Raw genomic sequence first — 114,225 nt, forward strand, 5'->3', positions numbered from 1 at the left:
CGGGGCCGCGGCCCCGCCCTCCGGCCGCGTTCCACCTCAATGGTGGTGGTGGTCATGCCCATAGCCGCTGGCGACCTCGCCGCATTCGTGCGGAGCGGTCCGGCACAGGCGCTGGTAGGCCAGCACCGTCTTGCGCCGCTCGGCCAGCGCGGCCGGGGTGCGGAACGGCGCGAGGATCTCCGCGAGCGAGTAGCTCACGCCGTTCTTCACCACGTAGCGCACGTCGGCCGCGGCCTTCAGGTCCTGCAGCGGGTTGCCGCGCACGATGGCCAGGTCGGCCAGCTTGCCCACTTCCACCGTGCCCAGGTCCTTGTCGACCAGGCTCATGCGCGCGGCATTGACCGTCACGTCCTGCAGCACCTGCAGGTTCGAGTTGGTCAGCGCGGCGGCGCGCATGTTGTTGTGCAGCGCGATGCCCGGCGGCACGAGCGGCGAGTCGGTGCCGATGGCGATCATGGCGCCGGCCGTGCGCAGCTTGCTCACCTGGTCCTCCTGCAGCCGCGCGCTGGCCACCGCCGCCTCGGTCGGCGGCTGCGGGTTGCTGCGCAGCACATCGAGGAAGTTCGGCGAGGTCAGCAGCTCGAAGCGGTCGCCGCCGGTCAGGTCCGCGCCGACGAAGGGATAGGCGAACAGGGCGGTGTGGATCAGCCGGAAGTCGCCCTTGCCGTGCAGGTCGTAGGCGTCCTGGTAGGTGGTGCCGCCGGCCGAGCGCGACCAGCCATAGCCCAGGCGCTGCGGTGCCGAGAGGTGCGTGGTCTCGGCCAGGCCCGAGGCCGCGCCCGGCGACAGGTTGTGCGTGCCGCTCGGGATGCCGATGTCGAGCGCCGCCTGCGCGATCTTGTGCATCAGCGGGATCGGCGCGCGCATGTAGGCCTTGAGGTAGTCCACGCCGAGCGTGCGCACCTTCGCGATCTCGAGGTCGGCCGCCTCGGGCGTGCGCACGCTGCGCGCGAAGCTCCAGGTGATGCGGTTGCCGTCCCACAGCGGCGGCGAGACGAACAGGCGCGGGCCCAGCAGGTTGCCGGCCTCCAGCGCCTCGCGCATCTCGATGCTCTGGTGCAGCGGACCGCCGACCGATTGGGTCGAGGTGACGCCGTAGGCCAGCATCGAGGCCGAGCCCTGGCCGTACTGGCCGCCCTGGTAGAGCGTCAGCGGATGCGAGTGGGCATCCCACAGGCCGGGCATCACCGTGAGGCCCGAGGCATCGACGTACTTGTCCGCGGCCTTGGCCACCGCCTCGTCGTGCGGCTGGATCGCGGTGATTCGGTTGCCCTTGATGACGATGTCGACGTCGTTCTGCAACTGGCCGTCCTTGCCGCTCCACAGCTGGCCCGCGCGCACCACGGTCGTGCCCTGGGACGCTGCCTGCTTCCACATCAGGCTCACGGGCACCTCGGTCGCGCCCGCGCCGTCGGCGCCGATGGTCTTGAGCTTGTCGGCGGCCTTGTAGAGCAAGGTGCGCGAGTCGCCGGCCCACGAGGGCAGGTCGGCGGCCTCGGTGGTGATGGCCTTGGCCGGGCCGTCGGGCGAACCGTCGGCCTTCAGCGGCATCACGTGCAGCACCGAGTCCATCACGAAGGCCACCTTGCTGCCGTCGGGCGAGACCACGGCCGCGCCTTCCTCGCGGTCGGAGATCTGGCGTGGCGCGTCGCCCACCGGGTAGAAGGTGCCGCTCTTCGTGCCGAGGTCGATCACGCGCAGCTTGTTGTAGCCCTCGAAGGAGCGGCTGCTGACCGAGTCGTTGTCGACCACCACGATTTTCTTGCCGTCGGGCGTCCACTGCGGCGTGCTGATCTGCGAGCCCACCGCCTCGACCACCTTCTGCGCGGTCTTCGAGGCGATGTCCCAGACCTCGAGCGTGCCCGAGCCCGTGGTGTAGGCGATGCGGTCGCCCGCGGGCGACATCTTCGGCATCACCATCGACTTGCCGGTCTGCGCGCCGAGCCGCGTGCGCGCGCGGCTCGCGATGTCGATGCGGTCGATCGCGAGCGCGCCGCCGTTGCCCTTCTCGGTCGAGAAGTAGACCGCGCTGCCGTCGGGCGTGAACTGCGGATTGCCGTCGCGGTCCTTGTCGTTGGTCAGGCGCACGGGCGTGCCGCCGATCGGCATCACCCAGATGTCGTTGAGCGCGACGAAGGCGACGCGGCGGCCGTCGGGCGAGATCACCGGGCTGCTGATGCCGCGCACCGGCTGGTCGCCGAGCACGCCGAAGCCGCGCTCGCGCGACTTGGCGAACACCGGACGCCGCACCTCGAGCGTGGCGCTGAACGGCACTTCAGCGAGGCCGTCGCCGCCCGCGTTGCGGATCTTGATCTTGCCGTCGGCCGTGTAGAGGAAACGCCCGCCGGGCAGCCAGCGCGGCGGGAAGGCGAACATGTCCTCGTTGGGCGCCACCACCTCCTTGCCGGCGACCACGATCGACTTGGTCGTGCCCTGGTAGGCCAGGCCCGAGCCGTCGGGCAGCCACACCGGCAGCACGCCGGGGCCGACCAGCTTCGGTGCCTCGGTGCTGCCCATCGGCTGCGTGAAGATGCGCCGCGCGCTGACGAATGCGAGCTGCGTGCCGTCGGGCGAGACCACCGGATTGCTCTCGGTGCCCGCGCCCTGCGTGAGTGCCGAGTACTTGCGCGAGCCCAGTTCCACCTGCCAGATCTTGTACTGGCGGTCCTGGCTGCGGTCGGAGGCGAAGACCAGCGTGCGGCCATCGGGCGTCCAGGCCGGCTCGCGGTCGTCGAACGCGCCGCTGGTGATGCGCGTGAGGTCCGCGCCATTGGGCCGCACGGTCCAGATGTGGAAGTTGCCTTCGGCGTCGTAGTTCTGGAACGCGATGCGGCTGCCGTCGGGCGACCACACGGGCGAGGTCGGCTCCATGTCCCAGCCCGTGATGCGCGTGGCCTTGCCGCCGGCGATCGGCACCACCCACAGCACGCCCTGCGCGGTGAAGGCCACGCGCTGGCCGTCGGGCGAGGGCGCGGCCGCCATGTTGGTGCCCTCGTGGAACTCGATCGCGACGTCCTTGGTGCTGCCCTGCAGCGTGCTCAGCGCCTGGATCTTCACGGGCGGCTCGTTGTTGCCGCCATCGCCACCGCCCGTGCCGCCGCCGCCCGCGATCGGCAGGAAGCCGCTGCCGCCACCTCCGCCGCCGCCGCAGGCCGTGGCCAGCAGCGCGGCCACGGCGACGGCGGCCAGCGCATGGCGCCGCGGTCGTGATGAAGAGGGATGCGAAAACGATGGGCGTGACGAAGCCAACGCTGCCTGGCGCTTGTTCATGGTCTGTCTCCAATGAGGTGTTATTGCGGTCCGCGGATGCGGCCGATCTGCACATCGGCGCGATCGCCAATGTCGAAACCAGTGTTGGAAATCTTCCTTACCGATTACTTACCCTGGCCCTCTGTACAGGCGTGCATCGGCCCTGACGCGGGTCGATTTTTTTGCATGGCGCCATGAGGGTTTGGCATTCGCGAAGCTGCGTTGCCAATTCGGATCGGTGAATTGCGCGCAGCCGTGCTGCAATGGCGCAATGAATTGGCGCAGTAAATTGGCGCGATGACGCGCGCCAATTCAAAGAGGAGCCGCCACGCCCATCCACTCGCGCAACACCTCATCGGTGTGCTCGCCCAGGCGCGGCGCCATCGCGCCGGCGGCCAGCGGGGTGCGCGTCCATCGCACGGTCGGCGACAGGCCCCGGTACCAGCGGCCTTCGGCATCCTGGTAACGATGCACGACGCCGCGCTCGGTGTTCTCCAGCGAATCGATCAGTTCACCGAGCTCGGGGCAGGCGGCCACGGGAATGTCCGCGTCCGCCAGCAATTGCAGCCAGGTTGCAGTGCTGCGCGTGGCGAGCCGGCTCTCCACGTAGGCATACACGGCATCGATGTGCTTCGTGCGGTTCGCCATGCTGCGAAAGCGCGCATCGCGGTCCCAGAGTTCGCCGTCGCCCACGAGGCGCATGAACGACTCCCAGTGGCGGTCGGTGTAGACGATGGTGCAGATCCAGCCGTCGACCGTCCGGTAGGGCCGGCGGTAGGCCGACAGCAGGCGCGGGTTGCCGGCCTGCGCGGCATCGTTGGCCGCGAAGGTGGCGGCGCCCAGGTGGTCGCTGAGCATGAAGGAGGCCATGGTCTCGTACATCGGCACCTCGATGTACTGACCTTCCTCGGCCCGGCGCTGCTGCAGCAGCGCGGCGAGCACCGTCTGCACCACGTACAGGCCCACCGTCTTGTCGGCGATGTTGAGCGGCAGGTAGCGCGGGCGTCCGTCCGCGGCGCGGGCCACCAGGCCCGGCAGTCCGACCATGCCCTGGATCAGGTCGTCGTAGGCCGGCTTGCCCGCGTCGGGGCCGTGCTCGGCGAAGCCGGCCAGGAAGACGTAGATCAGCCGCGGGTTGTGGCGGCGCAGGGTGTCCCAGTCCAGTCCCAGTTTGGCGAGCGCCTTCTTGCGCATGTTGGTGACGAACACGTCGCTGGCCTGCGCGGCACGCGCGATCACTTCGCGCGAGGCGGGCTGCTTGAGGTCCAGGCAGACGCTGCGCTTGCCGCGGTTGAGGTTCAGGTAGACCGGCCCCATGCCCGGCTCGAGGTGCGGGCCCATCTCGCGCATGATGTCGCCCTCGGGCGGCTCGAGCTTGACCACGTCGGCGCCGTACTCCGCCAGCATCTGGGTCGCGAACGGACCCATGATGACGCTGGTGAGGTCGAGGATCCGGATGCCGGACAGCGGCAGTCCGGCGTTGCGCGTCGCGGCGGTCGTCATTGGGCCTCGATGCCGGCTTTCTTGACGATGTCGCCCCACTTGCGGATCTCGCTCGCTACGTAGCGCCGCGTCGCGGTCACGTCCATGGTGCCCGGCGTGGTCGCCTGCTCGTCGAGCGTCTTGCGGAAGCCGGGCTCGCCCATCGATTGCAGCGCCAGCGCATTGAGCTTCTCGAGGATGGCCGGCGGCGTGCCCGCGGGCGCGTAGAGCCCGATCCAGATCTCGGTCTCGTAGCCGGGCACGCCCTGCTCGGCGATGGTCGGCACCTCGGCCAGCGTGGGATTGCGTTCGCGCGTCGAGACGCCGATGGCGCGCAGGCTGCCGGCCTTCACGTACTTCAGCGCGCTCAGGCCGTCGACGAAGGAGGCCTGGATCTGGCCGCCGAGCAGGTCGTTGACCGCGAGCGCCGTGCCCTTGTAGGGCACGTGGATCAGCGGCGCGCCGGTGCGGCTCGCGAGCAGCTCGCCCGACAGGTGCGTGGTGCCGCCCGTGCCCGAGGAGCCGTAGGTGACGCCCTTGTTCTTGCGCGCATAGTCCAGCAGCTCGGGCACTGTAGTCACCGGCAGCGACGGGTTCACCAGCAGCACGTTGGGTGTGCGCGCCAGCATGGCGATGGGCGCGAAGTCCTTCTCGGTGTCGTAGGGCAGGTTCTTCGTGATCGAGGGGTTCACCACGTGCGCCGTGGTGGTGATCAGCAGCGTGTAGCCGTCGGGTCTGGCGCGCGCGACCCGGGTCGCGCCGATCACGCCGCCGGCACCGGGCTTGTTGTCGACGATGGCGGTCTGCCGCAGCTTCTCCTGCACCGTCTTCGCGAATTGCCGGGCCAGGATGTCGGTCATGCCGCCGGCCGCGAAGGGCACCACCAGCGTGAGCGGTTGCGAGGGATAGTCGTCGGCATGCGCGGCGCCGAGGGCGAAGGGCAGCGCGAACAGGGCGCACAGGGCGCGGCGCAGGGGCTTGAACTTCATGGTGTCTCCTTGGATGTCTCGTGGGCTCGCCGGTGCCGTCTCAGCGGCGCTTCCGGTTCGCGAGGAAGGCTTCCATGTAGCGCTTGGGCTCGTCGCTGTCGTAGGCGCTCACGAGGCCGGCGATGCCGACGTTGATGGCTTCCTGCAGCGGCATGCGCTCCCAGTCGCGGATCAGCTTCTTCTGGATGCGCATCGCGAGCGGGCCGTTGGCCTCGATCTCGGCCTGCCAGTGCGCGAGGGCGGCATCGAGGCCGTCGTCGCCGGCGACGTCGGTGATCAGGCCCCAGTCGAGCGCCAGCGCGGCCGGGATGATGCGGCCGCTGAGCAGCAGGTCGCGCGTGCGCGTGGCGCCGATCATGCCGGGCAGCATCGCGCCGTGGATCACCGAGGGCACGCCGAGCTTGACCTCGGGCATGCCGAACCTGGCGTCGCGCGCGGCCAGCTTGATGTCGCAGACGGCGGCCACCTCCATGCCGGCGCCCAGGCAGTAGCCCGAGATCACCGACATCGTGGCGAAGGGGATGTCGCGGATGGTCTCGCACAGCCGCCACACGCTGCGGATGTAGGCATCGATGTCGCGCCTGGAGGCGTCCTTCAGGAACTTGATGTCGGCGCCGCCGAGGAAGGCGCTGTCGCCGCCGCGGATCACGAGCAGCTTCGTGGTCTCGTCGGCGGCCAGTTCCTGCAGCGTGTCGGCGTAGATATGGGCGGCGTCCCCGGTCAGCAGGTTCAGCCGGCCGTTGTCGAAACGGACCGTGACGACGCCTTCGGCGGTGCGGGCCACATGGCATTGGGGACGGGTGTCGGAGGGATGCATGGGATGTCTCTGGTCTGTGTGAGCCGGCGCATCTTGCGCGGCGAAGTCCCATGCCACAATGGAATTTTTCTACTGCATTCAGTAGAAGATGGAATGAATATCTCCTTTCGCCAGTTGCAGGTCTTCCTCGCCGTCTACGAGGCCGGCAGCTTCACCGTGGCGGCGAACGGCCTGCACATCTCGCAGTCCGCGGCGAGCAAGATGGTGGCCGAGCTCGAGAACCAGCTCGGCATGACCCTGTTCGAGCGCACCACGCGCACCGTGGTACCCAACGACGCGGCGCGCGAGTTCTTCGAGTTCGCCCAGGACGTGACGGCCACCATGGCGACCGCCAAGCGCAGCATCACCGAGCTGATCACGCTGGAGCGCGGCAAGGTCAGCGTGGCCGCCTCGCCGCTGATGCACTACGGCCTGCTCGCGGGGCCGATCGCGAGCTACCGCCAGCGCTATCCGGGCATCGACTTCGAGATCCACGAATGCTCGACCGACGAGACGCTGGACCGCGTGCGTTCGGGCGTGGTGGACATCGGCTTCTGCGCCACGGATTCCGAGATCAGCGGCCTCGAGGCCACCGTGGCGATCGAGGACGCGATGTATGCCATCGTCGACGACGCGCATCCGCTCGCGCGCCGGCGTTCGATCCGGGCCGCGGAGCTGCTGCCCTACAACTACATCTCGCTGCGCGATTCCTACAGCATCCGCCGCACGCTCGACCAGATCTTCGCGCGCACGCCGCTGCGCTTCGAGAACCACATCGAGGTCGGTTCGCTCACGGCGGCCCTGGGCTTCGCGCGGCAGGGCGCCGGCTTCCTGATCGTGCCGGGCTACGCCGCCGACATCGCGCAGCAGTGGGGCATGCGGCGGATCGCGATCTCCGACCTCGCGAGCTTCCGCCACCGGATCTCGCTGATCCGCCGCCGCACCACGCGGCTGTCGGTGGCCGCGCGGCATTGGCTCGCGGTGTTGCCGCAGAGCTTTCCGTTGCTGAAGTGAGCGGGCTCGCGCGTGCTTCGATGCCGCCGATGCCAGGTGTCTGTTTATAATAATAGTTCTCATTTGCATCGTAGGGCCCAGCGTCCTCTCTTGTGTAGACAGTCTCGCCATGGGTCCGCGCGCCACGCCAATGCAAGCCGTCGAAGCCTTCTATGCCGACCACCACGGCTGGCTCCAGGCCCTGCTGCGCAGGAAGCTCGGCGACATCCACCATGCGGCCGACCTGGCGCATGACACCTTCCTCACGCTGGTTGCCGCGCCCTCGAAGGCGCAGCAGCTGCACGAGCCGCGCGCCTACCTGCGCACCGTCGCGCACGGGCTGCTGGTCGATCACTTCCGCCGCCGCGCGCTCGAGCAGGCCTATGTCGAGCAACTGGCCGCCATGCCCGAGCCGCTGGCGCCCTCGCCCGAGGACCGCCTGCTCGTGATCGAGGCGCTGCATCGCATCGACGCCATGCTCGACGCGCTGCCCGCGCGCACGCGCACCGTGTTCCTGCTGTCGCAGCTCGAGGGCCTGGGCTACGAGGAGATCGCGCAGCGGCTCGAGGTGTCGGTGCGCACCGTCAAGCGCGACATGCGCGCGGGTTTTGCCCAATGCATCGCCTCGATGCTTTGAACCCCACGCGCCCGCGCGGCGACGACCCGGTGGTGCTGCAGGCCGCGGACTGGCTCGTGAAGCTGCATGCCGGCGAGATGGACGAGGCCGGGCACCGCGCCCTGCATGCCTGGCGCGCGCAGGCGCCCGAGCACGAGCGCGCCTGGCAGGCCGCCGACGAACTGGCGCGCACCTTCGGCCGCGTGCCGACGGGACTCGGCGTGCCCACGCTCGAGAGCGCGCGCCGCCTGCGCCGCCGCGTGCTGTTGCGCTCCACGGTGCTGCTGGCCACCGGCGCGCCGGCCGCCTGGCTGGCCTGGCGCACCTGGGGCGTCGAACTCGCGGCCGAGTACCGCACGGCCGTCGGCGAGCGGCGCGGCTTCGTGCTGGCCGACGGCACCCGGCTGCTGCTCGACACCGGCAGCGCGGCCGACGTGGTGTTCGACGAGCGCGAGCGGCTGGTGCTGCTGCGCGCGGGCCGGATCCTGGTCGAGACCGGCCATGCCGCCGGGCTGCCCGCGCGGCCGTTCTTCGTGCAGACCGCGCAAGGCCGGGTGCGCGCGCTCGGCACGCGCTTCACGGTGCGTGGCGGCGACGAGCGCACGCGCGTGGCGGTGCTCGAGCACGCGGTCGAGATCGCGCCACGCGCGACCGACGCTAGCCGCGTCGTCGTGCGTGGCGGCCAGGAGGTCGACTTCACGCGCGACGCCGCCAGCGCGCCGCGCGCCATCGCGGCCGGCGCCGATGCCTGGTCGCAGGGCGCGCTGGTGGCCGACCGGCAACGGCTCGAGGACTTCCTCGCCGAGCTCTCGCGCTACCGCCCCGGCGTGCTGCACTGCGCGCCCGAGGTCGCGGACCTGCGCATCTCGGGCGTGTTCCAGGTCGCCGACACCGACCAGGTGCTCGCCACCCTGGCGCAGACGCTGCCGGTGCAGGTCCGTACGCGCACGCGCTACTGGGTCACGGTCGGGGCGCGCGCACCAGGTTAAGAGCGGCCGGCGCACGCATCGTGGCGCTGCGTGTCCCTTTTTCGGCGCTCGTTCGACAAGTCAGAAAGCAACACCTTTTCACCGACTTGCCGACCGGACCCGCCATGCCTTCCTCCTTCGCTTCGCGCCATCGCTTCACCGCCATCGCCTTCGCCGCGGCGCTCGCCGCCGCGCTGCCGCCCGCCATCGCCCAGGCCGCCGACGCGCCCGCCAACCAGGCGATCGCGCCCGGGCCATTGAGCCAGGCGCTCTACGGCTTCGCGAGCGCGAACGGCATCACGCTGTCTTTCGATCCCGCGCTGACCGAGGGCTTGCGCTCGCCCGGCCTGGAAGGCGGCCAGGGCATCGAGCAGGGCCTGCGGCGCCTGCTGGCCGGCAGCGGCCTCGAGGCGGTGCCGGTCGCGCCCGGCAACTACCGCCTGCGCAAGGCGGTGGCCGATGGCGCCGCGGCATCGGGCGACGGCGGCCTGGCCCCCGTGGTGGTGACCGCGCGCGGCGAGCGCAGCGCGCTCACCGAAGGCAGCGGCTCCTATGCCGCCCGCGCCGTGACCGTGGCCGGCAAGACACCCACGCCGTGGAAGGACGTGCCGAACTCGGTCTCGGTCATCACGCGCCAGCAGATGGACGACCAGAACATGACCACGGTCGAGGACGCGCTGCGCCAGACCGTCGGCGTCACGGCCATTCCCTACGGCGACGGCACGGCCTATTTCCAGTCGCGCGGCTATGCCTCCGAAGTGCAGTACGACGGCCTGCCGTTCAACAACGGCATCCAGTACCTGCGCCAGTTCGACCTCTCGATGTACGACCGCGTCGAGGTGTTCCGCGGTCCCGCCGGCGTGCTGCAGGGATCGGGCACGCCGGCTGGCACCGTGAACCTGGTGCGCAAGCGGCCGCTGGCCGAGCCCGCGATCTCGGGCCTGCTGTCGGCCGGCTCCTGGAACCAGCACCGTGGCGAGATCGACATCAGCCGCCCGCTCAACGAAGCCGGCACGGTGCGCGGCCGCGCGCTGCTGTCTTCCGAGGGCGGCGACAGCTTCCGCACCCAGGGCACGAGCCGTCACACGCTGGGCTACGCGATCGTCGAGGCCGACCTCGGCCCGCGCTCGACGCTGAGCCTGTCGGGCAGCGTGCAGCCGCAGCATGACCGCGGTGTCGACTACGGCCCGGGCACCTACACCAACGGCAGCTTCCTCAACGCGCCGCGCAAGACCTTCTTCGGCACCGACTGGAGCGGCAGCTCGGGCACCGCCAAGGAGGTCTACGCTGAGTTCGTGCACCGCTTCGATGACGACTGGGTCGCGAAGGCCGCCTACATCCGGCGCAGCATCGACGGCGACTCGCGCTACGGCTACATCAACGGCCTGGTGCGCCTCGACAACCGCGCGGCCTACACGCTGCAGGCGCAGAGCGGCGAGACCACCTGGCAGGGGCTGGACCTGAACCTCGCGGGCAGCTTCAGGCTGTGGGGCCGCAAGCACGACCTGCTGATCGGCGCCAACCACTCGAAGCGCGACGAGACCTCGCTCTCGGGCTCGGTCGGCATCCCGCAGGTCGACATCTACAACCTCTACGTTCCCGACCGGCCGATCCCGTTCCGCTTCGGCAGCAACACGCGCAGCGAGCAGAGCGGCCTCTACGGCCAGATGCGGCTGCGGCTCGCCGACCCGCTCACGCTGGTGCTCGGCGGCCGCGTGAGCCATTACCAGAGCGAGAGCCAGACGCTGCTGCCCACGCCCGGCGCATGGAAGCGCGACGCCGGCGGCGTGAATCACAAGTTCTCGCCCTATGGCGGCCTGGTCTACGAGCTGCGGCCCGACATCTCGGTCTACGGTAGCTACAGCGACATCTTCATTCCGCAGACCCAGCTCGCGGTCGGCAACGCCGCCTTGCTGCCGCGCGTGGGCCGGCAGTTCGAGATCGGCACCAAGGGCAGCTTCATGGACGGCCGCCTCAATGCCTCGCTGGCCGCCTTCCGCATCGAGGACCGCAACCGCGCCGTCACCGACCCCGACAACCCCGGCTTCTTCGTCGCCGAGGGCAAGGTCCGCAGCCAGGGCTGGGAGGCCGAGGTCTCGGGCCGCCTCGCGCGCGGCTGGGACCTCTACGCGGGCTACACCCGGCTCGACACGCGCTACGCCGACGACCCGAGCAATGCCGGCAAGCCCTTCTCGAGCGAGGAGCCCAGGCACACCGTCAAGCTCTGGACGCGCTACGAGTTCCAGCAGCCTTCGGTCGCGGGCCTGCATGTGGGCCTGGGCGTGCGCGCCGTCAGCAAGACCGACCGCGGCGCGGCCGTGCAGGGCGGCTATGCCGTGGCCGATGCGCAGGTCGGCTACCGCTTCAACAAGAACCTGTCGCTGACGCTCGACGTGCACAACCTGTTCGATCGCGTCTACTACGCGCGGCTGCCTTCGCGCTTCTACAGCGTGTATGGCGATCCGCGCAATGTGCGTCTGACCTTGCGCGCGAGCTATTGAGATCGCGCGCGGATCCGGGGCGCGGGGGCGGCGCAGAATGCCGGGCTTCCGATCGCAGCCGATTCCCCGTTTCCATGCACGACCGCTTCCTCGACGACATCCGCCGCAACCCGAACAACCGCGCCATCCTCGAGCGCTGGGATGCGCTGGCCTTGCCCGACGGCTGGCTGGTCGCGGGCTGCCTGTTCCAGACCGTCTGGAACCTGCGCTCGGGCGACGCGCCGGCGTCGCGGATCAAGGACTACGACCTGTTCTACTTCGATGCCGAAGACCTGAGCCAGGCCGGCGAAGCGCGCGTGCAGGCGCGCGCCGATGCGCTGCTCGGCGACCTCGGCATCGAGGTCGAGGTGGCGAACCAGGCGCGCGTGCATCTCTGGTACGAGTCGCACTTCGGCGAGCGCTACGAGGCGCTGCACAGCGCGCGCGACGGCATCGACCGCTTCCTCGTGCCCGCCACCTGCGTCGGCGTGCGGCCCGGCGAGCTCTATGCGCCGAACGGGCTGGAACTGCTGTACGAGGGCGTGCTCACGATGAATCCGCTGGTGCCGCACCGCGAACTGTTCGAGCGCAAGGCGGCCTCGTACCGCACGCGCTGGCCGTGGCTGCGCATCGAAGCCTGAGCGATGCGCTAACATCCGGCCCGCGGTTGCAAGCCGCGCCCGGGCCCGCGGGAAGGGTTGAACCCACTTGCCTTCGCACGCTGAGCAACCAGCAGTCCTTTGTGCAGCCGAATTTGCGGGTCTTCGGCGTCGATGCACGGAGGTTCCTGTGAAGCGCATCCCCCCTCGGCCCGACCTGGGCCATCTCAAGAAGCAAGCCAAGACGCTGCTGTCGTCCTACCGCCAGGGCGACGCGGCGGCCATCGCGCAGTTTCGCGCGCACCTGCCGGCCGCGGCCGCAAGGAGCGACGCGGCCATCGCCGCGATGGACCTGCGATTGCACGACGCGCAGTCGTGCATCGCGCGCGAATACGGCTTCGTCTCCTGGCCCGACCTGCAAGGCTTCGTGCTCGCGCGCCAGGCGGCCGTGGCCGATCCCGCGAAGGCACTGCGGCATTGGCTCGGCCTGGTCTATGCGGGCGACGTGGCCGGCGGCACCCACCGCGCGCGGCCCGCGGTGGCCGAGCGGCTGCTCGCCGAAACGCCGCACCTGTTGGGCGACGATCCCTGGCTGGCCTGCGCCATCGGCGACGAGGCCGCGCTGCGTGTCGCGATCGCGCGCGATCCCTCGTGGGTGCATCGCGCGGGCGGGCCGCTGAAGCTGCCGCCGCTGGTGGCCGTCACGCACTCGGCCTTCCTGCAATTGCCGGCGTACCGCGAGCGCCTGCGCGCCTGCGTGCGCCTGCTGCTCGCGGCCGGTGCGCAGGCCGACCAGTCCATCGGCAACCGCTGGCCGCCCGCGTCGCTGGACACGCCCAACGAAGACGAGCGGCTGAGCGCGCTGTACGGTGCGGCCGGCCAGCAGCGCGACCCCGAGACCACGCGGCTGCTGCTCGATGCCGGCGCCGATCCCGACGACAACGAGTCGCTCTACCACTCGCTCGAGGACCGCGCCTGCACCGCGCTGTTGCTCGCGGCGGGTGCGCGCGTGACCGGCACCAACGCGCTCTACCGCGTGCTCGACCTCGACGATGTCGAGGCGCTGAAGCTGCTGCTCGCCCATGGCGGCGATGCCAACGAGGGCGCCGGCAGCGCGACGACCCACGAGTGGGGCACGCCGCTGCTCTGGGCGATCCGCCGCCGCCGTTCGCCGGCCCACATCGAAGCCCTGCTGGCCGCGGGGGCCGATGCGTCGGTGCGCACGCGCGAGGGCATCGATGCGCGCACGCTGGCGCTGCGCTTCGGGCTGGTCGAGGTCGCGCGCCTGCTGGCAGGTGCCGGCGTCGATGCGCAAGGCTCGCCGCAGGAGGCCTTCATCGCGGCCTGCGCGCGCGCCGACGAGCAGGCGGCCCGCGCGCTGCAGGCCGCGCATCCCGGCCTCGTCGACACGCTGTCCGCGTCGCAGCTTCGCCTGCTGTCCGAGCTTGCGGCGCAGGAAGGCTGCGGCGATGCGGTGCGCACCATGGTGCGCTGCGGCTGGCCGATCGCCGCGCGCGGCGGCGACTGGGATGCCTCGGCCCTCAACCAGGCCGTGTTCCGCGGCGACGCCGCGCTCGCGCGCTTCCTGCTCGAGCACGGCGCGAGCTGGACCGAGAAGCATGGCTATGGCGACAACGCCATCGGCTCGCTGTCATGGGCCTCGTACAACCAGCCCACCGAAGACGGCGACTGGCTCGGCTGCGCCGAGGCGCTGGTTGCGCACGGCATGCCGACCGCGCTGCCCGATCCGGCGAGTGCCGATACGGTGCTGATCGATGGGCGGCCCGGGGTGTTCTCTGAGGAGGTGACGGAGTTTCTGCTTGGCGCAGCGCCCTCGTCGGCCTGACCATTCGCTGCGCGCGAGCGGCCGGACCGCTTCGCGCGCAGCCACCCGACCGGTGAAAAGGATCGGAAACGAGACGGCTTCGATGGGTGGCGGCTATTAGAAATTTCTTACATCCGGAATTACGGAGAAATAGGCTTCGCGCATGAATTGGAGAGGGCATTGCACGCAATTTCACCGGAATCCGTAGCTATACCTTCGTTCTCATTGGAAGCTCGATTCGGCGGTATTCGAAAGGCGATTGCAAGAAAAAGTAAGGTGCAAATCCGATATCGGAAATCGACACTGCGATTCCCCAATTGGGGTCAACTCAAAGGAGATTCGCGATGTCGACCAAAACTGGCTTCTACACCATCATCTCGTTCGTCGGCGGCGGTATCCGTGGCCTGCTGTCGGCCACCATCCTGCAGCGCTTGTGCGACGCCAATCCGGCGTTGCTGGACCTGACGAAGATGTTCGCGGGCTGCTCGACGGGGGCGATCATCAGCAGCGAATTGCTGGCGGGCAAGCAGCCCGAGAACCTGATCGATCTGTTCAAACACGAGGTGGGGTTCTACAACGCCATGAACCCCGATCCGAGAAAGCCCGCCTACCCGATCGACGAGGTACTGGTCAGCCAGGAGAAGCTCCATGGAACGACACCGATCGCCGATGCGCGGCACGACGTGCTGCTCGTCTCGTTCAACGTCGGCGGCGTCGAACCGGACCAGAACGACGGCAAGATGATGCCCACTCCCTGGAAGCCGATGATGTTCACCAACATGCTCGGCACGGAGCGGGACAAGGCGGATGGCCTCGAGGGAAATGCCGAGACGCCGATCGCGCATGCGGCGACTTCCAGCGGCGCCATGCCGGGACAACTCGGCTCGATGAACGGCAATGTCGATGGCGCCTTCTTCAATCACGACCCCACGGTTGCCGCGATCGCCCTCGCGGTCCGCAACGGCTATTCCCTCGACCAGATCGCCGCGATCACGATCGGAACGGGCTACATGCCCTACTGGCTGCAAAGCGATACCCACGACTGGGGCGCCACGCAGTGGATGAATGGCGACGACAACCCCTTCGACAACATCACGCCGTTCCTCATGAACCAGAAGGGCTCGTCGCCGGTGCTCGACATGAGTCTCAACGGGACTTCGACGGAACTCATGCCGAACATCGCCAAGATGCTGCTGGGCGACCGCTACGTGAACCTCAATCCGAGGCTGCCGTGCTTCATTCCCGAAAATTCGACCAATGAGCAGGCGCTCTCGCTGCTGGAGCGCCACGGGAACAGCGTGGACATCACGGGCGCGCTGGCGCTGATCGATGCCTACTGGAAGCGGGACGTGGTGGCGTCAGGCCCGGCCGTGGGCCGCTCTTCGTCGGCGCCCGCGAAGACGGCGGCGCAGAAGGCCAGTCACATCGATCCGCTGAAGACGGAGTTCTTCATCCGCCACAAGGGCAACATCGTTCGCGTGCTCGACATCAAGGACGCATCGAGTGCGTCCGGGGCGCAGGTCATCGCCTACAGCCGCAAACCCATGACGGACCCGAGCGTGAAGAACCAGCTCTGGAAGTTCGTGCCCTCCACCGAGAAAGGTTGGTGGTACCTGGAGACGGCGATGGGAACCGGCTTCGTCATGACCTTGTCGGGCGGCGATACTGGCGTCGCTCCGAAGCTGATCATGCAGGCGCGCCAGGACGCCGCACGGGACCGCCAGCTCTGGAGCCTGGTGTCGACCGAGCAGCTCGGCTACTTCTTCATCCAGAACAAGGCCGCGCCCGTCGATGTTCCGAGCGTGAATCCGGACTCGTACGTGCCCCTGTGCATCGGCGTCGAGATCGATCACACCGAGGACTGCTATGGGGTGCCGCTGAACTACGAGCACGACACGCCCATGGCGTTCTGCTTCCTGCCACCGGGCGATGAGGAGCTGTCGGCAAGGCGCTGACGCAAGCGGAGGGCGGTGGGCTCACCCCTCCAGCACCTCCCTCACCTTCACCGCCAACGCCTCCAGCGTGAACGGCTTCCCGATCAGCTCCACCCCCGCGTCGAGCACCCCGTTGTGCACCACCGCGTTGCGCGTGTAGCCGGTGGTGAACAGGATCTTCACCGCGGGCCAGCGGCGGCGCACTTCCTCGGCGAGCTTGGCGCCGTTGACCTCGGGCATGACGACGTCGGTGAACAGCAGCGCGATCTCGGGATGGGCCTCGAGCTGGCGCAGGGCGGCGGCGGCGCCATCGGCCTCGAGCACGCGGTAGCCGAGCTCGGTCAACGCGTCGACGCTGAACTGGCGCACGGCCGGCTCGTCCTCCACCACCAGCACCACCTCCTGCATCTCGCCGAGCGGCACCTCATCGGCGCGCTCGGCATCGGGATCTTCCGCACCGGCACCGGCGAAGCGCGGCAGGTAGACCTTGACGGTGGTGCCGTGGCCCACCTCCGAATAGATCTTCACGTGGCCGCCGGTCTGCTTGACGAAGCCGTAGACCTGGCTCAGGCCGAGGCCGGTGCCTTTGCCGACGCCCTTGGTGGTGAAGAAGGGGTCGAAGGCCTTGGCGATGACCTCCTCGCTCATGCCCATGCCGGTGTCGGTCACGGCGATCATCACGTACTGCCCCGAGGGCACGCCCAGGTGGGTGCTGGCGTAGTGGCCGTCGAGGTGGGCGTTCTGGGTCTCGATGGTGAGGCGGCCGCCCTCGGGCATGGCGTCGCGCGCATTCACCGCGAGGTTGAGGATGACGTTCTCGAGCTGGTTCGGGTCGGCGTGCGCGCGCCACAGGCCGCCGGCCAGCACGGTCTCGAGCTGCACCTCGGCGCCGAGCGCGCGGCGCAGCAGGTCGGACATGCCGGCCACCAGCTTGTTGGCGTCGATGGCCTCGGGCCGCAGCGGCTGCTGGCGCGAGAAGGCGAGCAGCCGCTGGGTCAGCACGGCGGCGCGGCGCGCGCCGTCCATGGCCGATTCGGTGTAGCGCTGGGCGCGCGGATCGCTGTCGCCCATGCGGCGCTTGAGCAGCTCGAGCGAGCCCATGACCACGGCCAGCATGTTGTTGAAGTCGTGCGCGATGCCGCCGGTGAGCTGGCCCACGGCCTCCATCTTCTGCGACTGGTGCAGCCGCTCGTGCGCGAGCTCGAGCTCGGCGGTGCGCGCCTTCACGCGCTCCTCGAGCTGCGTGTTGGCATGCTGCACGGCATCGAACAGCCGCGCGTTGTCGATCGCGATCGCGGCCTGCGCGGCCAGGCCGACCATCACGCGTTCCGAGCGCTCGCTGAACATGCCGGTGCGCACATGGCCGAAGAACAGCCCGCCGATGACCTCGCCCGAGCGCGAGACCACGGGCACGGCGAGGTAGCTGCGCACCGGCAGGTGGCCCTTGGGCATGCCCTTGTGCGGCGGGTTCTGCGCATAGCGCGGATCCGCGAGGATGTCGTCCGAGCGGATCACGCCCTCGCCGCGGAAGGTGGGCGCGAAGACCGCGGTGGCGCGCGGCATGCCGAAGTTCTCGAAGGCGGCGCGGTCGGCGCCCGAGAGCGAATAGAGCATGTAGCGCTCGCCGGCATCGTCGAGCACGTTGTAGAAGAAGGCGCCAAAGCTCGCGCCCGTGAGTTCCACGCCGGCATCGACCACGTGCTGCACCAGCTTCTGCAGGTCGAGCTCGGCGGCGATCTGCGCGCCGGTGCCGTTGATGATCTCCAGCGTCTGCGTCTCCATCGCGAGCCGGTCGCGGCTGTCGCGCAGCCGCGCCTCGATGCGTGCGCGCTCGGCAGCGTCCCAGGTGCGCTCGGCGGTCAGCTCGGCCAGCTCGATCTCGTGCGGTGTCCACGTCCTGGGCGCGGCCTGGTGCAGGTAGAAGACGGCCCGCAGCGCGCCCGCGCGCAGCAGCGGCACCACGACCAGCGCGCGCGTGCCGATGCTCTCCCAGGTGTCGGCATACGCGCCGCCCGCGCGCGCATCGGCGCGGAAGTCCGCGATGACCAGCGTGCGACCGGCCTTGAGCTCGGCCACCACCTCGGGGCCGAAGCCGTCGAGCACGCGCGATTCGCCCGCGAGGCCGGGCATGGCGCCGGCGCTCCAGTCGCGCGCCACGGTCACGTGCTTCTGCGTGGCATCGACCACGCCATAACCCGCGCGTCCCACCGCGAGATGGCGGCCCAGCAGTTCGGCGGCGGCGCGGGTCACGGCCACCGGGTCGGCGAGGTCGCGCACCGTGTCGCTGAGCTTGAGCAGGAAGCGCTCGCGCTCCTCCACCGATTTGCGCTCCGAGATGTCGCGGTAGAAGATCGCGAGCCCGTCGCCCGAGGGATAGGCGCGCATCTCGATCCAGGCGCTGCGGCCGCTGGGCCAGGTGTAGAAGTGCTCGATCTCGACGCGCCGGCGCTCGCTCATCGCCTGGCGGTAGAGCCGGCCGAAGGCGCTGTCGAGCGTGCCCGGCCAGGCGTCCCACAGGGTGCGGCCGAGGATCTCCTCGCGCGAGCGCGTCTCCAGCCGCATGCCCTCGGCATTGATGGCCAGCACGCGGTACTCGGCGTCGACCAGCACGAAGCCCTCGGCCATGCCCTCGAGCACGCCGCTGGCGCGCGCTTCGCTCTCGCGCAGCGCGGCCTCGGCATGCACGCGCTCGGTGGTCTCGATGACGATCGCCAGCACGCCGGCGGGGCGGCCGCTCTCGTCGAGCACCGGGGAGTAGTCGAGGTTCATCCACACCGGCTCGGGCTTGCCGTGGCGGTGCAGCACCAGCTCCTGGTCCTTGAAGGCCAGGGTGCCGCCGGCCAGGCCGACCTTCATCACGTGGTCGTTGAAGTCCGCCACCTCGGGCCAGCCCTGGCGCACCTCGGAGCCCAGCAGCTGCGGATGACGGCCGCCTGCGAACACCGAATAGGCGTCGTTGTAGATCATGAAGCCGGGCTCGCCCCACAGCATCACGATCGGCACCGGCGAGCGCAGCAGCAGGCTGGTCGCGGTCCGCAGGCTCTGCGGCCAGGCAGCGATCGGCCCGAGCGAGGTGCGCTCCCAGGGGAAGTCGCGCACCAGGCGGCCCAGTTCGCCGCCGCCCTCGAGGAAGGCCAGATGCGTGTGTTCTCCTTCGTCGTCCGTTCGCTGCGTGTTGCCGGAACCGTCCATCATTGCCTGTGCCTTTCGTGGGCGAGCCGCCGCCTCGCCGGGCGGAAATGCCGGCAAATATAGAGGGGCGCGGTGCCGGCGGGAAGTCAGCGGGTTTCAACCCCGGCCGAGGGGCGGGCGCTGACAGGCCGGAAGGACGGGAGGCTGCGCGCCGCGCGCGCCGTTCAGCGCTGCGACTTGCGCAATCGGTGGATCAGGAACGCCTCGAGCAGCTCGGCCGCCTTGCGCCCCGGCAGCGGCGCCGTGGCCAGCCAGGCCTCGGACTCGGGCAGCGCGGGCAGGCCCTCCTTGGCGCCGAGGATGCGCAGCCGCTTGGAGATCGTGGCCTCGCGGAACACGCCCACCGCGATGCCGGCACGCACCGCCGCTTCGAGCCCGGTGACGGTGGTGCTGGTGTAGGCGATGCGCCAGGGGATGCCGGCGCGGTCGAGCGCGTGGGTGGCCCAGTCGCGCAGCATCGCGCCCTCGGGGTTGAGCGCCAGCGGCAGCGGCCGTTGCAGGTGCGTCGACGAGCCCGGCGCGGCGGCCCAGACGATGCGCGACTTCGACAGCGGCAGTCCCTCGCCCGAGCCGACCGGGCCGATGCCGATGACCATGTCGTAGCGCGCGCCCAGCTCCGCGTGCATCAGCGACGACACGCCATGCTGCAGCTCGACGTGGATGCGCGGATGCAGCCGGCAGAACTCGGCGATCAGCGCCGGCAGCACGCGCGTGGCGTAGTGCTCGATCGAGCCCAGGCGCACGCTGCCCGAGACCTCCTGCGCATCGACGTCGCGAAACAGCTGGTCGTTGAGCCGCAGCATCTGGCGCGCCAGCGGCAGCAGCTGCAGGCCCTCGGCCGTGGGTACCAGCTTGCGGCTGCCGCGCTCCACCAGCTGCACGCCCAGCTGCTCCTCGAGTCGGCGCATCTGCATGCTGACCGCCGACTGCGTGCGCGACAGCGCCTTGGCCGCGGTGGTGAAGCTGCCGATGCGCACCAGCGTGTCGAACACGCGCAGCAGGTCGATGTCGGCCGTGTGGCTGCGCGGGGCGGGGGTGTTCGGGGTCGGCATGGGGCCTCGATTCAATCACGAAACGTGATGGAAGCGATCATCAAACATCACGTTCCAAGCTGGATCGCGGGTCAAGAATGAAGCCTCACGGGACCCATGAGCCCGAACAGGAGACCGCATCCATGCATCACCCCCCGTCCTTCTCGCCGCCGCGGCGGCGCCTGCTGCAGGGCGCGCTCGCGGCCTCGGTCGTGCCCGCCTGGGTGCGGCCGGCGCGGGCCGCGGCGCCCTGGCCGCAGAAGCCCGTGCGGCTGGTCGTCGGCTTTCCGCCGGGTTCCTCGCCCGACGCCCTGGCGCGCACCGTCGCCGATCCGCTGGCGCAGGTGCTGGGCCAGGCGGTGATCGTCGAGAACAAGGTCGGCGCCGCCGGCACCATCGGCGTGACCGCGGTGGCCCGGGCCACCGATGGCCACACCATCGGCCTGACTGGCAACGGCCCGCTGACCACCGCCAAGCTGCTGAACCCCGCCGTGCCCTACGACGTGGCGCGCGACCTGCGGCCGATCTCGCTGGTGGGCAGCAGCCCCTTCGTGCTGGCCGGTAGCACCGACATGCCCGCCACCGACCTGCGCGGCCTGCTGGCCCATGCCCGCTCGCGCGGCGACCGGCTCAGCTACGGCTCGGTCGGGCCGGGCTCGGGCTCGCACCTGGCGATGGAACTGCTCAAGACGCTGAGCGGCATCCAGGCGGTGCACGTGCCGTTTCCGGGCTTTCCGCAGGTGGCGACCGCGCTGATGGGGCAGCAGATCGACCTGTCGTTCATGATCCCGTCGATCGCCGTGCCGCAGGCGCGCAACGGGCGGCTGCGGCTCTATGGCGTCAGCACCGCCGCGCCGTTCCCGGCCTTCGCGGACCTGCCGCCGCTGCAGTCGGCGCTGGCGGCCGGCCAGTCCTTCGACGTGGCCTCGTGGAACGCGATCTTCGGCCCCGCGAGCCTGCCGGCGCCTGTGGTGCAGCGGCTGTCGGAAGAGATCGCGCGCATCCTCAAGGCGCCCGAGGTGCGGCAGCGGCTGTTCGACCAGGGCTGGCAGGCGCTGGGCACCGCGCCAGAGGCGCTGACGCGCACCATCGCCCAGGACACGGCGATGTGGGGCGGCGTGATCCAGCGCACCGGCGTGCGCAGCGAATGAGGGGCCGCGCATGAAACGCCGACACCTCCTCTCGGGCGCGGCCGGCATCGCCGGTGCCAGCCTTGCATCGGCCGCCCTCGCGCAACCGGCGCGCGCGGCACAGCCCTCGACCTTCGTGCTCGTGCACGGCGCCTGGCATGGCGGCTGGTGCTGGTCGCGCGTGGCGGCACGGCTGCGCGAACGCGGCCATGCGGTGTACACGCCCACGCTCACCGGCCTCGGCGAGCGGCGCCACCTGATCTCGCCGCAGGTCAATCTCGACACCCACGTGGAGGACGTCGTCAACCTGCTGCAGTTCGAGGAACTCGAGCGCGTGGTGCTGGTGGGCCACAGCTACGCGGGCATCGTGATCTCGGGCGTGGCCGACCGCGTGCCGCAGAGGCTGCGCCAGCTCGTCTACCTCGATGCCTTGCTGCTCGAGCCCGGCAAGAGCCTGTTCTCGGACTTCCCGCCGGCCGTGGTCGAGCAGCGCCTGAAGGCCATCCGCGAGACGGGTGGCGGCGTGGGCGCCGCCGCCGCGCTGCCGCCCTCGGCCTTCGGCGTGAAGGACCCGGCCGATGCCGCCTGGGTCGCGCGCCACCTCACGCCGCAGCCCGTGGGCACCTACCTGCAGCCGCTGCTGCTGAAGGCGCCGCTGGGCAACGGCCTGCCCAAGACCTGCATCGAGTGCACGGGCGACCCGATCGCCACGCTCGAACCCACCAAGGCGCGCGTGCGCGCCGATGCCGGCTGGCAACTGCGCACGCTGGCCACCGGGCACGACGCCATGGTCACCGCGCCCGCGGCGCTGACCGAACTGCTGACCGATCTCGCGGCCCCGGCCGCTTCTTCTTCCTGAATGAAAGCCTCGCGATGGGAACCCTGACCCCCGAAGAACGCCATTTTTTCCGCTCCGACGTGCATGCGCGCCAGGGCGAGCGCCGCACGCGCCAGCCGCACGGCCACATCACCGAACCGGCGCGCCAGGTGCCGGTGCACGAGCGTTGCGACGTGCTGGTGCTCGGCGGCGGCCCGTCGGGCGTGGCGGCGGCCGTGGCCGCGGCGCGCAGCGGCGCGCGCACGGTGCTGCTCGAGCGCTACAACCACCTGGGCGGCCTGTCGACCGGTGGCCTCGTGATCTGGATCGACCGCATGACCGACTGGTCGGGCCGGCACGTGATCCAGGGCCTGGCGGCCGAGTTCATGGACCGCCTGGGCCGCGAGGCCGTCGCGGGCCCGCCGCGCGAGGACTGGGGTTCGCGCGACGCCGCCAAGGCCGAGCACTGGTCGCTGCGCACCGCGGCCTTCCACGGCGTGGTCACCCATTCGCCGACCATCGACCCCGAGATGCTCAAGGGCGTGTATCACCAGATGGTGCGCGAGGCCGGCGTCGACCTGATCCTGCACGGCTGGATGGTCGCGCCGATCGCCGAGGCCGGGCGCGTGACCGGCGCCGTGTTCGAGAGCAAGCAGGGCCGGCGCGCCATCCTCGCGCGCGTGGTGGTCGACACCACGGGCGAGGGCGACCTCTACGCCGCCGCGGGCGCGGCCTTCTCGTCCGACATCGACGCGCACGACATCCACCACTGCATCAACACCTCGTGGTTGTTCGCGGGCGTCGACATGCGGCGCTGGCTCGACTTCCGCGCGCACCAGCCGCAGGCCTACTCGGCGCTGCTGGCGCAGGGGCGCGAGACGCTGGGCAGCTTCGAGAAGCCCATCGTCTCCTGGCGCGACGACGTCGCCACCTTCCTCGGTCCGCGCAAGTCGGGCTTCAGCGCGCTCGACGTCGACGAGATGACGCAGGTCGAATGGGAGTCGCGCCGCAGCATGGCCGAGCACCTGGCCTTCTACCGCGCGCATGCGCCGGGCTTCGAGCAGGCCTGGCCGATGCTGATGGCGCCGCAGATCGGCACCCGGCATGGCCGGCGCCTCGCGGGCGTGAAGAGCGTGCGGCGCGCGGACTGGGACGCGGGCGCGGTCGAGGCCGACGAGATCGGCATCAGCCCCAGTCCCTCGCCGAAGTTCCCGAACATCTCGGTGCCCTACGGCGCGCTGGTGCCCGAGCGGCTCGACGGCGTGCTCGCCGCGGGCAAGCACATCTCGTGCGACACCAACTCGCACGGCTTCATGCGCGAGATCCCGCAATGCTGGCTCACGGGCCAGGCGGCCGGCACCGCGGCCGCGCTGGCGGCCGATGCGGGCGTGCTGCCGCGCGAGGTCGACGTGGGCCGGCTGCAGGCGCTGTTGATGGCGCAGGGCGTGCCGCTGCGGCAGACCGCGCCGGTGGCCACGGAAGCGCAGGCGACCGCATGAGCTTCCGGCTCGCACTGGCCCATCTCGGCATGCTCGATGCGGCGCCGCCGCGGCTGGTCGAGGCCGCGCATGCGGCGGGCTTCGCGGGTGTCGGCATCCGCTTGCTGCCCGCGCGTCTCGGCGAGGCGCCATTCCCGATGGCCGTGGGCGGCGCGATGCTGCGCGAGACGCTGGCGCGGCTGAGCGACCTGGGCATGGCGGTGCACGACATCGAGATCGCGCGCATCAAGCCGGGCTTCGACGCCGCGGCACTGGCCGGCGTGCTCGAATCGGCACAGGCGTTGGGCGCGCGCTGCCTCATGGTCAATGTCGACGATGCCGATCTCGCGCGCGCCGCCGACGGCATCGCCGCGCTGGCCGAACGGGCGCGGCCGCATGGGCTGTCGCTCGGCGTCGAGTTCATGGTCTACACCGCCGCGCGCAGCCTGGCCGATGCACAGCGGCTGGTGGCCGCGGTGCCAGCGTCCGATGCGCGCATCGTGGTCGATGCCTTGCACTTCTGCCGCGCCGGCTGCCAGCTGTCGGACCTGCATGCCGAGCGGATCGACCACGGCTTCATGCAGATCAACGACGCGCCCGCGCAGCGCCACCCGGGCCTCTCGCCCGCCGAAGAAGGCCGGGCCCACCGGCTGTTTCCGGGCGAGGGCGCGCTGCCGCTGGCCGCGCTGCTCGCCTCCCTGGCCGGCGATGCACTGCTGTCGGTCGAGGCACCCAGCGCCATCCGCATGGCCACGATGGATCCTCATGCGCGCGCCGCGGCCGCCTATCGCGCCACCACCTCCTTCCTGCAACGAAACGGCTTCGCCCATGCCTGACAACACCCTCGACTGGAACGGCCTCAAGCTCGACGGCAGCACCGCCGTGCTCGGCATCATCGGCGACCCGATCGCGCAGGTGAAGGCGCCGCTGCCGCTGACGCAGCGTCTGCAGCGGCGCGGCCTCAACGCCGTGCTGGTGCCGCTGCATGTGCGCGCCGACGACGTGGCGCCGCTGCTGCAGAGCCTGCATGCGGTGCGCAACCTCGCGGGCATCGTCGTCACCGTGCCGCACAAGCAGCAGGTGGCGGCACTGCCGATCGAACTGCTGCGTGCGGCGCGCGAGGCCCGCGCCGTGAACGTGCTGCGCCGCCATGGCCAGGGCTGGCAGGGCGAACTGCTCGATGGCGCCGGCTTTCTCGCGGGCCTGGTGCGCAACGGCTTCGAGGTGCGGGGCCGCAGCGTCGGCCTCGCGGGCGCCGGTGGCGCGGGCAATGCGATCGCCTTCGCGCTCGCCGCCGCGGGTGCCGCCTCCATCGACATCCGCGATGCCGACGACGCGAAGTGTGCCGATCTCGTCGCGCGGTTGCGTGCATCGGGCTGCAACGCCGGCGCATGGGATGGCGAGAGCCCGCGCGACCTGCTCGTCAACGCCACGCCCGCCGGCATGCGCGCGGACGACCCGCTGCCGATCGCGCCCTCGGCGATCCGCGCGGGCCAGACGGTGGCCGACGTGATCATGGAGCCGCCCACCACCGCGCTGCTCGCGCTCGCCGAATCCATGGGTGCGCGCATCGTGCACGGCCGCCACATGATGGACGAGCAGCTCGAGGCCATGGCCGACTTCTTCGCCGAGGTGCTGCGATGAGCGCGCCTTTCTTCCCTGGTTTCGAGGCGCGCAACATCGAACTCGGCGATGCGCGGATCCACGTCGAAGTCGGCGGCAGTGGACCGCCTTTGCTGCTGTTGCATGGCTACCCGCAGACGCACGTGGCCTGGCACCGCGTCGCGCCCGTGCTCGCACGGCATTTCACCGTGGTCGCGCCCGACCTGCGCGGCTATGGCGACAGCACCGGGCCCGCCGGCGATCCGCTGCACCTCAACCACTGCAAGCGCACGCTGGCCGCCGACCAGCTCGCGCTGATGCGCGCGCTGGGCTTCGAGCGCTTCGCCGTCATGGCCCACGACCGCGGCGCGCGCGTGGGCTACCGGCTCGCGCTCGACACGCCCGAGGCCGTGCGCTGCTTCGTCTCGCTCACCGTGATTCCCACCGAGGAGATGTGGAAGCGCGCCGGCATGGCCTTCGGGCTCAAGGCCTTCCACTGGTACCTGTTCGCGCAGCCCTTCGACCTGCCCGAGCGCATGCTGCGCGCCGATCCCGCCTACTACCTCGACTGGACCCTGCGCAACATGGTGCAGAAGGTCGACGCCATCACGCCCGAGGCGCTGGCCGAGTACCACCGCGCCTTCGCGAAGGAATCGGTGCGCCACGCGATGCTCGAGGACTACCGCGCCGCCGCCTCGATCGACCTGCAGCACGACCGCGAGGACCTCGCGGCCGGCCGTCGCCTGGCCTGCCCGGTGCAGGTGCTGTGGAGCGCGTCGAACAGCGCGCGGCCCGACCCGGCCGAAGTCTGGAAGACCTGGGCCGACACCGTGGAGGGCGGCACCGTCGACTGCGGCCACCTGATGGCCGAGGAGGCGCCCGACGAGGTGCTGGCACACGTGCTGCCGTTCCTGCGGCGCCACGCCTGAAGGGCCGCACCCGGATTCACGAAGGAGAAGAAGACCATGAGAGACAGGACCCTCCGCTTGCGCCTGCTGGCGCCGCTGTGCATCGCACTGGCGCTGTTGCAGTCCGCCTTTGCGCACGCGCAACCCCAGCCACCCGTTCGCCTGAGCGGCCTGCAGGACGCGGCGCTCGCGCGCCAGCAGGAGTTCTTTCCATCGACCGCGTTCGACACCGTGCATGCGGGCGGCTGCGGCGTGATGGAGGGCATCGCCACCGCCTCGGACGGCAGCGTCTATTTCACCGAGATCACGCGCTCGGTCGGCTGCAGCGATGCCAGGGGCGTGCAGAGCGGCCGCATCTGGGTGATTCCGCCGGGCGGGCGGCCGCGCGTGTTCCGCGAGCCCAGCAACATGGCGGCGGGCCTGGCCATCGATGCGCAGGACCGCCTGGTGGCGGCCGAGGGCGCCGACTTCGGCGGTCGTCGTGTGTCGGTCACCGATCTGCGCAGCGGCGAGTACCGCGTGGTCGCCTACTTCCACGACAACCGGCAGCTCAATGCGCCCAACGACGTGGCCATCGACCGCGCGGGCCGCATCTATTTCTCCGACCTGCGGCTGTTCGGCCCCGAGACCATCGAGCAGCGCATCCATGCCGTCTACCGGCTCGACCCGCCGGCCGCGGGCAGCGGCGCCAAGGGCCTGTGGCCCATCGTCCGCATCCTCGGCGACAACGCCAAGGTCAACGGCGTCGAGCTCTCGCCCGACGGGCGCACGCTCTATGCAGGCCTGTGCGACCCTGGCAGCAACGCGCTCGGCGAGCAGGGCCCGGCCCCGCTCGACCGCACCGGTTCGGGCGGCCTGCTGGCCTATGCGCTCGATGCCGCGGGCCAGCCCGGTGCGCCGCGCGTGCTGCTCGATCTCGAGAAGGCCGGCTGCGTCGACGGCATGGCCACCGACACCGAGGGCAACGTCTATCTCGCGCTGCCATCCTCGCCCGGCGGGCCGGGCCTCTATGTGCTCACGCCCGCGGGCCAGCTCGTGGCGCGGCTCGTGCTGCCGAACCGCGAGAGCCCGGTGAACGTGGGTTTCGGCCGCGGCGCCGAGGCGAACATGCTCTACGTGGCGACCGTGGGCGTGGGCAAGGTGTACCGGCTGCGCGTGGGCAAGAGCGGATCGGTACCCGCGCCCTGAGGTCGAGGGCCCGCGTCAGGGCTGCGCCTGGCCGCGCGGTCGCATGCCGGTGGCGCGCTTGAAGGAACGCGAGAGCGCGAGCCCGTTCGAGTAGCCCACCTGCTGCGCCACCTGGTCGAGCGTGAGCCGCTGCTCCTTCAGCAGGCGCGCGGCGATGCGCATGCGCGTGTGGAAGAGGTAGCGCAGCGGCGGCAGGCCGAACTGCTGGCTGAAGCGCGAAGCGAAGGCGCTGCGGCTCAGGTGGCACAGCGCCGCCAGCGCATCGACGGTCCAGTTGCGCGCGGGATGCTCGTGCATCGCGAGCACGGCCGTCGAGAGCTGGCGATCGCGGCGTCCGGGCGCGGCCTCCAGTCCCACCGCATGGGCCGGGTCGGCGAAGTGGCGCGACAGCAGCATGCGCAGGATGCCGTTGATCGAAGGCCCCATCGCCATCGCATTGCCGGCGTCGAGGTCGGAGATCCAGCGCACCCAGTCGACCACGCGCGCATCCCCGGCGCCTTCGCCGGCCTTGCAGTGCACCACCTCGGGCAACAGCGCCATCAGCGGGTGTTCCATCAGGGCGCTGGTCTCGAAGAAGCTGCCCGCGACGAGCGCGTCGTTCTCGGAGCCCACCGCATAGACACCGTGGCGATTGCGAAAGCCTGCGCGAACCAGGTCCTCGATGCCGCGCGGCACGACCTGTTCGTCGCGAAAGACCAGGTGCACGCCGCCACGCGGCAGGAACAGGATGTCGCCCTTGTTCGCGAGATGAACCCCGTCGGCCATCCGCACGCGCCAGCCGTCGTCGCAGAACACGTACAGCGGCGCATGCGAGCGGCTGCGGACCTCGACCGCGTCGTTCGCCGCGCAGCGGTACTGGAAGCTCAGCACCGGCTCGAACCAGAGGCGTGCGATGAGCCGTTCGGTGTCGGGTGCGGTCTCGTGCGGGGCTGCGTGGTGGCGCCCGCGCTTGAAGGTCTTCGACATGCGAGGAAGAAATCGGAAAACAGCGGATGCTAGTGATCGCGCGCCTGCTTGACACTCCGCCGGAGGTCCTAGGGTGCCCCTTGCCGCGTTGGCCATTGGCGATAGACCTTAGGGTGCGAGGATCAGCACCAGCGTCTGGCTCGGCGCGATGCGCGCGCCCATGGCGTTGGTGCTGTTCTGCATCGTGGTGCTGGTGAGGCGGGTGGCGGGCATGCCGTGGTAGAGAACGGTGGTGGACCCGGTCGTATGGCGGCTCGGCCCCATCACCGTGCCCGAGGCCACGCCGAGCAGCACGCCCGCGTTGTCGCCGTTGGTCATGGGGATGGTGGTGGCCATGTTGTGGACCGGGCCGCCCATGATCAGCACGGTCGGGCAGTTCGGTATGGCCATCGGTCCCATCGCGATGTTGGGGTAGGGCACCGGGATCGGCGACGGCGCGGCCGGCGTCATGCAGACGTCGGGAAAGGCCATGTCGGTGCCCATGAGCTGGCAGTTCGAGAACATCGCGGCCTCACCCGAAGTGGATCTGGCCGCCGCGCGCCTTGACCAGCTTCTCGCCGTCGATCAGCGTGTGTTCCGAGCTGATGCGCAACAGCGTGTCGGCCTCCTGCTCGAGGTGTTCCGCATGGACGCGGTCCAGTCCCTCGGTGCGCCGCAGGTAGCTGCGGCTGAAATGGCTGACCCGGTCGAACACGCTGTGGAGCATGGCGCCGACGAACCGCACCTGCCGGCTCATGAGGCTCATGCGCTCGCCGACGAAAAGCGTCTCGTCGGCCGTGAACTCGACGCTGCGCGAGCGGACCGCGAAGCGCGGGCTGTCGATGCGCACATCCGCGCCCGCGATCGCGAGTCCGCCGCCGACTTCGAGCCGCGCCGGCCCGTCGCAATGCCAGGTCTGCGGCGTGCCCTCCGCGCGGTCGAGCACCGCGGTGATCCACCATTCGCCGATCGCCACGCGCATGCAGGCGACGCTGTCGCCGACCTCGGGCCGCAGCAGGCAGCTGGCGGCGCGTCGCGCCCGATGGCTCGCACCGGCATCGGCCACGGTCCAGCCGTCGGGCAGCGCGGCGGTGACGATCGCCACGAAGGCCTCGGCGCGGGTGGAAGGGGCGAGGCGCTCGAGCGCCGGGAGGTTCGACATGGTGTCCGTGCTTTCGTCTTCTTCTTGGCGGTGGGGAGGGTGCGTTCAGGCCGCGACCGGCCGCCAGGCATCGGCCCGGGCGCGGTCTTCGTCGATCTCGATGGCGCGCGCCCGGTCGGGCAGTTGCGCATCGTCGGTGCGGGCGCCATGCAGCATCGCGCGCACGAGCGTCGCGCCGCGTGCATCCACGCCGCAGAGGTCGGCGCCGCTGAAGTCTGCATGGCTCAGGTCGGCATCGCGCAGCGACGCGCGCTGCAGTCGCGCGTCGGCGAAATGGCACTGGTGCAGGTTGGCGGCATCGAAGCGCGCGCCCGGCAGCGTGGCGCCGGTGAACAGGGCCTGCGACAGATGGGCCCCGGCGAAAAGTACGCCGCTGCCGGAAGCGCCGCAGAAGATCGCCTGGGGCGCGCGGGCGCGCGTGAAGTCGGCGTCGTCGAGTTGCGCGTGCATGAAGTTGCACTGCGCGAGCGCGACCTCGCGGAAGTCGGCACCCGAGAGGCGCGCCTCGTTGAACTGGCAGGCCTCGAGCGCGAGGCCGCGGAACGACTTGCGCTCCAGGCCGGTCCTGTGGAAGGTGACCCGCCGCAGCGTCGCGCGCTCCCATGTCAGCCGCGACGCATCGCATTCGATCATCGCCGCATGCTCCCAGTGCGTGTCGTCGGCGTTCACGTCGACCAGGCTGCAGCTGCTGAAGCTGCTCGACTGCAGCCCCGCGCCCGCCATGCCCGCATGGTCGAGCGTGCAGCGCGTGAAGGTGGCCATGGCGAGCGCGGCACCCGAGAGCTGGGCATGCGTCGCGCGGCATTCGGAGAACACGGCGCCCTGCAGGTTGGCGTCGCGAAAGTCCGCATGGTCGATCTCGCACTGGTTGAAGACCGTGCGGCGCAGGTTGGCGCCGCCGAACAGCACGCCGCGCAGGTCGCAGCGATCGAACACGCATTCGCGCGCATCGGCGCCACGCAGGTCCGCCTCGTTCAGCTGGCTGCGCGAGAAGACACCGCCCGCCACGCGGGCGCCCGCATAGGCGCCTTTGCGGAAGTCCTTGCCCTCCAGGGTCTCGCCGAACAGGATCGCGATGCCCAGCAGCGTGGCGTTCATGCGGGCTGCTCCAGGGCCTGTGCGCGTGCATGCGCCTGGCGCGCGGCCGCTGCCTGCTGCTCGGGCGTCAGTCGCGGATAGGTTCGTGCGCGCGTCAACAAGGCCCCGTCGAAGCGGGCGTCGGCGTCGAGCTGAATGCGCGACAGGTCGGCCCCGAACAGGTTGGCGTTGCGCAGGTCGCAGCCGCGCAGGTCGGCATGCTGCAGGATCGCCTCGCGCAGGTTCGCGCCCGAGAGCCTGGCACCGGCCCAGCGCGAACGCGAAAGCATCGCGCCGCGCGCGCTGAGGAGTTCGGCATCGCAGTGCTCGAAGCAGGCGCCCGCGAGGTGGGCGCCGTCGAGCACGGCGCTCGTGAGCCGGGCCGCGCCCAGATCGCAGTCCGCCAGATTGGCGCCGTCGAGCCGGGCGTCCGACAGGTCCGCGCCGCGCAGCACGCAGGACTGCACGAAGGTGGCACCGGACAGGTTCGCACCCGCGAGGCGGGCGTCGTCGAGGCGGCATCCGACGAAGGTGCTGCCCGTGAAGACCGCATCGCGCGCGCTCAGGCCCTCGAGGCGGCATTCGAGAAACTGGCAGCCGGTCAGTCGCGCGCCATCGAGCACCAGGCCCCGCAGGTCGAGCTTGTGGAACAGCAGGCCGGCACCGCGCGCGCCGCTCCAGTCGGCCGGTCCCCAGCTGGTGTCCATCGACTGCAGGTTGTCGATGACGGCCTCGCGCAGCTGCGTGGCGACGAGCGCCGTGCCGCCGAGCTGCGCGCCCGTGAGATCGGCGCGGTCGAACACCGCGTTCGCGAGCCGCGCGCCGCCGAGGTTGCTGCCCTGGAGCTGCGCCTCGATGGCCACCGCACCTTCGAGGCAGGCGTGCGAGAGCACACAGAGGCGCAGCACCGCGCCCGTCAGGTTGGCGTTCGTGAGGTTCGCGCTCTCGAGCCAGGAACCCGTCATGTCGACGCCGCGCAGGTCGAGGTTCGACAGGTCGACGCCGGTCAGGTCGAAGCCCAGCCAGCGCCGGAAGCCGTGCGCCAGCATCCATTGCAGCTCGCGCCGGCGCTCGGCCGCCTGCGCCGCGGGCAGCGGATCCGCCGGTGGCTGGCGATGCGCCGATTGCAGGTAGTTCGAACGCGCAACGGCTTCCGCCTGTTGCAGCCGGGGCACGAAGGCATTGCGGTCGAAGGCCTTGCCGGCGCCGGCATGGGCCGATTCGAGGCGCGCGAGTTCGTCGCGCGCGCTGAACCGCGGCGGCCCGCGGTGCTGCGCCTGCTTCAGGTCGACCCGGTGTTTCTGCGCGAATTCCCTGGCGTTCTCGAGCAGCGTGACCGTGTCCTCCAGGGCGGCCCACTCCTGGGCTTCCATGTCCTTGATCGTGCGTTCGATGAAGGCGGGCATCTCCTCGGGTTTGGGCGGCTGCTGGCGCGGCGGCAGCCGAAGTCCCAGCGCATCGGGATCCTTGCCCTGGGTGCGCACTTGGTCCCGTGCCATCTCGACGTCGATCGCGGCGCGGCGGTACTGCGCGTCCTCCTGAAGCCCGTCGGGGCGCAGCGCGGCCTGCGCGGCTTCGGTGGCGGGATCGGCGGTGTCGATGCCCGGCGGCAGCAGCGCGCTGTCGTCGAGCGCATGGAGCGCGGCATGCCTGCCGGTGGCGCGCTTGTTCAGCGTGTCGAGGTAGTGCTGCGGATCGCGCGGCTCGTCGATGCGCTCGACCGCGCCGAGCAGGCGCGTGATGTCGCAGGCATCGTCGCGCCCGGTCTGCGCCAGCCCGTGAAAGACCAGCACCAGCCGTTCGGCATGCGGAAAGCACCAGACGGTGGTGAGCTGCATCGGGATCTCGTCGAGCGTCGCGGGCTCGCCGCTTCCCTGGTCCGGCGCGCGGCCCGCGAACACACGCACGCGCAGGCCCGGCAGGCGGCCCGCGACGTAGGGCCGGTCGGGATGCATGTGATCGAAGGCGAAGTCCTCGTCGCCCTTCAGCGGTGCATCGAACCATTGATCCTGGCTCGCGAGATTGAAGAAGCGCCAATCGGTATCGGGCGCGAACCCGGGCGCATGCCGCGTGAGCCAGTCTTCGTCGTAGGTGCCACGCCAGGCCGCGCGCTGCGGATGCGTCAGATCGAGCGGACCGAAGGCCGCCGGCGCGATGGCCTGGTCGATCTCGAGCAGGCGATCGTGCGGCAGTTCGAGGTGCGGCAGGGCGCGAATGCCTTCGAGCACCGCGCGGCCCTTGCCCTGCGGATTCGCCGGGTGATCGGGGCCGCCGTAGGCATGGGCCCAGTCGAGTGGAATCTTCGAGAACGGCAACGGTGCCGTGGGGTCGCGCCCTTCCCATCGACGCTCGCCGAAGACCAGCACGGTCTTCTCCCGCTGGCCGACGCGCGCGCGCACCGCGACGGCGCGCGTGTCCACCGCGGGCGCGTAGGCATGGCCATGGACCAGGAATTCGGGATGCAGCTTCGCGATGCCTTCGTCGATGACTGGCGACGCCATTTCCTTGGCAAGGAAGTCCCACATCGACTGCTCGGCCCAGAGCGTGCCGCGCTCGGCCTGGGCGAAGGGGACATGGAGGTAGCCGGAGACGCTGAGGCCGAAGCGGTGGCGGAACTCCATGGGGCGGAAGGACAGGCCCAGGGATTGGGGTTTGATGATGTGCATGGAAGCTAGGTGCGAGCGACTATCTGTTTGCCTTCTCACTTAGAAGGTGGCTCGCTTTCGCCTGATTTGGAGGCATCGCCCGAGCCGGGTTCGGGCGGCGGATCGTCGAGCCCTTTCGGGCGTTGAGGGCCGCGGTCCGGGTGGAGGCTCCGATCATTGGGACCCCAGACACGAGTTTCTGCGCGCTCAAAGTAAGGGCTGTAGTCCAGATCGCCGGGCCGAGGAACACGACCTGGCTTGTTGGGATCCACGTAGTAGTCGTAGTAGTCCTCCGTGAACTCGTCGCCCTTGGTTGATTTCGTGCTGGTGGGCGCATCGTCTGCCATCGAACGAGAGGGGCTGTCCATCAGACGACGCAGCCGCGCTGCGAGTCCGGGGTGGCCGGCATCGGCCGCCGCCTGGGCTGCCTCCTTCAGTTCTGCATTCGCGTCGCTGAACTGCTCACCCATCTCGCCGAGGCCAAGGAATCCAGAGCCGATGCCAAACACCAGCCCGAGTGCAGAAGCTTGGTAAGCATAGACAGCGGCAGGAGCGCTCAAGGCTTTTGCGCCGCCGGCGATGGCTTGGCCATTGCTTGCTGGCGCAAAGATCTTCAGTGGCACCATCTCGATGCTCGATACGCTCGCAGTGCTGATCGTGGCACCGGTCGTCATTTCCATGTCGAATCCGATGGTGGTGCGCAGCGAACCTGCAAAAGCAGCATCCATGGCGATACCCAGGAAGGTGCTACGGGCGAGCCCTATATTGACGTCGCTGGATGTCCCCATGTAGGCACCGTTGTTGGAGCCGTAGGCTGTGACGTTGTTTTCGATGGATATCTGATTGATGCCGCCAGCGGCGATGATCGACGCGTCGGTATTGCTCATCAGCGTGAACTTGTTGGCCATGATCGAGTACGGTCCCTTGGGGGACTCCAGCACCATCGAGTTCGCCCCCGTCACCTTGAAGTCGATGTGCTTCGCCTCGAAGATCATGTTGGTGGCCTTGTAGCCGAGGTTGCCGTCGACCACGATGGTTTGGTTGCCTTTGACCTGCCGTCGTTCGTCGCCGTCCGTCATGTCCTGCCGGGATGACTGCGTGTGAGTAAACAGGTCACCCTTGACCGTTGTCGACTGAACGCCATCCACCTGCGTCACCTGGTTCGACACCACATGGGTGTGCTGCTCCTCGCCGATCTTCGTGCGCTGCGTCAGGTCGACCTGATGCGATTCGTTCTTGCGAATGTGCAGCTTGCGCTCATGGTCCACCAGCAAGGTCTGGTCGCGGTGCACGTGCGTGTGCTGGTCGCGATCCACGCGCAGCCACTGATCGCGGCCGATGCCGGTCGTGTCGTCGTGCTCCACATTGCGCCGCATGTCCCGCTCCGCATGCACCGACAACAGCTCCTCCCCCTTGCGATCCTCGAACTGGATCTCGTTGTAGTTGCTCGCATCGCCCCCGGGCGTGGAGCGCGTGCGAAAGCCGCTCTGCGTGGGCGACTTGTAGGGGATGGGCTGGTCGTCGTTGTAGACCCGTCCCACGATCACGGGCCGGTCGGGGTCGCCGTTGAGGAAGTCGACGATCACCTCCTGACCGATGCGCGGCGCGAAGTAGCCGCCCCAGCCCTTGCCGGCCCAGGGTTGCGACACGCGCACCCAGCAGGTCGACTTCTCGTTGCTCTCGTCGTAGCGGTCCCAGTGGAAGTGCACCTTCACGCGGCCGTGCTCGTCCACGTGCAGCTCGTCGCCTTCGGGGCCGACCACGATCGCGGTCTGCGGGCCGGGCATGGTCACGCGCGGCGTGAGGCGCGGCGGGCGGAACGGCAGCTGCATCGGCAGCACGGTGAGGAAGAACACGCAGACGCCGCGCTGGGCATCGTGCAGCGTGCGCTCGGTGCGGATCAGCTCGTCGAGCACGCCGTCCGCGCCGTCGTTGACCGCATCGCCCGCGATCAGGCCGCACAGCCGCTCGGCATGCCATTTGCGCGTGCGCTCGTCGTCGGCGCCTTCGTAGCCCGGATGGGTGATGACGAAGCTGCAGGCGCCGATCAGGTGTTCGCCGCGTGCCAGCTCGGGCGCGTCGCCTTCGAGCACGAAGCTGCGGCCCACGCCCACATCGGGCCAGGTCGTCACGGCCCAATGGCGGTCTCGGCGCGCGATCAGTTCCTCGCCGCGGATCCTGGCCGTGGCCTCGGCGTGCTCGACGCTGAAGTAGTCGCCCGGGTATTCGAAGTCCTCGAACTCGGCGAGCTCGTGCTCGTCGGCGGCGTCGATGGTGGCGCCGATGTTCTTGCGAATGGCCTTGAAGTCGCTGTCGCGCGCCGCGTGCTTGCCGGTGTCCAGCCGCTGCGTGGAGATCCAGCGCGTGATCTCGTTGAAGCGCGCCTCGCCCGCGACGTCGGTGTAGTGCAGCACCGGCGTGGCCGGCAGGCGCTTGTGCGCGACGAAGCTGGTGTCGGCGAGCTGCAACCGGCCCGGCTCGTCGTGCGCGTCGAACCAGTAGTAGATGCCCTCGGCCTCGAGCAGCCGCGAGAGGAAATCGTGGTCGCTCTCCTGGAACTGCACGCAGTAGCGATGCGGTTCGTGCGCGCCGATCACGCCGTCGGCATTGGTCTTGCGGATGCGCCGCGCCGGGCTGTCCTCGAACACGCCGTTGAGCACATCGAGCACCGGCTTGTCCTGGAAGATGCGCGAGTTGCGCCGCTTGGTCAGCAGCCAGAACCAGGAGCGCAGCGTGATGCGGTAGCGGTGGTAGCGCCCGGTGCGGCCTTCGCGCAGGAAGCGCACGGCGTGCCCGTGGCAGTGGCGGGTATGCGGGAGCTCATGGGCATCGAGGAAGTCGATGCCGATGTCGAAGGCGCGGCCCAGGATGTCCTTGGGTTGCACATGCCCGTTCTTTGACAGCACCGTGAGTTCGTAGATCGCGGCGCGCGACAGGCCCTCGTGGCCGATGAGGCTCCAGAACATGAGGTCGTTGGCGACGGGGGAGTCGGTGTCGATGCGGATGTCGTGCGTGTGCATGGGTCATCGATTGTTCGAAATCGGCGGGCGCGGCGCGATGGTCGTTCCGCTCGAATGGATGGCCGCGCGTCCTGCAATGGCCGCGAATTCCTCGGCCGCAGCCGTTCGCTTCAAGGTTTCACCCCCACGAGCCGCAGGAGATTGCCGCGCGCCACCAGTTCCCGCGCCTCGGGAGCGAGCTGGCCCAGGACGTTCTGCACGCTCGCGAACTTCATGGCCTCGGCGTCGGCCGAGCGGTGGCTTGCGTCGGTGCCGATCAGGAAGCGGTGGGGCTGGGCCTCGATCAGCGCGAGCCATTCGGGCCAGACGTTCTGGCCGTCGCGCAGCACGGTGTAGTCGGGCGAGCGCGGATGGCGCGGCCAGGTGCGCGCGCTGAGTTCGTAGTGCAGATTGGGATGCCGATCGAGCAGCCGCCGCGCGAGGAACAGCGGCGTGTAGCCGCCATGGGCCCAGATCACGGGCACGTCGGGAAAGCGCTCGAGCATCTGTTGCAGCTCGGCCATGCGCGTGGATTCCACGTGCACCATCACCGGCAGCCGGTACTTGCGCGCGAGCGTCATGATGCCGGTCATGGTCGCGCCGGTCGGGCTGTAGTCGGTCTCCGCGAAGCCCGATGCCGGGAAGTGCGCGGCCGAGATCTCGCCGATGCCCTTGTAGAGCCCGGTGGCCAGCAGCGCGTCGAGCTGCGCGAGCAGGGCCGGATCGTCGGCGCTCCAGCCCGGACGGTAGATGCTGCGCTCGGGCGAGATCGAGGCGAAGGGGATCAACCGGTCGGGATGGCGCTTCGCGGCCTCGGCCACTGCATCGTTGCTGCTGCGCCCGCCCCAGAACACCACGGCATGCGTGGCGCCCCAGCGGTCCATCAGCGCGAGCTGCATCGCGAGGTCGTTGAGATGCACGTGCGCGTCGGCGAAGGGGATCATCGGCGCGACGGAGCGCGCATCGGGCAGCGGCACGGTCTGCGACCAGGCCGGCAGGGCCACGGTCCACAGCAGGCCCGCGCGCAGGCAGAGCGCGCGCGCCAGGCGGTGCAGTCGTCGTCGATCGGTCCAGTGCATGGCGTGTCCTCGTGCGGCGGGAGGGCCTTCGCCCCGGGGGAGATGCACGTTAAACGCGGGGAGAAGGAAAGACGGTCAGCGATTGGTAAGCGTCAGCCGAAAGAGATAGGGGGTGGTCGTGGGGACGCTGCGTGCCCCCACCCCGGCCCTCCCCCAAAGGGGGAGGGGGAAAGTCCCTCAGCGCTGCAGCAGGGACCTGGCACGCTGCACGCGCGCGAGGCTTTCGCCACCTCGCACCTGCGCGAGCGCCCGCGACAGTCCCGCGCGCTCCGCCTCGCGGGCGTCGGGCCGTTCGCAGAGTTCGATCCACGCCGCGAGCGCGGCCCAGGCCGATTGCTGCGCCACACCGTGGTGCAACGCACGCTCGAGCGCGCGTCGCGATTCGGCATCGTCGTGCTGCGCGGCGTGCCAGCGGGCATCGAGCCGGTGGATGTCGCTGAGATGGCCGGCTTCGCCGAACTGCTCGGCACTGTGCAGCCCGGCGTCGATCTCGGCGCGGGCCTCGTCGAGCTGGCCGGCGCGCAGCGCCACCTCGGCCGCGTACAGGTGGACCTGGCTCGCGCCCGCGAACATGCCGCGCTGGCGGTGCCGCTCGAGCGCCGCGCGGATGCGCTGCGTCGCGCTCTGCGCGGGCCGGCGCGGCCCGTGCCCGGCGATCCAGCCGTCGAACCACAGTGCCGGGCCCTCGGCCTGGCCGATGTCGTCGGCACCGGCCGCGGCCTGCAGGGTGGGCAGCATCTCGGCCACCAGCGCGGCTTCGCCGAGCGCGGCGCCCGCGGTCGATGCACCCCAGGCGGCCAGCATGCTGGCCATCGGCGCGCCGAGCCGCAGGGCGCGTTCGCGTGCCCGCGCGAGATGCTGCAAGGCGATGTCGATCTCGCCGACCATCACCAGCGGCAGCGCGGAATTGGCGAGCATCGACACCACCGGGTCGATCGGAAACGGCGCGCCCGCGATGCGCGCCTCGTCGCGCGCGCAGATCGCGAGCCCTTCGCGCAGGCAGCTCGCCGCCGCCGCGTAGTCGCCCTGGAACGACAGCGTGGTGCCGCGCAGGTTCATGGCGCAGACCACCACCGCGGGATCGTCGAAGCGCCGGCCCAGGGCCTCGACGCGCTCGGCCATCCGCAGCGCCTGCCGGTAGTCGGCGCGCGCCATGTGGATCCATCCGAGGCCGCCATGGATCCAGCCATGCGCGGCGGCCGCCGGCCGGCGTTCGCAGAGCTCGAGCGCGCGGGCCAGCGAGACCTCGCGCTCGGGCGCCGCGAAGCCCAGGTACTGCGCGAAGGCCACGGCCTGGTGGGCATGCAGCCCGAGTTCGAGCGCATCGCGCTCGGGTGGCGGCAGCGCATCGCTGCGGCCGAGCAGCGCCAGCGCCCGGCGCGCGAGCCGCACCGCTTCCTGCGGCGCGAAGCGCGCGACCGCGAGCCGTGTCGCCTCCGCGCTGTGGCGGATCGCGGCGGTCGCGTCGTGGCTGCGCTCGTGGTGCTCGGCCAGCTCCGCGGCCGCCACCGGCAGGCCGAGCGGTGCCATGGCCTCGAGGCCCTGTGCCGCACGGCGGTGCAGTTCGGCGCGCCGCGCCGCGCCCAGGCGCTGATAGAGCACGTGGCGATGCAGCGCATGGCGAAAGGCATGGCGGGCGTCGAAGCTGTCGTCGGCCAGCCGTTCGACCGCGAGCGGCACCAGCCACTGCCCCTGCCTGGCGAGCCGGTCGATCTGCGCGCGCACCGACAGCCGCGAGCGTTCGAGCATCGAGGCCAGCGGTTGGCTCCAGAACTCCACGCCGAGCACCGAGGCCGCCTCGAGCAGCGACTGGTCCTCGGGCTCGAGCAGCTCGAGCTGCCGCTCGATCAGGTGCGCGAGCCCTTGCGCCAGTCGTGCCGGCGGCTCGGCGAAGGCGTCCGGCGGAGGCCCGACCGGGCCGTCTTGCGTGTCCGCGTGCTCGCGGTCGGCGGCATCGAGCCAGGTCGCGAGGTACAGCGGCAGGCCGCCGGTCTGCGCATGCAGCCGCTGCGCCAGGTGGGTCGATGGGGGCTGCCGTGCATAGCGGCCCGCGAGGTACTCGGCCACTTCGCCCGCGGAGAACGCGGCCAGTTCGAGGCCACGCGCCAGGCCGCGCAGCCGCAGCCGCGCATGCAGGTCGGCCACGGCGGTCGGCCGGCCCTGCGCATCGGCGGGGCGCAGGCTCGCCACCAGCATCCAGCGCGCGCGTTCGCGCCGGCTGGCCAGGTGCTCGATCAGTTGCAGCGAGGGCAGGTCGCTCCACTGCAGGTCCTCGAGGACCAGGAGGATGGGCTGGGGCTCGGCCAGCCGGTCCAGCATCTCGCGGAACTCGCGCAGCACGCGCCCCGGACCCACGCCGTCGATCTCCTGCCGCAGCGCGAGCCGTTCTGCCTCGCTCGCATGCCAGGGCATCTGGGCCAGCCAGGTGGGCGCGATGCGCCGTATCCGCGGCACCGCGCCCGGGTGGCTGCGGCACAGGCCGTTGAGCGCCTCGAGGATCGGCATGTGCGGCTCGTCCTGGCCGCCCTGCTCGACGCACTGGCCGCGTGCCACCAGCACCGCGCCCGCATGCCGCGCGAAGTGGTCGATCAGCGTGGTCTTGCCGATACCGGCCTCGCCGATCACGAACACCAGCTGCGCCGTGCCTTCGCGCGTCTGCTGCCAGGCCGCATGGAGCGCATCGAGCGCGGCCTGGCGACCGACCATCCGGTCGCCGGCCTGCTGCACCCAGGCGGGCGGGGCTACCGTGGCGCCTTCGATGCCGGCGATGAAGCGGTAGCCGCGGCGCGGCACGGTTTCGACGTAGCGCGGCTGCGAGGGATCGTCGCCGAGCGCGATGCGCAGCTGGTTGATCGCGGTTTTGACGACGGCGTCGCTGACCACCTGCGCGGGCCAGACCTGTTGCAACAGCGTGGCCTTGGCGATCAGCCGGCCGGGGTGGCCCGCGAGCGCGCAGAGCAGCGCGAAGACCTTGGGTTGCAGCGCGACGGGCGCGTCGTCGCGCAGCAGGCGGCCGGCGGCCGCGTCGAGCACGAAGGGACCGAAGCGCAGGGGCGGAAGCGGGGCACTCACCATCGGTTCATCGCGGGGCGTCGGTTGCGAGGCGGCGGGGCGATGCGCATCGGGCGATTGTCATGGGGCAGGGGCTCGCTGGGTGGGATGTACCGATGCCGTCGGGGTGAATGCATGCCGCCCGCGGCACTCGAAGTCCTCCAGACGAACGAGGCACGGCGTTTTTCAAGCCGTGGATCTCGGGGTGCGCCAGAATCCCGGACCGATCCCGCTCGACCTCCCGCCCCCATGCACCGCACCGTCGCCCTGCTCGTTTTCTCCGGCGTCCAGTCGCTCGACGTCAGCGGTCCGATGGACGTGTTCTCGGAAGCCAACCGCTTCCTGCCGAGCGAGGACCACTACCGGCTCGAAACCATCGGCGTGGAGCACGGCACCATGCCATGCTCGAACGGCCTCTCGCTGCAGGCGCATCGCCACTATGCCGAGGTCGACGATGCCTTCGACCTGCTGCTGGTGGCCGGCGGCCCGGCGCTGGTGCGGCAGCATTTCGATCCGGCGCTGTACCGCTGGCTCGAGGCCGCGAGCGCGCGGGCCGCGAGCTTCGGTTCGATCTGCAGCGGCGCCTTCATCCTCGCGCGTGCCGGCCTGCTCAATGGCCGCACCGTCACCACGCACTGGAACGACGCGGCGGCGCTGGCCAGCCTGTGCCCGAGCGCGCGCGTCGAATCGAACCGGCTCTTCAACCAGGACGGCAAGCTCTACACCTCGGCCGGCGTCACGGCCGGCATCGACCTGTCGCTCTACCTGCTCGCGCAGCACCACGGCAACGAGGTGGCGCTGCACGTGGCCCGGCGGCTCGTGGTGTTCACGCAGCGCGCGGGCGGGCAGTCGCAGTTCAGTCCCTTCCTCACGCCGCAGCTCGAGCCGGCCTCGCCGGTCGCTCAGGTGCAGCAGTACGTGATGGCGCACCTGGGCGACGAGCTCACGGTGGCGGTGCTGGCGCGGGTCGCGCACATGAGCGAGCGCAGCTTCGCGCGCACCTTCGCGCGCGACGCGAAGCTCACGCCGGCCGAATTCGTCGAGAGCGCGCGGCTCGATGCGGCGCGCGTGATGCTCGAGAACGGCCAGGCGCCGATGAAGACCGTGGCCTTCGCCTGCGGCTTCCACGACGCGCATCGCATGCGCGCGGTGTTCCTGCGCCGCCTGGGCGTCACGCCGCAGCAGTACCGCGCGAACTTCGGCAGCACGCGGCTCGCGACGCAGCCCGGGGGTTGACGGCGGCGCGCCGGCGCGTAGACAATCCGGCCCGCAGTCGCCTTAGCGGCGCGCTGCCGTAGGCGTTACCGTCATCCAACGCGTCCTTTGTCGAGTGGTTCCCAGCAGGGAGATCTCGATGCAAAGACGCCACGGTATGCCCTCCCTCTTCCTTTCGTTCGTCCTGTTCGCCTTCCTGCGCTGCATTGCATCGCGCGGCCGGCACAGGGTCTTTTCGCGCCCGTTCGCGAAGAGCGTTGCGAGGGTTGCCATGGCTTTCTCCATGACCTCAACCCATCGAAAGACAGCCATCATGAAAACCACCGGCAACACCATCCTCGTGACGGGCGGCACCAGCGGCATCGGCCGCGCGCTCGCCGAGGCCTTGCACCGGCGCGGCAACCGCGTCATCGTCACCGGCAGGCGCCAGGCCCTGCTCGACGAGGTCACGGCCGGCCGAGCCGGCCTGTTCGGCCTGCGGCTCGACCTCGACGATCCCGCCTCGCTGCCAGGCGTCACGCGGGAGGTGCGCGAACGCTTTCCCGAGCTCAACGTGCTGATCGCCAATGCCGGCATCTCGCGCGCGGAAGACATGCGCGCCGATGCCTGGAGCGCCACCGATGCCGAAGCGATGGTGCAGACCAACATCCTCGGCGTGCTGCGCACCGCGGCCGCGTTCCTGCCGCTATTGAAGGGCCAACCCGACGCGAGCTTCATCGCGACCGGCTCGGCCCTGGCCTTCGTGCCGCGCGCCGACTTCCCGGTCTACTGCGCGAGCAAGGCCTTCCTGCACTCGTGGCTGCAGTCGCTGCGCCACCAGCTTCGCGCGGTGCCGGTCGAGGTGCTCGAACTCGCGCCGCCCTATGTGCAGACCGAACTCACGGGCAGCGCGCAGGCCTCGGACCCGCGCGCCATGCCCGTGGGCGCCTACGTGGCGGAGGTGATGCGGCTGCTGGAGCGCGGCGATCATCCGCATGGCGAGCTGATGCTCGAGCGCGACCACGCGCGGCGCTGGGCCGAGCGCGATGGCCGCTATGAAGCGGTCTTCGCGTCGCTGAACCCCTGCTGAAGCGCACCCCCAGGCGCCATGCCATCATCGTTGGATGAACTCTCACAGTGCATTCAACAGTTCCGATGCGGTCGCCAGGTACGCCGAGGGCCCGAAGCGCAACGTGCCCGGCCACAGCGGCCTGCTGCCGATGACGCGCATCCTGCTGGCCGAGCGCGTGCCGGCCGAAGGCCGCGTGCTGGTGGTCGGCGCCGGTGGCGGCCTCGAGCTCGAGGACCTCGCGCTCGCCCACCCCGGATGGCGCATCCACGGTGTCGACCCGAGCGCGCCGATGCTCGATCTCGCGGCCCAGCGGCTCGGCCCGCTGACGTCGCGCGTGGCCCTGCACGAAGGCTATGTGCAGGACGCGCCCGAAGGCCCCTTCGATGGCGCCACCTGCCTGCTGACCTTCCATTTCGTGCCGCCCGACCAACGCCTGCCGACGGCGCGCGAGATCCATCGCCGCCTGAAGCCGGGCGCGCCCTTCGTGGTCGCGCACCTCAGCGTGGAGGACGGCGAGGGCCAGCGCGAGACCTGGATGAAGCGCTACGCGGCCTTCCTCGTGTCATCGGGCTCCGACCCGAAGCAGGCGGCAGCCACGAGCGAGAAGGTGCAGAAGGAGCTGGCGATTTTGTCGCCGGCGCAGGACGAGGCGATCCTGCGCGAGGCGGGGTTCAGTGGGGTGCAGCTCTTCTATGTGGGGTTCACGTTCAGGGGGTGGGTCGCCTATGCGTGACGGCGATCGGCTGTTCAGGCAATCGTTCGCGAATCCAGTTCCCTGAGCAAACGCTGCAGCTGCGCGACCGACGCCTCGTCGAGCCCTTGCAGCGGGAGCCTCGGCACCCCCGCCTCGAACCCCCGCAGGCGCAGCCCCGCCTTCACGGTCGTCGGCAGTCCGCCCTTGAGGATGAACTGCAGCACGTCGAGTTGCCCGTAGAAGATCGTTCGCGCCGCTTCCATGTCGCCCGACAGGCAGGCGTCGTAAAGCGCGACGGGCCAGGCCGGAACGATGTTGGGCGCCGCCGTGCACCAGCCCACGGCGCCGGCCGCGAAGGCCTCGAGCGCCAGCGGATTGCTGCCGTTGAAGAACGGGATCTCGCCGTTCGACAGTTGCCGGATCCGGTGCATGCGCTGGATGTCGCCGGTGCTCTCCTTGACCATGGTGACGTTCGCGATGTCCCGCACGATCCGCACGATCAGTTCGGGCTGCATGTCGACGCCGCTGGTCGCGGGGTTGTTGTAGAGCATGACCGGCAGGCTGATCGCGTCGGCGATGCTCTGGTAGTGGCGAAAGATCTCGGCCTCGCCGAGCTTCCAGTAGGACACGGGCAGCACCATGACCGCGTCGGCGCCGGCCGCTTCGGCGAACCGGGCCTTGCGCACCGCGTTGCGGGTCGTGAGGTCCGAGATGCCGACGATCACCGGCAGGCGCTTCGCGACCTGCGCGATCGACGCCTCGGCCACGGCGTCCCACTCCTCGTCGGACAGGTAGGCGCTTTCGCCGGTGCTGCCCAGCGGTGCGATGGCATGGGAGCCCGACAGCACCAGCCGCTCGACCACGCGGCGGCTGGTCTCGATGTCGACGGCGCCGCTGCGCTCGTCGAAGGCCGTGATGGGATAGGAAACGATGCCGAGGATTTTCTTGTTCATGAGATTGAATGAGCAAAGGGTGGATGGAAGAAAGCGATAGGTGTCAGGCCGAAGCCGCCGGCTGCTGGGCCGCGAGCTTCTCGGCCATGAGCTGCGCGAGCAGGTCGAAGACGGCCCGGATGTGGGGCAGGTACTGCAGGTCGTACTGCACGCTGATGAACAGCGGCACGCGCGCGAAGCGATCGGGCAGCAGCCGGATCAGCCCGAAGGACTCGGCCTCGGCATAGGAAGGCAGCAGTACCACGCCCAGGCCCTCCTGCGCTGCGAACAGCTGCGAGAACATGCTGGTCGCGCGGAAGCCGATGCGCGGCGCATCGACGAACTCCTCGAGCCAGCGCGCCGAGGGCAGGTAGATGGGGTCGTCGATGTAGCCGATGAAGAAGTCCTGCGCCAGGTCCTCGGGCCGCGCGATCTCGCGGCCCGCCAGATAGGAGGCGCTGGCATAGAGATGGAAATGCACGTCGGCCACCTTCTGCGTGTGCAGCGACTTCGGCGGCGGCTCGAAGAAGCTCACGAAGATGTCGGACTCGCGGCGTGCGATGTCCACGTAGTTCGAGGTGGTCGCGAGCTGGATCTCGATCGCCGCGAAGCGCTCGTGCAGCTTCCTGACCGCGCGCGAGATCAGCATCGCGCCCACGCCTTCCATCGTTGCGATCGAGACGGTGCCGGCGTTCTGCCCGAAGCGGTCGGCGGTCAGTCCCTGGATTTCGTGCAAGGCCGTTTCCATCTTCTCCACCCTCGTGAACACTTCCCGCCCGAACGGAGTCAGGACGATGCCCTTGCGGTCGCGCCGGAACAGCGTGCCGCCCGAGCTGTACTCCACCTGCGCGAGGCGACGGCTGATGGTCGACTGGTCGACGCCCAGCTTGCGCGCGGCGGGTGCGAGCGCACCGCCGCGCGCGACTTCGAGCAATGCGCGCAGGTGGTCCCATCCGAGTTGATCCAGGGGCAGGTGCTTGGTGGCCATGGCGTTGAAGGCTGAACGAAGGAGCGAAGACATTAGTCCAGCGGGGGCCCGGGCGCCATCGGTGCAAGCTTGCGGTTCAGGCCGCGGCCCGGGTCTCCTTGGTGTCGCGCAGCCAGATCGCGCCGATCACGAAGGTCATGAGCGCGCCCGCGATCGGATAGGCGAGGCCGGCATAGATGTTCCCGTGCTCGGCCACGAGCGCGAACGAGATGGTCGGCAGCAAACCGCCGAACCAGCCGGCACCGATGTGATAGGGCAGCGACATCGAGGTGTAGCGGATGCGCGCGGGGAACATCTCCACCAGCAGCGCCGCGAGCGGCCCGTAGGTGATGGCCACGAAACCCATGAAGACCAGCAGGATCAGCACCACCATCGGCGAGTCGATGCCCGCGCGGTCGGCCGTCGTGGGATAGCCCGCGCCCTGGAGCGCGGCGCCGATCCGCGCGCGGAAGCCGTCGATCTCGGCCTTGCTGGCGGGCTCGAAGGCATTGCCGTTCGCGACCAGCCGTCCCTGCACCGAGGCGATGGCCTGGTCGCCGATGGTCACGGTCGCCAGTTCGCCGGCGGCCGCGTCCTTGACCTCGTAGCTGGCCGCGCTCTGCGCCAGCACGCGCTTGGCGATGTCGCAGGAGGTCCGGAAGTCGACATCGCGCGCGATCGGGTTGCCCTGGAACGAGCATTCGCGCGGGTCGGCCGTCAGCACGATCGAGGCGCTCTGCTGGGCCCGTTCCAGCGCCGGGTTCGCGTAGTGCGTGAGCGCCTTGAACAGCGGGCCATAGGACAGGGCGGCCACCAGGATGCCGATCATGATCAGCCACTTGCGGCCGATGCGGTCCGACAGCGCGCCGAAGAAGATGAACAACGGCATGCTCAGCACCAGCGAGGTCGCGAACAGCGTGTTCGCGTAGATCGGATCCACCTTGAGGATCTGCGTGAGGAAGAACAGCGCGTAGAACTGCGAGGTGTACCAGACGATCGACTGCCCGGCGCACAGGCCGAACAGGCAGATCAGCACGATGCGCAGGTTCTTCCATTCGCCGAAGGCCTCGCGCACCGGCGCCTTGCTGATGCCGTTGCCGGCCTTGAGCTTGAGGAACACCGGCGACTCCTTCATCGAGACCCGGATGTAGACCGAGAGCACGAGCAGGCCGAGCGAGATGATGAAGGGGATGCGCCAGCCCCAGGCATCGAACTGCTCGGGCGACATGGTGCTGCGCACGCCGAGGATGACGACCAGCGACAGCAGGAAGCCGAGCGTCGCGGTGGTCTGGATCCACGCGGTGCTGGCGCCGCGCTTGTGCGGCGGCGAATGCTCGGCCACGTAGGTGGCGGCACCGCCGTACTCGCCGCCGAGCGCCAGGCCCTGGCACAGCCGCAGCACGATCAGGATGATCGGCGCGGCCACGCCGATGGTGGCGTAGTTGGGCAGGAAGCCGACCGAGAAGGTCGAGATGCCGATCAGCAGCAGCGTGATCATGAAGGTGTACTTGCGCCCGATCATGTCGCCCAGGCGCCCGAACAGCACGGCGCCGAGCGGCCGCACGATGAAGCCCGCGGCGAACGCGAGCAGCGCGAAGATGAAGGCGGCCGAGGGGTCGAGCGCCGAGAAGAACTGCTTCGCGATGATGGTCGCGAGCGAGCCGTAGAGGAAGAAGTCGTAGTACTCGATGACGGCGCCCACGGAAGAGGCCACGATGACCTTCCTGCCTTCCGCGCGATGAGTCGCACCCGTCAGGGTTGCGGGGATGTCCATGCTTGTCTCCTGTCTTGTGGTTCTGGAGGGAGGAGGCCGCCCGGTGGGGCTCCTCCCTGGCCGGCCACGTGGCGTGGCCGGTGGCGGGCGCTTCAGGCCTGGCGGCGCGCCCGGATGTCGGCCACCACCTTGGCGACCTGCTCGGCGCTGGCGCCCTTCACGCGCGCATTGATGCGCACGGTGCCGAAGCCGACGAACAGCACGAGCTCGTCGGGGCCGGGCGCGCCGGGGATCGCGAGCGTGATGCCGTCCATGGCGTCGTAGTCCCAGGCGTCGTCGGCGCCGCCGAACAGCAGGTCGACCGAGCCGCCGGCCGTCGACACCTTGGCATTGCCCGGAATCAGCGCGGGGCCCGCGCCCAGGCCGGTGCGCATGGCCAGGCCCAGGCGCGGATGGATCAGCGCCGCGCCGTGTTCCGACTCGCCGGCCGTGCCCACCAGCGCGGCCTTGCCGTAGGCGCGGGGCTTCTCCTCGCCCGCGAAGTGCGAGAGAGCGCGTTCGGTCAGCAGCGTGCCGATCTCGACCGAGCGCTGCGCGAGGTCGGCCAGCTCGGCGTCGGTCGCGGCGCCGCGGCCCGCGCAGGGGTTCTTGAAGATCGCGGCGGCGACCACGTGGCGCGAAGGCGCGGCGGCGGCGCGGCCGCCCTCGGCGAGCGTGTTCCTCTCGAACACGAAGATCTGTCGAATGGTCTCGAGCGTTGATGGGCTCATGGGGTCTCCGTCCTGTGGATGTGGCTGAATCGCCAGGTCCCTGCGTCGCAGGGGCTGAAGTGGCGGACGGAGATTAGGTTCGCGAGGCCCTTCTGTCAGTTTGCAAGAACGCAAGCGGGCTTGCGTTTTTGGGCCTGGCGGTGGACGTCGATGCGCGCTGGCAGGGAAGAATGACCGGGGCAGGCCGCTAGCGCTTTTCCGAACTCAGCTTCGAACGATGCGCAGCCTGCTTGGCGCGATTGCCGCAGACGGCCATGCTGCACCAGCGGCGAATGCGTCCACGCGTCGTGTCGAGAAACATCAACGTGCAGGCCGGCCCCTCGCATGCCTTCACGTGGGTGAAGTCGGCGGTCGTCAAGAGCTCGGCCATGGATTGGGCGATCGGCAGCAGCAGCGAATCGGCGGAACGCCAGCGGCGGCGGCGCACCCATACCAGCTCGGAGGGCTCGTCCCCGGAGGCCGACGCCTTGTCGCGAATCTCGATCTGCTCGAACGCCTCGTCGCGCGCCAGCAGCCGGTTCAGCGCTTCCAGCTCCTTGAAGGATTTGCGCGTGAGCCGCGCGCCCTGGTGCTGTCGGACGAAGGCCCTGAACCACTCGCGCAATGCGCGCGCCTGCGCGGCCACCGCATCCAGCTCGCCCGGACCGGCCGCCTCGCCCAGTTCTCGCAGCACTTGCGGATCGACCATGCCGGCCTCTCGCAGCCAGTTCAACAGGTCCTCGCCCGAGCCGAGCCACTCCACCTGCGTGTCGGTCGGGACGGCCACCGAATTCAGGAAGTCGAGTGCGCGCGAATCCGCCAGGAACATCGGCGGGGGCCGGACCTCGCTCATTCGCGATCTCCTGGTCGCGGGCAGCGAAGTCCTCGGCGCGGTTGCGCGTGGGCACACGGGATCGAGCATTTCATTGGGTATCGATGGGTCATGGGATCGAAGCTCCTTGCAGTCGCAATGCGCACATCGGTGGATGCCGGTACAGCGAAGTTCCGGGCATTTTCCCCCGCCGCGGTTCCGGCACGGCACCGCGGGCAGCGCGAAGAGCGGATTCTAAATAACTTAGCCAATATAGTTTGACAGGTTATTCAGAAGGCTCTAATCTCGGCGCCGAACAGATGACAGGCATCGGGTTTCGAGCGGTGGTTGGCCATCGAGCGCCGGGCCGGCGCGGGAGCTCCCAAAGCGAGGAGGGAGCCATCCAAGGAACGCGAGGAACGCATGAAGAACACAGTGGCCATCGTGTCGGGCGCCAGCCAGGGGATCGGGCGCGAGACCGCCATCCGCCTGGCCAGTGATTTCGGCCGGCTGGTGCTCGTCGCCCGGAGCGAAGAGAAGTTGAAGCAGACGGCACAACGGGTCGAGGCCGCGGGGGCGTCCAGCCTGGTCATCGTCTCGGACCTGGGCGAGCCGTCCGCTGCCGCCGAAGTCGTCGAGCGCACGATCGGCGAGTTCGGCCGGATCGATGCGGTGGTCAACATCGCGGGTGCGGTGCCGCAGGTGGACCTGCTGGAGATGACCGACGCGCAATGGGACGCGGGCCTCGGCCTGAAGCTGCACGGCGCGCGCAGGCTGACGGTGCATGCGTGGAAACATCTTTGCGCGACGAACGGGGCGGTGGTGATGACCTCCGGGAACTCGGCGCTGTTCCCGAAGGCTTCCTATGCGGCCGTGGGAACGGTGAACGCCGCGATCGTCGCGCTGGCCAAGGCATTCGCCGACCTCGGGATCCGCGACGGCGTGCGCGTCAACAGCGTGCTGCCCGGGCCCGTCATGACCGGGCGCCGTCGTTCGTACCTCGCGCACTGGGCGCCAGCGCACGGCATGAGCTTCGACGAGGCGCTCGAGAGCTTCCCGAAGGAGGCAGGGATCGCCCGCTATGGAGAGCCGCGGGAGATCGCCGAGCTGATGGCCTTCCTCGTGTCGCCGGCGGCGCGCTGGCTGACCGGCACGGCCGTCCGCATGGACGGCGGCGAGGTCAAGGCCGTCTGATTCGAGACCGTCGGGCGGCCTCGCCGCAGCGGCATCCAGGTCGAAGTTTTTATCAACAACCGGAATCATCCAATGTCGGAATCAGTCGTGATAGTGACGGGCGCGAGCTCGGGGATCGGCAAGGCCACGGCCCTGCGGCTCGCCAGGAACTTCTCGTGCGTCGTGCTCGCCGCGCGCAGCGGGGAACAGCTGGAGCAGGTGGCGGCGCAGGTGCGCGCACTGGGCGCGCAGGCGCTCGTCGTCGAAGGCGATCTTGGCGATCCCCAGGCCGCCGAGACGGTCGTGGCGCGGACCCTCTCGCAGTTCGGAAGAATCGATGCGCTGGTGAACGTGGCCGGCGCGGTCCCGGGACTGGACCTGTTCGAGATGACCGACGCGCAATGGGACAGCGGCCTGGCACTGAAATTCCATGGCGCCCGCAGGCTCACCTTGCGCGCGTGGGAGGCGTTGAAGTCGTCGAAAGGCGCCGTGGTCTTCATCTCGGGCACTGCCGCGGAAGCGCCGAAGGCGGCGTCTGCCGCCGTGGGCACGATCAACGCGGCGATCGAGGCGCTGGCAAAGGCTTTCGCCGATCGCGGCATTGCCGATGGCGTTCAAGTGAACAGCGTCTCGCCGGGCGCGGTCATGACGGGCCGGCGCATGGGAATGATCGAGAAGCTCGCGAGCGCGCGCCATCTCGACCTGGACGCTGCCAAGGCCGCGGTTCTCGCGAGTTCGGGCATCGCGCGTTTCGGCGAGCCGGAGGAGATTGCGGATCTGATCGCCTTCGCCGTGTCACCGGCAGCACGCTGGATGACCGGCACGGTGCTGCGCATGGACGGCGGCGAGATCAAGTCGATCTGATCGGCGCAGCCCGATATCCCTGAGCCGGTGCGGCCGACCACCGCGGACATCAGGCCGCGGCGGCATGCCCGCCGCGTCGGTCCACGCGCTCAGTGGCGCGCCGCTTCGCTGCCGAACGCGCGGGCCGCGTCGGCGATGAGTCCGATGACCTCGCCCGGCGCCGAAACGCTCGGCGCGTGATCGGCCGCGATCGAGCGTTCGACCGCCTGCATCCGCTGCGCCATGAAGCGCTGTGTCGAGGCCGCGATCATCCGATCGTCCTGCGCCACCAGGTACCACGCGGGCCGGGTCTTCCACAGCGGCGGCCCGACGGGCACCGTGATGCATGACACGGAGATCGGCCGCTGCACGGCCGCCAATACGCGTTGGTCTTCCGGCGAGGCGTTCTGTGCGAATGCATCGGCAAAGGCTTCGTCGGGAAGCCAGATCCATCCGTCGCCGTCGGGCGCCAGCCGCGGCGCTTTCTCGTGCGGCTCGGCGCGTCCGAAGACCTCCAGCACCGTTTCCCCTTCGTCGGGCGCAAGCGCCGCCACGTACACCAGGCCCGCCACGCGCTGCTCGGTGATCTGCGCGATCACCGCGCCCGCATAGGCATGCCCGACCAGGATCAACGGCCCTTCGATGCGTGCGAGGCTGCGCTTCAACGCGGCCACGTCGTCGGCAAGGCTCGTCAGCGGCAGCGGGGCCGCGACGGCCTCGATGCCCGCCTGCTCCAGGCCCGCAATCACCCTTGCCCAGCTGTATCCGTCGGCCCAGGCGCCATGGACCAGCACGGCGGTCATACCGCGATCATTCATCTTGTGCTCCTTCGTTCGACTCCCGCTCCTGTGCTCCCGATCCGGACCGCTGGGCGGTCTCTTCGCTCCACCGATTATGCCTCTAAGTAACTTACTTAATGTTATTTGAACGGTTACTCTGTTGGGTGTCGAATGACTTGGCGTCGCTTTCGATGGACAGATGGCGTAGGTGAGGCGGGAGTCGGATGTGCCCGCGGCGCGGCCTCCTATTCGGGACCTGCCCCATGCTTTTGGCAGGAAGCGCACCCGATCTGGCAGTCCCTGCCCCCTCGGCCGCGCGCACGGGGCGTCGGCGCGCCGGACACTGGGTTCGCACTTTCGCCAACCCCGATTCCCGGAGAACCCATGAACGAATCCATTGCCGGCATCCGTATCCCCGACAGCCAGATGGCGCGCGAGGCCACCGAGCTGGTGCGCGACACCGAGACCACGCTGCTGTTCAACCACTCGCGGCGCGTGTTCCTGTTCGGCGCGCTGACCGGCGAGCGCCGCGGCCTGGCCTGCGACCCCGAGCTGCTCTACATCGGCGCGATGTTCCACGACATGGGGCTGGTCGCGCCCTACAGCAGCAGGACCGAGCGCTTCGAGGTCGACGGCGCCAATGCCGCGCGCGATTTCCTGGTGCGCCACGGCATCGCCGAGCCCGAGGTGGAGCAGGTGTGGGATGCGATCGCGCTGCACACCACGCCGGGCATTCCGCAGCACAAGAAGCCGGTGGTGGCGCTGGTCACCGCGGGCGTCGAGATGGACGTGCTGGGCCTGGCCTACGACGCCTTTCCGACCGAGCAGCGCGAGGCGGTGGTGCGCGCGCATCCGCGCGAGGCCGACTTCAAGGAGGGCATCATCGATGCCTTTGCCAAGGGCACGCGCTTCAAGCCCGAGACCACCTTCGGCAACGTCAAGGCCGACGTGCTGGCGCTCAAGGACCCCACGTACAAGCGGCTCAACTTCTGCGGGATGATCCTCGGCTCGTCGTGGAACGACGGCGCCTGCGGCGTGCCGGGCTGCCGGCACTGAGCAGGTTTTCTAGCTCGCCGTGGTCACGTGCACGCCGGGCCGGCGGCCATCGTTCCAGCGGCCGCCGATCGCGCGCTCGATCTGCGCGCCGAGCTGCAGCAGCAGGCCGTCGTCGGCCTGCTTCGCCTGCAGCTGCATGCCCAGCGGCAGGCCGTGCTCGTTGAAGGCCAGCGGCAGCGAGATGCCCGGAATGCCGCAGAGGTTGGCCAGCGGCGTGTAGGCGAAGTTCTGCCAGAGGTTGTCGAACCAGTCGAGCACCGAGGGGTTGTCGCTGAGCGTGAGGTATTCGGTGGTGCCGACGCGCGGCGTGGGCAGCGCGGTGATCGGGGTGAGGATGATGTCCCACGCCTCGAAGAAGGCACCGAAGCCGCGCGCGGTGGTGTTGAACACCGTCTGCATCCTGAAGCGCTCGGCATAGGAGATGTCGCGCCCGGCCTCCCAGATCTTGATGTTGATCGGCTCGATCAGGTCGGCCGGCGGCTGCTCGAGGCCGAAGCGCGCGAGGAAGCCCTCGATGGTCTGCGCGAAGTTGCTGATGTAGCAGGTGGTCTGGGCCGCGAAGGCGGCGCGGATGTCGACCGCGGGCAGCGCCCATTCGACATGGTGGCCCAGGCCCTCGAGGAAGCGCCCCACGCGCTCGAGCTCGGCCGCGATGTGCGGCGTGGCGCGGAAGTCGCCCCACTCGTGCGACATCGCGATGCGCAGCGGCTTCGGGTCGCGCTCGATCAATTGCGTGTAGGGCTCGTCGGCCTTCCAGTAGGGCATGAACTCGCCGGGCGCGCCGCCGCGGCAGTGGTCGACGAAGGCCGCGGTGTCGCGCACCGTGCGGCTGTGGCAGCCCTGGATCGACACCAGGCCCGTGAGGTCCGACAGCGCCGGCGCGATCGAGAACACGCCGCGCGAGGGCTTGAGGCCGATGTTGCCGTTCACGCCCGCGGGAATGCGGATCGAGCCGCCGCCGTCGGTGGCGTGCGCCAGCGGCAGCACGCCGGCTGCCACCGCCGCGCCCGTGCCGGCCGAGGAGCCGCAGGTGGTGTAGTCGAGGTTCCAGGGATTGCGCGTGACGTAGACGGCCGGGTTCTCGGCCGAGCTGCAGACGCCGAACTCGGGCGTGGTGGTGCGCCCGATGATGTTGAGCCCGGCCTTGCGGATCTGCTGCGTCAGGTGGGTGTCGGCGGCCGCGCGCTGGCCCTTCATCAGCAGCGAGCCCATCTCCTGCAGCCGGCCCTTCATGGTCGGGCCCAGGTCCTTCATCAGATAGGGCACGCCCGCGAACGCGCCCGCCGGGTTCATGCCGTCGGCCAGCGGATCGGCCACCACGTCGTCGAAGACCTCGACCACCGCGCTCAGCGCGGGGTTGGTGAGCGCGATGGCGGCGCTGGCCTGGGCCGCGAGCTCGGCCGGCGTGACCTGCCCGCTGCGCACCAGCGCGGCGAGCCCCACGCCGTCCTGTTCGCTCCATGCCTGCCAGCTCATTGCCAAAGTCATCCGTCGCTCCTGTCGAGAAAAGAAAAGGGGGCGTGAGCCCCGTGTGCGCCCACTCTAGCGAAGACGCGGTGTGCCCGCGCGCCAGTCGTGTATTGGGCCGTGCGTGCAACGTAGTGTGTGGATTTTTCGCGCGGATACACAGGCATACGCGATCCGCGGCGCGACGGCATGGCGCTCGAAGAATGCGCTCCAGCCCCGGGACAGGGGCCACGCGACTTCATCCAATCCAGAGGAACATCCCATGCACAAGACCACCGACAAGACCGCGAGCCGGGCCACGCGCCGCGGCTTCTTCGCCACCTCCGCCGTGGCCGGCGCTGCGAGCTTCAGCCTGCTCTCGGGCACCGAGCTGGCACGGGCGGCCGGCAGTCCCGAGGCCGATGCGCAAGCGGCAGCGGCCTATCCGCCGAAGCCGCGCGCGCCCACGGGCGACACGGCCGTACGCCCGTTCCGCGTCCACGTGCCCGAGGCCGTGCTGGCCGACCTGCGCCGCCGTGTGAAGGCCACGCGCTGGCCCGACCGCGAAACCGTGAGCGACCTGTCGCAGGGCGTGAGGCTCGAGAAACTGCAGCCGCTGGTGCGGTACTGGGGCAGCGGCTACGACTGGCGCAAGGCCGAGGCGCGGCTCAATGCCCTGCCGCAGTTCATCACCGAGATCGACGGCCTCGACATCCACTTCATCCACGTGAAGTCGCGCCATCCCGATGCGCTGCCGCTGGTCATGACCCATGGCTGGCCCGGCTCGGTGATGGAACTGCTCAAGACCATCGACCCGCTCGTCAACCCCACCGCCCACGGCGGCCGCGCCGAGGATGCCTTCCACCTCGTGCTGCCCTCGATGCCCGGCTACGGCTTCTCGGCCAAGCCGCGCAGCACCGGCTGGGGCCCCGACCGCATCGGCCGCGCCTGGGACGTGCTGATGAAGCGGCTGGGCTACCCGCGCTACGTGTCGCAGGGCGGCGACTGGGGCTCGGTCATCTCGGACAGCATGGCGCGCCAGAAGCTGCCGGGCCTGCTCGGCATCCACGTCAACATGCCGGCCAGCGTGCCGCCGCAGGTGGCGCGGGCGCTCAACAACGGCGACCCCGCGCCCGCCGGCCTCGACGACAAGGAGAAGGCGGCCTTCGATGCGCTGAACTTCCTCTACAAAAAAGGGCGGCGGCTATGCCGCGCTGATGGTGACCCGGCCCCAGACCCTGGGCTATGCGCTCGAGGACTCGCCCGCGGGCCTGGCCGCCTTCTTCTACGACAAGTTCACCGAGTGGACCTACAGCGGCGGCGACGCCGAGAAGTCGCTCACGCGCGACGAGATGCTCGACGACATCACGCTCTATTGGGTGACCAAGACCGCCACCTCGGGCGCGCAGCTCTACTGGGAGAACAACGCCAACAACTTCAACGCCGTCGACATCTCGATCCCGGCCGCGGTGACCGTGTTCCCGGGCGAGATCTACCGCGCGCCACGCCAGTGGGTCGAGGCGGCGTACCACAACCTGATCTACTTCAACGAGGTCGACAAGGGCGGGCACTTCGCCGCCTGGGAGCAGCCGGCGCTGTTCAGCGCGGAGTTGCGCGCGGCGTTCCGTTCGCTGCGCGGTTGAAGGAGGCGTCTCGCGGCTTCAGGCCGCGAGCGCTTCGCGTGCGATCGTCGCCAGCAGCGCCGCGCCGATCGGCAGCACCGCGTCGTTGAAGTCGTAGCGCGGATGGTGCAGGCCCGGCACGTCCTCGCCGACGCCGAGCCAGAAATAGGCACCGGGGCGCTCGTTCAGCATGAAGGAGAAATCTTCCGAAGCCATGCTGGGCAGCACGCCCGTGAAGACGCGCGCGGCGCCCAGCAGGTCGGTCGCGGCTCGCCGCACGAGCTCGGCGCACGGCGGGGCGTTCACCGTCGGCGGCAGGAACGGCAGATAGCGCACGTCCGCTCGGGTGCCGAGCGCGCTGGCGCAGTCCCTCGCGATCTCGGCGACGCGCCGCCGCAGGACCTCGCCCGCGGAGGCATCGAACCATTTCGCGATGCCGGCGATGTCCGCCTGCGGCGGCACGGTCACGCTCTGGGTGGGAACGCCATGCGCGATGACGCCGCCGGCCTGCAGCGAATGCACGGTGAGCACCGCGCTCAGCGCGGGATCGAGGTTGCGGCTCACCACGGTCTGCAGCGCCGCGACCACGGCGCAGGCGGCCACCACCGGGTCGGCCGTGCGATGCGGCATCGCACCATGTCCGCCGACACCCTCGATGCGGAGCCAGAAGTCGTCGCGCGCCGCCATCATCGCGCCGGGGTTGACGGCCACCGTGCCCGCCGGCAGCGAGGGCCAGTTGTGGAGCGCATAGACCGCATCGCAGGGGAAGCGTTCGAACAGGCCGTCCTCGATCATCACGCGCGCGCCCGCATGCCCCTCTTCGCCGGGCTGGAAGATGAAATGCACGGTGCCGCCGAAATCGCGCGTGTGCGCCAGGTGGCGCGCGGCGCCCAGCAGCATCGTCACGTGCCCGTCGTGGCCGCAGCCGTGCATCCGCCCCGCATGCACGGAGCGGTGCGCGCACGTTCCTTCCTCCTGCACCGGCAAGGCGTCCATGTCGGCGCGCAGGCCGACGGACTTCGAGGAAGAACCGGCCCGCCGGCCGCGCAGCACCCCGACCACACCGGTGCGGCCGACGCCGGTGTACACCTCGTCGAAGCCGAAGTCTTGCAGCGCCTCGGCCACGCGCGCCGCGGTGCGCCGTTCCTCGAAGCCCAGCTCGGGGTGCGCATGCAGATCGCGGCGGAAGGCCGAGAGGAAGGGGTGGAAGTCCGAGATGGCGCGCAAGGTGCCGTCGTCGGTGTTGCCGCCGGGCGTGGGAAGAACGAGGCTCATCGGGTGGCGCTCCTGGATTGCGATGCGTCCCATCGTAGGAACGGCGGGCACCCGCGTCCAAGACCGCCCACGTCCGCTTCCAGATGCGCAGCCTATGAAGGCGACGGTGCGGGTGTGCGCATGTAGGCGCTGCATATAGTTTCTGACGCCAACGCTATTGGACGCATTTCGGCAAAAGCCTTCTCATTCCGCGGCAGTTCGCAGCAGGCACCACGCCTGCTGTTTTCACCCACGCAACACAGGAATGGAGAAGACATGCCTTCAACCCACAAGGTCGCCATCGTGACCGGCGGCAGCCGCGGTATCGGCGCGGCGATCGCACGACAGCTTGCAAAGGACGGCCACGCGGTCGTCGTCAACTACGCCGGCGATGCCGCGAGCGCCCGCGCCGTGGTCGCCGACATCGAGTCGCGCGGCGGCCGCGCCATCGCGCTGCAGGCCGACGTCTCGAAGGAAGAGGACGTGCTGCGGCTGTTCCGCGAGACCGATGCGCAGCTCGGCGCGCCGACGGTGCTCGTCAACAACGGCGGCATCACCGGCGGCTTCTCGCGCGTGGACGAGGCGGACGCGCGCATGCTCGCGCGGGTGTTCGGCGTCAACGTCGTGGGCGCGTTCCTGTGCTGCCGCGAGGCGGTGCGGCGCATGTCGATCCGCCACGGCGGGCGCGGCGGCGCGATCGTCAACGTGTCTTCGCGCGCCGCGGAGATCGGCGGCGGCGGCGAGTGGGTGCATTACGCGGCGACCAAGGGCGCGCTGAACACGCTGACCACCGGCCTCGCGCGCGAAGTCGCGCTCGAGGGCATCCGCGTCAACGCCGTGGCCGCGGGCCTGATCGAGACCGAACTCCATGCGGCCGCCGGCAAGCCCGACCGCGCCGCGCGCATGGCGCCGGGCATTCCGATGGGCCGCGCGGGCCTGCCCGAGGAGGTGGCGCAGAGCGTCGCCTGGCTGGTGTCGCCCTCGGCCGGCTACGTGACCGCCGCCATCGTGGCGGTGGCCGGCGGCCGCTGAACCCGACACCGAATCGATGTCCGCAGAACGAACGAGAACCGGAGACAAAGCAATGCACGCATCCGCACAGAGCGCGTCCGCCACAGGCACCACGGCCCCCAGTCCTTCCAAGGCCAGGCACGTGGTGATCGCTTCCACCCTGGGTACCGTCTTCGAGTGGTACGACTTCTATCTCTATGGCGCGCTGGCCGTGATCATCGGCAAGAACTTCTTCGCCAGCGCCACACCGCTGGAGGCCTACATCTTCGGCCTGCTGGCCTTCGGCACCGGCTTCGTGGTGCGGCCTTTCGGCGCGCTGGTGTTCGGGCGGCTCGGCGACATGATCGGGCGCAAATACACCTTCCTCGCGACCATCCTGATCATGGGCCTCGCGACCTTCGCGGTCGGCCTGCTACCCACCTATTCGTCGATCGGCAGCTTCGCGCCGGCGATCCTGATCGGGCTGCGCATGCTGCAGGGGCTGGCGATCGGCGGCGAATACGGTGGCGCGGCGGTCTACATCGCCGAGCACGCGCCGCCGGGACGACGCGGTGCCTACACCTCGTGGCTGCAGACCGCGTTCATCGTCGGCCTGTGCCTGGCGCTCGGCGTCATCCTGGGCTGCCGGCTCGCGATGTCGCCCGAGGCCTTCGAGACCTGGGGCTGGCGCGTGCCCTTCCTGCTCTCGATGGTGCTGCTGGCGATCTCCGTGTGGATCCGCATGAAGCTGCACGAGTCGCCGGTGTTCGCCGAGATGAAGTCGGCCGGTGCGCTGTCGCGCGCGCCGATCCGCGAGAGCTTCGGCAACTGGCGCAACCTCAAGCTGGTGCTCATCGTGCTGTTCGGGCTGCAGGCCGGGCAGGCGGTGGTCACCAATGCCGGGCCGATCTACTCGTCGCTGTTCCTGGTGAACACACTGCGCGTCGATCCCATCACCGCGACCACGCTGTCGACCATCGGCCTGCTGCTGGGCGCGCCCTTCTACGTGATCTTCGGCTACCTGAGCGACCGCATCGGGCGCAAGCCGATCGTGCTCGCGTCGCTGGTGCTCGGGGCCGTGTCGCTGTTCCCGGTCTATCACGGGCTCACGCACTTCGCGAACCCGGCGCTCGAGGCCGCGCAGGCGCGCTCGCCCGTGGTGGTGGCGGCCGATCCGGCGCGCTGTTCGTTCCAGTTCAACCCGGTCGGCACCTCGAAGTTCACCTCGAGCTGCGACGTGGCGAAGAGCGCGCTGGTGCGGCGCGGCATCCCCTACAGCAACGAGGCCGCGGCGCCGGGAGCGGCGGCGGTGGTGCGCATCGGCGCGCTGTCGCTGCCGGCCTACGACGGCGCCGCCGCCGATGCGAAGGAGCGCGCGGCCGCATTCGACCAGGCGCTGGGCAGCGCGCTGGAGAGCGCGGGCTACCGCGCCAGTGCCGATCCCGCGCAGATCAACCACCTCATGATCGTGCTGATCATCGTCTACCTGCAGCTGCTCACCGGCATGGCCTTCGGCCCCATGGCCGCGATGCTGGTCGAGATGTTCCCGGCGCGCATCCGCTACACCTCGATGTCCTTGCCCTATCACATCGGCAACGGCTGGATCGGCGGCCTGCTGCCCGCGACGGTCGTCGCCATCCAGGCCGCCACGGGCAGCATCTTCGACGGGCTTTGGTACCCTGTGCTGATCGCGGGCGCGGGGTTCGTGCTGTGCTGGCTGTTCGTTCCGGAGACCCGGGACCGGGCGCTCGACAGCTGAGCCGCCGAAGGCGCACCGCGCAGGAGAACGGAATGCGCGACCACCCGCTTGGCCCATCGAACGACGACGATTCGCGACCCGCGCATTCGGGCGGGCCGGCCGCGCGCCTGGAGATCCGGCACCTGCGCTACTTCCGGGCGGTGGCCGAGGAGTTGAGCTTCACGCGCGCGGCGGACCGGCTGCACATCGCGCAGCCACCGCTGAGCCAGCAGATCCGCCAACTCGAGGAGGAGCTGGGCGTGCAGCTCATCGACCGCGACAACCGACCGGTGCGGCTCACCGAGGCGGGCACGCTGCTGCTGGAGCGCGCGGTCGCGATCATGTCGCAGTTCGATGCCGCCGTGGACGACGTGCGGCGCATCGGCCGCGGCCACAGCGGCAAGCTGGCGATCGGCTTCGCGGGCTCGGCCATGTACAGCGTGCTGCCCGATGTGCTCAACGCGTTTCGCGACCGCTATCCCGAGGTCGAGCTGTCCTTCAGCGAGCTGCTGGCGGCCGAGATCGCCGAGGCGCTGTCGCGGCGTGCCATCGACGTCGGCTTCTCGCGCCCGGGACTGCCGCCCGAGCCATCGATCGAGCAGCGGCTGCTGATCACCGAACCGCTGATGGCCGCGGTGCCGACGCGGCATCCGCTGGCCGCGCGGGCCACCATTCCCGTGGAGGAGCTCCATGGCCAGGCCGCCGTGCTCTATCCACGCCATCCGCGGCCCAGCCTGACCGACCTGATCCTCGATGCGCTCGGCGAGCGCGGCATCGTGCTCGAACTCAAGGAGGGCGCGCGCAACATGCAGACCGCGCTGGGCCTGGTGGCGGCCGGCGCCGGCATCAGCTTCGTGCCCGCCAGCGTCTGCGGGCACGGACGCAGCGGGGTGCGCTTCGTGGGCATCGAGCCGCAGGTGCTGACCTCGCCGATGACCGTGGTCTGGCGCAAGGACCATGCGTCCGTCGCGCTGAAGAACTTCCTGCAGATCGTCGAGACGGTGGGCCCGGCGCACGGCTGAGCCGAGGTGTGCGGGGCGCGCCAGACGCCGCGCCTCTGCCAGCGTATCGCGTCGGTATTGGACGCTGCGCGGGGCCATTCCTAAAGTTCATCGCACCGCTTCGAAGCGGTGCCTTTTCACCGATGAACCACAGGAACACCATGTCTGCACTAGATGACGCCATGCGCGACGCCGCCGCTTCCGGCATCCGATTCGATCACGTACCGGCCAACGGCCTGAACATGCACTATGCGCGCGTCGGCCAGGGCGCGCCGCTCGTGCTGCTGCATGGCTGGCCCGAGTTCTGGATGGTGTACCGGCCACTCATGGACCTGCTGAAGAACGATTTCGAACTCATCGTTCCCGACCTGCGTGGCTGCGGCTTCACCGGCAAGCCCACGTCCGGGCCCGATGCCAACGCCAACGCCGCGACGCACGCCGAGGACATCGCCGAATTCACGCGGCGCCTCGGCCTCGACCGCTTCGGCATGGTGGGCGGCGACCTCGGCGCCTACGTGCTGCAGGCCTTCAGCCAGGCGCACGGCGATCGGCTTAAGGGCGCGTTCTATTTCTGTACCCCGTATCCCGGCCTCGGTTCGCGCTACGGGCAGCCCGACCACCTGATCGAGGTCTGGTACCAGTACTTCCAGCAGCTGCCATGGGCCGCAAAGCTGGTCGGCGCATCGCGCGAGAGCTGCAGGCTCTACATGTCGCACTTCCTCGATCACTGGTCCGGCGACAACCCCGAGGTGTTCGCCGACATGATCGAGATCTACGTCGACATGTTCATGCGCAACGACAACATCCAGGGCGGCTTCGACTGGTACCTGAGCTCGGCCGCCAACCGCCGCAAGTGGCTCGAAGGCACCTTGCCGCCACCGCCTCGCATCACGGTGCCCTCTCGCTTCCTCTGGGGCCGGCGCGATCCCCTGATTCGCCCCGAGTGGTCGGACCGCCTGGGCGACTACTTCGCCGACTTCAGCATCGACTTCGCCGATGCCGGGCATTTCGTGCACCGCGAGGCGCCCGCGGTCTGCGCGCGCGAGATCAAGGCCTTCTTCGGGGGCCGGTGATGGCTGTCATGCCGGGCGAGGTGGCCGCGCGCTTCATGACGCCGTGGTCGCGCCAGGGGCAGCAGCCCGGCCCCGTCTTCGTCGGTGGGGCCGGCGTCCACCTGCACACGGCCGATGGCGCGCGCTGCCTGGACCTGTCGAGCGGCCTCATGTGCGCCAACCTTGGCCATGGCCATCCGATGGTGATCGAGGCGATACGGCGCCAGACCGAGTCGCTGTGCTTCGTGTCGCCCACGCTGCGCAGCGACATCCGCGAGGCCTTCTCCGAGCGCCTGTGTGCGCGAGCACCCTGGCGCGGCGGCGCGCGCGTGCACTTCACCACCGGTGGCGGCGAGGCCAACGACGACGCGGTGAAGATCGCGCGCCTCGTCACCGGCCGGCTGAAGGTGCTGAGCGCCTACCGTTCCTACCACGGCACCAGCGCCGGCGCGGCCGCGCTCACGGGCGGCAGCCGCCGCTGGGCCAGCGAGCAGGCGGCGCCGGGCGGCATCGCGCGCTTCTTCGCGCCGCATCCCTACCGCAGTCCCTTCCACACCGACGACAGGGCCGAGGAGGTGCGACGCGCGCTCGCGCATCTCGAGCGCGTGATCGAGCAGGAGAACCCCGCCAACATCGCGGCGATCCTGATCGAGCCGGTGCTCGGTTCGGACGGCCTCGTCGCGTACGAGGAGGGCTATCTGGCCGGCGTGCGCGAACTCGCACGGCGCTGCGGCGCGCTGCTGATCCACGACGAGGTCATGTGCGGCTTCGGCCGCGTCGGCGAGATGTTCGCCTCGCGCCGCGTCGGCGTCGCGCCCGACATGCTGAGCTTCGCCAAGGGTGTCACGGGCGCCTGCATGCCGCTGGGCGGCGTGCTGATGCGCGAGGAGATCGCCGAAGCCTTCGACCACCGGCTCTTTCCGTTCGGCCACACCTATTCGGGCCACCCGGTCTGCATGGCGGCGGGGCTCGGTGCGCTGCGCGCCTACGAGACCGAAGGCCTCTTCACGCGAGGACGCGAGATCGAAGGATGGCTCCGGCAAGGCCTGGACGAAATCCGCGAACGCAGCGCGATCGTGGGCGACGTGCGCGGCATCGGCGCCTTCTTCGGCATCGAGCTCGTGCGCGACCGCAAGACGCGCGAGCCGCTGGTCGCATGGCAGGGCGCCGACCAGCGGCTGATGGACGACTTCCAGTCCGACCTGCTGGCGCGCGGCGTGTGGCTGTACGTCAAGTACAACCTGTGCGTGGTCGCGCCGCCGCTGACCATCTCCCAGGCCGATCTGGCGCGCGGGCTCGCCATCGTCTCGGAGGCGTTGCAGGCCCTCGAGGCCAGGGTGTCGGCATAGGGCCGGCCGCTCAAAGCTGCGGCGACAGCACCGCCGCCAGGTGCTCCCACGCCTTCTCGAGCAGCGGCCGCTCCTTCCAGGCTTCATAGCTCAACCGCTTCGACTGCGCGAGGTCGGCCTCGAACTGCACGGTCTGCGCCGCGGCGAAGGCCTCGTCGTAGATGTTGAGGTTGGCCTCGTCGTTGAGCCGGAACGAGCGGTTGTCGAAGTTGGTCGAGCCCACCGACACCAGCAGGCCGTCGACCAGGAACACCTTGCAGTGGTACATGGTCGGCTGGTACTCGCTGATCTGGGCGCCGGCCTCTAGCAGCGGGCCCCAGGCGGCGCGCGAGGCGCGGCGCACGGTCTGCGAATCGATGATCGGCCCCGGCGTGACGATGCGCACCCGCACGCCGCGGTGCAGCGCCGCGACCAGCGCGCCCACGGTGAGATCGTCGGGCACAAAGTAGGCGCTCGACAGGTCGATGGTCTTCGTGGCCGCGGCGATCGAGAGCAGGTACATCAGGTGCATGCTCTCGCTGCCGCCCGAAGGCGAGCTGCTGAACATCTGCGCGCGGCCGTTGCCCACCGGCGGCAGCGGCGGGAAGTAGCGCTCGCCATGGAACACGTCGCCCGAGACCTTGATCCAGTTGTCCATGAAGACCGCCTGCATCTGCGCCACCACCGGGCCCTCGACCTTGTAGTGCGAGTCGCGCCAGTGTGCCGGGTCCTGCGCGTTGCCGGTCCATTCGGGTGCGATGCCGACACCGCCCGTGAAGCCGATGCGCCCGTCGACCACCAGCAGCTTGCGGTGGGTGCGGTTGTTCATGCGCGCGATGTCGTACCAGCTCGGCTTGTGGAACTTGCGGATCTCCACGCCCGATGTCTCCATCTCGCGGATGAAGTCCGCATCGACCTTCGCGCTGCCGACCCAGTCGAGCAGCACATGCACCTTGACGCCGGCACGCGCGCGCTCCGACAGCGCATCGGCAAACGCGCGCCCGATGTCGCCCGACCAGTAGATGTAGGTCTCGAAGGTGATGCTTTGCTTCGCCGAGCGGATCGCCGCGAGCATCGGCGGAAAGATCTGGTCACCGTTCTGGAAGGCCTCGAAGCGGTTGCCGTCGGTGATCGGCGGGCCGAGCATGGCACCGAGCGCGCGCTGGTACTGGGGATCGTGCAGCGCGTATTCGCGCCGCACCTGTTCGTCGAGCTTCTTCTCGCCGCTCGTGAGGTTGAGCACGAGCAGGGTGGCGGCCAACGTCAGGACGAAGGTCCAGGCGATGGCTTTCCAGGGCTTGCGGGGGGCAGTGACGCGCATGCCTTATCGTGCCGGCCTTTGCCCGCGCCGAATCGAGGTCGCGCCCTTGTCCTGCAAGGCGCCGCTGCGATGTCTGCCATCAATATCGGCCTGCGGCGCCAGCCCTCGCGAACACCATGCCCCAACAACCCAAAACCTTGCCCGATCCGGCCTCCCACCGCTTCGTCTCCGTGCGCGGCGCGCGCGAGCACAACCTGCGCAACGTCGACGTCGACATCCCGCGCGATGCCCTGGTGGTCTTCAGCGGCATCTCGGGTTCCGGCAAGTCCTCGCTGGCCTTCGGCACGCTGTATGCCGAGGCGCAGCGGCGCTACCTCGAATCGGTGGCGCCCTATGCGCGGCGGCTGATCGACCAGGTCGGCGTGCCGGCGGTCGATGCCATTGACGGGCTGCCGCCGGCCGTGGCCTTGCAGCAGCAGCGCGGCACGCCGGGCACGCGCTCCTCGGTGGGCAGCGTGACCACGTTGTCGAACCTGTTGCGCATGCTCTATTCGCGCGCGGGCGACTACCCGGCGCGCCAGGCCATGCTGCACGCGGAGGACTTCTCGCCCAACACGCCGCAGGGTGCCTGTCCCGTCTGCCACGGGCTGGGCCGGGTGTTCGAGGTGACCGAGCGCGCGATGGTGCCCGACGACAGCCTCACGATCCGCGAGCGCGCGGTGGCCGCCTGGCCCTCGGCCTGGCAGGGGCAGAACCTGCGCGACATCCTCGTCACGCTGGGCATCGATGTCGACACGCCGTGGCGCGCGCTGCCGAAGAAGACGCGCGACTGGATCCTGTTCACCGAGGAGCAGCCGACGGTGCCGGTCTACGCGGGCTTCACCCCGGCAGAGACGCGCGCCGCGCTGCGCCGCAAGCTCGAGCCCAGCTACCAGGGCACCTTCATGGGCGCGCGCAAGTACGTGCTCCACACCTTCGCCACCACGCAGAGCGCGCTGATGAAGAACCGCGTCTCGCGTTTCATGTCGGGCGCGTCGTGTCCCGTCTGCCAGGGCAAGCGGCTCAAGGCCGAGGCGTTGTCGGTGCGTTTCGCGGGGCTCGACATCGGGCAGATCTCGCACCTCACGCTGGGCGCGCTGGCGCAGGTGCTGCGGCCGGCCGCGCGCGGCGAGGCGCATGGCAAGACCGTGCCGTCGGCCGAGAAACGCATCGTGGCGCAGCGCATCGCGCAGGACGCGCTGGCGCGGCTCGAGACGCTGCTGGGCCTTGGGCTGGGCTATCTCTCGCTCGATCGCGCAACGCCCACGCTGTCGCCGGGCGAGCTGCAGCGGCTGCGGCTCGCGACGCAGATCCGCTCCAAGCTGTTCGGCGTGGTCTACGTGCTCGACGAGCCCTCCGCCGGCCTGCACCCGGCCGACGCCGAGGCGCTGGTCGATGCGCTCGATGCACTCAAGCGCGCGGGCAACTCGCTGTTCGTGGTCGAGCACGATCTGGACCTGATGCGCCGCGCCGACTGGCTGGTCGATGTCGGGCCCGGCGCGGGCGAGAACGGCGGCGAGGTGCTCTACAGCGGGCCGCCCGTCGGGCTGCGCGAGGTGGCGGCTTCCCGCACGGCTGCCTACCTGTTCGCGCCCGAGGCCGCCGGCGATGCGGGCCGGCCGCCGCGTTCGGCGCAGGGCTGGCTGCGGCTCGAAGGCGTCACGCGCAACAACCTCGCGGCGGTCGACGCCGCATTTCCGATCGGCGCGATGACCGCGGTCACCGGCGTCTCGGGGTCGGGCAAGTCCAGCCTCGTGAGCCAGGCGCTGGTGCAGCTGGTGGCGGCGCACCTGGGCCACGAGGCGCCGGCCGACGACGAGCCGGGCGAGGGCGAGCCCTCGCTCGCCCAGGAGACGCAGGGCCGCATCGTCGAGGGCCTGGATCGGATCCGGCGGCTGGTGCGGGTCGACCAGAAGCCGATCGGCCGCACGCCGCGCTCCAACCTCGCGACCTACACCGGGCTGTTCGACCACGTGCGCAAGCTGTTCGCGCAGACCCGCGCCGCGAAGGCGCGCCGCTTCGATGCCGGCCAGTTCTCGTTCAACGTCGCCAAGGGCCGCTGCCCGACCTGCGAGGGCGAGGGCTTCGTCAGCGTCGAGCTGCTGTTCATGCCCAGCGTCTACGCGCCGTGCCCGACATGCGGCGGCTCGCGCTTCGACGCGGCGACGCTGAAGGTGCGGCTGCGTGACGAGAGCATCGCCGACGTGCTCGCGATGACGGTGGACGAGGCACATGCCTTCTTCGTGGACGACGCACCCATCGAGCGGCCGCTGCGCCTGCTCGCGGCGATCGGCCTGGGCTACCTGCGCCTGGGGCAGCCGGCCACCGAGCTGTCGGGCGGCGAGGCCCAGCGCATCAAGCTCGCGACCGAGCTGCAGCGTGCGCAGCGTGGCGACGCGCTCTACGTGCTCGACGAGCCGACCACGGGGCTGCATCCGTCGGACGTGGACCGGCTGATGGCGCAGCTCGACGAGCTGGTCGACGCGGGCAACACGGTGGTGCTGGTCGAGCACGAGATGCGCGTGGTGGCGCGCTGCGACTGGGTCATCGATATGGGCCCGGGCGCGGGCGGCGAGGGCGGGCGCGTGGTGGCGGCGGGCACGCCGCGCGAGGTCGCGAAGGCCGGCACGCCCACGGCGAAGTACCTCGCGCGCCAGTGGGGCTGAGCCGGGCGCGGCCCGGGTGCACAATCTGGGCCCCCGATCCGCGCCGCCGCGCGCGCCCGCCTTTGCGTTCCAGCCCCCATGCGAATCCACGACATCCGACGCCGACTGCGCGAAGCAGGCGCGGGCCCCAGCCATGAGCAGCGCGTGCTGCGGCTGTGGTCCCATGCGCTGCCGCGCGACAGCGGCCGCCGGTTGCCGCACAGCTTCTTCCCGGCCGGGTTGATGGCCGAGCTGCCGGCCATCGAGGCCGAGCTCGCGGGCCTGGCGCGCGTGGATGCGGTGCATCCGGGCGCCGACGGTTCGGAGCGGCTGCTGGTGGCGCTTGCCGACGGCCAGACCGTCGAGAGCGTGCTGCTGCCGCGCGACGGCCTGTGCGTGTCCTCGCAGGTGGGCTGCGCGGTCGGCTGCCAGTTCTGCATGACCGGGCGCGAGGGCCTGCTGCGCCAGGTCGGCAGCGCCGAGATCATTGCCCAGGTCGCGCTCGCGCGCATGCGCCGGCCGGTGCGCAAGGTGGTGTTCATGGGCATGGGCGAGCCGGCCCACAACCTCGACAACGTGATGGAGGCGATCGAGCTGCTCGGCACGGTCGGCAACATCGGCCACAAGAACCTGGTGTTCTCCACCGTCGGCGATCCGCGCGTGTTCGAGCGGCTGCTGCAGGAACGCGTGCGGCCCGCGCTCGCGCTGTCGCTGCACACCACGCGCGACGAACTGCGCCGCAAGCTGCTGCCGCGCGCGCCGCGGCTCACGCCCGAGGAACTGGTCGCGGCCGGCGAGCGCTATGCGCGCACCACCGGCTATCCGATCCAGTACCAGTGGACGCTGCTCGAGGGCATCAACGACAGCGAGGAAGAGATCGAGGGGCTGGTGCGGCTGCTGTCGGGCAAGTACGGCGTGCTCAACATGATCCCGTTCAACGCGGTCGACGGCGTGGACTTCCAGCGCCCGGCCTGGGCGCGCTGCCAGCAGATCGCGCGCACGCTGCACGAGCGCGGCATCCTGACCAAGCTGCGCAATTCGGCGGGGCAGGACGTGGATGGAGGCTGTGGGCAGTTGCGGGCGCGGGCTGTCGGCACGCAGGTGATGTTCCAGCGAACCGCTCAAGCTCCTGGTCCTGCATGACGATCCGGGACCTCGCACGGGCAGCCGCCATCGGGGTCTTCTGTGTTGGACGTACTCGAGAGAGTATGACAAAGTATGATCCACGCAGACCTGAAGGAGCGTGACCCTTGCCCAGTACCCTGGAACGACTGACCGTGACCATGCCTGTAGAGATGGCTGCGACCATCAAGCAGGCGGTGGACGAGGGCGAGTACGCCTCGACCAGCGAAGTGGTGCGCGAAGCCCTGCGTGAATGGAAGACGCGGCGCCAGTTGATGCTCGCCGAGTTGTCCGTCCTCAAGGCCGATATCGATCGAGGCCTGGCGGATGTGGCTGCAGGCCGCGTCAAGGACTTCGATGCCGATCGCATCATCGAACGCGGGAGACAGCTATTGGCCGCACGCTCCAGCTGACCGAGAGTGCCGAGCAGGATCTGGCGGAAATCTGGTCATACATCGCCGAGGGAGCCTCGGAGGCCGTTGCCACCCGTTTCCTGGGAAAGTTGCACTCCACCTGCCAGGGGCTGCTGGCATTCCCGATGGCGCACCCCGAGCGTCGACAACTCGCACCTGAGCTGCGCGTCGTCTTTCATGGCGCCTATGCGATCTACTATCGACCGGACGAAGGGGTGGTGACGATCGTTCGCGTCCTGCACGGTGCGCGTGATCTGGGCGCGATCGCCGATCAAGGCGGGTTCGACGCCTGACAGGCCGAACCCTTCAAGCCCCCGCGTTCAGGCCGGCTTCGCCGCCTCGTCCCCCAGGAAGAAGGCCACCGCCCGACCCACCACCCAGGGCACGATCACATGGTCCCCATCGAAGGGCTGCAGCGTGAGGTCGTGCCCGCTTTCGAGCAGCCGCCGGGCGTGCGGATGGGCGCTGGTCTCGATCGGCAGCTGGCTGTCCGACCGGCCGTGCGCGAGAAAGAAGCGCGGCGTGCCGGCCTGCGCGAAGCTGTTCATGAAACCGGCCGACAGTCCGATGACGTGGCTCGCCACGTCGCCGTTGGTGAGGCCCAGCGACAGCGCGTAGCTGCCGCCGTCGGAGAAGCCCGCGAGCGCGAGCCGCGCGGGGTCGAGCCGGAAATGCCGCGACACCGTGGCCAGCGCGTTGTCGAGCCGCTCGAGGTCGGGGCCATGGCCGCCGACCACGATGTCCCAGGTGGCGTACATCGACTGCGGCGCCAGCAGCAGGAAGCCGCGCGAGCGCGCATGGGCGACGAAGTGCGGCAGCACGCGGTTGGCCTCGCCGCCCGCGCCATGGAACATCACGAGCAGGGGCAGCGGCGCATCGGCGGGCAGGCCTTCGGGCACGACCAGCACCGCGTCGCGGCCCTCGTCGAAGCCCAGGTCGTGGCGCCCGGGCGGCAGCGGCTCGTACAGGGGCGCGGCACCGGGCCGGAAGGCCATGCGGCCCGTGAGCGCGCCGCCGAACAGGGTGGGATCGATCATGCGTGGCCTCCTCCGGTCGAAGCGGCGGGCGCGATGCCGCGAAACACGGCGCACTGCGCGAAGGACTGCGTGGACAGCGGCAGTTCCTTGCGCCGGCAGTACTTGCTCGTGAGCTTGAGCAGCTCCTTGATGTCGCGGCCGCTGGCGCCCGCGTAGTCGACCACCAGCTGGTCGATCACCGCGGCGGGCAGCTCGACGCCGAGCTGGGCCGACAGCGTGGCCCACAGGCGTCGCGCATCCTCGGGCCCGGGTGGCTGGTAGTCGATCACCGCGATGCAGCGCGAGAGGATGGCCTCGTCGATGTCGCCGACGCGGTTGGTGGTCATGAACAACAGGCCGCTGAAGTATTCGAGCGTGCGCAGGAACTCGGCCACGATGGCGTTGTGCTGCAGGTCGTTGTCGCGGCGCCGGATGTAGACGTCGGCCTCGTCGAGCAGCAGCACGCAACCCCAGCGCGCGGCGCGCTGCAGGATGCGCGTGAGGCTGGTCTCCACCGAGCTCGCCGTCACGCCGAGCTGGCCCGAATGCACGCGGTACAGCGGCTTGCCGACCACCTCCGCATAGACCTCGGCGGTCAGCGTCTTGCCCAGGCCGGGCGCGCCCTTGCACAGGATGGTGGTGCCGCCCGACTTGCCGGGCACCACGTCCTCGACCAGGAAGTTGCGGTCGGCCGTGAGGATGTCGATCAGGTCGCGGTGCGCCTGCGGCAGCACCAGCCGCTCGCGCAGGCCGGGCTGGTACCGGTACTCCTGCACATGCTGGGCATGGACCCAGATGTTGCGGTGCCAGTCGAGGTGGAACAGGTGCAGGTAGCAGTGCTGCGGAATGCGGTCGAAGCCCTGGGCGATGCCGCTCTCGCGCCAGTGGTGCGGGTCGGCCGCCAGGTCGAAGCGGCGGCGCAGCAGCTCCTCGTCGTTCACGCAGCGCACCGCGGCGGCCTCGGGCAGCCGGTGGCACTCGAGCGCCGCGCGCGGGCCTTCGCCCGCGGTCCACACGCTGCCGCCGACGGTGAACTGCGCGCCGTGCTGCGGTTGCAGCTTGCCGAAGCGCTCGAGCTGCATCTCGTACTCGCGCTTGAACTCCGCGCACTCCTTGTGAAAGCCGTGGTCGGCGAACAGGTCGGCCAGCGTGCGCTGCGGCAACTGCTCCTCGTAGAAGCTCAGGCCCCAGGTCATGCCAGCGAAGCGCAGCCGGGGCTCGGAGGGCGGCTCGCGGCCGGCGGCCTGCAGCGTGTTGGCGAGCAGGCCCACGAGCACGTAGGCATTGCCCTCGGTGGGCTTCACCAGCCGCACCGTGTGGACCAGCCAGGGCAGCAGCACGCCGTCCTTGCCGCGCTGGTAGAGCCAGCCGTCGATCGCGTCGCGCGCCAGCCATTCGGTCAGTGCCGGCACCATCGCCTCGAGGTTCGCGATCGGCTGCAGCTGCGATTCGCCGTTGAGGTTGTCGAGCGCGAGCAGCTGGAACACCAGGTCGCGCGCGCCCTTGCCGAGGCTCAGCTGGTAGAGCAGGTTGAGCGAGCGGCCGTCGAAGTGGCGGCTCGACACGACGCGTATGCCGCTGCAGGCCCCCTGGCCGCCCAGCTGGAGGCCCAGCGGCGACTGCGCGCCGACCTGGCTGCGCAGGACGGCGGCCAGCATCTCCGGTATCTCGAGTTCCACGGCGTCTCCTCGTGTCGCCTGTCCATGCTAGCCCGGCGCGGGCGCCCGGCGATTGACCTGGGTCAAGCCCGTGGGAAGATGGCGGCGGCCATCGCGCCGCCATGGCCCGACGCAGACAAGGAAGGAAAGCGCCCATGCCCCCGCCCTCGAAGACCTCGCTGTTCGCCGCCGCGAAGGCCTGGGACGCGGCCTCGGTCCAGGCCCAGCTGGCCCAGGCGCCGGCGCTGGTCGGCGCCACCGATCCGCGCGGCCGCGCGGCGATCCATCTGGCCTGCAAGGTGAAGGCCGAGGGCGCGCAGCTCGCGGAACCCCATGGGATCGAGACCGTGACCGCGCTGCTCGATGCGGGTGCCGACCTCGAGGCCGAGGTGCCCATGGACGAGGACGAGGGCGACTTCCGCGCCACGCCGATCTGGTACGCGGTGGCGCGCGGCGAGAACTTGCCGCTGGTGAAGTTCCTCGCCAAGCGCGGCGCGAACACGAGCTGGTCGCTGTGGGCCGCGGTGTGGCGCGACGACGCGGCGATGTGCCGCGTGCTGCTCGCGAACAGGCCCGCGCTGAACCTGCGCGCGCACGGCGAAACGCCGCTCTTCTATGCAGCCCGGCTGCAGCGGCTAAAGACCCTGGCGCTGCTGATCGCGGCCGGTGCCGATGCGTCCGTGGCCGACGCGCAGGGGCGCGATGCGGTCGACATCGCGCGGGCGCGGCGTCTGCCGAAGGAGCTCATCGAACGGCTCGAGCAGTCGAAGCGATCGCGTCCCGCGTAGATCCACGCAAGCGTTGGCTAGACCTGCGCGCGCTGGCGCGACAGCCCGTCGACCCGCCTGAGCATCTCGGGCAGCCTGTACGCACCGGCCATCGCGCGGATGTGCGCCCTGGCCTGCTCGAGCGGCATGCCCGCGGCCGTCACGAAGAGCGGGCGCGCGCTCTCGCCGCGCAGCAGTTCGGTCTCGGGCGGCGCCCCCGCGAACCTCGTCTTCGCGACGCCGATCACCGGGGTCGCGCGGCCGAGCTTGTCCCAGAGCACCGCGCCGAGGCCGTCGCGCGGCGGCGTGCCCAGCGTCACGTAGCCGTCGATGACGATGCAGGCGAGCGGTTCGGCGACCTGCGCGAGCACGGCCTCGATGCAGGGCAGCTCGCGCCGGTAGAACGCGCCGGGCACATAGTCCTCGACCTGCGGCACCGGCACCAGGATCTCGCGCACGGGCGCGGTGTCGTGCCAGTCCGCAAGCAGCAGCCCGGCGGCCATGGCACCGCCCGACTCGGCGTAGGCGACATCGACGGCGAGGATCACGCGGGCTCGCCGGCCGCGAAGCCGATGCGGGGTGACGTGATGCGGCCGTTCGCGACCGCGAGCACGAAGCGCAGGGTGTCGCCCTCGACGACGATCTGCACGCCGAGCTTCGCCGTCATGGCCTCGCCGGCGAGTTGCGCGCCGCCCCAGCTCGCCGCGATCTCGCGCGCGGACAGTGCCGCGATCTCCGCGCCCAGGCCGCGGCCCACCGATTCCGAGCGCAGCACGATGGTGTTGAGGCCCTGCTCGTGCCCGTCCATCGACACCTGCAGGCCGGGCAGCGCGAGCAGTCCGTCGCCAAGGCGCAGTTCGCCCGACAAGGCCGTGCGCCCGAGCAGCGTGCGCGCCTGCGCGGTCAGCCCCTGGGCCTGCGTGCCCAGCCCCTGGCGCAGCATCGATTCGGCGAAGGGCCGCAGCCGGAGCTTGCCGCGCTCGGAGATCCACGGGCCGATCAGGCTCTTGCGGCGCTCGAATTCCACGCCCGCGAGCGGCGCCGAGGCGAACTGGTAGAGGTAGCTGCGGCCGTTCGGCGCATCGACGTAGAAGCCGAGCGGGCTCACGCCCATGCGCGAGTCGGGGCCCACGTGCTCGACGGTGGCGTCGTTGAAGTCGACCAGCCCGTGGCGGATCGGCACGGTCACGTCGGCATCGAACAGCAGGTGCGCGTCGGTGATGCGGCCGCGCAGGGTGCCGTCGATCTCGCCGAGCGGGCCGAGCTGCCAGGCATCGGCCGGCGGCGGCAGCGTCGTGCCGTCGGCGGGATGGGTGGCTTCCCACAGCTGGCGGAACTGCCGTGGCAGCACCAGCGGGCCGTGCAACTTCAGGCCGGCGAATTCCGCGTCGCGGGCCTTGATGGCGCCGACGCGCAGCGACCCGTTCTCGGCATGCACGCGCGCGACCAGCTCGTGCACGGCGATGCGCTCGATCTCCAGCACCAGCGCGCCCGTGGCGAGCCGCAGGGCCGTCGCTTCGAGCCGCGCGATCCGCAGTTCGCGCGTGCCGTCCTGCCCCGCGGTCCAGCGCACGCCCTCGAGCGCGAAGCGGTTCGGATCGGCATCGCCGCGCGCGCCGAGTTCCAGGCCCAGCACGAGATCGACGAGAGAGGCAGCGAGGGAAGCGCTCATGGTGGCTTTCTAGCAGACGGGCTCAGCGGCACATCGGAAACCCGCCCGTCTCCAGATGGAAGTGATCGCGGTGCGCCGCGTTGTACTCGGGCCCGAGCACGCCGCGAAAGAACCGGCAGGCGCCCAGGTGGGCATCGTTCAGCAGCGCGGCCGAAGGGTTCGTGGCGTCGATGCGCCAGTCCTTGCGCACGTTGATGCGGCGCCCGTCCGCGAGCACGAAGCCGGCCACGTCGAAGGCATCGGCCGTGGCATGCCGGCTGCGCGGCGCGCCGGGTATCGCGCCTTCGCCGCGGTTCACATTGCGGCAGGCATAGCTGCCGAGGTGGTCGACCGCGGCGATGGGCTGTCCGAAGTGCCGCAGGGCCGCGGGCTGCAGCGCATGGTGCTCCCACATGAAGAAGGACAGCGCCATCGGGCAGCTCAGCGTGGGCGCGCTGCCCAGCCGCACGCCGGCCGAGCGCAGGCGCACCGCGTTCTCGAAGCCGCAGCCCGGGCCGGTGACGCGGTCGGGCACGCGCTCGTACTGCATGCCGGTGTCGGCCAGCGCGGCCTGGCAGCGCACCGGGTCGCCGCGTGCGCGGGCCAGCTTGTACGAAGTGAGCCAGTTGGGCGGGGCCGTCACGTCGAGCGGTGCCCAGGGATCGTGGCGCTCGGGCACCTCGATGGCGCCCGTGAAGACGGCCACCACGCCGGCGGCGATGGCGACGACCAGCGCGAGGGCCAGTCGGCGTCCGGGGCGGGCGGGTCGGTCTTGCGCGGGCGGCAGGGGCACGGGTGACGAAGGCGTTGGATGGCGGAAGTCTTATTGGGACCGGACCGCCCACGCGGCGCTGTCGGGATGATCGGCCAGCGCGTGTAGGCCGATGCGACCGGCCGGGTGCCGTTAAGGCCGGATGCAGTCGAGCAACACGCGGAACGCCGGCTCGATGTTCGCCTCCTCCACGCAGGCGTAACCCAGCAGCAGGCCGCGCCGCCCGTCGCCGCGCCTGTAGTAGCGCGACAGCGGCCGCGAGAGCACGCCGCGCGCCTGCGCCGCTTCCATGATCGCCACGTCGTCGCGGTCCTCGGGCAGCCGCAGCACCAGGTGCAGCCCGGCATTGCTGGCCTGCGGATGCAGGTGGTCGGGGCCCAGGTGCTCGGCGATCAGCCCGGCCAGCAGCGCGCGCCGGCGCGCATAGAGCACGCGCATGCGGCGGATGTGGGCGGCGTAGTGGCCCTGGCCGATGAGCTCGGCCAGCGCCACCTGCGTGATGGCGTGGCCCTCGCGGTAAAGGTCGGCATGGGCGGTGCGGAAGTGCGCGGCCAGCGCGCGCGGCAGCACCATGTAGCCCACGCGCAGGCCCGGAAACAGGGTCTTGCTGAAGGTGCCGATGTAGATCACCGGGCTGTCGTCCTCGAGCCCCTGCATCGAGGGAATGGGCCGGCCCGCGAAGCGGAACTCGCTGTCGTAGTCGTCCTCCACGATCCAGCTGCCCGACTGGCGCGCGAAGTCGAGCAGCTCGCGCCGGCGCGCCAGGCTCATCACCGAACCCAGCGGGTATTGGTGCGAGGGCGTCACGAAGATCAGCCGCGGCGCGCTGCCGCCGCGCGGCCAGCCGGCCCCGGGTCCGTCGCCCTCGGCCTCCACGCGCAGCGGCCGCACGCGCCAGGCGCCCATCTGCAGCAGCTTGTGGAAGCCCCAGTAGCCGGGCTCCTCGACCCACACCGTGTCGCTGGGGTCGGCCAGCATGCGCAGCGACAGGTCGATGGCCTGGTGCACGCCCTCGGTGATCAGCACCTGGTCGGCGTCGCAGCGCACCGCGCGCGCCACGCGCAGGTGCTCGGCCACCGCCTCGCGCAACGCGGGGTGACCGCCCCCGTGCGAATAGGTCAGCAGCTCGGGCGCGGGATCGCGCCACAGGCGCGCGACGATGCGGCCGAAGGCGCGGTGCGGGAACTGGGTCACGTCGGGCACGCCGGGCATGAAGGCGCCCCACTGGCGCGCCGCGGCCGAGGCATCGTCGACCAGCGCCTGGGCGCGCCGGGCCAGCCGCACCGGCGCGGCGCGGGCCGGCGCGGCAGCCGCGCCGCGGCCGGTGGCGAGCTGGCTCTCGGGCGTGGTCTCGGCCACGAAGGTGCCGCTGCCCACGCGCGAATGCACGTAGCCCTCGGCGCGCAGCTGCTCGTAGGCATGCAGCACGGTGTTGCGCGACATGCCGGTCTCGCGCGCCAGGTCGCGCGAGGCCGGCAGCGCACTCGAGGGCGGCAGGCTGCCGTCGAGGATGGCGCCGCGCAGGCAGTCGTAGAGCTGGCGGTTGAGCGCGGCGCCGGCCGCGGGAGCGATGCGCTGCAGCACCAGGTCGGCGCAGATGGATTTCATGGCTTTTTGGATTGGCTCCATCCTGATTGCGGGAAGTGGATCTTTTTGATGGAGCCAATTGCGCATTCAATCAGAACTTCCGATCGACCTCCAGCCTTTCCCGGACGCCTTCAGCCATGACCACCAACTCCGAACTCCAGACCCGCCGCCTCGCGGCCACGCCGCGCGGCGTGGGCGTGATGTGCGGCTTCTATGCCCAGCGCGCCGAGAACGCGACGCTGTGGGACATCGAAGGCCGCGAATACATCGACTTCGCCGCCGGCATCGCGGTGCTCAACACCGGCCACCGCCATCCGCGCCTGGTGGCCGCGATCCAGGAGCAGCTCGGGCGCTTCACGCATACCGCCTACCAGATCGTTCCCTACGAGAGCGTGGTGACGCTGGCCGAGCGCCTCAACGCGCTGGTGCCGATCTCCGGGCCGGTGAAGACGGCCTTCTTCACCACCGGCGCCGAGGCGCTCGAGAACGCGGTGAAGATCGCGCGCGCCCACACCGGCCGCGCCGGCGTGATCGCCTTCGGCGGCGGCTTCCATGGCCGCACGCTGATGGCGCTGGCCATGACCGGCAAGGTCGCCCCCTACAAGACCGGCTTCGGCCCGTTCCCGGCCGACGTGTTCCACGTGCCGTTCCCGAGCGCGCTGCAGGGCGTGAGCGCCGACGATTCGCTGGCCGCGATCGAGAAGCTGTTCAAGGCCGACATCGACCCGAAGCGCGTGGCCGCGATCGTGATCGAGCCGGTGCAGGGCGAGGGCGGCTTCAACGTCGCGCCCACCGCGCTGCTGCAGGGCCTGCGCCGCCTCTGCGACGCGCACGGCATCGTGCTGATCGCCGACGAGGTGCAGACCGGCTTCGCGCGCACCGGCCGGCTGTTCTCGATGCAGCACCACGGCGTCGAGCCCGACCTGATCACCATGGCCAAGAGCCTCGCGGGCGGCATGCCGCTGTCGGCCGTGGCCGGCCGCGCCGCCATCATGGATGCGCCGGCGCCCGGCGGCCTCGGCGGCACCTACGCGGGCAATCCGCTGGCGGTGGCCTCGGCGCATGCGGTGCTCGACGTGATCGCCGACGAGAAGCTTTGCGAACGCGCCGCCGCGCTGGGCGAGCGCCTGGTCGGCCGGCTGCTGAAGATCAAGGAATCGAACCCCGCGCTGGCCGAAGTGCGCGCGCAGGGCTCGATGGTCGCGGTGGAGCTGCGCGATGCGGCCACGGGCGCGCCCGACGCCGAGGCCGTGGCGCGCGTGCAGGCCAAGGCGCTCGCGCAGGGCCTGGTGCTGCTGAGCTGCGGCATGTACGGCAACGTGATCCGCTTCCTCTACCCGCTGACCATTCCCGACGCGCAGTTCGAACGCGCGCTGGCCATCGTCGAGGAGGCGTTCTCGGCATGAGCACCGCCTCCTCCCTGGGCCTGCAGCGCCCCGACCTGCTGCGCGGCGCCGGCCTGATCGACGGCCAATGGGTCGCGGCCGACGACGGTGCCACCTTCGCCGTGAACGACCCCGCCACCGGCCGGCACCTGGCCGACGTGCCGCGGATGGGCCGCGCCGAGACCGAGCGCGCCATCGCCAGCGCCGCGGCCGCGCTGCCTGCCTGGCGCGCGCGCACCGCGCCCGAGCGCGCGCGCGTGCTGCGCCGCTGGGCCGAGCTGATGCTCGCGCACCAGGACGACCTGGGCCGGCTGATGACGCTCGAGCAGGGCAAGCCGCTGGCCGAGGCGCGCGGCGAGATCGCCTATGCGGCCTCGTTCATCGAATGGTTCGCCGAGGAGGCCAAGCGCGTGGACGGCGAGGTGCTGCAGCCGCAGCGCGCCGGCCAGCGCATCGTGGTGCTCAAGCAGCCGATCGGCGTGTGCGCCGCGATCACGCCGTGGAACTTCCCGGCCGCGATGATCACGCGCAAGGTCGGCCCCGCGCTGGCCGCGGGCTGCACCATCGTCGTGAAGCCGGCCGAACTCACGCCGCTGAGCGCCTTCGCGCTGGGCGTGCTGGGGCTCGAGGCCGGCCTGCCGCCCGGCGTGCTGCAGATCGTGGCCGGCAACGCGCCCGAGATCGGCGCCGCGCTGTGCGAGAGCCCGACCGTGCGCAAGCTCAGCTTCACCGGCTCGACCGGCGTGGGCCGCGTGCTCGCGCAGCAGTGCGCGCCGACCATCAAGAAGCTCTCGCTCGAGCTCGGCGGCAACGCGCCGCTGATCGTGTTCGACGACGCCGACCTCGATCGCGCCATCGAGGGCATCGTGGCCTCCAAGTTCCGCAACGCGGGCCAGACCTGTGTCTGCGCCAACCGCATCTACGTGCAGGCCGGCATCTACGACGCCGTGGCCGCGCGGCTGGTGGCCGCGGTCGAGGCGATGCGCGTGGGCAATGGCCTCGAGGCCGGTATCACGCAGGGCCCGCTGATCGACGGCCGCGCGGTCGCCAAGGTGCGCCAGCACATCGACGACGCGCTCACGCAGGGAGCGCAGCTGCGCACCGGCGGCAAGCCGCATGCGCTGGGCGGCAGCTTCTTCGAGCCCACCGTGCTGACCGGCGTGACGCAGGCCATGCGCGTGGCGCGCGAGGAGACCTTCGGGCCGCTGGCGCCGCTGTTCCGTTTCGAGACCGAGGAGGAGGTCATCGCGATGGCCAACGATTCGGAGTTCGGCCTCGCGGCCTACCTGTTCACCGAGGATCGCCGCCGCCTCTGGCGCGTGGGCGAGCAGCTCGAGACCGGCATGGTCGGCATCAACACCGGCCTGATCTCGAACGAGGTCGCGCCCTTCGGCGGCGTGAAGCAGTCGGGCCTGGGCCGCGAGGGTTCGCGGCACGGGATCGAGGACTACCTCGAGCTCAAGTACCTCTGCCTGCAGGACTGAGCATGGCGGCGCGGCGGCCTCTCACGAGGCCTTCGCGGCCGCCGACACGCCCCACAGCCGGGGCTTGCCTTCCCACACCGAGAAGCCGCTCAGGCGCTTGCGCACGCCCCAGGCGTCGATGCCGTTGAACAGCATGATCATCGGCACCTGCTGGATCATCAGCGCATGGATCTGGTCGAACAGCGCCTGGCGCTTCTTCGGGTCCGATTCGGCGAAGCTCTCGTCGAGCAGCTTGAGCGCCTGCGGGTCTTCCCAGACCTTGCGCGACTGCTTGTCCTTCGGGCCCGAGAACTGCTCGTAGCTCAGCGCCGGGTCGAGCCGCGACGAATAGGTGAACGAGCTCATCTGGTAGTTGCCGCTGTTGTAGCGGTCGAGCTGCGTGGCCCATTCGAGCACCTCGATCTGCGCGTTGATGCCCACCGACTGCATCATGGCCTGCGCCAGCACCGCCACCGTGTAGCTCGGCACATGGGCACGCTTGTTGGTCTGGATGACGATCTTCTCGTTCTTGTAGCCGGCCTCGCGCAGCAGCTTCGCGGCCAGTGCCGGGTCGTAGTGGTAGCCCTTCTTCTGCACCGGGCCGTAGAAGGCCGAGGTCTTGTGGATGGCGGCGTTGTTGACCGTGCCCAGGCCCTCGGAGGCGGCCGCCACGATCTGCTCCATGTCGAGCGAGGCCGCGATGGCCTGGCGCAGCTTCTGGTTCTTGAGCAGCGGATCGCGGGTCTGGATCAGCAGCGTGTTCTTGGTGGCCTCGGTCGGCGCCTGCACGACGAGGTTGCGGTCGGTCTTGAGCTCCTGCGCGTCGCTCGAGGTGATCTGGGCCGCGTCGATGGCGCCCGACTTCAGGCCGGCCGCGGCCGTGGCCGCGTCGGGCACGACCAGGAAGCGCACCGTGTCGACCAGCGGCGCCTTCAGGCCCACGTAGCCGTCGACCTTGGTCGCGCCCGGCGGCGAGGTGTAGCCCTTGAAGGCCGTGACCGTGACGTACTCGCCGCGCTTCCATTCGCCGAACTTGAAGGGGCCGGTGCCCACGGGCTTGTCCCAGCTGCCGTCGGGCTTGACCGAGCTCCTGTGCAGGATCGCCGTCATGCCGCAGTCGGAGCGCGCCAGCGAATCGAGGAACACGGCCGAGGGCCGGTTGATCTTCATCGTGAAGGTGGCGTCGTCGGGCGTCGCGGTCTCGACCACCTTGAGGCCGTTGCGGCCGTCGTACTCGCTGAGGCAGCGCCAGTCGGTCTTCGGGTCCATGTAGCGCTTCCAGCTCCAGGCCACGTCGGCCGAGGTCAGCGGCGCGTCGTTGTGGAACTTCACGCCCTTGCGCAACTTGAAGGTGTAGGTCAGGCCGTCGGGCGACACCTCGACCGACTGCGCGAGCAGCGGGCCGACGCTGCCGTCCTGCCGGTAGCCGACCAGGCCCTCGACCATGTTGAGCACGATGCCGTCGGTGGTGTTGTCGCGGTTCACGCCCGGGTTGGTGGAACGGATGTCGGCCGGCTGGGCGACCGTCACCGTGGTCTGGGCCAGCGCGGCGCCGCAGGCGAGGCCGGCGCCGGCGAGGGCCGCGAGTCGGAAGAAGGGACGGGACATGGAGGACTCCTGCGAAAAAAAGAACTTCAGGCGAGGGCGCTCTCGGCGCCGAAGCGCCAGCGCAGCCGCACGCCGCCAGCCTCGGTGGGCTCGAGCGCCGGGATGGCGGACAGCAGCCGGCGCGTGTAGTCCTGCCGCGGCGTGTCGAACACGGTGTCGCGCGTGCCCTGCTCGACGATGCGGCCGTCCTGCATCACGACCACGCGGTCGGCCACCTGCTCGACCACGCCGAGGTCGTGGCTGATGAACAGGCACGAGAAGCCGTGGCGCTTCTGCAGTTCGGCGAACAGCTCGAGCACCTGGGCGCGCACGGTGACGTCGAGCGCCGACACCGGCTCGTCGGCGATCACGAAGGCGGGCCGGCGCACCAGTGCGCGCGCGATCGCAACGCGCTGGCGCTGCCCGCCCGAGAGCTGGTGCGCATAGCGCGGCGCGTAGGCGGTGCCGAGGCCGACCTCGTCGAGCACCTCGGCCACGCGCTTCGCCTTGTCGGCCGTCGACATGCCCGGCACCAGCCGCAGCCCTTCGCCGACCAGCTGGCCGATGGTCATGCGCGGATCGAGCGAGGCGTAGGGGTCCTGGAACACCATCTGGCACTGCAGCCGGTAGTCGGCCCAGCCGGGGTCGGAGCGCGCGATCGAGCGGCCGCGGAACAGGATCTCGCCGCCGCCGGGCTTGAGCAGTCCGGCGATGGCGCGGCCCAGCGTGGTCTTGCCCGAGCCCGAGCCGCCGACCACCGCGACCACCTCGCGCGGACGCACCACGAGGTCGATGCCGTGCAGCGCGCGCTTCGGCGCGGTCTTGGCGAACAGCCGGCGCCGGCCGGGGTAGTCGATGACGAGGTTGCGCACCTCGACCACCGGCGGCTCGTCGGCCACCGCGCGCGCGGGCAGCCGGCGCGGCATGGCCTGCAGCAGCTCGCGCGTGTAGGGGTGCTTGGGCTGCTCGAGCAGGTCCTCGGTGCGGCCGGTTTCCTTCACCTCGCCATGCCGCATCACGACCATGCGCTGCGTGAAGCGCGCCACCATCGGCAGGTCGTGGCTGATCATCAGCACGGCGGTGCGGTGCTCGCGCGTGAGGCCCACCATCAGCTCGAGCACGTCGCGCTGCACCACCGCGTCGAGCGCGGTGGTCGGTTCGTCGGCGATCAAGAGGGCGGGCTCCAGCAGCATCACCGAGGCCAGCATCATGCGCTGGCGCATGCCGCCCGAGAACTCGTGCGGCCAGGCCGAGAGCGCGCCCTGCGGATCGCGGATGCCGACGCGCGCGAGCATGTCGAGGACGCGCGTGCGCCGCGCGGTGGGCGACAGTTCGCGGCGGTGCAGCGCGAGCGCTTCCTCGAGCTGGCGGCCGATGGTCATCGACGGATTGAGCGAGGTCATCGGCTCCTGGAACACCATGCCCACGCGCGCGCCGCGCAGCTCGCGCAGCCGCGCCGGCCTGGCGAGCGCGAGGTCCTCGCCCTCGAACAGGATGCGGCCCGCGGTGCGCACCAGCGGCGGCGGCGTGAGGCCCATCAGCGCGCGCGCGGCCTGCGTCTTGCCGCTGCCCGATTCGCCGACGATGCCGACCATCTCGCCGGGCGCGATGTCGAAGCTCACGTCGCGCACGATCTCGCGGCCGCCGGGGCCGACGGCGAGCGTGAGGCCTTCGACGCTGACCAGCGGGGCGGTGGTAGGAGTGGAAGTCATTGCACGCCCTTCATGCGCGGATCGAGCCAGTCGCGCACCGCGTCGCCCAGCAGGTTGATGCCCAGCAGCGTCAGCGCGATGCACAGGCCCGGAAGAATCGAGAGGTGGCTGGCCTGCGCCATGAAAGGCCGCGCCGAGGCGAGCATGTTGCCCCAGGTCGGCGCCGGCGGCGGCACGCCGAGGCCAAGGAAGGAGAGCGCGCTCTCGGCCAGGATCACCCAGCCGAACATAGAGGTGGCCAGCACCGTGAGCGGCGCCGTGCAGTTGGGCAGCACGTGGCGCACCATGGTGTAGAGCTCGGAGTTGCCGAGCACGCGCGAGGATTCGATGAACTCCTTCTCGCGCAGCGACAGCACCGTGCCGCGCACGATGCGCGTCACCGAGGGCGTATAGGCCAGCCCGAGCGCGAGCACGATGCCGTACTGGTTGGCGCCCACCACCGCGAGCAGGCCCAGCGCCAGCAGCAGGCCGGGGAAGGCCAGCAGCGCGTTGTTGAAGGCCATCACGATGCGGTCGGTCCAGCCGCGCAGGAAGCCCGTGAGCACGCCCACGATGCTGCCCACCACGATCGAGAAGCCCACCGTGAGCACTGCTATCCAGACGCTGGTGGCGGCGCCGGCCATCAGGCGCGAGAGCTCGTCGCGGCCGAACTCGTCGGTGCCCAGCAGGTAGCGTGCGCCGGGCAGCTTGAGCCGCGAGCCGAAGTTGATGCGCAGCGGATCGTGCGGCGTCCACACGAGGCTGACGAGCGCCGCGGCCACGATGAGGCCGACGATGACGATGCCGACCAGGGCGTTGAGGGGTATGCGTTTGTTGCGGGTCATCTTCGTGCTCATTCGACGGCGACGCGGGGGTCGAACAAGGGATAGCAGAGGTCGATCACGAGGTTGACCACCACGTAGATCACCGCCACGAACAGCAGGCAGCCCTGGATCACCGGGTAGTCGCGCGCGAAGATCGCGTCGACCAGCAGCCGGCCCAGGCCCGGGATGGTGAACACGGTTTCCACCACCGCGATGCCGCCGAGCAGGTTGCCCAGCACCAGGCCGATCAGGGTCCAGGTCGGGCCGAAGGCGTTCTTGAAGGCATGGCGCATCAGCACCGCGCGCTCCGACAGGCCCTTGGCGCGCGCATGCGTGATGTAGTCCAGGCGCAGCACCTCGAGCGTGCTGGCGCGCGCCATGCGCATGAGCACGCCGATCTCGTGCAGGAACAGCGTGAGGATCGGCAGCACCAGGTACAGCAGGCCGTTCTTCCAGTCCTCGGCGATGCCCACGTAGCCCACCACCGGCAGCCAGCCCAGCTTGAGGCCGAACAGCAGCAGCAACAGCAGGCCGAGCCAGAAGGTCGGGATCGACACCAGCAAGGTGGCCGAGCCGACCAGCAGCAGGTCGGGCGCGCGGTTCTGCTTCCACGCGGCGACCATGCCGGCCGGCACCGCCACCAGCGCGGCCAGCGCCACCGCCACCAGCACGATGCGGCCGCTGATCAGGAAGCGTTCGGCCACCAGCGAGAGCACGTCCTGCCCGCTGTTGATCGAGGTGCCGAGGTCGCCCTGCAGCACATGGCCGAACCAGATGCCGAACTGCGCCGGCAGCGAGCGGTCGAGGCCGAGCCGCGCGCGCAGGTCGGCCAGGCTCGCGGGCGTGGCGAGGTCGCCGAGCAGCAGCTGCGCGGGGTCGCCGGGAATCAGCCGGATCAGGACGAACACCGACACCGCCACGATCAGCAGGGTGGGAACGGCCATCGCGATGCGGGCCGCTGCGAAACGGAACATGGGCCTTCTTCCTCGTGGTGGGTGGGGTCAGGCCGGCGACGGCGCGGCGCGCAGTTCTTGCAGGGCCTTGGCGAAGAAGTCCTGCACATGGCCCACGCAGGCCAGCCCGTTGTGCGGCACGTTGTCGAGCAGCTCGAAGGCCACCTTCACGCCGGCCGCCTCGAAGGAGCGGCGCAGCGTCTCGAGCCGCTCGGGCCGCGTGCGGCCGGCATCGTTGGCGCCCGGCATGAAGAACTTGCCGCCGGGCTTGTGCGTGATCTCCCAGGTCTCGATGTCGGCCTTGCCCGCGATCATGTGCACCGGCAGGCGGCGCAGCGCCTCGAGGTTCATGGGCTTGCCGAAGCGGGTCTCGAAGTCCTTCGTGCCGACCCACCAGCCCTGCTCGGGATCGATCAGCGTGACCGAGCCCGGCGCGCCGATCGACACGGCCCACAGGCGCTCGGGGTGCAGCATCGCGAAGCGGTTGACGAACTGCCCGCCGCCCGAATAGCCGAACAGCGCGAAGCGGCCGAAGTCGCAGCCGAACTTTTCGCCCACCTCGGCCACCATGTCGAGCAGCACCTGGTCGTAGCGGATGTCGGCCTCGATCAGGTGCTTGAAGCCGTCGCGGTTGCCGTCGCCGCGCACGCCGGCCGGGAACAGCGGGCACAGCACGATGCAGTCGTTCCACTTCGCGAAGCCGCTGAAGGCCTCGCGGTAGTTGACGAAGGCGCGGCCGGTGCCGTGCACCACCACCACCAGCTGCATCGGCCGCGTGCCGGGCTGGCCCACGTGCTCGGGCACGTAGGTGCAGTAGGAGAAGCGCGGGTCGCTGCGCGCGGCGTAGATGGTGCTCGGGCCCAGGTCGTAGAGGGTGCGGGCGCGCCGCTCGGCGAGGGCGGCGGGGGCTTCGGTGGTGTCGGTCATGGGGGAAGGCAGGAGGAAGGGGAAGGGACTACAGCGTGTATTCGCGGAAGTGGCGTGCCTCGTAGGGCTTGCGCGCCACCCACATCACGCGGTTGGCCGCGTCCATCAGCGTGGTGGCCACGGTGGCCGAGATGCTGCTGAAGTCCGCGGGCTTGGGCGTGCGCAGCACGCCATCGGGCTTGCCGAACTCGTCGGCCAGCGCGGCCTTGACGTCGCTCCAGTCGATGCGGCCCTCGACGCGGCGCAGCGCGTTCTCCACGCGGTGCTGGCGGTAGATGCTGTCGGGGCGCTGCGGCAGGCCGGGGTCGCGCAGCTTCATGGTGGCCGCGGGCGACATCCAGTGGTTGGCATGCACCAGCAGGTCGTTCTCGGGCAGGGTCCAGAAGATCTCGCCGGGCGAGGTCTCGAGGCTGATGCCCGAGCCGTCGTTGCCGCTGGCCTGCGCGAGGATCATGTTGTTGGCGCAGTAGCGCTTCGAGGCCCAAATGGTCTTCATCGCCTGCGCGAGATTTGTTGCTTCGAGCACGCGGCGGCGCAGCAGCACCAGCGGCACGCCCGGGCCCTTGCGGAAGTCCTCGTCGCAGGTCAGCGAATTGCCGGTCAGCGACACGCCCTGGCTGTTGAAGCCGTGGCGCGCGAGCGCGCCGGCCTCGGTGAAGCTCAGCATGTCGGGACCGTTCTCGGCGCGGATGCGCAGCACGATGCCGGTGTCGACGCATTCCTGGCGCCAGTCCCAGTTGTGTGCATGCATAAGGCGGCCGCTGGCCGAGCGCGCGGGCAGCACCACGAGGCCGGTGCAGTCGCCGTCCTCGCTCGATGCGGCGTCGATGGTCGGTGCGGTGGCCTGCTTCATGTCGGCATAGCCGAACAGCATCTCGGTGCGGCAGTTGATCATCACCACGTCCTCGAGCGCGACGCCCGCGCCTTCGGCGATGCCGCGCATCTCCTCGAGGTAGCTCGCGTCGTAGGCTGCGATCACCGGCAGCATCGACTGCGCGAGCTGGCGGATGGTGGCGTCGTCCAGGCCCCGGCGGCCCAGCTGCGCGCGGTAGAGCGCGATGCCGCCGGCCACGCGCTCGGGCACCGCGCGGCCGTGCTGCACGCCGCGCGCATGCGGCGTGCCGGAAACATCGACGAGGGGAAAGTATTCAGGGGTGGTCATGGCGTTGGTTTGTCATCGGCCTGCCGCGCGAAGGCGGTAATGAACGGCGCGGCGGTGGCGATGGCCCGCATTGTTTGGTAGGCACAGGAAAAAATAAATTTAAAAATCGTTTAGAGTTAATAAGGGATTTGTTTATCGTCTCGCTCCCATGAGCACCATCCGTTTCCTGCGCACCTTCGTCGCCGCGGCCCGCGGCGGCTCGTTCGCGGCCGCGGCCGACCAGGTCGCGCTGACGCAGGCGGCCGTGGGCCAGCAGATGCGCGCGCTCGAGGCCGAGATGAAGAAGTCGCTGTTCGACAAGACCGGCCGCACCATGGCGCTGAGCCCGGCCGGGCACCTGCTGCTGCCGCGCGCCGAGGAGCTGCTCGCGCAGTACGAGTCGATGCGTCGCGACCTGCAGGACCAGCGCCAGATCGCCGGCACCATCAAGCTCGGCTCGCTGATCTCCGCGATGGGGCTGCTGTCGAGCACGCTCGCGGTGTTGAAGTCGCTGCATCCGAACCTCGAGGTGGAGCTGCGCGTGCGCGAGCAGACGCAGCTGATGCAGGACGTGATCAGCGGCGAGCTCGACGCGGCCGTGGTGGTCGAGCGCCAGTGGCCAGAGGTGCCGGGCCTCCTGTGGACGCCCTGCTACGACGAGGCGCTGACCGTCATCGCCAACGCGGGCATCGCCTCGGCCGAGACGCCGATCGCGAGCCTGTTCGCGAACCATCCCTTCATCCGCTTCGACCGCCGCACGCCGACCGGCGCGCGCATCGACAAGATCCTGCGGCGGCTGCAGTACGTGCCGAAGGAGTTCCTCGAGCTCAATTCGCTGCTGGCCATCGCGGAACTGGTGCGCAAGAACGTGGGCTTCACCATGGCGCCGCTGCTGAAGAACTTCGACTGGGAGAGCGACCCCGCGCTGTGCGTGCTGCACCTGCCGGGCCGGCCCGTGGCGCGGCGGCTCGGCATGCTCGAGAACGGCAAGCGCAGCCATGTGACGGGGGTGGTGCGCGAGGAGATGCTGGCGCATCTGCGGCGCATGAAGCCGGCGGCGGCTGGGCTTTGAGCGGGCGGCGGCGATCGCCGCGGCGTTGAAGGCCTCGGGTCAGGAGGCGGGCTGGCAGAGAAGCGGGGCCTACGAAATCCAGTCCGCCACGGCTTTCCAGCGGCGCACCTGCTGATCGTCGATGTCGATGTTCGGCTTGGCCGTGGCCTGCTTGTCGCAATAGGCGCGGACGATGGCCTCCAGCTTGTCGGATGTCAGGCCCACTATCGCGGCGGCATTGATATTGGCCAGCATTTCCTGGCGGGTGGTGTATGTCGTCGCGCTCAAGGGGTTGAAGCCGGCCCCCTCGTCTGCCAGGGTGCGGCCACCGTTGCGCATCTCGTGCTTCACGCAATCGGCCGGGCTTTGGCGTGCAGCCTCTTCCTTGCGATAGGCTGCCACCTGTCGGGCATGCGAGGCCTGCCATCGTTCCACCTCGACCTGCACCTGGGCCTTGGCATCGGGGTTGCCGCACAGGGTTCGCACCATCTTGATGGCGGAGGGCGTTGCCGAGAGCGTCGCATTGGCACCGATCGCCGCGAACGCGCTCTTGCAATCGGCCGTGTTGAAGAGCTGCCGGTATTCAGCGATCGCGCTGTGGACTTCCGGCGGCGAGCGCTCGAAAGCCATCGCCACGTCGCTCGAGGTCAATCGCATGCCGCCCTGCAGAAAGAGCGAGACCACCCGGGCGTCGCCTTCACGCAGCGATTGATAGAGACGGCCATGGTCCCATTGCACGCCCGAGTTGGAAAGTTCCTTGCGTGGGTCGTCGCTGGTTTCGCGCTTCAAGGTAGCGGTCTTCTCGTTGATGGAGGAGAGGATCGTCGTGGTCTTCTTCTGCTCGTCCAGCATCGATTGAGAAATACCCAATTGCTTCTGTGCGACGGCGATCGCCGTCACGTTCTTGGCGAGGATGCCGCCTTCGTCGGCGCTGGCAAAGGACTTGGCGCTGAAGAAGAGACAACTGAGCGCGAACAGCATCACGACGTGCACCCCGTGCGCCAGAAAGGGATTCGGGCCCGCCCAGATCCAATTGAGTTCCGAATCCTTGTTCGAAAGGCGGTGCCACCAGGGAGCGGGCGCCGATTCCTCGCGACCCCACAGCGAGGCGATCAGGTAGATGGCAACCGCCACCGCGACGATGCCGAGGAGGCCAACGGCAATCCAGCCACCGCGCGGCGTCAGGAGGTCGCCCAGAAATCCCACCGCCGCGCCAGGTAACGCGCCAGTGGCTACCAGTCCGGTCATTCGCTTGACGATCTTCGGGTCTTCTCCTGCCATCGAATCCTCCTGTTTCAAAAATTGTAGGCGAGCGATCCACGCATTCGTCGCGGCCCGGGGTCGCGACGCGCCTTGAACCCAAGGACTTCGTGACCGTGCAAGGCTTGCTGCGACACTTGCTATATGATTCGTATACGTTTCATATAGAAGAAAAACCATGGGCATCGTCAAGATCTCCGACCTCATGCACGAGAACCTGCGCGTCGCAGGCAACGCGCTGAGCCGCTCCATCAACGCGCAGGCCGAGCACTGGATGCGCATCGGCATGTTGGCCGAGCTGCATCCCGACCTCGATCACCGCGAGCTGTGCCAGCTGCTGGTGCGCGCCGAGATGGCCGGCGGGCTCGACCTCGCGATGGCCTGCGCGCCGAGCGAGCCGCATGCGCCGCGGCCATCGGGCCGCGCGGCGGGGCGGACGGCGAAGGTCGTGCAATGAACATGGCCGTGCCCCTGAAGACGCCCGAGCAGATCGCGCTGTCGCGCAAGGCCGGGCACCTGGCGGCCGAGGTGCTGCAGATGATCGGTGCGCACGTGAAGCCCGGCGTCACCACCGAGGAGCTCGACAGCCTCTGCCACGACCACATCGTCAACGTGCAGCGCGCGATCCCGGCCAACGTGGGCTACAAGGGCTTCCCGAAGACCGTGTGCACCTCCGTCAACCACGTGGTCTGCCACGGCATTCCCTCGGCGCAGAAGACGCTGAAGAAGGGCGACATCGTCAACATCGACGTGGCGGTGATCAAGGACGGCTGGTTCGGCGACTGCAGCCGCATGTACTTCGTCGATGAGCCGAGCCCGCTCGCGCGCCGGCTGGTCGAGACCACCTACGAGGCCATGCGCGCCGGCATCCTGGCCGTGCGCCCGGGCGCGACGCTGGGCGACGTGGGCCATGCGATCCAGAGCGTGGCGCACCGCGAGCGTTTCAGCGTGGTGCGCGAGTACTGCGGGCACGGCATCGGGCAGATCTACCACGACGATCCGCAGGTGCTGCACTACGGCCGGCCCGGCGAAGGCCTGCGGCTCGCGCCCGGCATGGTCTTCACCATCGAGCCGATGATCAACGCGGGCCGCCGCGAGACGCGCGAGCTGCCCGACGGCTGGACCGTGGTCACGCGCGACCATTCGCTGTCGGCGCAGTGGGAGCACATGGTCGCGGTGACCGAAGAGGGCTTCGAGGTCCTCACGCCCTGGCCCGAAGGCACGGGCAGCTACCCGCCGATTGCCTGAGCACTGGCCGCGTCAGTCTCCGGCCCAGCGAAAACGCGCCGTGAAGTTGCGCAGCAGCGCCGGCTCGTAGGTGAAGACCATGCCGCGGATGCGCGCTGCGCGCCGCGCCACCTCGGCCAGTGCGTCGGCCACGTAGTCCATGTGGTCGTTGGTGTAGACGCGCCGCGGGATCGTGAGCCGCATCGATTCGAGCGGTGCCTTCTCCTGCAGCCCCGTGACGGGATCGCGCCCGAGCAGCAGCGAGCCGATCTCCACCGCACGCACGCCCGCTTCCAGGTACAGCTCGCAGGCGAGCGCATGCGCCGGAAAGCTGTCGGCCGGCAGGTGTGGCAGCAGCGCGGCCGCGTCGACGAACACGGCGTGCCCGCCGGTCGGATGCTGGATCGGGATGCCCTGCGCGCGCAGCCGCTCGCCGAGGTAGGCGACCTGGCCGACGCGATAGCGCAGGTAGTCGGCATCCATCGCCTCCTCGAGGCCGACCGCTAGCGCCTCCATGTCGCGGCCCGCGAGGCCGCCATAGGTGATGAAGCCTTCGCTGACCACGCAGCGTTCCTGCACGGCGCGAAACAGGTCCTGGTCGTCGCGGAAGCTGCAGAAGCCGCCGATGTTGACCAGCCCGTCCTTCTTCGACGACATCACCGCGATGTCGGCGCAGGCCATCATGTCGCGCACGATGTCTGCTACCTCGCGCTGCGCCTGTCCGGCCTCGCGCTCGCGGATGAACCAGGCGTTCTCCGCGAAGCGCGTGGCGTCGATCACCACCGGGATGCCGGCTTCGCGCGCGAGTTGCGAGGCTGCGCGCAGGTTGGCCAGCGCGACCGGCTGGCCGCCGCTGGTGTTGCAGGTCACGGTGGCCACCAGCGCCACCACGTTGGCCGCGCCGTGGGTCTCGATCAGCCGCGCGAGTTCTTCGAGGTCGAAGTTGCCTTTCCAGTCGTGGTAGGTGGCGGTGTCCAGTGCCTCCTTCGTCAGTGCGTTGAGCGCGCGCGCGCCGGCCAGCTCGATGTGGAGCTTGGTGGTGTCGAAGTGGAAGTTCGACAGGAACACCGGCTGCTTCGCGCCGCGGCGCTTCACGAGCTCTGGGTAGAGCAGCTGCTCCGCCCCACGGCCCTGGTGCGCGGGCACCGTGTGGCGATGGCCGAAGACCTTCTCGATGGTGTCGGCGAGCCTGTAGTAGCTGCGGCTGCCGGCATAGGCCTCGTCGGCCGCCATCATCGCGGCCCACTGGCGGTCGCTCATCGCGCCGCTGCCGCTGTCGGTCAGCAGGTCGATGAAGACGTCGTCGCTGCGCAGCAGGAAGGGGTTGAGCCCCGCGTCGAGCAGGGCCTGCTCGCGGTGCGCGCGGGTGGTCAGGGCGATGCGCTCGATGGTCTTGATGCGGAACGGTTCGGGGATGCGCTTCATGGGTTCTCCTGGTCGAAGCTCGGTGCGGATGGATCGGATGGCTGACCCGGGGCATTCGCGAATGGCGATGCAATGCAGTTGCGCATTCGTTGCCTATCGAGAGAAGATGTCTCGCCTGCTCCGGCCCCTGGGTCGAGCTCGCAACGATTCTTTCGCCCGGCTCGCGCAATGGGTTTTCATCGCGCGTTGGGATCACCCCTCGAAGAAGAGAAGTCCTTTCGCCATTCCCACCAAACAGGAGAACATCTTGCAACCCGTACCGCTGGACTCGATGGACACCCGCATGCTCGAGGTGCTGCAGGGCCATGGCCGCATCTCCAACCTCGAGCTCGCGGCCGCGGTCGGGCTCTCGCCCGCGCAATGCAGCCGTCGGCATCACCGGCTCGAGGAAGAAGGCGTGATCGCGCGCTACGAGGCGCGGCTGCGGCCCGCGGCCGTGGGCCTGCGCGTGATGGCCTTCGTCCACATCGCGATGGAGCGCGGCCACGTGCGCGACTTCAAGCGCTTCCGCCAGGCCGTGACGCAACTGCCCGACGTGCTCGAATGCCACTCGGTGACGGGCGACGTCGACTACGTGCTCAAGGTGATCGCGAGCGACCTCGAGGCGCTCAGCACCTTCCTGACCGAGAAGCTCTCGGCGCTGCCCGGCGTGAGCATGGTGCGCTCGAGCGTGTGCCTCGAAGAACTGAAGGGCGGCGCGGCGCTGCCGCTGGCGCAGGCCGGCGCCTGAAGCGGGACCTCAGCCGCGCCGCGACTGCACGAAATCCACGAAGGCGCGCAGCGGCGCCGGCAGCCGCTCGCGCCCCTGGTAGTAGAGAAAGGGCCCGGTGAAGGGCTGCCACCAGTCCTCGAGCACGGGCACCAGCGCGCCGCTGGTCAGTTGCGGCTGCAGCCATTCCTCGAACAGGTGGATCACGCCGATGCCGGCCACCGCCGTGTCGACCGCGAGCTCGACACCGCCGCCCAGGCGCACGATCAACGGCCCGTCGACGTCCACCGTCACCACCTCGCCCTCGCGCTCGAATTCCCAGCCCGCCATCGCGCCGCTCGCGAAGCGCCCGCGCAGGCAGGCGTGCTGCAGCAGGTCGCGCGGGTGCATGGGGCGGCCGTGCGCCGCGAGGTAGGCCGGCGAGGCCGCGGTCGCCATGCGCTGGCGGCGCGGGCCGATCGGGATCGCGATCACGTCCTGCTCGAGCCGTTCCTCGTAGCGGATGCCCGCATCGCAGCCCGCGGCCAGCACGTCGACGAAGCTCTCCTCGACCACCACCTCGAGCAGGATCTCGGGATAGGCCGCGAGAAAGGGCGGCACGATCGCCGGCAGCACCAGCCGCGACGCGCTCGCGGGCACGTTGAGCCGCAAGGTGCCCGCGGGCTTGTCGCGAAAGCCGTTGACCACGTCGAGCGCGGCCTCGACCTCGCCGAGCGCCGGCCCGAGCCGGTCGAGCAGCCGCGCGCCGGCCTCGGTGGGCACCACGCTGCGGGTGCTGCGATGCAGGAGGCGCACGCCCAGTCGCGTTTCGAGCCGGCGCACCGCCGCGCTGAGGCTGGAGGCGCTCACGCTCTGCAGCCGCGCCGCCTCGCGAAAGCCGCCCGCGCGCGCCACCGCCACGAAGACCGCCAGATCGCCGAGCTGTTCCGTCATCGCCTGTCTTTCGATTGTTCGTTTTTCCGCACGACCCGTGCGCATTGAGCCGGCTTATCGTACGCCGCCGCGGTGCCTACATTCAGCTTCAACCTGAAAGGAAAGCCCATGAACCCGCTCGACACCATCTCCACCTTCCGCCTTGGCGACCGAGACGTGAAGCGCCTCGGCTACGGCGCCATGCAACTCGCCGGCCCCGGCGTCTACGGTCCGCCGAAGGACCGTGCCGCCGCCGTCGCGGTGCTGCGCGCCGCGATCGAGGCCGGCGTGGACCACATCGACACCAGCGATTTCTACGGCCCGCACGTCACCAACCAGATCATCCGCGAGGCGCTGCACCCGTACCGCGACGACCTGACCATCGTCACCAAGGTGGGTGCCACGCGCGGGTCCGACGCCTCGTGGAACCTCGCGGCCTCGCCGGCCGACCTGCGCCAGGCGGTGCACGACAACCTGCGCAACCTCGGCCTCGACGTGCTCGATGTCGTCAACATGCGCAGCATGCTGGGCGTGCACGGGCCGGCCGAAGGCTCGCTCGAGGCGCCGCTGACCGCGCTGGCCGAGCTGCGCCAGCAGGGCCTGATCCGCCACATCGGCCTGAGCAACGTGACCGCGAAGCAGGTCGACGACGGCCAGCGCATCGTGCCGATCGTCGGCGTGCAGAACATGTACAACCTCGCGAATCGCGCCGATGACGCGCTGGTCGAGAAGCTGGCGCGCGAGGGCATTGCCTATGTGCCGTTCTTTCCGCTCGGAGGCTTCACGCCGCTGCAGTCGGGAGTGCTGTCGGAGGTGGCCAGCGAACTGGGCGCGACGCCGATGCAGGTGGCGCTGGCCTGGCTGCTGCAGCGCTCGCCGAACCTGCTGCTGATCCCGGGGACTTCGTCGCTGGGGCATCTGCGGGAGAACCTGGCGGCGGCTGGGCTGAAGTTGCCGGCTGGGGCGGTGGCGCGGCTCGACACGATCGGCGTCGGGTCGGGTCACTGAAGCTCGGCTTCAGGGCGGCAGGAAGAGCCCTTCGCCGACGCACAGCGCCATCTGCTCCTCGACGGCGCTGCGAAAGACCTTCGCGGCCAGGCTGACCGGCCGCCCTTTGGCCACCGCGAGCATGCGGGCCACCGAGAAGCCGCGCACCGGCACGGCCACGAGGCCTTGCCAGATGCTGGAGGTTCGCACCACCGATTTCGGCAGCACGGCAAAGCCGAGGTCGGCCCGCGTGAGTTGCGCGGCCCCTTCGTTGCCGTCGATCTGGATGACCGGCTGCATCACCCCATGCTCCGTCTCGAGGCTGTGCCGCAGGCCGAGGGAGATGATGATCGGCAGCTTGCGCAGTTCGCGCGCATGCACGCTCGAGCGCGCGGCCAGCTTCGAACCCGGAAGACAGAAGACCGCGATTTCCTGCCGCGCGAGCGGCGTGAAATGGATGTGCTCCTGATTGCCGGGATTCGACACGATGGCGAGCTCGATGGTGCCGGCGGTCAGCCGATGCAGCGCGTCGTCGGTGGGGCTCTCCGTCAGCTCCAGCCGGACCTGCGGAAAGCGCTGGCGGAAGTCCAGCGCGAGGCGGCCGTGGATCGCCTGCCCGACCGTGGGCGCCGATGACATCCGCACCGTGCCTCGCACGTCGCGATGAAAGCCGCGCATGCCGCGGTTGAAGTTGGAAACGTCCAGGGTCGTGCTCTCCACTTCACGCAGGATGAAGCGCGCGCGTTCCAGGAACATGAGACCGCTGTCGGTCAGTTGCACGCCCGCGATGCTCCGATGGAAGAGGGGGCCGCCGAGGTCTTCCTCAAGCAGGCGCATCTGCCGGCTGATCGCGGACTGCGCCACGTGCAGTACCGCGGCGGCGGCACTGATGCTTCCCTTCTCCGCCACCGTCAGGAAGTAGCGCACCTGCCGCAGATCCATGGTTCGTCTCCAAAGCTAGTCCAGCTAAATTTTAGATGGATGGCAGCTGAAATCTCTTCTTTTGCGTTGGTATCAACCCCTCCAGAATTGCGCCTGCCGGACGGGGCGCGATCGCAGGGCCCGCCGGCCAGACAAGAAAGATGGAGACAAGGATGATCAAGACCGCGTTGCGTTGCGCAGCCATGGCGCTGTCCGCGCTGGCGCTGGGCGCCCCGGCCCACGCCGACTATCCCGAGAAGCCCGTGCGCATCGTCGTGCCGTTCGCGGCCGGCGCGGGCGCGGACATGGCCTCGCGCTTCATGGCGGGCAAGCTCGCGCAGCGCTGGGGCCAGGGCACCGTGGTCGACAACCAGGTCGGTGCCAACAGCATCATCGGCGCGCAGCAGGTCGCCCGCGCACCGGCCGACGGCTACACGCTGCTGGTGCCCAACGACACCACGCTGGCGGCGAACCCGGCGCTGTATGCCAAGCTGCCCTACGACCCCCTCAAGGATTTCGCGCCGATCGCGCTGATCGGCGAAACCCCCTTCGTGCTGGTCGCGTCGCCCAGCCTGAAGGTGCATTCGGTCAAGGAGCTGGTGGATGCCGCCAAGGCCAGGCCCGGTGAAATCAACTTCAGCTCCAGTGGCGTCGCCAGCGCCCAGCATCTTCCGATGGAGATCCTGATGCGCAGCGCGGGCATCCGGATGCTGCACGTGCCCTACAAGGGCGCGGCGGAAGCCGCCACGGCGGTCGTGGGCGACCAGGTGCAAGTGATGTTCGCCGGCGTCTCCGCCGTGCTGCCGTTCCTGCAGTCGGGCCGGCTCGTGCCGCTGGCCGTCGGCACCTCGGAAAGACTGGCCGTGCTGCCCAAGGTCCCGACCATGGCCGAGTCCGGCTTCCCGGGCTTTCGCTATGGCGCATGGCTGGGCTTCGTGGCGCCGGCCGCCACGCCCGCGGCCATCGTGCAGAAGATCAACGCCGATGTCGGCGAGGTGCTGCGCCAGCCCGAGGCGCGCGAGCGCCTGCTGGCCATGGGCTTCCTGCCCGCGGCACCGGCGAAGCCGGAAGCCTTTCGCAAGCACATCGACGAGGAGTTGGTGCGCTACGCCCAGTTCATCCGGGCGGCCGGCATCGAGCCGTCGCGCTGAGACCGCCCACCCAAGAAGTTCAGGACACACAAGAAAGCATCATGCGGATCATTGACCTCCAGGAAGCGGCCTTTCCGGTGCAGAGCACCATGCGCAACGCCGTGTTCTCCTTCGCGGAGATGACGACCTCGATCGTCGCGGTACGGCTGGACCCGGGCAGCGGCAGGGCGCCGGTCACCGGCTACGCGTTCAATTCCACCGGCCGCTACGCCTGCGGGCAGCCGATGCGCGAGCGCTTCTTCCCCCGGCTGCTGCGGGCCCGGCCCGAGTCGCTGCTCGACGGCGATGGCGTGCTCGATCCGGCCAGGGCCGTGACGGCGATGCTCGTCGGCGAGAAGCCGGGCGGCCATGCCGAACGCTCGATCGCCATCGGCACCATCGAGACCGCGCTGTGGGATGCCATCGGCAAGGCGCAGGACCTGCCGACCGCGGAAGTGCTGGCGCGGCGCTATCGCGGCGGGACCATGCAGCGCAAGGTGTCGGTGTACGTGGGCGGAGGCTGGTATCGGCCGGGCGGCGTGCCGCAGGACGTGGCCGACGAGATTCGTGGCCACCAGGCCGCCGGCTACACCCACGTGAAGATCAAGGTGGGCGGTGCGTCGCTCGACGAAGACCTGCGCCGTATCGATTGCGCGCTGAGCGTGCTTCCCGACAGCAGCCATCTGGCGGTCGATGCCAACTGCAAGTTCCAGCGCGACGAGGCGCTCGTCTATGCGAAGGCATTGGCGCCGTACGACCTGCGCTGGTTCGAGGAGCCCTGCGATCCCAACGACTATGCGCTGATGGCCGAGCTGGCCTCGGTGTACGCGCCACCGCTCGCGGTCGGCGAGAACCTCTATGGCAACCAGGAGGTGACCAACCTCGTGCGCCTCGGTGGCTGGCGCAGCGAGAAGGACCTGATCCAGGTCGACCCGCCGCAGTCCTACGGCCTGCATGCCTTCGCCAGCATGGCGCTGGGGCTCGAGGCGCAGGGGTGGGGCGCAGGCAGCCATTTCCCGCACGGCGGCAACCAGATGTCGCTGGCGCTGGTGGCCGGCCTGGGCCTGGGCGGTTGCGAGGCCTATCCCGGCGTGTTCGGCTCCTTCGGCGGCTTTGCCGACGACACGCGGGTAGAGGACGGCTTCGTGCATCCGCCACAGCGGCCTGGCATCGGCTTCGAGGGCCACGGCGCGCTGCATGCGCTGATGAGTTCGGTCGGAGCCGGGCTGAAAACCTCCTGATCGATCTCCTTCCTCTCGCAAGCCCATGAACTTCGTCACCTTCCATACCGACTCCGATCCGACGCCCCGCCTGGGCGCGGTCGTCGATGGCGCCATCGTCACCCTGCCCGGTGACATGGTGGCCCTTTGCAGCCGTGGCGCGGCCGGCTTTGTCGCCGCCGCGAAGGAGGCCGCCGCAGCGCCCGCCACGGCCCGCATCCCGCTCGATGCCGCGAGGCTGCTGCCCGTGGTGCCACGGCCCGGCAAGATCATTTGCCTGGGGCTCAACTACGCGGACCACGCGGCCGAAGGCGGTAACCAGCGCCCGGACTACCCGAGCTTCTTTCTGCGCGGCGCGTCCTCGCTCGTGGCGCATGGCGCGGCGATCCAGCGGCCGCGCGTCTCGAGCCACCTCGACTTCGAGGCCGAGCTAGCCGTGGTGATCGGCAGGACCTCGCGCCACCTGAGCGAGGCCGATGCGCTCGAGGCCGTGGCCGGCTATACCTGCTTCAACGATGCCACGCTGCGCGACTACCAGCGCAGGACGGCGCAGTGGACCATCGGCAAGAACTTCGATGCCACCGGCGCCCTGGGGCCCTGGCTGGTGCCCGCGTCAGACCTGCCGCCCGGTGCCGCGGGGCTGAAGATCGAATCGCGCCTGAACGGCACGGTCATGCAGAGCAGCAACACCGCGCGGATGCTGTTCCCCGTGGCCGAAACGCTGTGCCTGCTCACCGAGGCGGTCACGCTCGAGCCGGGCGACGTGATCGTGATGGGCACGCCCGCGGGCGTCGGCTATGCGCGCAAGCCACCCGTGTGGATGAAGGCCGGCGACACCATCGAGATCGAGATCGAAGGCATCGGGGTCCTGTCGAACCCCGTGGAGAACGAGGCGCAGCCATGATCTTCGAACTCAGGACCTACACCGCCGAACCCGGGCGCGCCGCCGACTTCCTGCAGCTCTACGAGAGCATGGCGCTGCCGTTGCAGAACAAGTACCTGGGAGGCCTCGTCGGCTTCTACGTCAGCGAGATCGGCCCGTTGAACCAGATTGTGCATCTGTGGCGATTCGACAGCCTGGCCGACCGCGAGCAACGGCGCTCGGCCATGGAGGCCGATCCGGCCTGGCAGGAATACAGGGCCCGCTCGAAGGAGCTGGGCGCCTTGCGGCAGCAGGAGTCGCAGATCCTCAAGCCGACCTCGTTCTCGCCCCGCTAGCGGCGCACCTGGCGCCGATACGCGAAGCGGCACCTCGAAAAACAAATACGGAGACAAGGCAATGAGCAACATCAATCGCAGGACCCTCATCAGCGCGGTACTCGGCAGCGCATTGCCGGCGATGGCCCAGCCGGCCAAGTCGGACGTGCTGCGGATCGTCGTGCCCTTTCCCGCGGGATCGGGCATGGATGTCACCGGGCGGCTGCTGGCACACACCCTCGAGACCACGAGCGGCCGCAACGTCATCATCGACAACAAGCCCGGCGCGGGCGCGGTGATCGGATCGCTGGACGTGTCGCGATCGAAGCCGGACGGCAACACGGTGCTGCTGAACTCCGCGGGCCACACGACCAACGCGGTGCTCTACAAGAGCCTGCCCTTCGATTCGAAGTCCGACTTCACGCCCATCACGCGGCTGGCCACCTACTACGGATGGGCCCTGCTGGTCGGAGCGAACTCCCGCTTCAAGACCCTGCAGCAGTTCATCGATGCCGCGAAGGCTTCGCCGGGCAAGCTCACCATCGCGAACTCGGGCCTCGGCAATCCCACCCACATCATGGCTTCGCTGTTCTGCAGGAACGCCGGCGTGGAGCTGGTGCATGTCCCGTACAAGGGCGCGCCCAGCAACGACCTGGTGTCGGGCGTCGTCGATTGCACCTTCCTCGCGCCGGTCTCCGCACAGGGCTGGATCCAGGGCAAGCAGATGCGGGCGCTGGGACTCTCGGGCAACGTGCGATCGCCGATCGTTCCCGACGCGCCGACCTTTGCCGAACTCGGGCTGGACGTGCCCGACATCCCCGCCTGGTCGGGCATCTGGGGGCCGAAGAACATGAGCGAAGCCGCGGCCAATTCGCTCCACGCCATGTTCGCGAAGCTCGGCCAGGACCCCAAGTACCGGCAGTACATCCAGGACGGCGGCGGCGTGCTCGAGGCCATGGCGCCGCGCGATTTCAAGGCCTATGTCGATTCGGAGATCGATCGCTTCGCCAGGATCCTGCCCCCCTTGGGAATCCAGATCAGTTGAGTTTCAGAAGGAAAGATCACCATGAACCAAGCGAACCCGAACCAGGACCGCGCCGACGGCGCGCTCTCCAACGACATGCCCGAGGCCGTCCATGCCGACGGCATGCGCATCCTCTGGGATGTGCCGATTCCGATGAGCGACGGCGTCGTGCTGCGCGCCGATGTCTTCCTCCCGCAGGAACCCGGCCGCCATGCGGCACTGCTCTCCTACGGCGCCTATGGCAAGGGCGTGCCCATGCAGGTGGGCTACAAGAGCGCGTACGACCGCATGGTGCGCGACTTCCCCGACATCGCCGAAGGCTCGTCGAACAAGTACATGAACTGGGAAGTCATCGATCCCGAGAAGTGGGTGCCCGACGGCTTCGTCTGCATCCGCGTCGACAGCCGAGGAGCGGGCCGCTCGCCGGGCGTGCTCGATCCGACCTCGGAGCAGGAGACGAAAGACATCTACGAATGCATCGAATGGGCGGCGGCACAGCCGTGGAGCAACGGCAAGATCGGGATGAACGGCATCTCCTACTACGCGAGCAACCAGTGGTACGTGGCCGCGCTGCGGCCTCCTCACCTCGCCGCCATCTGCGTATGGGAAGGCTTCGTCGACCGCTATCGCGATGCGGCCCGGCACGGCGGCATCTACTCGCAGTTCGGCGAAGGTTGGTACGAGCGCCAGGTGCTGCGCATCCAGCACGGCTATGGCGAGCGCGGCGCGCGCAATCCGAACAACGGCGAACTGGTCTGCGGCCCGCAAACGCTGTCGGACGAGGAGCTGGCGGCCAACCGTGCGCCGAAGATGTCCAACGAGTCGTTGAACCGCCCGCTCGACGACGCGTTCTATTCGTCGCGCAAGCCCGACGTGAGCCGCATCGAGGTGCCCCTGCTGTCGGCCGCGAACTGGGGTGGCATGGGCGTGCATCCGCGCGGCAATTTCGAAGGCTATCTGGACGCGGGATCGAGCCAAAAGTGGCTGGAGGTGCATGGCAACAGCCACTTCAGTCCCTTCTACCGTGCCGAGGGCGTTGAATTGCAGAAGCGCTTTCTCGGCCACTTCCTGCAAGGCAAGGACACGGGCTGGGACCGCCAGCCGCCGGTGCAGCTGCAGATCCGCCGGCCGGGCGAGCACTTCACGATCCGCGACGAGCAGGAATGGCCGCTGGCCCGCACGCAGTGGACGAAGTACTACCTCGAGCCCGCCACCCGCACCCTGGGCACCACGCCGGCCACCGGCGCCAGCATCGCCTACCAGGCGATGAGCGAAGGGCTCGTGTTCAAGCTTCCGCCGGCCAGGGAAGAGATCGAGATCACCGGCCCGATCGCGGCGCGGCTCGTGGTGTCTTCCAGGACGGCGGATGCCGATCTCTTCCTGGCGTTGCGGCTCTACGCACCCGACGGCAAGGAGGTGCTGTTCGTCGGCTCCAACGATCCGCGCGTGCCGATCGCACTGGGATGGCTGCGCGCCTCGCACCGCAAGCTGGACACGGCGAAGTCGCTTCCCTACCGCCCGTACCACACGCACGACGAGCTGCAGCCGCTCGTGCCGGGCGAGCCGGTCGTGCTCGACATAGAGATCCTGCCAACCTCCATCGTAATTCCACCGGGCTACACGCTGGCCCTCAACGTCCGGGGCTGCGACTACGACCACGGACTCGGCGATGCCGGCTTCTCGGACCAGCCCTATCCGATGACGGGCGTCGGCCCGTTCCGCCACGCGAATCCGCAGGACCGGCCGCCCGAGGTCTTCGGCGGCGAGAACACGCTGCACTTCGGCGAAGGCAACGAGCCCTTCATCCTGCTGCCCATCATTCCCGCCAAGGGCGCTTGAGCCAGCGGGATCGCAAGAGCGGGGGGCGCGGGATGAGCGATCACATCGACACGGGCGACCACGCCTTCGTTCCAAGCCGCTGCACCAGCGCCGACCGCGTCATGTGGATCACGAAGGACCGCCTCTTCTACGCCGGCCTTCTCGGCGCCCGGAGCCTGCACACGCAAGGGGCCCTCGTCGCGTACGTCGCGATCGATGGTCGACTGCGCGTGCGGCTCGAAGGGGGCGAATGGCAATCGACCGAAGTCGCGATCGTCCAGCCCTACGTTCCCTACGAGATCGCCTGCGAGGGCCGCAACGTGCTCATCGTGCTGATCGAGCCCGAGACGGTCGACGCGAGCGCGCTGCCGCCGCTGCTGCGCCTGTGCGGCGCGGTGCATGCACCCGACTTCGCGGTGCATGTGCGCGAGGTCCATCGCCGGCTTGCTTCGCAAGGCGGCGCGCTCGACCTGCGCCCGTGCGATTTCGACCAGAGCTTCTTCGGCGTGGCGTTGCCCGCGCGCGCGCTCGACCAGCGCATCGCGAGCGTGCTGGAGCGCATCAAGGCCGATCCGACGGGTGCCGTCGCCTCCGACGAATGCGCTTCGCGCGTGAACCTGTCGATCTCGCGCTTCCGGCATCTGTTCAAGGAAGAGGTGGGCATTCCGTTTCGCAACGTGCGGGCCTGGAAACGGGCGCGCAGCCTGCTGCACCATGTGCACACGGACGCCAGCCTGGTCGACGTCGCGCTCGACATCGGCTATCCCGATTCGACGCATTTCAGCCACTCGATCCGCCAGGTCTATGGGCTCAAGCCCCGGGACATCATCGCGGGCTCGCGCAAGCTGCGCATCATCGCGCAGGCGCTCTAGTCATCGGCCTTCGACCCGACGTCGAACACGCCAGCCGCTGCGCGCAAGACGGCCATCTCGCATCGCAAGAAGATGGGGGCACGATGATCGAAACACGCCCACTCCCTCACTACTTCAGCGCCGAGCATGAAGACTTCCGATCGACGCTTCGCGAGTTTGTCGACCGCGAGATCGTCCCTTTCGCGAACGACTGGGACGAGGCCGAGACCTTTCCGCGCGAGCTCTATCGCAAGTTCGGTGCCTTGGGTGCCCTCGGCATCGGCTACGACGAAGCGCTCGGCGGCACGGCGGCCGACATCTTCCACTACCTCGTCGCGATCGAGGAGGTGGCGCGCGCGGGCTGTGGCGGCGTGCAGGCCTCGCTGCTGTCGCACACCATCGGCCTGCCACCCGTGGCCGCGCATGGCAGCGAAGCGCTCAAACGGCGCGTGGTGCCGCCCGTGCTCGCCGGCGAGAAGATCGCCGCGCTGGCGGTCACCGAGCCCGGCGGCGGGTCCGACGTCGCGTCGCTCAAATGCGCCGCGCGGCGCGACGGCGACCACTATGTGCTGAACGGCGAGAAGACCTTCATCACCTCCGGCATGCGTGCCGATTTCATCACCGTGGCCGTGCGCACCGATGCGGGCTCGAAGGGCGCCGCGGGCGTGTCGGCCCTGCTGGTGGAGGCCGATGCGCCCGGGCTCACCCGCACGCCGCTCAAGAAGATGGGCTGGTGGTGCTCCGACACCGCGCATCTGCATTTCGACGACGTGCGCGTGCCGGTCGGCAACCTCCTGGGGACCGAACACCAGGGCTTCAAGGTCTTCATGACCAACTTCAACAGCGAGCGGCTGTCGATGTCGGCCGCTGCCTGTGCCTTCGCGCAGGCCTGTCTCGACGAGGCCCTGGCCTGGGCGCGCGACCGCGTGACCTTCGGGCAGCCGCTGTCGCAGCGACAGGTCATTCGCCACAAGCTCGTGGACATGGCGTTGAAGATCGACGCGGCCCGCGCGCTGGTCTACGAGCTGGCGTGGCGGCTCGAGCACCGGCATGGCGATCCCGAGCAGCTCGTGGCGCGAACCTGCATGGCGAAGATCCTCTCGACGCAGGCCATGCAGTTCTGCGCCGACCAGGCGGTGCAGATCCTCGGCGGCATGGGCTACATGCGCGGCACCCGCTCCGAGCGCATCTATCGCGAAGCCAAGGTGATGATGATCGGCGGCGGCTCCGAGGAAATCCTCAAGGACCTGGCGGCCCGGCAGCTGGGCATCTGAAGCGCCGCACCATGAATGACAAGACCGACCTCGGCGGCCTGCTGGACGCATCGCCCGTGCGGCGCGGCCACGTTCTCACCGTGGCGACGCTGTTCCTCGTGCTGCTGATCGATGGCTACGACCTGGCCGTGACCGGCCAGATGCTGCCCGCGATCGCATCTGCGCTCGGCGTGCCGACCGCCAGCCTGACCGGTGCCTTCGCGTTGCAGCCCATGGGGCAAGCGATCGGTGGCCTGCTGCTGTCGCCGCTGGCCGATCACTTCGGCCGCAAGCGCATGCTGATCGCGCTGCTGGCGCTGTTCTCGGTCGCCACGCTGCAGAGCGTGTTCGCCACCTCGGTCTTCGGCTTCGGCGCGACCCGCTTCATCGCCGGCATGCTGGGCGGCGGCCTGCTGCCCGCGGCCGCCAGCCTGGTGGCCGACATCTCGTCCGTCAAGCGCCGCTCGACCATGGTGGGCATCGTCTATGCCGGCGTGGCCATCGGCGCGGTGGGCGCCAGCGGGCTCGTGGCCCTCGCGCTCGATCGCATCGGCTGGCAGGGCATGTACCTGATCGGGGCGTTGGCGCCGCTGCTGATGATCCTGCCGATCGTGCTGTGGATGCCGGAGTCGCCGTTGCATCTGGCGCGCACCGGCGCGCCGCCGAGCGACATTCTCAAGGCGCTGCGCAAGCTGGGCATCGTCGTGGACGCAAGCGCAAGGCTTCGTGGACCGGCGCGGCGAACCGGCGCGCGCATCTCGCTCTTCGAGATATTCGGCGACCGTCGCGCACTCTTCACCGCGGCGCTCTGGTTCTCCTGCATCTGCGGCCAGATCGCCGTGAACCTGTTCGGCATCGGCGCGGTCTTCTTCCATGAATTCGGGCGCGTGCCGGTCGCCAGCTTCGCGGCCTACGCGTCGATGGCCGGGCTGGCGTCCATCGTCGCAGGCCTGTCCACGGGCTTCGTGATCGACCGCTTCGGGCGCTATCCAGTGACCGCCGTGTATGCGCTGCTGGGCGCTCTGTCGCTGGCCGGGCTCGGCCTGTTTCCGTTCGGCACCGCGGGCTTCGTGGCCGTGATCGTCAGCGCCGGCTTCTTCGTCGTCGGCACCTACCAGTCGCTCAACATCATCACGCCCATCGTCTATCCGGCCGCGTTGCGCAGTGCCGCGGTCGGATGGAAGGGGGCGGTCTCGCGCTTCGGCAGCAGTGCCGCACCGCTGATCGCGGCAGCGCTGCTGGCGCAACAGATGGGCGTGAAGGTCGCCATGTGTGCCGCCGCGGCACCGTTGCTGATCGTGGTGCTGCTGGCGCCGGTGCTGGCCGTGCTGGAGCGGCGGATGCGATCTGACCACTCCTTGTGATAGCGATAGGAGAACAAGCGTATGTCCGATGAAGAAAAGCGCAGGCTGCGGTCGCAAGCCTGGTTCGAAGGCCGGGGCGCCAGGAACTTCGCGAACCGGGGCTGGGTTCGCAGCCGCGGCGTGCCGATGGATCACTTCGACGGGCGACCCGTGATCGGCATCTGCAACACCTGGTCCGAACTCACGCCGTGCAATTCGCACTTCCGCGAGCTGGCGCAGCATGTGCGCGAAGGCATCCTCGAAGCGGGCGGTGTGCCGATGGAGTTTCCGGTCATTTCGCCCGGCGAGATGCTGACCCGGCCCACGGCCATGCTGCTGCGCAACCTGTGCAGCATGGACGTGGAAGAGACGCTGCGCGCCAACCCGCTCGACGGCGTGGTGCTGCTGATGGGTTGCGACAAGACGACGCCCGCGCTGCTGATGGGCGCCGCCAGCGTCAACCTGCCGACCATCGGCGTGTCCGGCGGGCCGATGCTCAACGGCAGCTTCCGCGGCAAGTCCTTCGGCGTCAAGGATGCATGGAACCTGGCGGCGGACCTGCGCGCCGGCCGCGCCGTCAACGAGGACTTCGAGGAGGCCGAGGGCTGCCTCACCCGATCGGTGGGCGTGTGCAACGTGATGGGAACGGCATCGACGATGGCGTCGATGGTCGAGGCGCTCGGCGTGGGGCTGCCCGACAACGCATCGATTCCCGCCGTGGATGCCAGGCGCCGCGTGCTGGCGCGCATGGCGGGCCGCCGCATCGTCGACATGGTGCGCGAGGACCTCCGGCTCGACAAGGTGCTGACCCGCGAAGCGTTTGAGAACGCCATCGCGGTCAACGCGGCCATCGGCGGATCGACCAATGCCGTCATCCATCTGACGGCGGTGGCGCGGCGCATGGAGGTCCCGCTCGACATCGAGGACTGGCACCGGGTCGGGCGCGACGTGCCCACGCTGCTCAACCTGCAACCCTCGGGCCGCTACCTGATGCAGGACTTCCATGAGGCCGGCGGGCTGCCCGTGATCCTGCGCGACATGTGCGAGTCGGGCCTGTTGCATGGCGATGCGCTGACCGTCACCGGCAGGACGCTCGCCGAGAACAACGCCGGCGCCGTCTGCTGGAACCCGGACGTGATCCACAGCGTGGCGAAGCCCTTCATGGTGACCTCGGGCGTCGCCATCCTGCGCGGCAACCTGTGCCCGAACGGTGCCGTCATCAAGCCTTCGGCCGCCGAGCCGCGCCTGCTCAAGCACCGGGGCCGCGCGGTGGTGTTCGAGAACCAGGACGACCTCGGCCGGCGTGTCGACGATCCCGATCTCGACATCGATGCGGACTCGGTCATGGTCCTGCGGAACTGCGGTCCCAAGGGCTTTCCGGGCATGCCGGAGCTGGGGATGCTGCCCATTCCCGCCAAGCTGCTGAAGCAGGGCGTGACGGACATGGTTCGCATCTCGGACGCCCGCATGAGCGGTACCTCGTTTGGTGCCGTGGTGCTGCACGTGTCGCCCGAGGCGGCCGTGGGCGGCGCCCTTGCCGTCGTGCGCGACGGCGACCTGATCGAGCTCGACGTCGAGGCCCGGCGGCTCGAGCTGCTCGTGTCCGAGCAGGAGTTGCAGCAGCGGCTGGCCGCGTGGAAGCCGCCTGCCGCCGTGGCCACCCGAGGCTACGTCAGGCTGTACGTCGACACCGTCAATCAGGCCCATGACGGCTGCGACCTGCAATTCCTGGTGGGCCGCAGCGGCAGCGACGTGCCGGCCGCCCAGCACTGAAACCCACAGGAGACGGATCTTGAACATTGCATTGGTACGTGACGTCGCGGCGCTGGAAGACCGCTATGGCGTCGATGACGGCTGGGTCTACATGACCGGCATCCAGGCGCTGGTGCGCCTGCCGCTGCAGCAGCGCGCGCGCGATGCCGCGGCCGGATGGAACACGGGCGGCTACATCTCGGGCTACCGCGGTTCGCCGCTGGGCCGCTACGACATGGAGCTGTGGGCCGCCGAGAAGCAACTGAAGTCCGCCAACGTGGTGTTCCGTTCCGGCCTGAACGAGGATCTCGCCGCCACCGCCATCTGGGGCTCGCAGTACGTGGGGACTTTTCCGGGCGCACGGGTCGATGGCGTGTTCGGCATCTGGTACGGCAAGGGCCCGGGCGTGGACCGTTCGGGCGACGTGCTTCGGCACGCCAACCAGGCCGGCACCTCGCCCAAGGGCGGTGTGCTGTGCCTGGCGGGCGATGACCACGGCGCGAAGAGCTCCTCGGTCGCCAACTTCTCCGATCCGATCCTCATGGCGGTCGGCATGCCGGTGCTCTATCCCTCCAACACGCAGGAGTTGCTGGACTACGGCCTGCACGGCATCGCCATGAGCCGCTTCTCGGGCTGCTGGGTGGGCATGAAGGTCGTGACCGACGTCGTCGAGGGCGGGGGCTCGGTCTACGTGGGTGCGGATGCGCCCGTCATCACCGTGCCCGAGGCGCCGAGCCGGCCCGTGGACCCGTTCGGGGCGGGCTACAACATCCGCGGCTTCGACATGCCGCTTCCGCAGGAGGACCGGCTCTACAACCACAAGCATGCCGCGGTGCTCGCCTATGCCCGGGCGAACCGGCTCAACCGCATCGTCGTGGACCCGGCCGGAGCGGGTGTCGGCGTCATCGCGGCGGGCAAGGCCTGGCAGGACGTGCTGCAGGCCCTGGGGCGCGACGATGAAGCAACTGGGGGCGGGTTCGCCGACTTGAAGCTGCTGAAGATCGGACTGGTCTGGCCGCTGGATCCCGAGATCGTGCGCGAGTTCGCGCAAGGGCTGCACACCATCGTGGTAGTCGAAGAAAAGCGGCCCATCCTCGAAGACCAGGTACGCACCATTCTTTACGGTCGCGCGAATGCGCCGCGCCTGGTGGGCAAGCTGTTCGAAGGCGGGCTCTTCGAATCGGGTCCCGCCAACGTCGCCTTTCCGAACGCCAGCGAGATCTCGCCGATACGGGTGACGGAAGTGCTGGCGCGCGTGCTGGGCCGTGAGGTGCCCGTGCCCGCGCAGTGCGCGAGCGCACCCGCGAAGGTGCCGGGGCCGAACCGCGTGCCCGGCTTCTGCTCGGGCTGCCCGCACAACCGCTCGACCAAGGTGCCCGAAGGCAGCCGCGCGCTGGCCGGCATCGGCTGCCACAGCATGGCGCTGCTGGTGAACCCGCAGCAGACCACCACCTGGTCGCACATGGGTGCCGAAGGCGTGATGTGGCTCGGCCAGCAACCGTTCACCGCCGAGCGCCATGTGTTCGCCAACATCGGCGACGGCACGCTGGCGCACTCGGGCTACCTGGCGATTCGGCAGGCCGTCGCGGCGCAGGTGCCCATCACCTACAAGGTGCTGTACAACGGCTTCGTGTCCATGACCGGAGGGCAGGCGGTCGAGGGCAACCTCAGCCCGCCGCAGATCCTCGCGGGCTTCGCGGCGGAAGGCATCCTCAAGATGGCGGTCGTCACGGACGAGCCGCGGCGCTATGCCGCGGTGAAGTTGCCCGAGGGCGTGGCCGTGCACGACCGCACGGCCCTCGACGCCGTGCAGCGCGAGTTCCGCGAGTACCCCGGCGTCTCGGTGATCCTGTACGACCAGGCGTGCGCGGCGGAAAGGCGCCGGCTGCGCAAGCGCGGCAAGCTGCCCGATCCCGATCGGCGCCTGTTCATCAACCCCGCCGTGTGCGAGGGCTGCGGCGATTGCGGCGTGGCTTCGAACTGCATGTCGATCGAGCCGCTGGAGACCGAGCTCGGCCGCAAGCGCCGTATCAACCAGGGAAGTTGCAACAAGGACTATTCGTGCGTGGAGGGCTTCTGCCCCAGCTTCGTCAGCGTCGAGGGCGGAAAGCCGCGCCGCGCCGCTGCGCGCGTCGAGGCACAGGCGGCATCGCCGCGCCCGTACACGCAGGCGCTGCCCGAGCCCGACATCGCACCGCTGCGACGCGCCTGCAGCGTGCTGATCTCCGGCATCGGCGGCACGGGCGTGGTGACCATCGGCCAGACCCTCGCCGTGGCCGCCCATCTGGAGGGCCGCTACAGCTCCAACCTCGATGTCACCGGGTTCTCGCAAAAGTACGGCGCCGTGACCTCGCACGTGCGGTTCGCGCCCGACCCGGGGATGCTGCATGCCACGCGCATCGCCGAGGGCGAGGCCGATGCCTTGATCGGCTGCGACCTCGTCGTCGCGGCCTCGGACGAATCGCTGACGCGACTGCCGGCCGGTCGTGGTCGCGCGGTGGTGAGCACCGGCCTCGTGCCGACCAGCGACTTCGCGCGCAATCCCGACTGGCAGCTCGACCCGAAGATGCTGATCGAGCGCATCGAGGCCGCGGCGGGCACGGCCGATCTCGTGCTGATCGATGGCGAGCGCATGGCCACCGCGCTGGTCGGCGATCCGATCGGCATCAACATGTTCATGCTGGGCCTGGCCTGGCAACGTGGTTTCATTCCCTTGGGGCGGGCCGCGATCGAGCGGGCCATCGAGCTCAACGGCGTGGCCGTGGCCATGAACAAGGAGGCCTTCCTCTGGGGGCGGCGCGTTGGCCATGACCAGCCGGCGGTCGAGCGTCACCTGAAGGCCGAGCAACCGACGCAGGTCATCACCTTCATGCCGCGGCAAGCCCGCGGGCTCGACCAGACCGTCGCGCACCGCATCGAACACCTGCGGGCGCACAGCGGCGAATTGCATGTGCAGCGCTACAAGGAGCTGGTGGAGAAGGCGCGTCAGCTGGAAGCCGGACTTCAGTCGGGCGACGCCCTGGCCAGGGCCGTGGCACACAACTACCACCGGCTGCTGGCGACCAAGGATGAGTGGGAGGTAGCCCGACTGTTCACGCACCCCGACTTCCGATCGGCACTGGAGCAGGAGTTCGAGGGCCCCGTCCGGCTGCGCTTTCACCTCGGGGTCTGGCCGTTCGCACGCAAGGATCCCCACAGCGGCAAGCCCGTGAAGGGCGAAGTCGGCCCATGGGTACTTTTGGCGATGAAGTGCATGGCGCGGCTGCGCGGCCTGAGAGGGACCTGGCTCGACCCGTTCCGCAACGCGGCGGAGCGCACGTTGGACCGTCAGCTGCTGGCGCAGTACGAGGACGACATGCGTGCTGCCCTGTCCGACTTGCGTCCCGAGACCCTGCCCATCGTGACCAAGCTGGCTTCGCTGCCTCAAAGCATCCGGGGGTATGGCCATGTGCGGGAGGCGCAGGCCAGTAAGGCGGCCTTGGTGCGGCAAGAGCTGCTGCGGGAACTCGAGCTGGCACGCGAGCCACTGGCGCGTGCCGCATGACGACCGGGCTCTAAACTGCGGCCCATGCAGGCCGACCACTCAACGAACCTTCAACTCATCCTCATCGTGCTGTCGCCGCCGCCAGGCGTCGACTTCGCCGTCCAGCGCGGCCGCGATGAGCTGGTGAAGCCATTCCTCAAGACGGCAGACGCGGTGTCGTTCGCCGTCACGTTGACACTTGGCCCTTCGCTTGCCGATGGGTCCCCGAACTTCCGGGGCCCTTTCGCGCAAGGCACGCCCGTCGACCGATTCGTGTACGTGAACTCCGGTTTCTACGCAGGCCAGATGGGCACGCCGTGGGAACGAAGGGCGAAGATCAAGCTGGCCGACATTCCGATCGCGCTGGTGGAAAGCGCCGTGGGCAACCCGAATGCCGCGATCGAGGCACGCATCGAAGGAACGATGAAGGATGGGGGGCCGGTGTGTGCGAGTGTTCGGGCGCCGCAGATTTCTTGGCAAGTGGTGAAGCGGTCGGATTGAGTCGGTGAGGGGCCTGAGGAAGTTCCTCCAACAGAATGCAGTCATACAAATCCATGCTGACCCAATGCCGACACCAAAGCTCTACGCAGGCTACGCCAGCCGTTTGACCAAGCTTTTTCAGCGCCCCAATGGATGGCGGTTCCTCGGAGTGTTGGCGGCTGTGGGTCTCACCTTGGTGGTTATTGGCAGGGCGTATCCATCCACTGATCCCGTGGTGGGCCTGATCATCTACGTATTGATGTTCGGCTACTTTGCTCTGATCGCGCCGTGGGTCGCTTTCCCTCGGCCGGTATCGATCGAACCGCACTCGATGGCATACCAAGTATGGGGATGGACTCGCGCCATCCTGTGTTCGCTGATGATTGCCTTTTGCCTATGGGCAATCTGGTTTGGACTCGCACGCTAGGGGGGCCCAGTCCCGCTTTTGTTCTTGCCGCGAAACTGTGGACAGTTTCAAGAGCCCTCGATTGCGAAGTTCCTCGCATGTACTTCTTCCTGCTGCCGCGTCGATCAGGGCTTCTGGCATGGTGTGGCGTGTAGTGTTGCGGCGCGATGGAGTGACTTCGGCAAGACACCAGTCTGATGTTCTGCACCATGCGCAATACCGCGCGCGTGTTCCGTAACGCGATCGCCGAAGAGGTGGTGACCACGGAGAACCATCTCGGCGGCGTTCTCGCCGATCGGGACCCGCACGCCACGACCTCTTCGAGGCCCGTGCTCCGCGCACTATAGAAGCTGTATTTATTGGCGCTTACCGCAACTTCATGCTCAACGGCACCGCGACCCGCCCACTTCTTCCCTAGAGTGGATGCCCCTCTCACTCGCTACCCCACCTAGGGGAGAAGAAAGGCGCAACACACCAATCCACTGAGATATTTGAAGGCTGCCCGCCTCGCGGCAGGTCGTCGGTGCGAAAGCAGCGATGCAGATGCGAGGTATCAAAAGGCGACGGCCAGGGTGTTGTAGCACCCCAGCCGTCTAACCAAGTTCGTGCACAACCCTAGAAAGGACGCACAAAAATGGCTACCAAGACTATAGCCCGGGGTCGCACGCCGGTATCCCCCAGAGAAAACGCCCAAGCCCCGGCGGATCTCCTTGAAAACACCCTCTCCCAACTCGAAGCGCTTCTGTGGGCCTCCCACGGAAAGGACATCGATTGGTGCAGCGGTGACGGGCCTCGCCAACTCGACAACCTGCTCTGGCTCGCAGCGGAACTCGCTCGCAAGGCCGGGGAGTTGTTTCAGTTGAGCGAGATGGCGCGACGTGGCGCGCTTGAGACTGGCGGGTAAGGGCCGGTCTGCGGGCCGCGGGTTCGCGGCCCGTTTTCGCGGGATGGACCTGGCACGAATGGGTACGATCGGCCGGAAGCAGACTCGGACGACAGTTTCACGCAGGAAGATGGAATGATCCACGAATTCAGAGAAGCGATCGTAAGCAGCGGGATGCTCACCGATGTCGAGGTGCGCGAGGACATCGTCGTTGGCCGGGCTCGAGTGTTGGCGGCACAAGCCGACGTTTGGGTCAACGTCGATCCTGAACTCGAGGACGGCGGAGCGCCGGACGCTAAAGTGCTGCTGCACCGCATCGACCAGATACTCGGCGTCTCGCCAACGCAGTGGGGCCTGATCATCGACCAGATCGTCGACGAAATCGAGGCGGCCGTTGGTGACGAGCCAGTGAAGGAATCCACCAGCCTGCGATCCGATCTGGTCTTGAAGTCAGTCGTCGTGTTCGCCGAGGCGACACTTCTGCGCTTCGAAGCGCCACGCCAGTTCCCCGACAGCTGGATCCATGCTCAGCTCGACGAACAACTTGGTTTCGATGACCTTGCGATCGTAGCGCGAGACGTGGATGCAGAAACGATGTCGTTCGATACCGTCGATGATCTGCTGGACCACGTCAGCAAGGACAACACGTCGCGAGAGTCGTAGAGGTGAGACCTCTTCGACGGCGATCCGGTAGTCTCGGGTCCCATGCACCGAGCCGTGAATGCTCGACAGGAGGAGACGCTCTGCAGCTCGACAGGCATCACCACAGTGGGGACCACATGTCGGTGATCGAGGCATACCGCGCTCCTCAATGAAGCAAACCGCACTAGCATCCCTCCTGCAGGCCGCTTGCGGTCGGGAGCAGTCGCTCAACTTGAAAATTCAAGGGTCGAAATGGCAACGAGCGCAATTCGATTCGGTCTGATCTACGTGCATGTTCGCGATAGCAGGCTAGGCGAGCTGTTGAAGGCGATCGCCTACTGGATGCCGGTCGAAATCAGCACTGATGGACGAAATCTTGAGTGGCTGGCACACGCTATTGGAGCTTGGTGTGAAGACTACGAAAACATGCCGCCGGGCCTCAAGGACGTGGAGCTTGACCAGTGGCTTTCTGATGGGGCCAGGGAACAGACTTTTTTGCAGTACCTAAGGCATGTTGCATCGAGGGACGCGCCACCGAATACCTATGACGCGAATGTGGTGCGCAATGAGATCGAGCGAGTCTTGAAAGTGCTTTGGCCGGAGAAGTGACCGCTTCGGATCCTTATCCGTGGTGGACTATGGGACTACAGCCGTCCAAAAGCGGAAGTACAAATGCCCCGATGAACACCGACGACCATGTCGAAGGCCTGGAAGGTTGGTTCCAACCATGGAGCGAGCACGACCTGGCAGCAAGACCACTTGTGAGAATTGGCGGCACATACACCATCTACACGGGCCGTCTGACCGAAACCGAGATCGCAGCACTAGGCAGCCTACCTCTCCGATTACCCGGAGCACGACCGGACTCGTTGGAGTTCTTTAGCGACGCCTCGGGCGATTCTTGTTTTGAAGCGCCCTTTGAGCCATCAGGCATTACCGTGGAGGGCCAAGCGTCACTCAGGCAATGGGCCGCATGGGACGCCGCGTTCAGAGCGACTGTCAGGTTGAGGCGGGATTCACTTAGCCGCCGAGCAGATTGTGGCGAGGTGTGATTGCTGTTCGAGATACCACGCCGAGGGATATTCCTGTCGGTCCCATGGCTCGTCGCTTTCGTACGCTCCTCTACCAAGAAAACCGTAGTAGACGTTCATTGCGTCGAGATGGCATCTCGCCCAGAACACCCACACGCAAGTGCTTTCCCCGAGTAGACGTCTGGCCGCTTCGCCCGCTGGCCCGAGCGCAATGCAGCTCTCAAGACCCTCTTCATCGATCCGAATCTCGTGAAGATAACCTCTGCGCAGTTGGAACTCATCATGCGACGACATCGTCATCTGGAAGGTCTGGTTGTCGGCTGTACTTTCACTGTAGCTTGAAGGTCCGCCGCTGGCCGCGTCCCGCCTCCTAGTCATAGGCAACGACGGCGGCGTGGATTGGCAGTTCGGCTAGCATCCTGGCAAGGCACTCACGGAGTTGCTTCGCATCACGCAGATGGCGGTCTGTGAAGTCGGTCCAGTCGACAAATCGCAGCCGGTGCGGCATGTCCACCAACCCTGTGATTGCGTCCCAGAAGGCGTCCCAGTTCCGGCCGTACCACCCTGGAAGTCGAGCGAGGTCATCAGTCGATTCTGAAGTTCAAGTGAACTGCTCACGTCGCTCAGATCTACCGTCATCTCGTCTTTACGTACCACCATGTCGCTCCAATCTCCTCATTTCTGACACGACTGTGAGCCGCTGTCGAACGTCGGCTTCTGGCCGACTTTAGCCCGCCGTCGCGGCGGCGCAAGGGCCCCTGGGGTCATCAGTTCGTTTGGGAAGCAGCCGTTCAGGTAGCAAGCGCCGTGCGGTTGAGGTCAGGGCAAGAATCTTATTGAAGCAACGAATTCTTCAAACGGCTTCTCCATTTCCTTGAAGAAAACCATAGGGTCCTTTGCCTTGTCCAGAGATCCGGCTCCACATTGGATCATCCACCCGAACCCCGGCGTCTGAGTGACGAAGTGCTTGGTAGCTATTCTGAGCTGCTCGGCGCCTTCACCCTCAGTAACAGTCGCGATTGCCCAGTAAGCCAACGCTCCTCCGATCATGCGCTGTCCCACTTTTTCGATAGCAAGCGGACCGCGGACTCGTGTACTGAGTCTCGCCCGAAATCCCTCTGCATCCAGCGGCTTGCTGGCATATGCCTCATTGAGTTGCTGTTGGGAATACGACCGATAATTCGGCGGCAGATCGTGCCTGTCAATCTGGCAAGTGAAAACGACGTAGCCTCTCTCCCTGACACCCGCGCGGATCGCGACTATCTTTCGGGTAGGCTCACTTGTCACCTTGTATTCCCACCGGTCAGGCAACTCAAAGGAGACGGTAGCCTCCGAAACGGCGACTTGCCGAGAAAGGGCGCTCATCGGCAAGAGCGACATACAAGAAATCGCCAAAAGCAGTGTCGACTTTGGTATGAGGTTCTTAAACTTCGAAAAGGTGCGCATTTTTCCTCCAGTATTGACGAACCTTTAGGCGCGCTTCTTTATCTGCCAGACCGCTTTCATAGGAAAGGGGTGAAGGTCGGCCTGTGGCCGAACTGTGCCACACGGCCGGCATTCCTCCTGCGGCCTGAACCATCGGTCCGGCGCATGCAGATTCAGTCAATGTCGGAAACGCAAAGCACCCA

The 114,225-nt window shown here is 69.3% G+C and carries 94 protein-coding genes and 1 pseudogene (1 of these 95 only partly in view); 53 read left to right on the plus strand and 42 right to left on the minus strand.

Translation table 11 applies throughout. The features are described from left to right. Window positions 1-36: 36 nt before the first annotated feature. The 4 genes from BM109_RS41760 to BM109_RS20495 form a co-directional block, all read right to left on the minus strand. On the minus strand, window positions 37-3,270 hold the full coding sequence (locus BM109_RS41760; protein ID WP_093346343.1) for an amidohydrolase family protein: 3,234 nt from the start codon (window positions 3,268-3,270) through the stop codon (window positions 37-39). Between the two features lie 291 nt (window positions 3,271-3,561). Continuing rightward, complete coding sequence (locus tag BM109_RS20485; protein WP_093346346.1) at window positions 3,562-4,752, minus strand: CaiB/BaiF CoA transferase family protein; 1,191 nt, start codon at window positions 4,750-4,752, stop codon at window positions 3,562-3,564. Then, window positions 4,749-5,720, minus strand: coding sequence for a Bug family tripartite tricarboxylate transporter substrate binding protein (locus BM109_RS20490; protein WP_093346348.1), 972 nt, complete (start codon window positions 5,718-5,720; stop codon window positions 4,749-4,751). The genes BM109_RS20485 and BM109_RS20490 overlap by 4 nt, the downstream gene beginning before the upstream one ends. Window positions 5,721-5,760: 40 nt before the next feature. Then, window positions 5,761-6,537, minus strand: coding sequence for an enoyl-CoA hydratase-related protein (locus BM109_RS20495; RefSeq protein ID WP_093346351.1), 777 nt, complete (start codon window positions 6,535-6,537; stop codon window positions 5,761-5,763). 93 nt (window positions 6,538-6,630) lie between these two features. On the opposite strand from BM109_RS20495, the gene BM109_RS20500 reads away from it, so the two are divergent. The 7 genes from BM109_RS20500 (at window position 6,631) to BM109_RS20530 (ending at window position 15,952) form a co-directional block, all read left to right on the plus strand. Continuing rightward, entirely contained in the window at window positions 6,631-7,530 is a 900-nt protein-coding gene (locus tag BM109_RS20500) for a LysR family transcriptional regulator (protein WP_177239412.1), read from the plus strand. Window positions 7,531-7,660: 130 nt separating this feature from the next. After that, window positions 7,661-8,146: a sigma-70 family RNA polymerase sigma factor gene (locus BM109_RS20505; RefSeq protein ID WP_256222679.1), complete on the plus strand. Its 486-nt coding sequence runs from the start codon at window positions 7,661-7,663 to the stop codon at window positions 8,144-8,146. Then, on the plus strand, window positions 8,143-9,114 hold the full coding sequence (locus BM109_RS20510; RefSeq protein WP_256222680.1) for a FecR domain-containing protein: 972 nt from the start codon (window positions 8,143-8,145) through the stop codon (window positions 9,112-9,114). The genes BM109_RS20505 and BM109_RS20510 overlap by 4 nt, the downstream gene beginning before the upstream one ends. A gap of 104 nt (window positions 9,115-9,218) precedes the next feature. Next, window positions 9,219-11,594: a TonB-dependent siderophore receptor gene (locus BM109_RS20515; RefSeq protein WP_093346358.1), complete on the plus strand. Its 2,376-nt coding sequence runs from the start codon at window positions 9,219-9,221 to the stop codon at window positions 11,592-11,594. Between the two features lie 74 nt (window positions 11,595-11,668). Further along, window positions 11,669-12,214, plus strand: coding sequence for a nucleotidyltransferase family protein (locus BM109_RS20520; protein ID WP_093346361.1), 546 nt, complete (start codon window positions 11,669-11,671; stop codon window positions 12,212-12,214). A 148-nt stretch (window positions 12,215-12,362) separates the two neighbouring features. Continuing rightward, complete coding sequence (locus BM109_RS20525) at window positions 12,363-14,018, plus strand: ankyrin repeat domain-containing protein (protein WP_093346363.1); 1,656 nt, start codon at window positions 12,363-12,365, stop codon at window positions 14,016-14,018. A 323-nt stretch (window positions 14,019-14,341) separates the two neighbouring features. Then, window positions 14,342-15,952: a patatin-like phospholipase family protein gene (locus tag BM109_RS20530; protein ID WP_093346366.1), complete on the plus strand. Its 1,611-nt coding sequence runs from the start codon at window positions 14,342-14,344 to the stop codon at window positions 15,950-15,952. Window positions 15,953-15,973: 21 nt separating this feature from the next. Here the strand turns inward: BM109_RS20530 and BM109_RS41650 are convergent, their stop codons facing one another. Together BM109_RS41650 and BM109_RS20540 are read right to left on the minus strand one after the other, a co-directional pair. Further along, on the minus strand, window positions 15,974-19,126 hold the full coding sequence (locus BM109_RS41650) for a PAS domain-containing protein (protein ID WP_143129213.1): 3,153 nt from the start codon (window positions 19,124-19,126) through the stop codon (window positions 15,974-15,976). 161 nt (window positions 19,127-19,287) lie between these two features. Then, window positions 19,288-20,175, minus strand: coding sequence for a LysR substrate-binding domain-containing protein (locus BM109_RS20540; protein WP_057589983.1), 888 nt, complete (start codon window positions 20,173-20,175; stop codon window positions 19,288-19,290). Window positions 20,176-20,297: 122 nt separating this feature from the next. Between BM109_RS20540 and BM109_RS20545 the strand changes: the two genes are divergently transcribed. From BM109_RS20545 to BM109_RS20575, 7 genes are read left to right on the plus strand one after another with little or no spacing between them, the layout of a single operon-like run. Continuing rightward, the gene (locus tag BM109_RS20545) at window positions 20,298-21,305 is read left to right on the plus strand and encodes a Bug family tripartite tricarboxylate transporter substrate binding protein (protein ID WP_093346370.1); all 1,008 of its coding nucleotides are present in this window, start codon (window positions 20,298-20,300) and stop codon (window positions 21,303-21,305) included. A 10-nt stretch (window positions 21,306-21,315) separates the two neighbouring features. Then, window positions 21,316-22,143 (plus strand): alpha/beta fold hydrolase, encoded by an 828-nt coding sequence (locus tag BM109_RS20550; protein ID WP_093346373.1) that lies wholly within the window; start codon window positions 21,316-21,318, stop codon window positions 22,141-22,143. 14 nt (window positions 22,144-22,157) lie between these two features. Beyond that, window positions 22,158-23,600, plus strand: coding sequence for an FAD-dependent oxidoreductase (locus BM109_RS20555; RefSeq protein ID WP_093346375.1), 1,443 nt, complete (start codon window positions 22,158-22,160; stop codon window positions 23,598-23,600). After that, complete coding sequence (locus tag BM109_RS20560; RefSeq protein WP_093346378.1) at window positions 23,597-24,415, plus strand: sugar phosphate isomerase/epimerase family protein; 819 nt, start codon at window positions 23,597-23,599, stop codon at window positions 24,413-24,415. The genes BM109_RS20555 and BM109_RS20560 overlap by 4 nt, the downstream gene beginning before the upstream one ends. Further along, a complete protein-coding gene (locus BM109_RS20565; protein WP_177239413.1) occupies window positions 24,408-25,223 on the plus strand; it encodes a shikimate dehydrogenase family protein in 816 nt (271 codons plus the stop codon). Before BM109_RS20560 ends, BM109_RS20565 begins: the two co-directional genes overlap by 8 nt. Then, window positions 25,220-26,110: an alpha/beta fold hydrolase gene (locus tag BM109_RS20570; RefSeq protein WP_093346383.1), complete on the plus strand. Its 891-nt coding sequence runs from the start codon at window positions 25,220-25,222 to the stop codon at window positions 26,108-26,110. The genes BM109_RS20565 and BM109_RS20570 overlap by 4 nt, the downstream gene beginning before the upstream one ends. A 36-nt stretch (window positions 26,111-26,146) precedes the next feature. After that, complete coding sequence (locus BM109_RS20575; protein ID WP_093346386.1) at window positions 26,147-27,277, plus strand: SMP-30/gluconolactonase/LRE family protein; 1,131 nt, start codon at window positions 26,147-26,149, stop codon at window positions 27,275-27,277. Window positions 27,278-27,292: 15 nt separating this feature from the next. Here the strand turns inward: BM109_RS20575 and BM109_RS20580 are convergent, their stop codons facing one another. The 8 genes from BM109_RS20580 to BM109_RS20615 form a co-directional block, all read right to left on the minus strand. Further along, on the minus strand, window positions 27,293-28,243 hold the full coding sequence (locus BM109_RS20580; RefSeq protein ID WP_177239414.1) for a helix-turn-helix transcriptional regulator: 951 nt from the start codon (window positions 28,241-28,243) through the stop codon (window positions 27,293-27,295). A 108-nt stretch (window positions 28,244-28,351) separates the two neighbouring features. Further along, on the minus strand, window positions 28,352-28,747 hold the full coding sequence (locus tag BM109_RS20585) for a DUF4150 domain-containing protein (protein WP_093346393.1): 396 nt from the start codon (window positions 28,745-28,747) through the stop codon (window positions 28,352-28,354). A gap of 7 nt (window positions 28,748-28,754) precedes the next feature. Continuing rightward, window positions 28,755-29,384 carry a DUF3540 domain-containing protein gene (locus tag BM109_RS20590; RefSeq protein WP_093346396.1) on the minus strand — a complete coding sequence of 210 codons (630 nt, stop codon included), beginning with the start codon at window positions 29,382-29,384 and terminating at the stop codon, window positions 28,755-28,757. 45 nt (window positions 29,385-29,429) lie between these two features. Further along, complete coding sequence (locus BM109_RS20595; RefSeq protein ID WP_093346398.1) at window positions 29,430-30,482, minus strand: pentapeptide repeat-containing protein; 1,053 nt, start codon at window positions 30,480-30,482, stop codon at window positions 29,430-29,432. After that, the gene (locus tag BM109_RS20600) at window positions 30,479-33,127 is read right to left on the minus strand and encodes a DUF2169 family type VI secretion system accessory protein (protein WP_093346401.1); all 2,649 of its coding nucleotides are present in this window, start codon (window positions 33,125-33,127) and stop codon (window positions 30,479-30,481) included. The genes BM109_RS20595 and BM109_RS20600 overlap by 4 nt, the downstream gene beginning before the upstream one ends. Window positions 33,128-33,162: 35 nt before the next feature. Beyond that, entirely contained in the window at window positions 33,163-36,126 is a 2,964-nt protein-coding gene (locus tag BM109_RS20605; RefSeq protein WP_093346403.1) for a type VI secretion system Vgr family protein, read from the minus strand. Window positions 36,127-36,236: 110 nt separating this feature from the next. Beyond that, complete coding sequence (locus BM109_RS20610; protein WP_093346406.1) at window positions 36,237-37,184, minus strand: amidohydrolase family protein; 948 nt, start codon at window positions 37,182-37,184, stop codon at window positions 36,237-36,239. 177 nt (window positions 37,185-37,361) lie between these two features. Then, complete coding sequence (locus BM109_RS20615) at window positions 37,362-40,256, minus strand: ATP-binding protein (RefSeq protein WP_177239415.1); 2,895 nt, start codon at window positions 40,254-40,256, stop codon at window positions 37,362-37,364. A 228-nt stretch (window positions 40,257-40,484) separates the two neighbouring features. Between BM109_RS20615 and BM109_RS20620 the strand changes: the two genes are divergently transcribed. The 3 genes from BM109_RS20620 (at window position 40,485) to BM109_RS20630 (ending at window position 43,234) form a co-directional block, all read left to right on the plus strand. Then, a complete protein-coding gene (locus BM109_RS20620; RefSeq protein WP_093346411.1) occupies window positions 40,485-41,471 on the plus strand; it encodes a GlxA family transcriptional regulator in 987 nt (328 codons plus the stop codon). Window positions 41,472-41,763: 292 nt separating this feature from the next. Continuing rightward, on the plus strand, window positions 41,764-42,519 hold the full coding sequence (locus BM109_RS20625; protein WP_093346414.1) for an SDR family oxidoreductase: 756 nt from the start codon (window positions 41,764-41,766) through the stop codon (window positions 42,517-42,519). A 34-nt stretch (window positions 42,520-42,553) separates the two neighbouring features. Continuing rightward, a complete protein-coding gene (locus tag BM109_RS20630) occupies window positions 42,554-43,234 on the plus strand; it encodes a class I SAM-dependent methyltransferase (RefSeq protein ID WP_093346416.1) in 681 nt (226 codons plus the stop codon). Window positions 43,235-43,248: 14 nt separating this feature from the next. On the opposite strand, the gene BM109_RS20635 is transcribed toward BM109_RS20630, so the two are convergent. The 5 genes from BM109_RS20635 to BM109_RS20655 form a co-directional block, all read right to left on the minus strand. Further along, window positions 43,249-44,148, minus strand: a complete 900-nt coding sequence (locus BM109_RS20635) for a dihydrodipicolinate synthase family protein (protein WP_093346418.1) — start codon at window positions 44,146-44,148, stop codon at window positions 43,249-43,251. 43 nt (window positions 44,149-44,191) lie between these two features. After that, complete coding sequence (locus tag BM109_RS20640) at window positions 44,192-45,115, minus strand: LysR family transcriptional regulator (RefSeq protein WP_093346421.1); 924 nt, start codon at window positions 45,113-45,115, stop codon at window positions 44,192-44,194. 76 nt (window positions 45,116-45,191) lie between these two features. Beyond that, window positions 45,192-46,868 (minus strand): MFS transporter, encoded by a 1,677-nt coding sequence (locus tag BM109_RS20645; protein WP_093346423.1) that lies wholly within the window; start codon window positions 46,866-46,868, stop codon window positions 45,192-45,194. Window positions 46,869-46,960: 92 nt separating this feature from the next. Beyond that, the gene (locus tag BM109_RS20650) at window positions 46,961-47,578 is read right to left on the minus strand and encodes an amino acid synthesis family protein (protein WP_093346426.1); all 618 of its coding nucleotides are present in this window, start codon (window positions 47,576-47,578) and stop codon (window positions 46,961-46,963) included. Window positions 47,579-47,765: 187 nt separating this feature from the next. Then, window positions 47,766-48,410, minus strand: coding sequence for a CGNR zinc finger domain-containing protein (locus tag BM109_RS20655; protein WP_218159397.1), 645 nt, complete (start codon window positions 48,408-48,410; stop codon window positions 47,766-47,768). Between the two features lie 381 nt (window positions 48,411-48,791). Between BM109_RS20655 and BM109_RS20660 the strand changes: the two genes are divergently transcribed. After that, entirely contained in the window at window positions 48,792-49,562 is a 771-nt protein-coding gene (locus tag BM109_RS20660) for an SDR family oxidoreductase (RefSeq protein ID WP_093346427.1), read from the plus strand. A 72-nt stretch (window positions 49,563-49,634) separates the two neighbouring features. Continuing rightward, window positions 49,635-50,405 carry an SDR family oxidoreductase gene (locus tag BM109_RS20665; RefSeq protein ID WP_093346430.1) on the plus strand — a complete coding sequence of 257 codons (771 nt, stop codon included), beginning with the start codon at window positions 49,635-49,637 and terminating at the stop codon, window positions 50,403-50,405. 89 nt (window positions 50,406-50,494) lie between these two features. Here the strand turns inward: BM109_RS20665 and BM109_RS20670 are convergent, their stop codons facing one another. Then, a complete protein-coding gene (locus BM109_RS20670; RefSeq protein WP_256222685.1) occupies window positions 50,495-51,187 on the minus strand; it encodes an alpha/beta fold hydrolase in 693 nt (230 codons plus the stop codon). Window positions 51,188-51,547: 360 nt separating this feature from the next. Between BM109_RS20670 and BM109_RS20675 the strand changes: the two genes are divergently transcribed. Next, window positions 51,548-52,219 (plus strand): HD domain-containing protein, encoded by a 672-nt coding sequence (locus BM109_RS20675; RefSeq protein WP_093346435.1) that lies wholly within the window; start codon window positions 51,548-51,550, stop codon window positions 52,217-52,219. A gap of 9 nt (window positions 52,220-52,228) precedes the next feature. On the opposite strand, the gene BM109_RS20680 is transcribed toward BM109_RS20675, so the two are convergent. Then, a complete protein-coding gene (locus tag BM109_RS20680; protein WP_093346438.1) occupies window positions 52,229-53,707 on the minus strand; it encodes an amidase in 1,479 nt (492 codons plus the stop codon). Between the two features lie 241 nt (window positions 53,708-53,948). Here BM109_RS20680 and BM109_RS20685 point away from each other — a divergent pair. Beyond that, window positions 53,949-55,308 (plus strand): annotated as a pseudogene (locus BM109_RS20685) (epoxide hydrolase family protein). Between the two features lie 18 nt (window positions 55,309-55,326). On the opposite strand, the gene BM109_RS20690 reads toward BM109_RS20685, so the two are convergent. Next, window positions 55,327-56,562 carry an amidohydrolase gene (locus tag BM109_RS20690; protein ID WP_093346441.1) on the minus strand — a complete coding sequence of 412 codons (1,236 nt, stop codon included), beginning with the start codon at window positions 56,560-56,562 and terminating at the stop codon, window positions 55,327-55,329. A 255-nt stretch (window positions 56,563-56,817) separates the two neighbouring features. Here BM109_RS20690 and BM109_RS20695 point away from each other — a divergent pair, with 255 nt between their 5' ends. From BM109_RS20695 to BM109_RS20715, 5 genes are all read left to right on the plus strand, one after another. After that, entirely contained in the window at window positions 56,818-57,573 is a 756-nt protein-coding gene (locus BM109_RS20695; protein ID WP_093346443.1) for an SDR family oxidoreductase, read from the plus strand. A gap of 52 nt (window positions 57,574-57,625) precedes the next feature. After that, complete coding sequence (locus tag BM109_RS20700) at window positions 57,626-59,290, plus strand: MFS transporter (RefSeq protein ID WP_093346446.1); 1,665 nt, start codon at window positions 57,626-57,628, stop codon at window positions 59,288-59,290. Window positions 59,291-59,322: 32 nt separating this feature from the next. Next, entirely contained in the window at window positions 59,323-60,291 is a 969-nt protein-coding gene (locus BM109_RS20705; protein WP_218159398.1) for a LysR substrate-binding domain-containing protein, read from the plus strand. Between the two features lie 140 nt (window positions 60,292-60,431). Beyond that, on the plus strand, window positions 60,432-61,343 hold the full coding sequence (locus tag BM109_RS20710; protein WP_177239416.1) for an alpha/beta fold hydrolase: 912 nt from the start codon (window positions 60,432-60,434) through the stop codon (window positions 61,341-61,343). Further along, a complete protein-coding gene (locus BM109_RS20715) occupies window positions 61,343-62,671 on the plus strand; it encodes an aminotransferase class III-fold pyridoxal phosphate-dependent enzyme (protein ID WP_093346451.1) in 1,329 nt (442 codons plus the stop codon). Before BM109_RS20710 ends, BM109_RS20715 begins: the two co-directional genes overlap by 1 nt. 10 nt (window positions 62,672-62,681) lie before the next feature. Here the strand turns inward: BM109_RS20715 and BM109_RS20720 are convergent, their stop codons facing one another. Then, entirely contained in the window at window positions 62,682-63,971 is a 1,290-nt protein-coding gene (locus tag BM109_RS20720) for a phospholipase D-like domain-containing protein (RefSeq protein WP_093346454.1), read from the minus strand. A 116-nt stretch (window positions 63,972-64,087) separates the two neighbouring features. On the opposite strand from BM109_RS20720, the gene BM109_RS20725 reads away from it, so the two are divergent. The 4 genes from BM109_RS20725 to BM109_RS41265 all read left to right on the plus strand — a co-directional run bounded on the left by BM109_RS20725 (window position 64,088) and on the right by BM109_RS41265 (window position 68,423). Continuing rightward, window positions 64,088-66,616, plus strand: a complete 2,529-nt coding sequence (locus BM109_RS20725; protein ID WP_093346456.1) for an excinuclease ABC subunit UvrA — start codon at window positions 64,088-64,090, stop codon at window positions 66,614-66,616. A 78-nt stretch (window positions 66,617-66,694) separates the two neighbouring features. Then, window positions 66,695-67,738, plus strand: a complete 1,044-nt coding sequence (locus BM109_RS20730; RefSeq protein WP_093346459.1) for an RNA methyltransferase — start codon at window positions 66,695-66,697, stop codon at window positions 67,736-67,738. Between the two features lie 107 nt (window positions 67,739-67,845). After that, complete coding sequence (locus BM109_RS20735; RefSeq protein ID WP_218159399.1) at window positions 67,846-68,130, plus strand: ribbon-helix-helix domain-containing protein; 285 nt, start codon at window positions 67,846-67,848, stop codon at window positions 68,128-68,130. 41 nt (window positions 68,131-68,171) lie between these two features. Continuing rightward, window positions 68,172-68,423, plus strand: coding sequence for a type II toxin-antitoxin system RelE/ParE family toxin (locus BM109_RS41265; RefSeq protein WP_256222710.1), 252 nt, complete (start codon window positions 68,172-68,174; stop codon window positions 68,421-68,423). A 27-nt stretch (window positions 68,424-68,450) separates the two neighbouring features. Here the strand turns inward: BM109_RS41265 and BM109_RS20745 are convergent, their stop codons facing one another. Then, the gene (locus BM109_RS20745; protein ID WP_093346464.1) at window positions 68,451-69,167 is read right to left on the minus strand and encodes an alpha/beta hydrolase; all 717 of its coding nucleotides are present in this window, start codon (window positions 69,165-69,167) and stop codon (window positions 68,451-68,453) included. Further along, window positions 69,164-70,825, minus strand: a complete 1,662-nt coding sequence (locus BM109_RS20750; RefSeq protein WP_093346466.1) for an ATP-binding protein — start codon at window positions 70,823-70,825, stop codon at window positions 69,164-69,166. Before BM109_RS20750 ends, BM109_RS20745 begins: the two co-directional genes overlap by 4 nt. 134 nt (window positions 70,826-70,959) lie before the next feature. Here BM109_RS20750 and BM109_RS20755 point away from each other — a divergent pair, with 134 nt between their 5' ends. Further along, the gene (locus BM109_RS20755; RefSeq protein WP_177239417.1) at window positions 70,960-71,592 is read left to right on the plus strand and encodes an ankyrin repeat domain-containing protein; all 633 of its coding nucleotides are present in this window, start codon (window positions 70,960-70,962) and stop codon (window positions 71,590-71,592) included. A gap of 17 nt (window positions 71,593-71,609) precedes the next feature. On the opposite strand, the gene BM109_RS20760 is transcribed toward BM109_RS20755, so the two are convergent. The 4 genes from BM109_RS20760 to BM109_RS20775 form a co-directional block, all read right to left on the minus strand. Next, complete coding sequence (locus tag BM109_RS20760) at window positions 71,610-72,119, minus strand: endonuclease V (RefSeq protein ID WP_093346471.1); 510 nt, start codon at window positions 72,117-72,119, stop codon at window positions 71,610-71,612. Beyond that, window positions 72,116-73,243, minus strand: coding sequence for a hypothetical protein (locus BM109_RS20765; RefSeq protein WP_093346474.1), 1,128 nt, complete (start codon window positions 73,241-73,243; stop codon window positions 72,116-72,118). Before BM109_RS20765 ends, BM109_RS20760 begins: the two co-directional genes overlap by 4 nt. Before the next feature lie 22 nt (window positions 73,244-73,265). Beyond that, window positions 73,266-74,015, minus strand: coding sequence for an extensin-like domain-containing protein (locus BM109_RS20770; RefSeq protein ID WP_093346476.1), 750 nt, complete (start codon window positions 74,013-74,015; stop codon window positions 73,266-73,268). Window positions 74,016-74,126: 111 nt separating this feature from the next. Next, a complete protein-coding gene (locus tag BM109_RS20775) occupies window positions 74,127-75,602 on the minus strand; it encodes a MocR-like pyridoxine biosynthesis transcription factor PdxR (protein ID WP_093346479.1) in 1,476 nt (491 codons plus the stop codon). Between the two features lie 116 nt (window positions 75,603-75,718). Here BM109_RS20775 and BM109_RS20780 point away from each other — a divergent pair, with 116 nt between their 5' ends. Both BM109_RS20780 and BM109_RS20785 read left to right on the plus strand, forming a co-directional pair. Continuing rightward, window positions 75,719-76,987 (plus strand): 4-aminobutyrate--2-oxoglutarate transaminase, encoded by a 1,269-nt coding sequence (locus BM109_RS20780; protein WP_093346482.1) that lies wholly within the window; start codon window positions 75,719-75,721, stop codon window positions 76,985-76,987. Then, window positions 76,984-78,450 (plus strand): NAD-dependent succinate-semialdehyde dehydrogenase, encoded by a 1,467-nt coding sequence (locus tag BM109_RS20785; protein WP_093346484.1) that lies wholly within the window; start codon window positions 76,984-76,986, stop codon window positions 78,448-78,450. Before BM109_RS20780 ends, BM109_RS20785 begins: the two co-directional genes overlap by 4 nt. Before the next feature lie 21 nt (window positions 78,451-78,471). Here the strand turns inward: BM109_RS20785 and BM109_RS20790 are convergent, their stop codons facing one another. From BM109_RS20790 to BM109_RS20815, 6 genes are read right to left on the minus strand one after another with little or no spacing between them, the layout of a single operon-like run. Then, window positions 78,472-80,037 carry an ABC transporter substrate-binding protein gene (locus BM109_RS20790; protein ID WP_093346487.1) on the minus strand — a complete coding sequence of 522 codons (1,566 nt, stop codon included), beginning with the start codon at window positions 80,035-80,037 and terminating at the stop codon, window positions 78,472-78,474. A gap of 26 nt (window positions 80,038-80,063) precedes the next feature. Beyond that, entirely contained in the window at window positions 80,064-81,728 is a 1,665-nt protein-coding gene (locus BM109_RS20795; protein ID WP_093346489.1) for an ABC transporter ATP-binding protein, read from the minus strand. Further along, complete coding sequence (locus BM109_RS20800; RefSeq protein WP_093347252.1) at window positions 81,725-82,552, minus strand: ABC transporter permease; 828 nt, start codon at window positions 82,550-82,552, stop codon at window positions 81,725-81,727. The genes BM109_RS20795 and BM109_RS20800 overlap by 4 nt, the downstream gene beginning before the upstream one ends. Before the next feature lie 8 nt (window positions 82,553-82,560). Continuing rightward, the gene (locus BM109_RS20805) at window positions 82,561-83,505 is read right to left on the minus strand and encodes an ABC transporter permease (protein WP_093346492.1); all 945 of its coding nucleotides are present in this window, start codon (window positions 83,503-83,505) and stop codon (window positions 82,561-82,563) included. A 27-nt stretch (window positions 83,506-83,532) separates the two neighbouring features. After that, the gene (locus BM109_RS20810; protein WP_093346495.1) at window positions 83,533-84,411 is read right to left on the minus strand and encodes an alpha/beta hydrolase family protein; all 879 of its coding nucleotides are present in this window, start codon (window positions 84,409-84,411) and stop codon (window positions 83,533-83,535) included. 28 nt (window positions 84,412-84,439) lie between these two features. Further along, a complete protein-coding gene (locus BM109_RS20815; RefSeq protein ID WP_093346497.1) occupies window positions 84,440-85,573 on the minus strand; it encodes a C45 family autoproteolytic acyltransferase/hydrolase in 1,134 nt (377 codons plus the stop codon). A gap of 148 nt (window positions 85,574-85,721) precedes the next feature. Here BM109_RS20815 and BM109_RS20820 point away from each other — a divergent pair, with 148 nt between their 5' ends. Further along, window positions 85,722-86,624, plus strand: a complete 903-nt coding sequence (locus BM109_RS20820; protein WP_093346500.1) for a LysR substrate-binding domain-containing protein — start codon at window positions 85,722-85,724, stop codon at window positions 86,622-86,624. 69 nt (window positions 86,625-86,693) lie between these two features. Here BM109_RS20820 and BM109_RS20825 read toward each other — a convergent pair whose 3' ends face one another. Continuing rightward, window positions 86,694-87,884 carry a hypothetical protein gene (locus BM109_RS20825; protein ID WP_143129214.1) on the minus strand — a complete coding sequence of 397 codons (1,191 nt, stop codon included), beginning with the start codon at window positions 87,882-87,884 and terminating at the stop codon, window positions 86,694-86,696. Between the two features lie 157 nt (window positions 87,885-88,041). On the opposite strand from BM109_RS20825, the gene BM109_RS20830 reads away from it, so the two are divergent. Next, window positions 88,042-88,320, plus strand: coding sequence for a ParD-like family protein (locus tag BM109_RS20830; protein WP_093346505.1), 279 nt, complete (start codon window positions 88,042-88,044; stop codon window positions 88,318-88,320). Next, window positions 88,317-89,111: a type I methionyl aminopeptidase gene (map, locus tag BM109_RS20835; RefSeq protein ID WP_093346508.1), complete on the plus strand. Its 795-nt coding sequence runs from the start codon at window positions 88,317-88,319 to the stop codon at window positions 89,109-89,111. The genes BM109_RS20830 and map overlap by 4 nt, the downstream gene beginning before the upstream one ends. Window positions 89,112-89,123: 12 nt before the next feature. Here map and BM109_RS20840 read toward each other — a convergent pair whose 3' ends face one another. Next, a complete protein-coding gene (locus tag BM109_RS20840; RefSeq protein WP_093346510.1) occupies window positions 89,124-90,515 on the minus strand; it encodes a tryptophanase in 1,392 nt (463 codons plus the stop codon). 271 nt (window positions 90,516-90,786) lie between these two features. On the opposite strand from BM109_RS20840, the gene BM109_RS20845 reads away from it, so the two are divergent. Then, complete coding sequence (locus tag BM109_RS20845; protein WP_093346512.1) at window positions 90,787-91,245, plus strand: Lrp/AsnC family transcriptional regulator; 459 nt, start codon at window positions 90,787-90,789, stop codon at window positions 91,243-91,245. Between the two features lie 9 nt (window positions 91,246-91,254). On the opposite strand, the gene BM109_RS20850 is transcribed toward BM109_RS20845, so the two are convergent. After that, window positions 91,255-92,157, minus strand: coding sequence for a LysR family transcriptional regulator (locus BM109_RS20850; RefSeq protein WP_093346515.1), 903 nt, complete (start codon window positions 92,155-92,157; stop codon window positions 91,255-91,257). A 108-nt stretch (window positions 92,158-92,265) separates the two neighbouring features. Here BM109_RS20850 and BM109_RS20855 point away from each other — a divergent pair, with 108 nt between their 5' ends. After that, a complete protein-coding gene (locus BM109_RS20855; RefSeq protein WP_093346518.1) occupies window positions 92,266-93,144 on the plus strand; it encodes an aldo/keto reductase family oxidoreductase in 879 nt (292 codons plus the stop codon). 9 nt (window positions 93,145-93,153) lie between these two features. Here BM109_RS20855 and BM109_RS20860 read toward each other — a convergent pair whose 3' ends face one another. Then, the gene (locus BM109_RS20860) at window positions 93,154-94,065 is read right to left on the minus strand and encodes a LysR family transcriptional regulator (protein ID WP_093346520.1); all 912 of its coding nucleotides are present in this window, start codon (window positions 94,063-94,065) and stop codon (window positions 93,154-93,156) included. A gap of 152 nt (window positions 94,066-94,217) precedes the next feature. On the opposite strand from BM109_RS20860, the gene BM109_RS20865 reads away from it, so the two are divergent. From BM109_RS20865 to BM109_RS40810, 15 genes are all read left to right on the plus strand, one after another. Continuing rightward, a complete protein-coding gene (locus BM109_RS20865) occupies window positions 94,218-95,195 on the plus strand; it encodes a Bug family tripartite tricarboxylate transporter substrate binding protein (protein WP_177239418.1) in 978 nt (325 codons plus the stop codon). A 41-nt stretch (window positions 95,196-95,236) separates the two neighbouring features. Next, the gene (locus BM109_RS20870; RefSeq protein ID WP_093346525.1) at window positions 95,237-96,415 is read left to right on the plus strand and encodes an enolase C-terminal domain-like protein; all 1,179 of its coding nucleotides are present in this window, start codon (window positions 95,237-95,239) and stop codon (window positions 96,413-96,415) included. A 25-nt stretch (window positions 96,416-96,440) separates the two neighbouring features. After that, window positions 96,441-97,298 carry a fumarylacetoacetate hydrolase family protein gene (locus BM109_RS20875; RefSeq protein ID WP_093346527.1) on the plus strand — a complete coding sequence of 286 codons (858 nt, stop codon included), beginning with the start codon at window positions 96,441-96,443 and terminating at the stop codon, window positions 97,296-97,298. Then, window positions 97,295-97,612, plus strand: coding sequence for an NIPSNAP family protein (locus BM109_RS20880; protein ID WP_093346529.1), 318 nt, complete (start codon window positions 97,295-97,297; stop codon window positions 97,610-97,612). Before BM109_RS20875 ends, BM109_RS20880 begins: the two co-directional genes overlap by 4 nt. Before the next feature lie 61 nt (window positions 97,613-97,673). Further along, window positions 97,674-98,636: a Bug family tripartite tricarboxylate transporter substrate binding protein gene (locus tag BM109_RS20885; protein WP_093346532.1), complete on the plus strand. Its 963-nt coding sequence runs from the start codon at window positions 97,674-97,676 to the stop codon at window positions 98,634-98,636. A gap of 21 nt (window positions 98,637-98,657) precedes the next feature. Further along, window positions 98,658-100,454 (plus strand): CocE/NonD family hydrolase, encoded by a 1,797-nt coding sequence (locus BM109_RS20890; protein WP_093346534.1) that lies wholly within the window; start codon window positions 98,658-98,660, stop codon window positions 100,452-100,454. A 32-nt stretch (window positions 100,455-100,486) separates the two neighbouring features. Then, window positions 100,487-101,305, plus strand: a complete 819-nt coding sequence (locus BM109_RS20895) for a helix-turn-helix transcriptional regulator (protein WP_093346537.1) — start codon at window positions 100,487-100,489, stop codon at window positions 101,303-101,305. 83 nt (window positions 101,306-101,388) lie between these two features. Beyond that, window positions 101,389-102,558, plus strand: a complete 1,170-nt coding sequence (locus BM109_RS20900; protein WP_093346539.1) for an acyl-CoA dehydrogenase family protein — start codon at window positions 101,389-101,391, stop codon at window positions 102,556-102,558. Between the two features lie 11 nt (window positions 102,559-102,569). Continuing rightward, window positions 102,570-103,901: an MFS transporter gene (locus tag BM109_RS20905; RefSeq protein WP_093346542.1), complete on the plus strand. Its 1,332-nt coding sequence runs from the start codon at window positions 102,570-102,572 to the stop codon at window positions 103,899-103,901. A 21-nt stretch (window positions 103,902-103,922) separates the two neighbouring features. After that, on the plus strand, window positions 103,923-105,653 hold the full coding sequence (locus BM109_RS20910) for an IlvD/Edd family dehydratase (RefSeq protein WP_093346545.1): 1,731 nt from the start codon (window positions 103,923-103,925) through the stop codon (window positions 105,651-105,653). A 19-nt stretch (window positions 105,654-105,672) separates the two neighbouring features. Continuing rightward, entirely contained in the window at window positions 105,673-109,176 is a 3,504-nt protein-coding gene (locus BM109_RS20915) for an indolepyruvate ferredoxin oxidoreductase family protein (protein WP_093346547.1), read from the plus strand. Window positions 109,177-109,200: 24 nt separating this feature from the next. Continuing rightward, the gene (locus BM109_RS20920; protein WP_256222688.1) at window positions 109,201-109,656 is read left to right on the plus strand and encodes a DUF5990 family protein; all 456 of its coding nucleotides are present in this window, start codon (window positions 109,201-109,203) and stop codon (window positions 109,654-109,656) included. A 64-nt stretch (window positions 109,657-109,720) separates the two neighbouring features. After that, window positions 109,721-110,062: a hypothetical protein gene (locus BM109_RS40805; protein ID WP_143129215.1), complete on the plus strand. Its 342-nt coding sequence runs from the start codon at window positions 109,721-109,723 to the stop codon at window positions 110,060-110,062. Window positions 110,063-111,059: 997 nt separating this feature from the next. Continuing rightward, window positions 111,060-111,587: a cytochrome C5 gene (locus BM109_RS20930; protein WP_093346552.1), complete on the plus strand. Its 528-nt coding sequence runs from the start codon at window positions 111,060-111,062 to the stop codon at window positions 111,585-111,587. 231 nt (window positions 111,588-111,818) lie between these two features. Then, window positions 111,819-112,175 (plus strand): hypothetical protein, encoded by a 357-nt coding sequence (locus BM109_RS40810; protein ID WP_143129216.1) that lies wholly within the window; start codon window positions 111,819-111,821, stop codon window positions 112,173-112,175. Window positions 112,176-112,967: 792 nt separating this feature from the next. Here BM109_RS40810 and BM109_RS41655 read toward each other — a convergent pair. The 3 genes from BM109_RS41655 to BM109_RS20940 form a co-directional block, all read right to left on the minus strand. Then, window positions 112,968-113,111, minus strand: coding sequence for a barstar family protein (locus BM109_RS41655; RefSeq protein ID WP_256222690.1), 144 nt, complete (start codon window positions 113,109-113,111; stop codon window positions 112,968-112,970). A gap of 305 nt (window positions 113,112-113,416) precedes the next feature. Then, window positions 113,417-114,043, minus strand: a complete 627-nt coding sequence (locus BM109_RS40815; RefSeq protein ID WP_143129217.1) for a hypothetical protein — start codon at window positions 114,041-114,043, stop codon at window positions 113,417-113,419. 152 nt (window positions 114,044-114,195) lie between these two features. After that, a protein-coding gene (locus BM109_RS20940) for a hypothetical protein (RefSeq protein ID WP_093346555.1) crosses the window boundary here: on the minus strand, window positions 114,196-114,225 show its 3' portion. The gene runs 486 nt beyond the window's last position; 30 of the gene's 516 nt are visible here — the last part of the coding sequence; its start codon lies beyond the right edge, outside the window; it ends in the stop codon at window positions 114,196-114,198.

This window comes from Variovorax sp. PDC80, from assembly GCF_900115375.1.
Classification (GTDB): Bacteria; Pseudomonadota; Gammaproteobacteria; order Burkholderiales; family Burkholderiaceae_C; genus Variovorax.

Excerpts from the sequence above, each read along its gene's own strand:
- BM109_RS41760 (WP_093346343.1), bottom strand. The coding sequence starts at position 3,270 with ATGAACAAGCGCCAGGCAGCGTTGGCTTCGTCACGCCCATCGTTTTCG.
- BM109_RS20485 (WP_093346346.1), bottom strand. The coding sequence starts at position 4,752 with ATGACGACCGCCGCGACGCGCAACGCCGGACTGCCGCTGTCCGGCATC.
- BM109_RS20490 (WP_093346348.1), bottom strand. The coding sequence starts at position 5,720 with ATGAAGTTCAAGCCCCTGCGCCGCGCCCTGTGCGCCCTGTTCGCGCTG.
- BM109_RS20495 (WP_093346351.1), bottom strand. The coding sequence starts at position 6,537 with ATGCATCCCTCCGACACCCGTCCCCAATGCCATGTGGCCCGCACCGCC.
- BM109_RS20500 (WP_177239412.1), top strand. The coding sequence starts at position 6,631 with ATGAATATCTCCTTTCGCCAGTTGCAGGTCTTCCTCGCCGTCTACGAG.
- BM109_RS20505 (WP_256222679.1), top strand. The coding sequence starts at position 7,661 with ATGCAAGCCGTCGAAGCCTTCTATGCCGACCACCACGGCTGGCTCCAG.
- BM109_RS20515 (WP_093346358.1), top strand. The coding sequence starts at position 9,219 with ATGCCTTCCTCCTTCGCTTCGCGCCATCGCTTCACCGCCATCGCCTTC.
- BM109_RS20520 (WP_093346361.1), top strand. The coding sequence starts at position 11,669 with ATGCACGACCGCTTCCTCGACGACATCCGCCGCAACCCGAACAACCGC.
- BM109_RS20530 (WP_093346366.1), top strand. The coding sequence starts at position 14,342 with ATGTCGACCAAAACTGGCTTCTACACCATCATCTCGTTCGTCGGCGGC.
- BM109_RS41650 (WP_143129213.1), bottom strand. The coding sequence starts at position 19,126 with ATGATGGACGGTTCCGGCAACACGCAGCGAACGGACGACGAAGGAGAA.
- BM109_RS20540 (WP_057589983.1), bottom strand. The coding sequence starts at position 20,175 with ATGCCGACCCCGAACACCCCCGCCCCGCGCAGCCACACGGCCGACATC.
- BM109_RS20545 (WP_093346370.1), top strand. The coding sequence starts at position 20,298 with ATGCATCACCCCCCGTCCTTCTCGCCGCCGCGGCGGCGCCTGCTGCAG.
- BM109_RS20550 (WP_093346373.1), top strand. The coding sequence starts at position 21,316 with ATGAAACGCCGACACCTCCTCTCGGGCGCGGCCGGCATCGCCGGTGCC.
- BM109_RS20555 (WP_093346375.1), top strand. The coding sequence starts at position 22,158 with ATGGGAACCCTGACCCCCGAAGAACGCCATTTTTTCCGCTCCGACGTG.
- BM109_RS20560 (WP_093346378.1), top strand. The coding sequence starts at position 23,597 with ATGAGCTTCCGGCTCGCACTGGCCCATCTCGGCATGCTCGATGCGGCG.
- BM109_RS20565 (WP_177239413.1), top strand. The coding sequence starts at position 24,408 with ATGCCTGACAACACCCTCGACTGGAACGGCCTCAAGCTCGACGGCAGC.
- BM109_RS20570 (WP_093346383.1), top strand. The coding sequence starts at position 25,220 with ATGAGCGCGCCTTTCTTCCCTGGTTTCGAGGCGCGCAACATCGAACTC.
- BM109_RS20575 (WP_093346386.1), top strand. The coding sequence starts at position 26,147 with ATGAGAGACAGGACCCTCCGCTTGCGCCTGCTGGCGCCGCTGTGCATC.
- BM109_RS20580 (WP_177239414.1), bottom strand. The coding sequence starts at position 28,243 with ATGTCGAAGACCTTCAAGCGCGGGCGCCACCACGCAGCCCCGCACGAG.
- BM109_RS20585 (WP_093346393.1), bottom strand. The coding sequence starts at position 28,747 with ATGTTCTCGAACTGCCAGCTCATGGGCACCGACATGGCCTTTCCCGAC.
- BM109_RS20590 (WP_093346396.1), bottom strand. The coding sequence starts at position 29,384 with ATGTCGAACCTCCCGGCGCTCGAGCGCCTCGCCCCTTCCACCCGCGCC.
- BM109_RS20595 (WP_093346398.1), bottom strand. The coding sequence starts at position 30,482 with ATGAACGCCACGCTGCTGGGCATCGCGATCCTGTTCGGCGAGACCCTG.
- BM109_RS20600 (WP_093346401.1), bottom strand. The coding sequence starts at position 33,127 with ATGCACATCATCAAACCCCAATCCCTGGGCCTGTCCTTCCGCCCCATG.
- BM109_RS20605 (WP_093346403.1), bottom strand. The coding sequence starts at position 36,126 with ATGCACACGCACGACATCCGCATCGACACCGACTCCCCCGTCGCCAAC.
- BM109_RS20610 (WP_093346406.1), bottom strand. The coding sequence starts at position 37,184 with ATGCACTGGACCGATCGACGACGACTGCACCGCCTGGCGCGCGCGCTC.
- BM109_RS20620 (WP_093346411.1), top strand. The coding sequence starts at position 40,485 with ATGCACCGCACCGTCGCCCTGCTCGTTTTCTCCGGCGTCCAGTCGCTC.
- BM109_RS20625 (WP_093346414.1), top strand. The coding sequence starts at position 41,764 with ATGAAAACCACCGGCAACACCATCCTCGTGACGGGCGGCACCAGCGGC.
- BM109_RS20630 (WP_093346416.1), top strand. The coding sequence starts at position 42,554 with ATGAACTCTCACAGTGCATTCAACAGTTCCGATGCGGTCGCCAGGTAC.
- BM109_RS20635 (WP_093346418.1), bottom strand. The coding sequence starts at position 44,148 with ATGAACAAGAAAATCCTCGGCATCGTTTCCTATCCCATCACGGCCTTC.
- BM109_RS20640 (WP_093346421.1), bottom strand. The coding sequence starts at position 45,115 with ATGGCCACCAAGCACCTGCCCCTGGATCAACTCGGATGGGACCACCTG.
- BM109_RS20645 (WP_093346423.1), bottom strand. The coding sequence starts at position 46,868 with ATGGACATCCCCGCAACCCTGACGGGTGCGACTCATCGCGCGGAAGGC.
- BM109_RS20650 (WP_093346426.1), bottom strand. The coding sequence starts at position 47,578 with ATGAGCCCATCAACGCTCGAGACCATTCGACAGATCTTCGTGTTCGAG.
- BM109_RS20655 (WP_218159397.1), bottom strand. The coding sequence starts at position 48,410 with ATGAGCGAGGTCCGGCCCCCGCCGATGTTCCTGGCGGATTCGCGCGCA.
- BM109_RS20660 (WP_093346427.1), top strand. The coding sequence starts at position 48,792 with ATGAAGAACACAGTGGCCATCGTGTCGGGCGCCAGCCAGGGGATCGGG.
- BM109_RS20665 (WP_093346430.1), top strand. The coding sequence starts at position 49,635 with ATGTCGGAATCAGTCGTGATAGTGACGGGCGCGAGCTCGGGGATCGGC.
- BM109_RS20670 (WP_256222685.1), bottom strand. The coding sequence starts at position 51,187 with ATGACCGCCGTGCTGGTCCATGGCGCCTGGGCCGACGGATACAGCTGG.
- BM109_RS20675 (WP_093346435.1), top strand. The coding sequence starts at position 51,548 with ATGAACGAATCCATTGCCGGCATCCGTATCCCCGACAGCCAGATGGCG.
- BM109_RS20680 (WP_093346438.1), bottom strand. The coding sequence starts at position 53,707 with ATGACTTTGGCAATGAGCTGGCAGGCATGGAGCGAACAGGACGGCGTG.
- BM109_RS20690 (WP_093346441.1), bottom strand. The coding sequence starts at position 56,562 with ATGAGCCTCGTTCTTCCCACGCCCGGCGGCAACACCGACGACGGCACC.
- BM109_RS20695 (WP_093346443.1), top strand. The coding sequence starts at position 56,818 with ATGCCTTCAACCCACAAGGTCGCCATCGTGACCGGCGGCAGCCGCGGT.
- BM109_RS20700 (WP_093346446.1), top strand. The coding sequence starts at position 57,626 with ATGCACGCATCCGCACAGAGCGCGTCCGCCACAGGCACCACGGCCCCC.
- BM109_RS20705 (WP_218159398.1), top strand. The coding sequence starts at position 59,323 with ATGCGCGACCACCCGCTTGGCCCATCGAACGACGACGATTCGCGACCC.
- BM109_RS20710 (WP_177239416.1), top strand. The coding sequence starts at position 60,432 with ATGTCTGCACTAGATGACGCCATGCGCGACGCCGCCGCTTCCGGCATC.
- BM109_RS20715 (WP_093346451.1), top strand. The coding sequence starts at position 61,343 with ATGGCTGTCATGCCGGGCGAGGTGGCCGCGCGCTTCATGACGCCGTGG.
- BM109_RS20720 (WP_093346454.1), bottom strand. The coding sequence starts at position 63,971 with ATGCGCGTCACTGCCCCCCGCAAGCCCTGGAAAGCCATCGCCTGGACC.
- BM109_RS20725 (WP_093346456.1), top strand. The coding sequence starts at position 64,088 with ATGCCCCAACAACCCAAAACCTTGCCCGATCCGGCCTCCCACCGCTTC.
- BM109_RS20730 (WP_093346459.1), top strand. The coding sequence starts at position 66,695 with ATGCGAATCCACGACATCCGACGCCGACTGCGCGAAGCAGGCGCGGGC.
- BM109_RS20745 (WP_093346464.1), bottom strand. The coding sequence starts at position 69,167 with ATGATCGATCCCACCCTGTTCGGCGGCGCGCTCACGGGCCGCATGGCC.
- BM109_RS20755 (WP_177239417.1), top strand. The coding sequence starts at position 70,960 with ATGCCCCCGCCCTCGAAGACCTCGCTGTTCGCCGCCGCGAAGGCCTGG.
- BM109_RS20765 (WP_093346474.1), bottom strand. The coding sequence starts at position 73,243 with ATGAGCGCTTCCCTCGCTGCCTCTCTCGTCGATCTCGTGCTGGGCCTG.
- BM109_RS20775 (WP_093346479.1), bottom strand. The coding sequence starts at position 75,602 with ATGAAATCCATCTGCGCCGACCTGGTGCTGCAGCGCATCGCTCCCGCG.
- BM109_RS20780 (WP_093346482.1), top strand. The coding sequence starts at position 75,719 with ATGACCACCAACTCCGAACTCCAGACCCGCCGCCTCGCGGCCACGCCG.
- BM109_RS20785 (WP_093346484.1), top strand. The coding sequence starts at position 76,984 with ATGAGCACCGCCTCCTCCCTGGGCCTGCAGCGCCCCGACCTGCTGCGC.
- BM109_RS20790 (WP_093346487.1), bottom strand. The coding sequence starts at position 80,037 with ATGTCCCGTCCCTTCTTCCGACTCGCGGCCCTCGCCGGCGCCGGCCTC.
- BM109_RS20795 (WP_093346489.1), bottom strand. The coding sequence starts at position 81,728 with ATGACTTCCACTCCTACCACCGCCCCGCTGGTCAGCGTCGAAGGCCTC.
- BM109_RS20800 (WP_093347252.1), bottom strand. The coding sequence starts at position 82,552 with ATGACCCGCAACAAACGCATACCCCTCAACGCCCTGGTCGGCATCGTC.
- BM109_RS20805 (WP_093346492.1), bottom strand. The coding sequence starts at position 83,505 with ATGTTCCGTTTCGCAGCGGCCCGCATCGCGATGGCCGTTCCCACCCTG.
- BM109_RS20810 (WP_093346495.1), bottom strand. The coding sequence starts at position 84,411 with ATGACCGACACCACCGAAGCCCCCGCCGCCCTCGCCGAGCGGCGCGCC.
- BM109_RS20815 (WP_093346497.1), bottom strand. The coding sequence starts at position 85,573 with ATGACCACCCCTGAATACTTTCCCCTCGTCGATGTTTCCGGCACGCCG.
- BM109_RS20820 (WP_093346500.1), top strand. The coding sequence starts at position 85,722 with ATGAGCACCATCCGTTTCCTGCGCACCTTCGTCGCCGCGGCCCGCGGC.
- BM109_RS20825 (WP_143129214.1), bottom strand. The coding sequence starts at position 87,884 with ATGGCAGGAGAAGACCCGAAGATCGTCAAGCGAATGACCGGACTGGTA.
- BM109_RS20830 (WP_093346505.1), top strand. The coding sequence starts at position 88,042 with ATGGGCATCGTCAAGATCTCCGACCTCATGCACGAGAACCTGCGCGTC.
- map (WP_093346508.1), top strand. The coding sequence starts at position 88,317 with ATGAACATGGCCGTGCCCCTGAAGACGCCCGAGCAGATCGCGCTGTCG.
- BM109_RS20840 (WP_093346510.1), bottom strand. The coding sequence starts at position 90,515 with ATGAAGCGCATCCCCGAACCGTTCCGCATCAAGACCATCGAGCGCATC.
- BM109_RS20845 (WP_093346512.1), top strand. The coding sequence starts at position 90,787 with ATGGACACCCGCATGCTCGAGGTGCTGCAGGGCCATGGCCGCATCTCC.
- BM109_RS20850 (WP_093346515.1), bottom strand. The coding sequence starts at position 92,157 with ATGACGGAACAGCTCGGCGATCTGGCGGTCTTCGTGGCGGTGGCGCGC.
- BM109_RS20855 (WP_093346518.1), top strand. The coding sequence starts at position 92,266 with ATGAACCCGCTCGACACCATCTCCACCTTCCGCCTTGGCGACCGAGAC.
- BM109_RS20860 (WP_093346520.1), bottom strand. The coding sequence starts at position 94,065 with ATGGATCTGCGGCAGGTGCGCTACTTCCTGACGGTGGCGGAGAAGGGA.
- BM109_RS20865 (WP_177239418.1), top strand. The coding sequence starts at position 94,218 with ATGATCAAGACCGCGTTGCGTTGCGCAGCCATGGCGCTGTCCGCGCTG.
- BM109_RS20870 (WP_093346525.1), top strand. The coding sequence starts at position 95,237 with ATGCGGATCATTGACCTCCAGGAAGCGGCCTTTCCGGTGCAGAGCACC.
- BM109_RS20875 (WP_093346527.1), top strand. The coding sequence starts at position 96,441 with ATGAACTTCGTCACCTTCCATACCGACTCCGATCCGACGCCCCGCCTG.
- BM109_RS20880 (WP_093346529.1), top strand. The coding sequence starts at position 97,295 with ATGATCTTCGAACTCAGGACCTACACCGCCGAACCCGGGCGCGCCGCC.
- BM109_RS20885 (WP_093346532.1), top strand. The coding sequence starts at position 97,674 with ATGAGCAACATCAATCGCAGGACCCTCATCAGCGCGGTACTCGGCAGC.
- BM109_RS20890 (WP_093346534.1), top strand. The coding sequence starts at position 98,658 with ATGAACCAAGCGAACCCGAACCAGGACCGCGCCGACGGCGCGCTCTCC.
- BM109_RS20895 (WP_093346537.1), top strand. The coding sequence starts at position 100,487 with ATGAGCGATCACATCGACACGGGCGACCACGCCTTCGTTCCAAGCCGC.
- BM109_RS20900 (WP_093346539.1), top strand. The coding sequence starts at position 101,389 with ATGATCGAAACACGCCCACTCCCTCACTACTTCAGCGCCGAGCATGAA.
- BM109_RS20905 (WP_093346542.1), top strand. The coding sequence starts at position 102,570 with ATGAATGACAAGACCGACCTCGGCGGCCTGCTGGACGCATCGCCCGTG.
- BM109_RS20910 (WP_093346545.1), top strand. The coding sequence starts at position 103,923 with ATGTCCGATGAAGAAAAGCGCAGGCTGCGGTCGCAAGCCTGGTTCGAA.
- BM109_RS20920 (WP_256222688.1), top strand. The coding sequence starts at position 109,201 with ATGCAGGCCGACCACTCAACGAACCTTCAACTCATCCTCATCGTGCTG.
- BM109_RS40805 (WP_143129215.1), top strand. The coding sequence starts at position 109,721 with ATGCCGACACCAAAGCTCTACGCAGGCTACGCCAGCCGTTTGACCAAG.
- BM109_RS20930 (WP_093346552.1), top strand. The coding sequence starts at position 111,060 with ATGATCCACGAATTCAGAGAAGCGATCGTAAGCAGCGGGATGCTCACC.
- BM109_RS40810 (WP_143129216.1), top strand. The coding sequence starts at position 111,819 with ATGGCAACGAGCGCAATTCGATTCGGTCTGATCTACGTGCATGTTCGC.
- BM109_RS40815 (WP_143129217.1), bottom strand. The coding sequence starts at position 114,043 with ATGCGCACCTTTTCGAAGTTTAAGAACCTCATACCAAAGTCGACACTG.